This window comes from Paraburkholderia sp. SIMBA_027 (assembly GCF_046535315.1).
In the GTDB taxonomy this organism is placed as follows: Bacteria; Pseudomonadota; Gammaproteobacteria; order Burkholderiales; family Burkholderiaceae; genus Paraburkholderia; species Paraburkholderia tropica.
Genome location: NZ_JAWRWY010000002.1, coordinates 167,640 through 282,982, shown reverse-complemented (window position 1 = coordinate 282,982; position 115,343 = coordinate 167,640). Strand labels below are relative to the sequence as shown.

General features: G+C 64.6%; 97 protein-coding genes and 1 pseudogene (1 of these 98 only partly in view). 44 read left to right on the top strand and 54 right to left on the bottom strand.

Going from position 1 to position 115,343, the window contains the following annotated elements; translation table 11 throughout:
- The 5 genes from SB764_RS04255 to SB764_RS04235 form a co-directional block, all read left to right on the top strand.
- A protein-coding gene (locus tag SB764_RS04255) for a PHA/PHB synthase family protein (RefSeq protein ID WP_410862741.1) crosses the window boundary here: on the top strand, nt 1-426 show its 3' portion. The gene continues 1,446 nt to the left of window position 1, outside the view; 426 of the gene's 1,872 nt are visible here — the last part of the coding sequence; its start codon lies off the left edge, out of view; it ends in the stop codon at nt 424-426.
- A gap of 148 nt (nt 427-574) precedes the next feature.
- On the top strand, nt 575-1,006 hold the full coding sequence (locus tag SB764_RS04250) for an Hsp20/alpha crystallin family protein (protein WP_065057540.1): 432 nt from the start codon (nt 575-577) through the stop codon (nt 1,004-1,006).
- Between the two features lie 199 nt (nt 1,007-1,205).
- On the top strand, nt 1,206-1,454 hold the full coding sequence (locus SB764_RS04245; RefSeq protein ID WP_321870003.1) for a hypothetical protein: 249 nt from the start codon (nt 1,206-1,208) through the stop codon (nt 1,452-1,454).
- A 134-nt stretch (nt 1,455-1,588) separates the two neighbouring features.
- The gene (locus SB764_RS04240; RefSeq protein WP_167371420.1) at nt 1,589-1,750 is read left to right on the top strand and encodes a hypothetical protein; all 162 of its coding nucleotides are present in this window, start codon (nt 1,589-1,591) and stop codon (nt 1,748-1,750) included.
- A gap of 250 nt (nt 1,751-2,000) precedes the next feature.
- Nucleotides 2,001-2,981, top strand: a complete 981-nt coding sequence (locus SB764_RS04235) for a hypothetical protein (RefSeq protein WP_110328209.1) — start codon at nt 2,001-2,003, stop codon at nt 2,979-2,981.
- Between the two features lie 59 nt (nt 2,982-3,040).
- On the opposite strand, the gene SB764_RS04230 is transcribed toward SB764_RS04235, so the two are convergent.
- The gene (locus tag SB764_RS04230) at nt 3,041-3,796 is read right to left on the bottom strand and encodes an SH3 domain-containing protein (protein WP_065057543.1); all 756 of its coding nucleotides are present in this window, start codon (nt 3,794-3,796) and stop codon (nt 3,041-3,043) included.
- A gap of 281 nt (nt 3,797-4,077) precedes the next feature.
- Between SB764_RS04230 and SB764_RS04225 the strand changes: the two genes are divergently transcribed.
- Nucleotides 4,078-5,400, top strand: coding sequence for a TIGR00366 family protein (locus tag SB764_RS04225; RefSeq protein ID WP_074985636.1), 1,323 nt, complete (start codon nt 4,078-4,080; stop codon nt 5,398-5,400).
- A gap of 107 nt (nt 5,401-5,507) precedes the next feature.
- Here the strand turns inward: SB764_RS04225 and SB764_RS04220 are convergent, their stop codons facing one another.
- On the bottom strand, nt 5,508-5,885 hold the full coding sequence (locus SB764_RS04220; RefSeq protein ID WP_410862885.1) for a DUF488 domain-containing protein: 378 nt from the start codon (nt 5,883-5,885) through the stop codon (nt 5,508-5,510).
- Nucleotides 5,886-5,987: 102 nt separating this feature from the next.
- Nucleotides 5,988-6,554: pseudogene (locus tag SB764_RS04215) on the bottom strand (uracil-DNA glycosylase family protein); the annotation flags it as partial.
- Between SB764_RS04215 and SB764_RS04210 the strand changes: the two are divergent.
- The 6 genes from SB764_RS04210 (at nt 6,466) to dld (ending at nt 13,969) form a co-directional block, all read left to right on the top strand.
- Nucleotides 6,466-6,810 (top strand): hypothetical protein, encoded by a 345-nt coding sequence (locus SB764_RS04210; RefSeq protein ID WP_176080527.1) that lies wholly within the window; start codon nt 6,466-6,468, stop codon nt 6,808-6,810. The pseudogene SB764_RS04215 and the gene SB764_RS04210 sit on opposite strands and share 89 nt — an antisense overlap.
- Nucleotides 6,811-6,842: 32 nt before the next feature.
- Complete coding sequence (locus tag SB764_RS04205; RefSeq protein WP_410862739.1) at nt 6,843-7,892, top strand: patatin-like phospholipase family protein; 1,050 nt, start codon at nt 6,843-6,845, stop codon at nt 7,890-7,892.
- Nucleotides 7,889-9,379, top strand: a complete 1,491-nt coding sequence (locus tag SB764_RS04200) for a GntP family permease (protein ID WP_410862738.1) — start codon at nt 7,889-7,891, stop codon at nt 9,377-9,379. The genes SB764_RS04205 and SB764_RS04200 overlap by 4 nt, the downstream gene beginning before the upstream one ends.
- A 175-nt stretch (nt 9,380-9,554) precedes the next feature.
- Complete coding sequence (hpnR, locus tag SB764_RS04195) at nt 9,555-11,099, top strand: hopanoid C-3 methylase HpnR (protein WP_065057557.1); 1,545 nt, start codon at nt 9,555-9,557, stop codon at nt 11,097-11,099.
- Nucleotides 11,100-11,183: 84 nt separating this feature from the next.
- Complete coding sequence (locus SB764_RS04190) at nt 11,184-12,074, top strand: LysR family transcriptional regulator (RefSeq protein WP_065057548.1); 891 nt, start codon at nt 11,184-11,186, stop codon at nt 12,072-12,074.
- A gap of 146 nt (nt 12,075-12,220) precedes the next feature.
- Nucleotides 12,221-13,969 carry a D-lactate dehydrogenase gene (gene dld, locus SB764_RS04185; protein WP_410862737.1) on the top strand — a complete coding sequence of 583 codons (1,749 nt, stop codon included), beginning with the start codon at nt 12,221-12,223 and terminating at the stop codon, nt 13,967-13,969.
- Nucleotides 13,970-14,020: 51 nt separating this feature from the next.
- Here the strand turns inward: dld and SB764_RS04180 are convergent, their stop codons facing one another.
- From SB764_RS04180 to SB764_RS04160, 5 genes are all read right to left on the bottom strand, one after another.
- Nucleotides 14,021-14,782 carry a DUF4410 domain-containing protein gene (locus tag SB764_RS04180; RefSeq protein ID WP_065057549.1) on the bottom strand — a complete coding sequence of 254 codons (762 nt, stop codon included), beginning with the start codon at nt 14,780-14,782 and terminating at the stop codon, nt 14,021-14,023.
- A gap of 252 nt (nt 14,783-15,034) precedes the next feature.
- Nucleotides 15,035-16,402 (bottom strand): ATP-binding protein, encoded by a 1,368-nt coding sequence (locus SB764_RS04175; protein WP_410862736.1) that lies wholly within the window; start codon nt 16,400-16,402, stop codon nt 15,035-15,037.
- A 10-nt stretch (nt 16,403-16,412) separates the two neighbouring features.
- Entirely contained in the window at nt 16,413-17,126 is a 714-nt protein-coding gene (locus SB764_RS04170; protein WP_110328203.1) for a response regulator, read from the bottom strand.
- A 34-nt stretch (nt 17,127-17,160) separates the two neighbouring features.
- The gene (locus SB764_RS04165; protein WP_065057552.1) at nt 17,161-17,481 is read right to left on the bottom strand and encodes an EF-hand domain-containing protein; all 321 of its coding nucleotides are present in this window, start codon (nt 17,479-17,481) and stop codon (nt 17,161-17,163) included.
- A gap of 110 nt (nt 17,482-17,591) precedes the next feature.
- Nucleotides 17,592-18,599: a hypothetical protein gene (locus SB764_RS04160; RefSeq protein WP_321869997.1), complete on the bottom strand. Its 1,008-nt coding sequence runs from the start codon at nt 18,597-18,599 to the stop codon at nt 17,592-17,594.
- Nucleotides 18,600-19,001: 402 nt separating this feature from the next.
- Between SB764_RS04160 and SB764_RS04155 the strand changes: the two genes are divergently transcribed.
- Together SB764_RS04155 and SB764_RS04150 are read left to right on the top strand one after the other, a co-directional pair.
- Nucleotides 19,002-19,910 carry a sterol desaturase family protein gene (locus SB764_RS04155; RefSeq protein WP_110328200.1) on the top strand — a complete coding sequence of 303 codons (909 nt, stop codon included), beginning with the start codon at nt 19,002-19,004 and terminating at the stop codon, nt 19,908-19,910.
- 162 nt (nt 19,911-20,072) lie between these two features.
- Nucleotides 20,073-20,783 (top strand): SDR family NAD(P)-dependent oxidoreductase, encoded by a 711-nt coding sequence (locus tag SB764_RS04150; protein ID WP_410862735.1) that lies wholly within the window; start codon nt 20,073-20,075, stop codon nt 20,781-20,783.
- Nucleotides 20,784-20,846: 63 nt separating this feature from the next.
- On the opposite strand, the gene SB764_RS04145 is transcribed toward SB764_RS04150, so the two are convergent.
- The 4 genes from SB764_RS04145 to SB764_RS04130 all read right to left on the bottom strand — a co-directional run bounded on the left by SB764_RS04145 (nt 20,847) and on the right by SB764_RS04130 (nt 25,887).
- Complete coding sequence (locus SB764_RS04145) at nt 20,847-21,200, bottom strand: hypothetical protein (protein WP_065065705.1); 354 nt, start codon at nt 21,198-21,200, stop codon at nt 20,847-20,849.
- Between the two features lie 108 nt (nt 21,201-21,308).
- Nucleotides 21,309-22,841: a PepSY-associated TM helix domain-containing protein gene (locus SB764_RS04140; protein ID WP_410862734.1), complete on the bottom strand. Its 1,533-nt coding sequence runs from the start codon at nt 22,839-22,841 to the stop codon at nt 21,309-21,311.
- A 35-nt stretch (nt 22,842-22,876) separates the two neighbouring features.
- Nucleotides 22,877-25,285, bottom strand: a complete 2,409-nt coding sequence (locus tag SB764_RS04135) for a TonB-dependent receptor (RefSeq protein WP_410862733.1) — start codon at nt 25,283-25,285, stop codon at nt 22,877-22,879.
- A 236-nt stretch (nt 25,286-25,521) separates the two neighbouring features.
- Nucleotides 25,522-25,887, bottom strand: coding sequence for a DUF2946 domain-containing protein (locus SB764_RS04130; RefSeq protein ID WP_065065708.1), 366 nt, complete (start codon nt 25,885-25,887; stop codon nt 25,522-25,524).
- Between the two features lie 250 nt (nt 25,888-26,137).
- On the opposite strand from SB764_RS04130, the gene SB764_RS04125 reads away from it, so the two are divergent.
- Complete coding sequence (locus SB764_RS04125; RefSeq protein ID WP_410862732.1) at nt 26,138-26,506, top strand: hypothetical protein; 369 nt, start codon at nt 26,138-26,140, stop codon at nt 26,504-26,506.
- On the opposite strand, the gene SB764_RS04120 is transcribed toward SB764_RS04125, so the two are convergent.
- The 3 genes from SB764_RS04120 to SB764_RS04110 form a co-directional block, all read right to left on the bottom strand.
- The gene (locus tag SB764_RS04120; RefSeq protein WP_410862731.1) at nt 26,451-29,810 is read right to left on the bottom strand and encodes an ATP-binding protein; all 3,360 of its coding nucleotides are present in this window, start codon (nt 29,808-29,810) and stop codon (nt 26,451-26,453) included. The two genes, SB764_RS04125 and SB764_RS04120, sit on opposite strands and share 56 nt — an antisense overlap.
- A complete protein-coding gene (locus SB764_RS04115; RefSeq protein ID WP_065065711.1) occupies nt 29,810-30,472 on the bottom strand; it encodes a response regulator transcription factor in 663 nt (220 codons plus the stop codon). Before SB764_RS04115 ends, SB764_RS04120 begins: the two co-directional genes overlap by 1 nt.
- Nucleotides 30,473-30,706: 234 nt before the next feature.
- Entirely contained in the window at nt 30,707-31,195 is a 489-nt protein-coding gene (locus SB764_RS04110) for a hypothetical protein (RefSeq protein WP_410862730.1), read from the bottom strand.
- 461 nt (nt 31,196-31,656) lie between these two features.
- Here SB764_RS04110 and SB764_RS04105 point away from each other — a divergent pair, with 461 nt between their 5' ends.
- The 4 genes from SB764_RS04105 to SB764_RS04090 all read left to right on the top strand — a co-directional run bounded on the left by SB764_RS04105 (nt 31,657) and on the right by SB764_RS04090 (nt 36,837).
- Complete coding sequence (locus tag SB764_RS04105) at nt 31,657-32,247, top strand: YSC84-related protein (RefSeq protein WP_065065713.1); 591 nt, start codon at nt 31,657-31,659, stop codon at nt 32,245-32,247.
- Nucleotides 32,248-32,642: 395 nt separating this feature from the next.
- Nucleotides 32,643-34,820, top strand: coding sequence for an indolepyruvate ferredoxin oxidoreductase subunit alpha (locus tag SB764_RS04100; protein ID WP_321905023.1), 2,178 nt, complete (start codon nt 32,643-32,645; stop codon nt 34,818-34,820).
- Between the two features lie 28 nt (nt 34,821-34,848).
- Entirely contained in the window at nt 34,849-36,360 is a 1,512-nt protein-coding gene (locus SB764_RS04095) for an indolepyruvate oxidoreductase subunit beta family protein (RefSeq protein WP_183716195.1), read from the top strand.
- A 42-nt stretch (nt 36,361-36,402) separates the two neighbouring features.
- A complete protein-coding gene (locus tag SB764_RS04090; RefSeq protein WP_065065716.1) occupies nt 36,403-36,837 on the top strand; it encodes an acyl-CoA thioesterase in 435 nt (144 codons plus the stop codon).
- Nucleotides 36,838-36,855: 18 nt separating this feature from the next.
- Here SB764_RS04090 and SB764_RS04085 read toward each other — a convergent pair whose 3' ends face one another.
- Nucleotides 36,856-37,305, bottom strand: a complete 450-nt coding sequence (locus SB764_RS04085; protein ID WP_074985661.1) for a MarR family winged helix-turn-helix transcriptional regulator — start codon at nt 37,303-37,305, stop codon at nt 36,856-36,858.
- 265 nt (nt 37,306-37,570) lie between these two features.
- Between SB764_RS04085 and SB764_RS04080 the strand changes: the two genes are divergently transcribed.
- Together SB764_RS04080 and SB764_RS04075 are read left to right on the top strand one after the other, a co-directional pair.
- Nucleotides 37,571-38,350, top strand: coding sequence for a cyclase family protein (locus tag SB764_RS04080; RefSeq protein WP_065065718.1), 780 nt, complete (start codon nt 37,571-37,573; stop codon nt 38,348-38,350).
- Between the two features lie 151 nt (nt 38,351-38,501).
- Nucleotides 38,502-39,188 carry a CBS domain-containing protein gene (locus SB764_RS04075; protein ID WP_065065719.1) on the top strand — a complete coding sequence of 229 codons (687 nt, stop codon included), beginning with the start codon at nt 38,502-38,504 and terminating at the stop codon, nt 39,186-39,188.
- A gap of 105 nt (nt 39,189-39,293) precedes the next feature.
- Here SB764_RS04075 and surE read toward each other — a convergent pair whose 3' ends face one another.
- A complete protein-coding gene (surE, locus tag SB764_RS04070; RefSeq protein ID WP_410862728.1) occupies nt 39,294-40,082 on the bottom strand; it encodes a 5'/3'-nucleotidase SurE in 789 nt (262 codons plus the stop codon).
- A gap of 174 nt (nt 40,083-40,256) precedes the next feature.
- Between surE and ydiK the strand changes: the two genes are divergently transcribed.
- From ydiK to SB764_RS04055, 3 genes are all read left to right on the top strand, one after another.
- The gene (gene ydiK, locus SB764_RS04065) at nt 40,257-41,318 is read left to right on the top strand and encodes an AI-2E family transporter YdiK (RefSeq protein WP_124261961.1); all 1,062 of its coding nucleotides are present in this window, start codon (nt 40,257-40,259) and stop codon (nt 41,316-41,318) included.
- A 292-nt stretch (nt 41,319-41,610) separates the two neighbouring features.
- On the top strand, nt 41,611-44,274 hold the full coding sequence (locus tag SB764_RS04060; RefSeq protein ID WP_065065722.1) for an ATP-dependent Clp protease ATP-binding subunit: 2,664 nt from the start codon (nt 41,611-41,613) through the stop codon (nt 44,272-44,274).
- 335 nt (nt 44,275-44,609) lie between these two features.
- Complete coding sequence (locus tag SB764_RS04055) at nt 44,610-45,653, top strand: alpha/beta fold hydrolase (RefSeq protein ID WP_065065723.1); 1,044 nt, start codon at nt 44,610-44,612, stop codon at nt 45,651-45,653.
- A gap of 151 nt (nt 45,654-45,804) precedes the next feature.
- On the opposite strand, the gene SB764_RS04050 is transcribed toward SB764_RS04055, so the two are convergent.
- Complete coding sequence (locus SB764_RS04050; RefSeq protein ID WP_065065724.1) at nt 45,805-46,368, bottom strand: thioredoxin family protein; 564 nt, start codon at nt 46,366-46,368, stop codon at nt 45,805-45,807.
- A 366-nt stretch (nt 46,369-46,734) separates the two neighbouring features.
- Between SB764_RS04050 and SB764_RS04045 the strand changes: the two genes are divergently transcribed.
- Complete coding sequence (locus SB764_RS04045; RefSeq protein WP_082992309.1) at nt 46,735-47,541, top strand: cytochrome c biogenesis CcdA family protein; 807 nt, start codon at nt 46,735-46,737, stop codon at nt 47,539-47,541.
- Between the two features lie 63 nt (nt 47,542-47,604).
- Nucleotides 47,605-47,892 (top strand): hypothetical protein, encoded by a 288-nt coding sequence (locus tag SB764_RS04040; protein WP_065065725.1) that lies wholly within the window; start codon nt 47,605-47,607, stop codon nt 47,890-47,892.
- A 31-nt stretch (nt 47,893-47,923) separates the two neighbouring features.
- Here SB764_RS04040 and SB764_RS04035 read toward each other — a convergent pair whose 3' ends face one another.
- A complete protein-coding gene (locus SB764_RS04035) occupies nt 47,924-48,379 on the bottom strand; it encodes a DUF1269 domain-containing protein (protein WP_065065726.1) in 456 nt (151 codons plus the stop codon).
- Nucleotides 48,380-48,570: 191 nt separating this feature from the next.
- Here SB764_RS04035 and SB764_RS04030 point away from each other — a divergent pair, with 191 nt between their 5' ends.
- Complete coding sequence (locus tag SB764_RS04030; RefSeq protein WP_065065727.1) at nt 48,571-48,969, top strand: FKBP-type peptidyl-prolyl cis-trans isomerase; 399 nt, start codon at nt 48,571-48,573, stop codon at nt 48,967-48,969.
- 600 nt (nt 48,970-49,569) lie between these two features.
- Here SB764_RS04030 and SB764_RS04025 read toward each other — a convergent pair.
- The 7 genes from SB764_RS04025 to SB764_RS03995 all read right to left on the bottom strand — a co-directional run bounded on the left by SB764_RS04025 (nt 49,570) and on the right by SB764_RS03995 (nt 57,547).
- Nucleotides 49,570-51,207 (bottom strand): AMP-binding protein, encoded by a 1,638-nt coding sequence (locus SB764_RS04025; RefSeq protein WP_065065728.1) that lies wholly within the window; start codon nt 51,205-51,207, stop codon nt 49,570-49,572.
- A 90-nt stretch (nt 51,208-51,297) separates the two neighbouring features.
- Nucleotides 51,298-51,714, bottom strand: a complete 417-nt coding sequence (locus SB764_RS04020) for a RidA family protein (RefSeq protein ID WP_074985670.1) — start codon at nt 51,712-51,714, stop codon at nt 51,298-51,300.
- A 35-nt stretch (nt 51,715-51,749) separates the two neighbouring features.
- Nucleotides 51,750-52,949: an acyl-CoA dehydrogenase family protein gene (locus SB764_RS04015; RefSeq protein WP_321866703.1), complete on the bottom strand. Its 1,200-nt coding sequence runs from the start codon at nt 52,947-52,949 to the stop codon at nt 51,750-51,752.
- Between the two features lie 3 nt (nt 52,950-52,952).
- Nucleotides 52,953-53,810: an enoyl-CoA hydratase family protein gene (locus tag SB764_RS04010; RefSeq protein ID WP_183039189.1), complete on the bottom strand. Its 858-nt coding sequence runs from the start codon at nt 53,808-53,810 to the stop codon at nt 52,953-52,955.
- 43 nt (nt 53,811-53,853) lie between these two features.
- A complete protein-coding gene (locus tag SB764_RS04005; RefSeq protein ID WP_074985674.1) occupies nt 53,854-54,399 on the bottom strand; it encodes a MarR family winged helix-turn-helix transcriptional regulator in 546 nt (181 codons plus the stop codon).
- Complete coding sequence (locus SB764_RS04000) at nt 54,396-55,178, bottom strand: SDR family NAD(P)-dependent oxidoreductase (RefSeq protein WP_065065733.1); 783 nt, start codon at nt 55,176-55,178, stop codon at nt 54,396-54,398. The genes SB764_RS04005 and SB764_RS04000 overlap by 4 nt, the downstream gene beginning before the upstream one ends.
- Nucleotides 55,175-57,547, bottom strand: a complete 2,373-nt coding sequence (locus SB764_RS03995) for a bifunctional salicylyl-CoA 5-hydroxylase/oxidoreductase (RefSeq protein ID WP_065065734.1) — start codon at nt 57,545-57,547, stop codon at nt 55,175-55,177. The genes SB764_RS04000 and SB764_RS03995 overlap by 4 nt, the downstream gene beginning before the upstream one ends.
- 550 nt (nt 57,548-58,097) lie before the next feature.
- Between SB764_RS03995 and opgC the strand changes: the two genes are divergently transcribed.
- Entirely contained in the window at nt 58,098-59,189 is a 1,092-nt protein-coding gene (gene opgC, locus SB764_RS03990; RefSeq protein ID WP_065065735.1) for an OpgC domain-containing protein, read from the top strand.
- Nucleotides 59,190-59,387: 198 nt separating this feature from the next.
- Here opgC and SB764_RS03985 read toward each other — a convergent pair whose 3' ends face one another.
- Nucleotides 59,388-60,179: an SDR family oxidoreductase gene (locus tag SB764_RS03985; protein ID WP_065065736.1), complete on the bottom strand. Its 792-nt coding sequence runs from the start codon at nt 60,177-60,179 to the stop codon at nt 59,388-59,390.
- A gap of 269 nt (nt 60,180-60,448) precedes the next feature.
- Here SB764_RS03985 and SB764_RS03980 point away from each other — a divergent pair, with 269 nt between their 5' ends.
- From SB764_RS03980 to SB764_RS03960, 5 genes are all read left to right on the top strand, one after another.
- Entirely contained in the window at nt 60,449-61,438 is a 990-nt protein-coding gene (locus tag SB764_RS03980) for a ProQ/FINO family protein (RefSeq protein WP_065065737.1), read from the top strand.
- A 171-nt stretch (nt 61,439-61,609) separates the two neighbouring features.
- On the top strand, nt 61,610-62,515 hold the full coding sequence (locus SB764_RS03975) for a LysR family transcriptional regulator (RefSeq protein WP_065065738.1): 906 nt from the start codon (nt 61,610-61,612) through the stop codon (nt 62,513-62,515).
- A 185-nt stretch (nt 62,516-62,700) separates the two neighbouring features.
- Nucleotides 62,701-64,047 (top strand): MFS transporter, encoded by a 1,347-nt coding sequence (locus SB764_RS03970; RefSeq protein WP_110328182.1) that lies wholly within the window; start codon nt 62,701-62,703, stop codon nt 64,045-64,047.
- A gap of 101 nt (nt 64,048-64,148) precedes the next feature.
- Nucleotides 64,149-65,462: a DUF1254 domain-containing protein gene (locus tag SB764_RS03965; protein ID WP_410862724.1), complete on the top strand. Its 1,314-nt coding sequence runs from the start codon at nt 64,149-64,151 to the stop codon at nt 65,460-65,462.
- Nucleotides 65,463-65,494: 32 nt separating this feature from the next.
- Nucleotides 65,495-66,835 carry a DUF1254 domain-containing protein gene (locus SB764_RS03960; RefSeq protein WP_410862722.1) on the top strand — a complete coding sequence of 447 codons (1,341 nt, stop codon included), beginning with the start codon at nt 65,495-65,497 and terminating at the stop codon, nt 66,833-66,835.
- 5 nt (nt 66,836-66,840) lie between these two features.
- Here the strand turns inward: SB764_RS03960 and SB764_RS03955 are convergent, their stop codons facing one another.
- The gene (locus tag SB764_RS03955; RefSeq protein WP_176080583.1) at nt 66,841-67,575 is read right to left on the bottom strand and encodes a transglycosylase SLT domain-containing protein; all 735 of its coding nucleotides are present in this window, start codon (nt 67,573-67,575) and stop codon (nt 66,841-66,843) included.
- Nucleotides 67,576-67,720: 145 nt separating this feature from the next.
- Nucleotides 67,721-68,617, bottom strand: coding sequence for a fructose bisphosphate aldolase (locus SB764_RS03950; RefSeq protein WP_065065762.1), 897 nt, complete (start codon nt 68,615-68,617; stop codon nt 67,721-67,723).
- A 774-nt stretch (nt 68,618-69,391) separates the two neighbouring features.
- Here SB764_RS03950 and SB764_RS03945 point away from each other — a divergent pair.
- Both SB764_RS03945 and SB764_RS03940 read left to right on the top strand, forming a co-directional pair.
- Entirely contained in the window at nt 69,392-70,894 is a 1,503-nt protein-coding gene (locus tag SB764_RS03945) for a DUF1254 domain-containing protein (RefSeq protein ID WP_110328179.1), read from the top strand.
- Between the two features lie 20 nt (nt 70,895-70,914).
- A complete protein-coding gene (locus tag SB764_RS03940) occupies nt 70,915-72,456 on the top strand; it encodes a DUF1254 domain-containing protein (protein ID WP_110328178.1) in 1,542 nt (513 codons plus the stop codon).
- Between the two features lie 68 nt (nt 72,457-72,524).
- Here SB764_RS03940 and SB764_RS03935 read toward each other — a convergent pair whose 3' ends face one another.
- Both SB764_RS03935 and SB764_RS03930 read right to left on the bottom strand, forming a co-directional pair.
- Nucleotides 72,525-73,646, bottom strand: coding sequence for a porin (locus SB764_RS03935; protein ID WP_410862720.1), 1,122 nt, complete (start codon nt 73,644-73,646; stop codon nt 72,525-72,527).
- Between the two features lie 281 nt (nt 73,647-73,927).
- Nucleotides 73,928-75,340, bottom strand: a complete 1,413-nt coding sequence (locus SB764_RS03930; RefSeq protein ID WP_080180442.1) for a PLP-dependent aminotransferase family protein — start codon at nt 75,338-75,340, stop codon at nt 73,928-73,930.
- Between the two features lie 191 nt (nt 75,341-75,531).
- On the opposite strand from SB764_RS03930, the gene cyoA reads away from it, so the two are divergent.
- From cyoA to cyoD, 4 genes are read left to right on the top strand one after another with little or no spacing between them, the layout of a single operon-like run.
- Nucleotides 75,532-76,560, top strand: coding sequence for a ubiquinol oxidase subunit II (cyoA, locus tag SB764_RS03925; RefSeq protein ID WP_080180443.1), 1,029 nt, complete (start codon nt 75,532-75,534; stop codon nt 76,558-76,560).
- A gap of 6 nt (nt 76,561-76,566) precedes the next feature.
- The gene (gene cyoB / locus SB764_RS03920; protein ID WP_065065745.1) at nt 76,567-78,558 is read left to right on the top strand and encodes a cytochrome o ubiquinol oxidase subunit I; all 1,992 of its coding nucleotides are present in this window, start codon (nt 76,567-76,569) and stop codon (nt 78,556-78,558) included.
- Between the two features lie 3 nt (nt 78,559-78,561).
- The gene (gene cyoC / locus SB764_RS03915; RefSeq protein WP_065065746.1) at nt 78,562-79,182 is read left to right on the top strand and encodes a cytochrome o ubiquinol oxidase subunit III; all 621 of its coding nucleotides are present in this window, start codon (nt 78,562-78,564) and stop codon (nt 79,180-79,182) included.
- On the top strand, nt 79,179-79,562 hold the full coding sequence (gene cyoD, locus SB764_RS03910; RefSeq protein ID WP_065065747.1) for a cytochrome o ubiquinol oxidase subunit IV: 384 nt from the start codon (nt 79,179-79,181) through the stop codon (nt 79,560-79,562). The genes cyoC and cyoD overlap by 4 nt, the downstream gene beginning before the upstream one ends.
- Nucleotides 79,563-79,668: 106 nt before the next feature.
- Here the strand turns inward: cyoD and bfr are convergent, their stop codons facing one another.
- The 4 genes from bfr to SB764_RS03890 form a co-directional block, all read right to left on the bottom strand.
- Nucleotides 79,669-80,145: a bacterioferritin gene (bfr, locus tag SB764_RS03905; RefSeq protein WP_065065748.1), complete on the bottom strand. Its 477-nt coding sequence runs from the start codon at nt 80,143-80,145 to the stop codon at nt 79,669-79,671.
- 169 nt (nt 80,146-80,314) lie between these two features.
- On the bottom strand, nt 80,315-81,541 hold the full coding sequence (locus tag SB764_RS03900) for a helix-turn-helix domain-containing protein (protein ID WP_322007672.1): 1,227 nt from the start codon (nt 81,539-81,541) through the stop codon (nt 80,315-80,317).
- Nucleotides 81,542-81,772: 231 nt separating this feature from the next.
- The gene (locus SB764_RS03895) at nt 81,773-82,909 is read right to left on the bottom strand and encodes an NAD(P)-dependent alcohol dehydrogenase (protein ID WP_110328175.1); all 1,137 of its coding nucleotides are present in this window, start codon (nt 82,907-82,909) and stop codon (nt 81,773-81,775) included.
- Between the two features lie 32 nt (nt 82,910-82,941).
- Complete coding sequence (locus tag SB764_RS03890; RefSeq protein ID WP_410862716.1) at nt 82,942-84,414, bottom strand: benzaldehyde dehydrogenase; 1,473 nt, start codon at nt 84,412-84,414, stop codon at nt 82,942-82,944.
- Nucleotides 84,415-84,667: 253 nt separating this feature from the next.
- On the opposite strand from SB764_RS03890, the gene SB764_RS03885 reads away from it, so the two are divergent.
- Entirely contained in the window at nt 84,668-84,856 is a 189-nt protein-coding gene (locus tag SB764_RS03885; RefSeq protein ID WP_065065752.1) for a CsbD family protein, read from the top strand.
- A gap of 137 nt (nt 84,857-84,993) precedes the next feature.
- On the opposite strand, the gene SB764_RS03880 is transcribed toward SB764_RS03885, so the two are convergent.
- The 6 genes from SB764_RS03880 to SB764_RS03855 form a co-directional block, all read right to left on the bottom strand.
- On the bottom strand, nt 84,994-86,325 hold the full coding sequence (locus tag SB764_RS03880) for a type II toxin-antitoxin system HipA family toxin (RefSeq protein ID WP_065065753.1): 1,332 nt from the start codon (nt 86,323-86,325) through the stop codon (nt 84,994-84,996).
- Nucleotides 86,325-86,813, bottom strand: a complete 489-nt coding sequence (locus SB764_RS03875) for a helix-turn-helix transcriptional regulator (protein ID WP_321869970.1) — start codon at nt 86,811-86,813, stop codon at nt 86,325-86,327. Before SB764_RS03875 ends, SB764_RS03880 begins: the two co-directional genes overlap by 1 nt.
- Nucleotides 86,814-86,948: 135 nt before the next feature.
- Nucleotides 86,949-87,890, bottom strand: a complete 942-nt coding sequence (locus SB764_RS03870) for a phosphatidate cytidylyltransferase (RefSeq protein WP_065065754.1) — start codon at nt 87,888-87,890, stop codon at nt 86,949-86,951.
- A 3-nt stretch (nt 87,891-87,893) separates the two neighbouring features.
- Nucleotides 87,894-88,517: a lysophospholipid acyltransferase family protein gene (locus SB764_RS03865; protein ID WP_074985787.1), complete on the bottom strand. Its 624-nt coding sequence runs from the start codon at nt 88,515-88,517 to the stop codon at nt 87,894-87,896.
- Entirely contained in the window at nt 88,504-89,148 is a 645-nt protein-coding gene (locus tag SB764_RS03860; protein ID WP_321856320.1) for a CDP-alcohol phosphatidyltransferase family protein, read from the bottom strand. The genes SB764_RS03865 and SB764_RS03860 overlap by 14 nt, the downstream gene beginning before the upstream one ends.
- Nucleotides 89,149-89,438: 290 nt before the next feature.
- Entirely contained in the window at nt 89,439-90,389 is a 951-nt protein-coding gene (locus SB764_RS03855) for a hypothetical protein (protein WP_065065756.1), read from the bottom strand.
- Nucleotides 90,390-90,525: 136 nt separating this feature from the next.
- Here SB764_RS03855 and SB764_RS03850 point away from each other — a divergent pair, with 136 nt between their 5' ends.
- The 4 genes from SB764_RS03850 (at nt 90,526) to SB764_RS03835 (ending at nt 97,523) form a co-directional block, all read left to right on the top strand.
- Nucleotides 90,526-91,383, top strand: a complete 858-nt coding sequence (locus SB764_RS03850) for a M15 family metallopeptidase (RefSeq protein WP_065065766.1) — start codon at nt 90,526-90,528, stop codon at nt 91,381-91,383.
- Between the two features lie 305 nt (nt 91,384-91,688).
- On the top strand, nt 91,689-95,576 hold the full coding sequence (gene tssM, locus SB764_RS03845) for a type VI secretion system membrane subunit TssM (RefSeq protein WP_410862713.1): 3,888 nt from the start codon (nt 91,689-91,691) through the stop codon (nt 95,574-95,576).
- Nucleotides 95,573-96,583, top strand: coding sequence for a type VI secretion system-associated protein TagF (gene tagF / locus SB764_RS03840; RefSeq protein ID WP_074985698.1), 1,011 nt, complete (start codon nt 95,573-95,575; stop codon nt 96,581-96,583). Before tssM ends, tagF begins: the two co-directional genes overlap by 4 nt.
- Nucleotides 96,567-97,523 (top strand): OmpA family protein, encoded by a 957-nt coding sequence (locus tag SB764_RS03835; protein WP_410862711.1) that lies wholly within the window; start codon nt 96,567-96,569, stop codon nt 97,521-97,523. Before tagF ends, SB764_RS03835 begins: the two co-directional genes overlap by 17 nt.
- 54 nt (nt 97,524-97,577) lie before the next feature.
- Here the strand turns inward: SB764_RS03835 and SB764_RS03830 are convergent, their stop codons facing one another.
- The 13 genes from SB764_RS03830 to tssB form a co-directional block, all read right to left on the bottom strand.
- Nucleotides 97,578-99,830: a DUF2235 domain-containing protein gene (locus tag SB764_RS03830; protein WP_321892590.1), complete on the bottom strand. Its 2,253-nt coding sequence runs from the start codon at nt 99,828-99,830 to the stop codon at nt 97,578-97,580.
- Complete coding sequence (locus SB764_RS03825) at nt 99,820-100,734, bottom strand: hypothetical protein (protein ID WP_410862709.1); 915 nt, start codon at nt 100,732-100,734, stop codon at nt 99,820-99,822. The genes SB764_RS03830 and SB764_RS03825 overlap by 11 nt, the downstream gene beginning before the upstream one ends.
- Nucleotides 100,724-101,563, bottom strand: coding sequence for a hypothetical protein (locus tag SB764_RS03820; RefSeq protein WP_321892586.1), 840 nt, complete (start codon nt 101,561-101,563; stop codon nt 100,724-100,726). Before SB764_RS03820 ends, SB764_RS03825 begins: the two co-directional genes overlap by 11 nt.
- Nucleotides 101,564-101,630: 67 nt before the next feature.
- On the bottom strand, nt 101,631-102,581 hold the full coding sequence (locus SB764_RS03815; protein ID WP_410862707.1) for a DUF4123 domain-containing protein: 951 nt from the start codon (nt 102,579-102,581) through the stop codon (nt 101,631-101,633).
- Nucleotides 102,581-105,139, bottom strand: coding sequence for a type VI secretion system Vgr family protein (locus tag SB764_RS03810; protein ID WP_410862705.1), 2,559 nt, complete (start codon nt 105,137-105,139; stop codon nt 102,581-102,583). Before SB764_RS03810 ends, SB764_RS03815 begins: the two co-directional genes overlap by 1 nt.
- 19 nt (nt 105,140-105,158) lie before the next feature.
- The gene (gene tssA / locus SB764_RS03805; RefSeq protein WP_321856309.1) at nt 105,159-106,295 is read right to left on the bottom strand and encodes a type VI secretion system protein TssA; all 1,137 of its coding nucleotides are present in this window, start codon (nt 106,293-106,295) and stop codon (nt 105,159-105,161) included.
- 1 nt (nt 106,296) lies between these two features.
- Nucleotides 106,297-108,975 (bottom strand): type VI secretion system ATPase TssH, encoded by a 2,679-nt coding sequence (gene tssH, locus SB764_RS03800; protein ID WP_410862703.1) that lies wholly within the window; start codon nt 108,973-108,975, stop codon nt 106,297-106,299.
- 37 nt (nt 108,976-109,012) lie between these two features.
- Nucleotides 109,013-110,098: a type VI secretion system baseplate subunit TssG gene (tssG, locus tag SB764_RS03795; protein ID WP_176080571.1), complete on the bottom strand. Its 1,086-nt coding sequence runs from the start codon at nt 110,096-110,098 to the stop codon at nt 109,013-109,015.
- Nucleotides 110,062-111,900, bottom strand: a complete 1,839-nt coding sequence (gene tssF, locus SB764_RS03790; RefSeq protein WP_321902208.1) for a type VI secretion system baseplate subunit TssF — start codon at nt 111,898-111,900, stop codon at nt 110,062-110,064. The genes tssG and tssF overlap by 37 nt, the downstream gene beginning before the upstream one ends.
- Nucleotides 111,901-111,970: 70 nt before the next feature.
- On the bottom strand, nt 111,971-112,450 hold the full coding sequence (gene tssE / locus SB764_RS03785) for a type VI secretion system baseplate subunit TssE (protein ID WP_065058887.1): 480 nt from the start codon (nt 112,448-112,450) through the stop codon (nt 111,971-111,973).
- 71 nt (nt 112,451-112,521) lie between these two features.
- The gene (locus tag SB764_RS03780) at nt 112,522-113,025 is read right to left on the bottom strand and encodes an Hcp family type VI secretion system effector (RefSeq protein ID WP_065058888.1); all 504 of its coding nucleotides are present in this window, start codon (nt 113,023-113,025) and stop codon (nt 112,522-112,524) included.
- A gap of 249 nt (nt 113,026-113,274) precedes the next feature.
- The gene (gene tssC / locus SB764_RS03775; protein WP_065058889.1) at nt 113,275-114,771 is read right to left on the bottom strand and encodes a type VI secretion system contractile sheath large subunit; all 1,497 of its coding nucleotides are present in this window, start codon (nt 114,769-114,771) and stop codon (nt 113,275-113,277) included.
- A gap of 13 nt (nt 114,772-114,784) precedes the next feature.
- On the bottom strand, nt 114,785-115,315 hold the full coding sequence (gene tssB, locus SB764_RS03770) for a type VI secretion system contractile sheath small subunit (RefSeq protein WP_065058890.1): 531 nt from the start codon (nt 115,313-115,315) through the stop codon (nt 114,785-114,787).
- Nucleotides 115,316-115,343 lie beyond the last annotated feature (28 nt).

Genomic DNA, 115,343 nt, shown 5'->3' with positions numbered 1-115,343 from the left:
CTGCACAACGATCTGGCGCAAGGGCGTTACCGCGTGAACGGCCATGCCGTGTCGCTCGCCGATATCGCGCAGCCGATGTTCATGGTGGGCACCGAGCGCGATCATGTTTCTCCGTGGCGGTCGGTTTATCAGTTGCTGCATATGACGCGCAATCCGGCGACGTTCGTGCTGACTTCGGGCGGGCATAACGCGGGCATCGTTTCGGAACCGGGGCATCCGCGGCGTCACTATCGCTGTGGGAATCGCGAGGCGGGCGCGCCGTGGCAGCCGCCGCAATCCTTCTTCGACGAGACGCCGCCGGTCGAGGGTTCATGGTGGCCGCGCTTCGCACAATGGCTGCACGCGCAGTCGAGCGAAAAAATTTCTGCACGCGGGCTTGAAGAGGGTCTTGTAAACGCGCCAGGCGTCTATATCTTCGAGCGGTAGGCGCGATCGCAGGGGAACAGAGGCCAAGCCGGGCTTGGTCATCCTCGCGTATTGCTAAGGAGTCCGTTCAATTGATGTGCGTGGAAAATCACGCCATGCAAGTGCGGACAGCCAAATCATTCTTCAAGTGATCTTCAAGGAGCCAGTCATGAGCCATATCTCGCGTCACGATCCGTTTTCGTTCGATGGTGTGCCCGATCTGTTCCAGGGTTTGTTCCGTCCGATGCGGAGTGCGGGTGCGTCCGAAGGTCAAGCGGCGAGTATTCGCATCGACGTGACGGAAAACGATGCGGCTTATACGGTCAAGGCGGAAATGCCGGGCGTCGCCAAGCAGGACATCGACGTGAAAATCGACGGCAATCTGGTGGCGATCGCGGCCAAGGTCGAGCGCGATGCCGAATTGAAAGAAGGCGAGCGCGTGCTACGGCGCGAGCGTTATTCGGGCAGCGTGAGCCGCTCGTTCACGCTGGCCGCCGACGTCGACGAAGCGCAGGCAAGCGCGAGCTATAACGACGGCGTGTTGACGCTGGTGTTGCCGAAGAAGGCGGCGGGCGCGAGCAGGCGTCTCGAGATCCACTAAAGCCTGGTCAACAGCCAGGGCGACTGGTGACGTAAGACAGGCGGCGCGCGGTTCGCGATTATTGCGAACCGCGCGCCGCATTTTTACGTCATTAGCAACGATCTTCGGGCCGTAATGCGACGAAACACGCTTGTAGCGAAACTGTACGTTTAGGCCGCTATGCTGGTCAGCACTGTGAGTTCTGGACAGGAGAGATTCGATGCTCAGTCACCACGAACTGGCCGCGCTGCTGCTGATCCGCGACGCGAACACGCCGCTGCACACGCTCGATTCGGATTTTCTCGCGCTGGCGCGCTACCAGCTTGTTGAAATGGACGCCGGCGAACGCGGTTACGCACCGCGTCTCACGAGTCTGGGCCAGGAAGTGCTGCGGCGGCTGACACACGACGGTCACGACGATCACGACCAACGCGACGACCGCTGGAACGAAGAGGGCGGCACGGCGTGACGGTGGACATTGGCGATGCGGCTGTTGTCAAGAGGCGGATATCGGGCGCTACGCTCGTTACAAGCGTGTAACTAAATGTGGTGCGCTTTGCGTTACAGTGCTGCCTTTTGTTGCCGTCCATCGAGAGTCCACGCATGAAAATCATCGCCAAGCCGTTCGCCCGTCTGTCCGCCCTGATGCTGTGCGCTGCCATGGCCGCGCCGCTGGCCGCCGTCGCCGCTCCGCATCATCACACCGTGTGCCACACCGAAGTTCAGCATCACCACCCGGTGCGCGTTTGCCACAACGTGCACTGATCGAGTACCGATTCCGCTTCGGCGGAGCTTGCCGCACCGAGGTGCGGCATTTTTTTCTCCGTAATAATTCGTTATCCGAAGTAATTGGCGGAAATGGCAATGCGCGGAATACGCGGCGATGTGATGTATGTCGTGTTTTGTGTGGTTGCGCACACGCAGTACGCGCCGTTCGCCGGGAAAATGATGCGATCGCATCGCAAGACGACGCGCAACCGGCGTCGTCCGGCACTCACACAGGGTCGTCTACGTAATGAAGCAAGCCTGGAGTTTCGCGGTTGGCGCCGCGGTATTGTTCCTGTCGTCCAGGTGTGCTGTCGCCCAGGAGTTCACGCTGTTCGCCGGTCCGCTCGTGAGCGGCTCCGACCATTCGTATTCGTGGGAAATGAATTACATGGAAGGCTTCGGCAAGTATTTCGCCGGCAGCGTTTCATGGCTCAACGAAGGCCATATTCCCGGGCATCATCGCGACGGGCAGAGCATTCAGGCGTGGGCGCGTCTGCCGTTCGACAACCGGCGCTTCGTGTTTTCGCTGGGCGTCGGCCCGTATCGTTATTTCGATACCGAAGCCGCGAAGCAGGGGCTCGGCTATTCGAACACGCACGGCTGGGGCGCGGTGTATAGCGCGCGTTTGACGTGGTACGCCAGCAACCGCTGGACGGCGAATCTGCAACTGAACCGCGTGGGCGTCGCGCGCGGGCCGTCCACCACGGCGCTCATGCTCGGCGTCGGCTATCAACTGGACGCGCCGGACACGCCGGGGCCGCGCGACTTCGCGCTGCCGCGCACGCACGACGTAACGAACAACGAAATCACGTTGATGGCGGGCGAGACCATCCTCAACAGCCTGGAGTCGCAAACGTCCGCAGCCGAATCGATCGAATACCGGCGCGGCATCACGCATTGGCTCGACGGTTCGATCGGGTATCTGCACGAGGGGAATGGCCTGTCGGCGCGTCGCGACGGCGCAACCGCGCAACTGTGGCTCACGCGCGCATTTCTCGACGACCATCTCACGCTGGGTTTCGGCGCGGGCCTTTACGCCGCGATTCACCACGGCGACGACAGCGATCAGCGCGATACCGGCGACGGCATTCTGTCGGGGCTCGTCTCGGTTTCGGCGTCGTATCGGTTCACCCAGCATTGGGCGGCGCGCGTGACGTGGAATCGCGTCGTCACGCGCTATAGCCGCGATACCGACGTGATCCTGGGCGGCATCGGCTATCGCTTCTGAGCAAGCTTAAAGACCGGTCGGCCGCGCCTGCCTGGCAGGTGCGGCGCGCCCGGCCGCGATCAATTGCCGGGGCGTCCACCGCCGCCGCCACCTCCGGACGGGCGATTTCCGCCACCGCCACCGCCACCACGTCCGCCGCCCCCACCGCCGGGCGGCCTTCCGCCACCACCGCCTTGTCCTTGCGGCCTGCCGCCTGCGTGGTTGCCAGGCGGGCGCGCGTTGTTGTTGCCTGGCGGCCGTGCATTGTTGTTGCCTGGCGGGCGGGCGTTGTTATGACCCGGCGGCCGCGCGCCGCTGTTATTGGGCGGACGATGTCCCTGACCCGAACCGGGCCGGTTGCCGGGACCACCCGGCGGACGTCCATGTGAGGGCGGCCGGATCGCGGGCGGCGGTCCCGGACGCGGACCCGGATGACGGCTCCAGCGTGCCCGGTTGCCGTACCACGGCCGGTCACGGTAATAGCTGCCCCAATACGCGCCGAGCGAGAACGTGATGATCGGCAGGCCGATGGTCGGGCCGTAGTTCATCACCGGCACGCGCGCACCTTGCCACGGATACGAGATATACCCGCCGTACACCCAGCCGCGCAGGCCGGGCAGGCTGACGTCGCACCAGCTGAAGCCGGAGACGCAACCCATCACCGCGATCGAAACGCCGCCGGGCACCTGCGCCACGACGGGGAAATCGCCGGCGGGACCGGCGTACAGATTGACGGTCATGCTCGTGAACGCCTGGGACTGCGCGAGCGCCGGCGCGGGCGCCGCGACGAGCGTGGCGAGTCCGGCGAGCATCGCACCGATGAGCTGTTTGCGCATCGCGGCTCCTTGGTGGTTGGAACTGCCCGGTGAAATTATTGGGACACAACCTCAACGGTAGCAGATAAGCGATTTAGGGCGCGGTTGCGCATGTTACGGGTTATTTCGACGCCATCAGGACGCATACGCCGCATTTCGGGACACGACGGCGCGCGGGCGAGCCGCACGCGCTCGCGCGGCTTGTGCAAGAATCGCGGCTCGGCACGCCGCAGGACGCAGGCGCCCCAAGTCGCAGCAGAAGCGGCAGCCGGATCAAATCAGAAAGACGAGGAGCAGACCAGGTGATTCAACGCATTGCCAATTTCTTTACCGGCGTAGTCCATCGATTCTTGCCGGACCCGCTCATTTTCGCGATCCTGCTGACGGTCGTGACCTTCGTGCTGGCGTTCTCGCTGACGCCGCAGCCGCCCGCCCAACTTGTGATGATGTGGGGCTCGGGCTTCTGGAATCTGCTCGCATTCTCGATGCAGATGGTGCTGATCCTCGTGACCGGCCACGCGCTCGCCAGCTCGGCGCCGGTCAAGCGCCTGCTGGTCGCGCTCGCCGGCTGTGCGCGCACGCCGGGCCAGGGTGTGATGCTGGTGGCCTTCGTGGGCGCGGTTGCGTGCGCGATCAACTGGGGCTTCGGCCTCGTGCTCGGCGCGATGTTCTCGCGCGAAGTGGCGCGCCGCGTGCGCGGCACCGACTACCGGCTGCTGGTCGCCGCTGCGTACATGGGTTTTCTCACGTGGCACGGCGGCCTCTCGGGCTCGGTGCCGCTGGTCGCGGCCACCAAGGGCAATCCGATGGAAAAGACCATCGGCCTGATCCCGGTTTCGCAGACCATTTTCACGGGCTACAACGCCTTCATCACGATCGCGCTGATCGTCCTGCTGCCGATTCTCGTGCGCCTGATGATGCCGAAGCCTGAAGACGTCGTCTCGGTCGATCCCGCGCTGCTCGAAGATCCGCCCTCGGTCGAGCGCAAGCTCGGGCCGGACGCGACCTTCGCCGAACGCATCGAGGAAAGCCGCGCGCTCTCGCTGCTGGTGGCGGCGCTGTGCGCGGTGTTTCTGGGCGTGCGTTTCCACGAAAAGGGTTTCGCGCTCGACATCGACACCGTGAATCTGGTGTTCCTCGCCGCGGGCCTCGTGCTGCACAAGACGCCGATGGCCTATGCGCGTGCGGTGGCCGGCGCGGCGAAGGGCGCGTCGGGCATCATGATCCAGTTCCCGTTCTACGCGGGCATTCAGGCGCTGATGGACCATTCGGGTCTCGCGGGCGTGATCACGAAATGGTTCGTCGATATCGCCAATGTGCACACGTTCCCGCTGCTCGCGTTCCTGAGCTCGGCGGTCATCAATTTCGCGGTGCCGTCGGGCGGCGGCCACTGGGTCGTGCAGGGACCGTTCGTGATGCCGGCGGCCCAGGCGCTGGGCGCGGACCTCGGCAAGTCGGCGATGGCGATCGCTTACGGCGAGGCGTGGACCAATATGGCGCAGCCGTTCTGGGCGTTGCCCGCACTGGCGATCGCGGGCCTCGGCGTGCGCGACATCATGGGTTACTGCGTGACCACGCTGCTGTTCTCGGGCGTAGTGTTCATCGCGGGGATGTATCTGTTCTGATCCGTACCGAAGTGTTTTGAGGTGTACTGAAGTGTCCGCCAGGGACAGTCTGGACACTTCACGGACACTTTGGACAGTGCAACGCCCGGCCCATGCGCCGGGCGTTGTCACTTCCGGTGGCGATGTTTCGCGAGAAAGTCGCGCAGCACGGCGGCGTGATTGTGCTCCGTATCGTGCGCGCCGTAGAGCAGCACGATGGGATGCTGCGCGCTGGCGTCGGCAAGCGGTTGCCAGCCCTCGCGGTTGGCGTCGAGTTCGGCGAGATAGCGGCGGCGGAATTCGTCCCAGTGCGCGGCGTCGGTGCCGCTCGCGTGAAACCACTGGCGCAGCGCCGTGCTCGGCGCGACATCCTTCGCCCAGGTCACGCCGGCGAGCGTCTCCTTGCGGATGCCGCGCGGCCACAGGCGGTCGACGAGAAAGCAGACGCGTCCGTCGTCGGGCAGCGGTTCGTACACCCGCTGGATCTCGATGGTCCCTTGAGTCATCGTGTGCGTCTCCTGGTGAGCCGTGGCGATACGCGCGCCTCGGTGCGCGGATGTGGGCGATGCGATTAGCGATGCAGCAGCCGAGGCCCCGTCCGCCGCATCCATCAGCGCCGCGACGCGCGCGCGCAACGCGGGCAGCACGTCGTGCCCGAACCACGGATGGTGCTTGAACCACGCCTGATTGCGCGGCGACGGATGCGGCAGCGGCACGCAATCCGGCCCGTACTCGCGCCACGCTTCGACCGTTTCGGTCAGCGACGCCTTGCGGCGCGCGCCGAGCATATAGCGCTGCGCGTACTGTCCGACCAGCAGCGTAAGCCGCACCTGCGGCAGCAGGGCGAGCAGGCGTTCGTGCCAAAGCGCGGCGCACTCGGGGCGCGGCGGGTTATCGCCGCTCGCGCCGCGGCCCGGATAGCAGAAACCCATCGGCACGATGGCGACGCGCGCGGCGTCGTAGAACACATCCTTGCCGATGCCGAGCCACGCGCGCAGACGCTCGCCGCTTGCGTCGTCCCACGGAATGCCGGAGGCGTGGACCTTCGCGCCCGGCGCTTGACCGACGATCAGCAGACGCGCGGTCGTGCTGGCCTGCAACACCGGGCGCGGGCCGAGCGGCAACGCATCGCCGCACACGCCGCAGGCGCGGATGTCGGCAAGCAGACGGGGAAGCCGGGACAGTGTGGCGGAACGGGGCACGATTGGCGAAAACGAAGGGGCGAAAAACGAAGCGGCGACCGGCGCGGCCATGCTCGACAAAGGCGAAAAAATCAGTCTACCAAAGGCATTCGGCAGTTACGTCCAGATGCGCGTCGAGCAACACCTCAAGCGTACCCAAAATCCCCGCCAATCTCCCCAAAAGCCCATCCCAAGCCAGAAATTGGCGCAGTGCGGCATCCGCGCGAAGCGCTCCGCGCTTTTCCTGTAACCTCGCCAAGGGTCGCAGATCAAGGAGCCCCCATGGCCGCCGAACGTGACACGACATCCCACGCCGAACCGCTGCTCGTCGACCTCGCCTTGCAGGGCGGCGGCTCGCACGGCGCCTACACCTGGGGCGTGCTCGACCGCCTGCTCGAAGAGCCGTGGCTGCGGATCGAAGGCATTTCCGGCACCTCGGCGGGCGCGATGAACGCCGCCGTGCTCGCGAGCGGCTTCGCGCACGACGGCGCGCCCGGCGCGCGCGAGGCGCTCGAATCCTTCTGGCGACGCGTCGCTGACGCCGCGCGTTTCAGTCCGTTCCGGCGCGGTTTCGTCGACATGCTGCTGGGTCGCTGGACGCTCGATCACTCGCCGATCTTCGTCGCGCTCGACATGATGGCGCGCGTGGCTTCGCCCTACGACCTCAATCCCGCGAGCGTCAATCCGCTGCGCACGATCCTCGCAGACACCATCGACTTCGACGCGCTGCGAACCTCGCGCATCAAGCTGTTCACGACCGCGACGCGCGTGAGCAACGGGCAGGCGCGGGTGTTCCGCAACGCCGATCTCACGCCCGACGCGCTGCTCGCCTCGGCTTGCCTGCCCACGCTGTTCCAGGCCGTCGAAATCGACGGCGAGGCGTACTGGGACGGCGGTTATGCGGGCAATCCGTCGATCACGCCGCTGATCCGCGAAACCGATTCGATCGACACGATCCTCGTGCAGGTCAATCCGGTGGAGCGCGCGGGCACGCCGCGTTCGGCGCGCGAAATCATCAACCGGCTCAACGAGATCGCATTCAACGCGCCGCTCGTCAAGGAGCTGCGCATGATGGCGCTGCTGCACAAGGTCGCCGACGCGGGCAGCGAGGAAGGGCGACGTTGGGCCAGCATGCGGCTGCATCGCGTGCACAGCGACACGCTCGTGTCGCTCGGCTCGTCGTCGAAACTCAATGCGGAATGGGCTTTCATGACGATGTTGCGCGACGAAGGGCGGCGCACCGCCGACGCGTTCCTCGCCAGCCACGGCGCGCAACTGGGCGTGGACTCGACCTTCACACTCGACGAACTCTTCCACGGAGAACTGCCATGACCGCCGGCGCGCTGGCGCTTGGCCTCGTCGGCATGCTCGCGAGTCTCGCGCTGCTGATCTGGCTCGCGTATCGCGGCTGGAGCGTGCTGCTGCTCGCGCCGCTCTGCGCGATGCTCGCGGCGCTGATCTCGGGCCAGCCCGTGCTCGCGCACTGGACGCAGACTTTCATGCTGAGCACGGGCCGTTTTCTCGCGCAGTTCTTTCCGCTGTTTCTGCTCGGCTCGCTGTTCGGCAAGCTGATGGAGGACAGCGGTTCGGTCGACGCCGTCGCGCAATTCATGATCGACAAGCTCGGCACGCGTCACGCGCTGGTGGCCGTGGTGCTCGGCGGCGCGCTCGTGACTTATGGTGGCGTGAGCCTCTTCGTGGCGTTCTTCGTGCTCGCGCCGATGGCGCAGGCGTTGTTCCGCTCCGCGAATATTCCGCGCCGTCTGATGCCCGCGACGATCATGCTCGGCACGGCCACGTTCACGATGTCCGCGCTTCCCGGCACGCCCGCGCTGCAAAATGCGATTCCGATGCCGTTCTTCGGCACGACGCCGTTCGCGGCGCCGGGGCTTGGCATCGTCGCGACCTGCGTGATGGCGGGCTTCGGGCTCTGGTGGCTCGGGCGCGCGGCCGCCGCGGCGAAGCGCAACGGCGAAGGCTTCGTCGAGCCGCACGACGGCGGCGCAGACGACGCCTCGCGCGGCAAAAGCCCGCTCGTGCGCGAACGCGCGAGCGTGGCGCAAACCTTCGATCCCGCCGAAATCGACGCGGGCGCGGAGGCGTCGCTGCACGCCGGCGCGCCGCCCGCGTGGGTCGCGCTCGCGCCGCTCGTGGTGGTGGTCGCGATGAACTTCGTGATGAACATGCTGGTGTTTCCGCGCATCGACGCGAGCTATCTCGCCGAGCCGCGTTGGGGCGCGACGTCGCTGTCCGCCGTCGCGGGCGTGTGGGGTGTGTGCGTGGCGCTCGCGCTCGGCATCCTCGTGCTGGTGGCGCTGAACCGTCAGCGGCTGGGCGCGCTGCGCGAGAGCGTCGATGCGGGCGCGAACGCGTCGGTGCTGCCGGTGCTGAGCGTCGGCAGCCTCGTCGGCTACGGCGCGGTGATCGCCGCGCTGCCCGCGTTCGAGGCCGTGCGCGACTGGGTGCTCGGCATCGGCGGCGGTCCGCTCGTTTCGCTCGCGGTCGCGACGAACCTGCTCGCCGGGCTGACCGGCTCGGCTTCGGGCGGCCTGACGATCGCGCTCGATGCGCTCGGCAGCACCTATATGCAGCTTGCCGCGCAGCATCATATCGATCCGGCGCTGATGCATCGCGTGGCCGTGATGTCATCGGGCACGCTCGACAGCCTGCCGCACAACGGCGCGGTGGTGACGCTGCTGGCCGTATGCGGTTCCACGCATCGCGACAGCTATCGCGATCTGGTGGTGGTGAGCATCGTCGGCGCACTGATCGCGCTGGCCGTGGTGATCGTGCTGGGCTCGCTGTTCGGCAGTTTTTGAATGCGCGATGCAGCGATCGCGAAGCGACGGCCAGGCGACGATAAAGAGCCAATAAGGAAGCGGCGCGCCTGAAAGCGCGCTCGCGCGAACGCGCGTAGACTCGCACGTGGCAGTGCCAGGCATCCAGCATCGAGCAACAGGCAGGCGCGTGACGCGCGTCGTGCAAGGAGGCTTCATGAGATTGCTTGCCGTCCACCCGAGTGGGTTGATGTACACGCGCGTGTTCCTGCGGCTCGAACCGCTGGGTCTCGAATCGGTCGCGGGCACGGCGCGCGATGCGGGCCACGAGGTGCAACTGCTCGACCTCCAGGTGGAAACCCATCGCGACCTCATGCGCCGCGTGCGCAACTGGCGGCCCGAAGCGCTGTGCTTTTCGGGCAACTACCTGGCGAACATTCCCGAAATCGTCGATCTCGCGAAAGCCGTGAAGGCCGTGCTGCCGTCGTGCTTCGTGTTCGTGGGCGGCCACAGCGTGTCGTTTACGGCGCACGATCTACTGCGCCACGCCGAGGGCGCGATCGACTGTATTCTGCGCGGCGAGGGCGAAGCGTCGATCAACGATCTGCTCGCCGTGGTGGCGCAGGGCGGCGACCTGCTGAGCGTGGCGGGCGTCGTCACGCGCGACGGCTCCGGGCCGCCGCCGCGCTTCGTCGAGCATCTCGATCCTGTGCGTCCCGCGCGCGATCTGTTGCGGCATCGGCGCAAATACTTCATCGGCACACTCGATCCATGCGCGTCCATCGAGTTCGCGCGTGGTTGTCCGTGGGACTGCACGTTCTGCAGCGCGTGGACCTTTTACGGGCGCAGCTATCGCACGCGCAGCCCCGAAGTGGTGGTGGAAGAACTCGCTGCGCTGCGCGAACCGGGCGTTTTCATCGTCGACGACGTGGCCTTCGTGCACGCCGAACACGGCATGGCGATCGCCGATGCAATCCGCCAACGCGGCATCAAGAAGCGTTACTACCTCGAGACGCGCGGCGACGTGCTGCTGCGCAACAAGGACGTGTTTCGCGCGTGGGAATCGCTCGGGCTCAAGTACATGTTTCTGGGCCTCGAAGCGATCGACGAAGCGGGGCTCAAGGCGTTTCGCAAACGCATCAGTCTCGACCGCAATTTCGAGGCGCTGGAATTCGCGCGCTCGCTGGGCATCACCGTGGCCATCAATCTGATCGCCGATCCCGATTGGGATCACGACCGCTTCGAAACCATTCGGCAGTGGTGCCTGGAGATTCCGGAGATCGTGAATATCAGCGTGAACACGCCGTATCCGGGCACCGAAAACTGGCAGCAGGAATCGCGGCCGCTCACGAGCCTCGACTATCGCCTCTACGACATTCAGCACGCCGTGGTGCCGACGCGCCTGCCGTTGGCCGAGTTCTACGCGGAACTCGTGCGCACGCAGCAGGTGCTCAATCGCAAACATCTGGGCTGGAGCGCATTGCGCGGCGCGGCGGGCCAGGCCGCGCATCTGCTCGTGCGCGGTCAGACCAATTTTGTGCGCATGCTATGGAAGTTCAACTCGGTGTTCGATCCGCGACTGCAACTCGCCGATCACGAACGCGAGGTGAAATACGCCATGTCGCCGCCGCCTGCCATGCACGGCGCGCCGGCCATCGATATGAAAACCGTCTATATTCACGGTCCGATCGGCCGCAAGGGCCGCAAGATCGACGACGCCACCGAGCGCTTCGTCGACGAAACGCGCATGGGCACGGGCTGACGCCACGTCATCCGCCATCCGGCGTCATGGACGCGCGCGCCGATCTGATCCACACTGCGCGGATTGGATCTAGACGAAAAAGATATGGAACTGCGTCAGCTACGCTATTTTCTCGCGGTCGCCGAGCATTTGCACTTCAGCGAAGCCGCGAACGCACTCGGCATTGCCCAGCCGCCGCTGAGCCAGCAAATCCTCAAGCTCGAAAAGGAAATCGGCACGCGGCTGTTTATCCGCCATTCGCGGCGCGTGGAACTGACCGAAGCGGGGCGGCTGTTTCGCGTGCGCGCGCAACGCATCGTCGAAGACGCCGACCTCGCGCTCGCGGAGGCGCAGAACGTCGGGCGCGGCGAAAGCGGACGGCTGATTCTGGGCTTCGCGGGCTCTACCGTGTTTCATCCGCTCGTTGCCACGGTCTTGCAGCGCTTTCGCAGCGCGTGGCCCGGCGTGACGATCGGCTGCGAGGAGAGCAACAGTTCGGTGCTGCTCGACCGCGTGAACGATGCCAAAGTGGACGCGGCTTTCGTGCGTTTGCCGCTCGATTGCCGGGGGCTTGCCACGCAGATGCTGGTGGAAGAAGACGTGCTCGCCGTGCTGCCGCCGCGCCACCGTTACGCGCGTCGCCGCAGCATCGATCTGGCTGATCTCGCGGGTGATCCGCTGATTCTGTTTCCCCGTCCTATTGGCCCGGATCTCTACGATTCCATCATCAGCGCGTGTCATGCGGCGGGCTTCAATCCGGTCATCAGCATGGAGTCGCCGCAGATTTCCTCGACCGTGAACATGGCCGCGGCAGGTTTCGGCGTGACGCTGATTCCGTCCTCTATGCGGCAGATTCAGGCGAAGGGCGTGACCTATCACGCGCTCAAGGGCGGCTCGCTGCACACGACCATCGCACTCGTCTATCGTCCGCGCGAGAAAGCCCCCACGTTGCAGAACTTCGTGCGGATCGTGCGCGAGGCGGCGCGCCACGCCTGAGGCGACCCAGGTCGATCTATATCTTTTTCGTCTTGATCGAGCGGGCTTCCGATATTGGACGGCGCCGCAGCCCGCCTTTATCCTTGTAAAAGTTGCGAAAGCCCCGTTTCGTGTGTGTTTTCGCCCTTGATCCAGGAGCTGTTCGCATGTCCACTGTTTCTCCGTCACCGGTCGCGTCGCGCGCTCAACGCGACACCGCGCGTCCGGTGCTAATCGCCTCGCTGCAAGCGCTCGTTGGCCGCGACTATGTGCTGACCGGCGACGAAGCCACGCGGCGTTATCGCACGGGATTTCGCTTCGGTCAGGGCAAGGTGGCGGCGGTGGTGCGGCCCGGCTCGCTCGTCGAGCAGTGGCAGGTGCTGCAAGCGTGCATGGCGGCGAATGCGATCGTGATTTCGCAGGCGTCGAATACCGGTTTGACAGGCGGCTCCACGCCCGACGGCGACAACTACGATCGCGATGTCGTGATCGTCAGCATGGCGCGCATGCGCAAAGTTTACGTGATCGACGGCGGCAAGCAGGTTGTCTGTCTGCCAGGCTCGACGCTCGATCAACTCGAACAGACGCTCAAACCGCTTGGCCGCGAACCGCATTCGGTGATCGGCTCGTCGTGCATCGGCGCGTCGGTGATGGGCGGCGTCTGCAACAACTCCGGCGGTTCGCTGGTGCGGCGCGGTCCGGCGTACACGGAAATGAGCGTGTACGCGCAGGTCGACGCACAAGGGCGGCTGAGTCTCGTGAATCATCTGGGCATCGCGCTGGGCGACACGCCCGAGCAGATCCTCGCGCGTCTCGATCGCGGCGAGCTGCCCGAAGACGCAATTCGCCACGATGCGGGCGCGGCGTCGGACCGGCACTATGCCGAGCACGTGCGCGACGTCAACGCCGATACGCCCGCGCGCTATAACGCCGATCCGCTGCGTCTGCATGAGGCGTCGGGATCGGCGGGCAAGGTGATGGTGTTCGCGGTGCGCCTCGATACGTTCCCCATCGAGAAGGGTGCGAAGGTGTTTTATATCGGCACCAACGCAACGTCCGAACTCACCGACGTGCGCCGTTATCTGCTCACGAAACTGTCGAATCTGCCGATTGCGGGCGAATATCTGCATCGAGACGCTTTCGATATCGCCGAGCGCTACGGCAAGGACATGTTTCTCATGATCCAGCATCTCGGCACGCAGCGTTTGCCGGGGCTGTTCGCGCTCAAGAGCCGCTTCGACGCGTTTTTCGAGCGACTCGGCTTTCTGCCCGCGCATTTCACCGACCGCGTGATGCAGGCGCTGAGCCGCCTGTTTCCGAGCCATTTGCCCGCGCGCCTCAAGGATTATCGCGAGCGCTACGAACATCATTTGATGCTCAAGGTGTCCGCCGATACCGTCGATGAAACGCGCGCGTATTTGCGGCGCTATTTCTCGGACGCGAGCGGCGACTTTTTCGAATGCACCGACGAAGAAGGCAGCAAGGCTTTTCTGCATCGCTTCGCGGCGGCGGGCGCGGCGGTGCGTTATCGCGCCGTGCACGGTCAGGAAGTCGAGGATATCGTTGCGCTCGATATCGCCTTGCGCCGTAACGATCGCGACTGGTTCGAAACTTTGCCCGCGCACGTCGAAAAGCCCATCGCGATCAAGCTGTATTACGGGCATTTTCTTTGCCACGTGTTTCATCAGGACTATATCGTTCGCAAGGGCAACGACTGCCTCGCGCTCGAACACGAGATGTGGAAACTGCTCGATGAACGCGGCGCCGAATATCCGGCGGAGCACAACGTCGGGCATCTTTATCACGCGAAGCCTGCGTTGAAAGCGTTTTACGAAGAACTCGACCCGTGCAACTGCTTCAATCCCGGGATCGGGCAGACGTCGAAGTTCGCGCATTATCGCGAGCAGGCTGAATAAATGAAAAAGGCGGCGCATGAAAGCGCCGCCGTTTTTTTATCGATGCAAGACTCAGCTTGCGTGGCTGACCGGCATCCAGCCATTTTCCTGCGCGGCTTGACCCAGTTGCTTCGCGATCGAGCGGGCGAGCTTGTCGGCGTCGGAGGTCACGGTGTCGTGCTTCGCTTCCGACGCGCCGTGCAAGCCGCCGCCTGCCGCCGCCGACACCGCCACATGACCCGCCGCCGCGCCCACGCCTGCCGTTTCGGCGACGCCCGGCATATGGCCGCTGTCCGCGTTGGCTTCGAAGGTCGCGAGCGCTTGCGGCGCGCCGTTGGCCGGCACGAACGAGAGTGCGATGGTCGCGCCCACTTCGCTCTTGCCCGCGCCCAGACCGATCAGAATGCGACGGCGACGGCTGCCTGCGTCGATGGTGTCGATGCGGCCTTCCACGACGATCGCGTTGCGTCCGGCGGGAACCGGACCATCGGCGCGCACGGCGTTCAAACCCTGCTTGCGCAATTCGGCGACGATCTCATTGGCGAGCGCTTCGCGTGCTGCGAGCGCCGTTTGTTGCTGCTGTTGCGCCGACGATTCGCCGCTCGCCATCGACTTGATCTTCTGCGCCATGCCGCCGTCGAGCTTCACGAGATCGGGCGAAATCTCGAACGCCGACACGTAGATCACGTCCGCATGCACTTGCGGCAGCGGACCGGCCGACTGCAACGCCGTCGCGGCCGAGGCGCAGCCCGAGGCGAACAGCGAGCCGGCGAGCAGCACGGCGCCCGCGAGGCGCTTGGTCTTGTTGACGAGGGAGAGAAGGAGCGAGTTCATGTCGATGTCCGTTGCCTGAGTGCTTGATTGCATGAGTGGTCCGATACTCGCGAATTGATCAGGATGGCGAACTATCGGAAATGCTTCGTTAGAGCTGGCAGGGCATCGTGTTACGCGCGCGGTGTCTGGCGTGTCTTGCGGTCCGATGCGTCGTTCAGCGCATGGGTGCAAGTATGGGCAAAGGCGCGCGCGGACGCCACGCGCAAATTATGTCGATTCATGTCACCTGCGATCACCCGCAGTGAGCCGCGCTTATCTGCGCGCGGCGGCCGGGGCATTCGTCTGAGGGTTCAGCGGCAGCCGCACGAGGGCTTCGAGTCCGCCGCCCGCGCGGTCGTGAAAAGTTAGCGAACCGCCGTGCAGACGCGCGATGCGTTCGACGATGGCGAGTCCGAGGCCGGTGCCGCCGGAATGCGTGCGCGCGTTGTCGCCACGGCTGAACGGCGATTTGAGGCGCTCGAGTTCCGCCGCGCGAATGCCGCTGCCGCGATCGCAGATGGCCACGCAGGCGTCGTCGCCGTCGCGCCAGGTGCGCACGCGCAGACCTGTGCGTCCGTACACCACCGCGTTCTGCATCAGGTTCATCAGCACGCGCATGACGGCGACGGGCCGGAACGCGAACGGCGGCAGGTCGCCTTCCTCCAGATCGAACTCGTGCCCGAGCCCCGTGAATTCGGCGACGAGCTGGCCCGCGAGCGCGTTCAGATCGCCCGTTTGCGGCGCCTCGCGCTCGCCGCTGCCCGCGTAATCCATGAACTGCTGAAGAATCGTGTCGATATGGTCGAGATAGCCTTCGGACGACGCGACGAGGCTGTCATTGGTGCCGCGCGGCAGCGCCATCGCAATCGCGAGGCGCAGCTTCGTCAGCGGCGTACGGATGTCGTGCGAGACGCCCGCGAGCATCAGCGCGCGCGTCGCTTCCGCCTGTTTGAGCGCGTCGGTCATTTGATTGAAGGCGCTGCTGACCTCGGCGATTTCGGTGGGGCCGTCGGTGGGCAGCGGTGCGGGCGCGTCGCCGGCGCTCACGCGCCGGGCCGCATCCGCGAGATCGGCCAGCGGCCGGTTCAGATGCAGCTGGATCAGCCAGCCCGTCAAGCCCGCGAGCAGCGCGAGGCCGATCGACAGAATGACCGCCGTGGTGATGCCGCTCGCCTGGGCGTCGGCGGTCATCGGCAGCGCGATCCAGACCGGCTCGCCCGCCGCGTGCACGCGGATCCAGAGGCGCTCCTCGTCGGTGGTTTCCCAGCGTATGGGCATGTCGGCGGGCAGATCGCGCGTAAGCGAGCGGATGAAGACATCGCGCTGCCACGTGCGGAAGAAGCGCAGCGGGCTGATCGCGGGCATCGCCGTGCTTGCGGCGGGCGCGCTGCGATGCGCGTTCATGCGCGCGGCGGCCACGCGGCCTTCGTCGGGCGGCATGGCGGCGAGCAGGCTGTCGAGCATGCGCACGTAGTCCGCGAAAATGATCGACGCGCGCTCGATGCGCGGGCGCTGCACGAAATGGAGCAGCGCGCTCAGCGAGCACGCCTGCGTGAGCGCGACGAGCACCACCAGCAGCACGATGTTGCGCGAGAGCAGCGAGCGCGGCAGCCAGCGGCGCGGTTGGGCGGGAGCACGCATGCGGGGCGCGTCAGGTGTCGACGCCGGCCACCAGCATGTAGCCGATGCCCCACACGGTCTTGATGAAGCGCGGCTTGGCGGGATCGTCCTCGACGATCTGGCGCAGCCGCAGGATCTGCACGTCGACGCTGCGATCGAGCGCGTTGTGATCGCGTCCGCGCGCGCGGGCGAGCAGGTTTTCCCGGCTCACGGCGCGGTTCGGCGACGAGCCGAGCGCGTGCAGCAACAGCATCTGCGCCGAGTGGACGTCGATCGGCACGCCGTCGCGCATGAGCGTCTGCTGGCCGACGTCGAAGGTGAAGTCGCCGAAACGCAGCCGCTGCGAGGTGACCGTGGGTTCGCCGGACGCCATTTTCTGGCGGCGCAGCAGCGCTTTCACGCGCGCGACGAGTTCGTCGGGCAGGAAGGGTTTGGCGAGATAGTCGTCGGCGCCGGTTTCGAGGCCGATGACCTTGTCGGCGGCGTCGCCTTTCGCGGTGAGCATCAGGATCGGCAAGGTGTGGCCTTCGGCACGCAGACGGCGGCAGACGCTCAGGCCGTCTTCCGGCTCCATCATCAGGTCGAGCACGAGCAGGTCGTAGGGCTCGCGTTGCAGCATGCGGTCGAGGCGCTTGCCGTCGGCGACGGCGCGCACCTCGAAGCCATGTCCGCTCAGGAAGCGTTGCAGCATGTTGCGCAGCTCGGCTTCGTCGTCGAGCACGATGATCCGGTTTGCCTGCTCCATCGGCCGCCTCCGGCGGGGGTAGGGTTGAAGGGCGTCAGCGCACCGCGGCGGCGCGTTCGCGCATGAAATCCTCGATCTGCGCGAGCGTGATGTAGCCGTTGTGCTGCGTGTCGATTTCGTCGAAGTGCTGCGCGACCATCGGCATGCCGCTTTGCGCCTGCGCGCGCGTGAGCTTGCCGTCGCCGCTCGTGTTCGCCTGGGCGAAGCGTGTGGGCAACTGCGCCATCGCGCGTTCGAGTCGTCCGCTGTTGATCGCGCCGGGCGGCGTGGACGTCGTTTGCGCGAGGGCCGTGGCCGGCACCGTCGCTGCTGCTGAAACGATACACAAAACAAGGGCGGCAATCATCTTCTTCATGCTGAACTCCGTGAGGCAGCCGACGCAGCGCGCCGGCGTGGTTGAAAAGCGGATCAGGGAATGCGATTAAAAACGGCGGCTAATTAAGGACTTACATCTTTCATGCCGAATCACGCCCAATGCGCGGGCACCCAGACGCCGCCGGCCCAATGCGCCGGAACCCAGATGGCGGCACGCGGCGCGGGCGCGACATAGACGGGACGCGGCGCGATATAGACCGCGCGCGGCAGGGGGCGCGCCACGTAGACGACCTTGGGCGGTGGCGGCGCGACGTACACGACCTTCGGCGCGGGCGGGGCCACGTAGACGGTTTTCGGCGGCGGCGGCGCGACATACACGGTCTTCGGCGCAGGTGCCGGAGCGGGCGCGACGTAGACGGTGGGCGCGGGCGGCGGCGTCACGACGACCGGCGCGGGCACGACGACCGGAACCGGCGCGGGCGGGGGGACCACGGCCACGGTCGCGCCGACTGCGACGGTCCCGCCATGCACGACCGTCGTGCCGCCCGTGCTCACCGTGCCGCCGTGCACGACCGTGCTGCCGCCCGACGTGGTCACGACGCCGGGCGCGACGCGCGTCGCGCTGCCCGAGTGCGCGACGCTGCCGCCGTTCGAGCCGGTCGCCGTGCCCGAGCGCGAGCAGGTGTTGCCTGCGCAGCTCGTCGAGGCGTTGTGGCTGACGCTGTTGCCGTTCGCGGCCGTGACCGTGCCCGTCGACGAATACTGGCCCGGCGCCGTGCGCGTCACGCTGCCCGAGGTCGACGCGCTGCGGCCGTCCTCGCCGGTCATGCTGCCGGTGTGCGAGCAGGTGCCGCCCGCGCAGCTCGTATCGCCCGAATGCTGGACCGAGCGGCCATTCGGGCCGACCGCCGTGCCGCTGTTAGCGAACTGGCCCGGCGCGGTGCGCGTGACCGTGCCCGTGTTGGTCGCGAGCCCGCCCCACGGACCGACCACGCCGCCCGCATGCGTGCAGCTACCGCCGCCGCACGACCCGGCGTGCGCGCCGCTGTAGGTGCCGTGCGGCGTGTAGGCGGTGCCGTGGCCGGACCAGCCGGCGAACGCGGGGGCGCTGGCGAGGCCGATCAGCGTGGCGGCGACGGCGAGTGTGAGCTTGTTCATCGTGGTTCCTTGCGGTGCGGGTGGCGCGGGTGGCGGAGGACGAATCGGCCGGGTGGTTCCGGGGGCTTCGTGGCAGCACGTTCGTGGCGTGTCAGCGGAACGAACTATAGGGCGGCGCCTCGCGCAAGTCGCGTTGAAAACCATGTCGCCGTGTTACATGACGGGGCGGCGAAACGCGTCCTCGCCAGACGCGGCGGGCGCAGGCGGGCAGGGCGCGCGGCGCTGCAAAAGGCCAAAAAAGACCCATGACATGCGGCGACATAATTCGCGCGTGGAGTTTCGCGCGACGCGTCACTACAGTGCTGTTCATCCGACGCGCCCCGCGCATTCCGTTGCGAGCGACGCGTCTTTCCTCAACTGCACTGCATCGCGCCGCATCGCGCAAAGAGGCTGTCGCCCATCATGCTTGCCACCGGAAAAATCGCGGTTTATGTCACGCTCTTCATCGTCGCCGCGTCGATGATCGAAGCCGCCGTGCTCACCTTCAAGGAGCGCCAGCCTGGCGCCGAACGCTTCGACTGGAGCGAAGTCTGGATTTCACTGGCCGATCTGGTCGGCAGAAAATTGTTCGCGTTCCTGCCGATTTCGCTGTCGGCGCCGATCTTCCATTTCGCGTGGACGCATCGCATCTTCACGCTGTCCATCGACAACGTCACGCTCGCGCTGTTCGTCTTCATCGGCCAGGAGTTCTGCTACTACTGGTATCACCGCGCGTCGCATCGCATGCGCTTCTTCTGGGCCACGCATGCCGTGCATCATTCGCCGAACCAGCTCACGCTGTCGTCCGCGTATCGGCTCGGCTGGACCGGCAAACTCACGGGGCCGGCGATGTTCTTCGCGCCGCTCGTCTGGCTCGGCGTGCGTCCGGAAATCGTTTTCGCGATTCTCTCGTTCAACCTGCTCTATCAGTTCTGGCTGCACAACACGTGGATGCCGAAGCTCGGCTGGCTCGAGTACGTGTTCAATACGCCGTCCGCGCATCGCGTGCATCATGCGTCGAACGTCGATTACCTCGATGCGAATTACGGCGGCGTGCTGGTCGTGTTCGACCGGCTGTTCGGCACCTATGTGGCGGAACGCGCCGACGAGCCGTGCCGCTACGGCCTCGTGACGCCGACGCGTTCGCGCAATCCGCTGGTCGTCGAATTCGAGCACTGGGTGAGCCTCGCACGCGACATCGCCGCCGCGCCCGATCTGTGGACCGCCGTGCGTCACGTGTTTCTGCCGCCGGGCTGGAGCGCGAACGGCAAGGGCGAGACCACGGAGGATCTGCGCAAGCGCACGCTCGCCGCGGTACGCACCGACGCCTGAGCGCGGTGGCTGTAGTTGCCGACGCCGGCGCGCTCGGTTAACGTGGCGGCACGCAGCGGCAGCGCGTTTTGCGCTGCCGCTTCAGCAATTGGCAAGCACTCGCCGCCAGGACGCAGCGCAGCGAAGCGGGCGCGTCCGGCGCATCTCTCGCAGGAAGAAAAAATGCACAACTCGATGAACGGAATGACCGTGGCGATCACGGGCGGCTTCGGCAATCTCGGCATGGCCACCGCCGCATTTTTCGCGGCGCGCGGCGCACGCGTGGCGCTGATCGGCCGGGGCGACGCGCCGCAAGGTTCGGCGTGGCCCGCCGCCCTGACGAACGCCGTGCCGGTGGGCGGCGTCGATCTCGTCGATCCCGAGGGCGCGCGCAAGGGCCTCGACGCGGCGCATCAGGCGCTCGGCGGGCTCGATGCGCTCGTCAACATCGCGGGCGCGTTTCGCTGGGAAACCGTCGCGGAGGGCGACGCGCGCACCTGGGACCTGATGTTCGATCTGAACGTGAAGACTGCGCTCAACGCGTCGAAGGCGGCGCTGCCGCATCTACTCGCGCGCGGCGCGGGGCGCATCGTCAATATCGGCGCGGGCGCGGGATTGAAGGCGGGACTGGGAATGGGCGCCTATGCGGCTTCGAAAGCGGGTGTCGCGCGCCTGACCGAAGCGCTCGCGGAGGAACTCAAGGACAAGGGCGTGACGGTGAACGCCATCCTGCCGAGCATTATCGACACGCCGCAGAATCGCGCCGATATGCCCGACGCCGATTTCACGCGCTGGGTGCAGCCCGACGAGATCGCGGCGGTGATCGCCTTTCTGCTATCCGGCGAGGCGCGCGCCGTCACGGGCGCGTCGATCCCGGTGAACGGACGCGTCTGACGAATCGCTTCCGGTCTTGCGCGGATGATTGACGCGGATGGTGGCGTGGGCGCGATGCCCGGCTCAGTGGCCGTGACCGCCGCCGCCGTGCATCCCGCCGCCGCCTTGCCACGTTCCACCGCCGCCGTGCCAGCCGCCGCCACCATGCCAGCCGCCGTGGCCGCCATGCCAGCCGCCGCGCCAGCAGCAACCGCCGCCGCCGCCCCAATACGACACGCCGAAACTCGGGCCGTAATAACCGTAGTAGCCGGGATAGCCGTAGCCGTAACCATACGGATAGCCGTATGGATAGCTATAGCCGGCGTCGTAGTAACCGCCGCCGTAGTAGCCGGGATAGGCCGGCCAGGGCGCGACGGCGCAACCGGCGAGCGCCGCCGCGAGACTCGCAATACTCAATGCAGAAATTAGGCGCAACACGGTCGTCTCCCTCGATACTGCTTGGAAAGCCATCGGCGGGGACAGGTTCAATGGCAATTGTGTCCGCAGATTACCGCAGCGCGTTTGACTCACGCACGGAAATAAATGTCAGGAAGACGAAAGAGTTTCTCGTCTGCCGAATGCGATTTTGTCGAGCAACCACACGCCCAGCATCGTTGCGCCCATCAGCGGAAAGACGATGCCGAGCACGACAAGTCCCGCTTTCCATGAACGCATCGGCGGCGCGGCGCGTTCGCGCGCGGGCGCTGCGAGCGCGCGAGCCGGACGGCGCAGCCACCACATCACGAAGCCCGTCACCGCGAGCGCCGCGAGGCCGAGCGAAATCGCCGTACAGATCAGTTGATTCGCGAGCCCGAAATAACGGCCCATATGCAGCGACGTGCCGTACGAAATCACCTGCGAGACCGCGCCGTAATCGGCATAGCGAATGTCCTTGAGCACCTTGCCGCTGTACTGGTCGATATAGACGGTGCGCTCGCGTTTCGGATCGGGCGGAAAGTACGAGACGGTGTAGACACCGCTCGCGGACGCGGGCAGCGCGACGTCGTAACCGCTTTGCACGCCGAGCGCGGCCATCTGCGCGACGACCTGATTGAGCGTCCAGCGCGTGGGTGACTGCGTCGCCGAATGATTGGCGGAATGCGCGGCCGCTTCGGGCGATTGCGGCACGGGCACCGCGCCCACGGCCCACGGCACGTTGGGCAGCGGCAGATCGTCCATCACCATGCCGGGCATCGACGCCATGTCGTGGCCGCCATGTTCGCCATGTTCGCCTTGTGCGGCGTGGCCCGCGCCCGGCAGCGTCGATTGCAGCGGCAGTCCGCCGCCCCATGCGCCGCGCGGCGCGCCCAGACTCACGCGCGTCGCGAGCGCCTTGAACTGCTTGCCCCACGAACCCGTCCACGGCAGGCCGCTGAGCACGAACGCCAGCGCGCCCGCCGCGAGCCAGAAGCCGATCGCGGCATGCAGGCTTTTCCAGAACGGCCGTCCCTTCGCGCCGAAACGCGGCAGCAGCGCGGCACGCAGCGTCGCGTTCGGCGACACGGATCGGCGCGGCCACCAGAGCGCGACGCCGGTGCCGATCATCACCAGCGTCCAGCACGCGGCGAGTTCCATCAGCATTTCGCCCGGCTTGCCGATCAGCAGTTTGCGATGCAGCATGCGATCGACCTGCATGAAGCGCCGGTCGACGTCGAGCGTGCCGAGCAGGTCGCCGTTATACGGATTCACGTAGACGCTTTCCTTCGTCGCGGGCGCGTTGCCGTGCGGCAGCGCGAACACGAACTCCGCGCTGCGCGCCGGATTCGCTTCGATATGCGCGCGGATCGCCTGCGCGCCGGGCGGCAGCGACGCCTGAGCGCGCGCGAGCAGCGCATCGGCGGGCAGACGCGGCGTCGCTTGCGGCGCGACCACGAGCCGATGCGGATACAGCAGCGGCTCGATCTGCGGCTGAAAACAGTAGATCGTGCCGGTGATGGCGAGCACGATCAGAAACGGCATCACGAACAGACCGGCGTAAAAGTGCCAGCGCCAGAGTGTGCGATAGCCGGGATACGCGGCGCCGGACGCGTGTGTGCTGCGCGCGTCGGGGCGCCCGGAAGCGGGCATTGTCGTCGACATCGAAGGCTCCTTGGGGATGGGCTGCAATATGACCTTCACAGGCCGAACTTCGCTTCGGCGTAGAACGTGCGGCCGGGATACGGGTGATAGACGTAGTAGCGGGCGTCGAACAGGTTGTCGATGCCCACGCCGATTTCGGTCTGCTTCGTCGGACGGAACGTGAACTTCACGTCGGCGACCGTGTAGCTGCTGGTGCCGCCGAACACGTTCGGATTCGTGTCGGTATTCGTGAGCGTGTTGTACTGACGCCCCGAATAACGCGCCGCGAGCGTGAGCGCGCTGCGCGCGTCGAAGCGATACGTCGCGACGACGTTCACGCGCCACAGCGGAATGCGGTAGAAGTATTTGCCGACGCTCGCCGGGTTCTGCGCGTTGGCGAGAATCTTCGACTGCGTATAGGCGACGTTCGCCGAAAAATCGAGGCCGTGCAGCAGCACGTCCTGACCTTGATAGCTCGTTTCCACGCCGCGCGAACGCACCTTGCCGATGTTCTGGAAGTTCGTCACGTTCGGAATGACGGTCGTGTCGGTCTGACTGAAGATTGTGTTCTTCACGTCGTCCTGAAAGAGCGTGAAGCGGAACAGGCCGTTCCAGTGCGCCCATTCGGCGCTCAGCTCTTTGGAGAGATCGTCTTCGGGACGCAGGTTCGGATTGTTGTTGACGATCGACGAGCCGTTAATCTGCCCCTGGAACAGTTCGCCGACGGTCGGGAAGCGATACGCGCGCGCGATCGAAGCGCGCAGCGTGAGGTCGTCGGTGACGTCGAACGACAGCGAGGCCTTCGGCGAGAAGTGGCGGTCGCTCACGCCCGCGTACGGCACGCGCACGCCGCCAAGCACCTGGTAGCCGTCATAGGCCTGCCAGTCTTCGTAACGCACGCCGTAGACCAGTTTCCAGCGCGGCAGGAAACGCCACGCATCCTGCGCGTAGAACGCCTGCGTTTCGGTCTTGCCCGCGAATGCGTTGGCGAAGCTGCCCGCGCCGCCGTCGCGCCAGGCGAGCGTGTTGTAGGTCCGGTTGTCGACGGAATAATTGTCGTAGTGATAGCCGAAGCTCAGCCAGTGCGCGGCGAGGCCCGCGTCGGGTCGCGCGGGCGTCCACGTCGCCTTGAGGTCGAGCGTTTTCCAGCCGGTGCCGTCGCCGAGCGTCATCGTGCCGGGACCGTTGCCGGAGCCGCCGCTGCTGGCCGTGCGTGCGACGCTGTTGCTGACGTCGTAGTACGAAGCGATCGCTTCCGCATTCCAGCCGGTGGCCTGATGCGTGCGCAGCGACGCGCCGTACAGCCAGTTCTCGCTCCAGCCGCGGCTGGGCGCGAGCGCGGAGGCCGGAATGGTGTATTCGTAGCCGCCGATGTTGACCTTGCCGCTGTAGACGGGATTGCCGTTGTCGTCGTAGAGGAAGGTCGAGGTCTGGCTGTCGTAGCTTTGATGCCAGTAACCGAGCGTCACGCCGCCTTGCACGGTCGGCGTGAAATCGTACTGCATGCGCAGCTTGAACTGATCCTGCACCGTATGCTCGATGCCTTCGCCGTTCACGCCGAGCACCGCCGTGCGCGTGTTGGTCTGGTTGTTGTAGAAGTACGCGCCGTGCACGGGCGTGTCGCCGGGCTGCGCCACCGTGCTCGATTGCGCGAGCGTGGCGAACTGCAGCGGCTGGCTCGTGTTTTCCAGATGATTCATGCCCAGCAGATACGAGAACTTGCCGATGCGGTCGCCAATCGACGCGCTCATTTCGCTGCCGTTGAAATTCTGGTTCACGCCATAAAGGCTGAAGTGCTGCGTGAACGCTTTGACATCGGCGGTCGCTTCGAACTTCGTCGGCATGCGCGTGGTGATCAGCACGGTCGCGCCCAGCGAATTGCCCGGATAGAGCGCCGAATACGGACCGTAGATCACATCGACCTGCTGGATCTGGTCGGGAAACACCATCGACCAGCGCGGCGGAAACGCATAGCTGTTGCCGAGCAGATTCGAGAGCAGCAGGCCGTCCGCATAGACGAGGCCGCGCGCGCTCTGCGTATTGCTCGTGCCGCGCACGGCGATGATCGAATTGAGGTCGCCGACGAAGCGTTTGCGCACGGCGAGATTCGGCAGGTACTTGAGCACGTCTTCGGTATTGACGACGTTCCAGTTGTCGAATTGTGCCGGGGTGACGGTTTCGACCGTGGCGGGCAGATTCGGATCGACGGCACGCGTGGGCGCTGCGTTCGACGTGCCGTTCGATGCGCTCACGCTGACGGTGGGCAGCGTGGTGATGTCGGTGTTCGATGCGCTATCGGCTGCGGTTTGTGTGGTGCATTGTTCGGCGTGTGCGGTCGCGACCGCGAACGGTGCGATCAGCGAAAGCGGCAGGATCGGAAAAAACGGCGGCAAATGCCGCAACAAACCGAGACGAGCACGGGCGCGCAGGCGCAAACGCGCACCGCGCGAAACGGGCGTGGACATGTAGGAGACTTCCCCGGAAACGATGGACGTGCGGCTGCCCACGCGCGCGGCGTTGCTGCTTCGTTCGGGTCGATGCAGGCGATGCACGCGACGCGTTGGCGACAGCGCGCGCCTTCGCGCCGCTCAGGGTGTCATCGCGCGATAACGGGCGAGCGAAGACACGCTAATGGACGCAAGCGCCGAAGCAGACGACAGAACATGAGTGAGCGCGGATGGGCAGCCGGTGACGGCAGCGATCAGGCGAGCGCGGGTGGGGCGCGCGGACGGCCCGAGGGGAAGGCGCCGAACGGCGTGTGACGCGTGGAGAGCGTGGCGACGACGGGAGCGGCGATCGCGAAGCCGAGCGTGAGCGCGGGCACCGCGATAGACGGCATCGCCACATGATGTTCGAGCAGGTTGCAATAGCCGCAGGCGCCGAATGCGTCGTCGTGCGAAAGATGCGGCGCCGCCGATGCGGGTTGCAGCGCCGAGCACAGCGCGGCGTCGGGCTGCTGCGCCTGATGCGCGGCAACCAGTTGGCTCACGAGCGGCGCGAGCACGATGAGCCACATGGCGACGAGGCCAAGCCATGCGGTCAGCAGTGCGTGCTTGCGTAGTTTCATGATGGAGTGAGCGATTGCGCGCGCAGTCTACCACGCGTCGGCGCGTTTGCGCACGCGATCCGGCACGCTGAATCACGGCATAAAGCACAGCGTATTCGGTGCGTTGCGACCCTTGTTGCGCGGGCGTTTCGAATGCGCGTCTCTCGAATGCGCCCGTATTTAGAATCCGTCCTATAGCGCGTACTCGTGCGCTGCGCGAAGATCGTCGATATCCACACGATTACCACGCCGCGTTTCGCGGCGATCGATCATGCCTGTCTTTTCATTGCGTCCCGCGCCGAGTCTGCGCTGGGTGGCCCGCGCGTCCGAACCGTGCGGAGTGCCGACGAATTCCCCAGCCGACGAGGGCACGACGCGCGTCGCCGCCTGCGGTCTCGCGTTGCCGTCGGCGTTTGCGTTGCGACTGGAGGCGCGCCAGCACGTCAAGCCGACTGGAACGGCGCGCTGTCCGCTCGACGCGAGCACGTTGCGTCAGTGGTGCGTGCGTCGGCAGCGCGGCAGCTGTCCCGAGGAAGCGGGCGCACAGGCGCCGGTCTTTTTGCGCAGCGGCGGCGAGACGCCGGTCACGTCGATTCACGGTTCGCCGCATGCGCGCGCAAGGCTTCCAGATCCGCGATGAGCGCGGCGGCCAGCGTCTGCACGTTCTCGTCCCACGCGCCGGATTCGTGGATGGCGGCGCGCAGTTCGCGGCAGGTATCGTGCAGCACCGAAGGACCCAGCACGGCGATACCGCCCGCGACGCGATGCACCCATTCGCGCAGACGCTGTACGTCCTGCGTGCCGGCGATCCGCGCGAAATCGGCGAGATCGTGATCGGCCTGCTCGATGAAAATCGGCGCGAGTCCGGGCGGCAGGTCAGGGAAGCGCGGCGTCTGTTCATCGACGCCGGTTGCGTTGTCGGCGTTCAGCGGCGACGTGCCCGGCGTCGCTTGCGCGGGTTGTGCCGCGGCGTGATCGGCAAGCACACGCGAGGTCACGTCGGTCAGCACGCGCGCGAGTGCCGCGAGCGGCACGGGCTTGCTCAGATAGTCGGTAAATCCCAGCGTGCGGCCTTGCGCGATCTGTTCGGGCAGCGCATTGCCGCTCACCGCGTAGACGGGCAACGACGGCTGTTTCGCACGCGCGGTTTGCAGCAGCTCGTAGCCATTCATCTTCGGCATGTTGAGATCGGTGATGACGAGATCGACGTGCGCCGTCTCGAGTTTCGCGAGCGCTTCCTCGCCGTCCTTCGCCTCGATCACGTTCGCGCCCAGCGTGCGCAACTGGTCGCGCAGCAGCGAGCGGTTGAGCAGATTGTCTTCGGCGATCAGCACGCTCAAGCGGTGGAAATCAGCCGGCGCGTGTGCTTCTGCGCCGGCAGCGCCAGTGTCGGTCTGCGTGGGCGCTGCATCCGCGGCGGGCAACTGTCCGCGCAGCATCTGCGTCGCGGTGCGGATGCCCGCGAGGCTGTACAGGCTGACTTCCACGCCGCCGCCTTCGAGCGCGAGCGGCACGAGCGGTCCGTCCTGGCGCAGCCAGACGACTTTCGCCGGATCGCGCCACACGCGCTGCACGTCGTTCACGGAGAATTCGCCAGTGACCAGCAGATAGTCGAACGCGCCGTCGGGCGGCGTCTCGGTCGCATGCAGATAGACCGGCGTGCTGAGCCGGGCGTCGAAGAGATTCGTGAGCCATTCGCGATTCTCGGGCGCGCGGCACAGAAGCGCGGGATGCGGATCGGGCAGCGTCCATTGCTCGCCCGCGGTCGCCGCACCGTCCGTGCGCAGCGGCAGGCTGACGAGCACGCGCGTGCCCACGCCCAGCGTGCTTTCCACTTCGCAGCGGCCGTGCATGAGCGCCGCGAGCCGTCCGCAGATCGTCAGGCCGAGGCCCGTGCCGCGCGATTCGGTGAGCCGGTGGTCGTCGCCTTGCGTGAACGGCTGGAACAGGCGCGCCTTGAGGTCGTCGGGCATGCCCACGCCCGAATCGGCCACGCTGATGTCGAGCGTGGCGTCGCGCCAGGCCGCGCGCAACACGATCTTTCCGGAATGCGTGAACTTGAACGCGTTGCTCAGCAGGTTGTTGACGATCTGCGCGAGCCGGATCGGATCGAAGAACAGCCGCGCGGGAATGGCGCGGTCCATCACGAGATAGAACGGCAGCTTCTGGCGCACCGCGAGCGGCGCATGCGCGAGCGCGATGCGCACCAGCAGCGCGGCGATCGACTCGGCGTCCTCGGACAGCTTCATCGCGCCGACGTCGATCTTCGAGAAGTCGAGCACGTCGCTGACGATTTGCAGCAGTTCCGCCGCCGACACCTGCATGGCATCCACGCGCGCTTCCTGTTCGGCGGCGAGCGGCCCGCGCGCCACCAGTTCGATATTGCCGACCAGCGAGGCCAGCGGCGTGCGGATTTCATGACTCATCGCCGCGAAAAAGCTCACCTTGGTGCGCGCGGCTTCGTCGCTCGTGCGCTGCGCTTCGCGCAGCAGACGTTCGGCTTCGTAATGCTTCGACATGTCGGCGAACGCGCAGAACATCACCGCGTCGCGGTTCAGCGTGGCGGCCGCGTAGGTGATGTCGAGATGCACGCTCTCGCCGTTTTCGCGCGTGAGCGAAAACGGCAGGGCGTAGATCGGCGTGCTGGCCGTGCCTTCGTTGACAGGCGCGGGCAGATGCTTTTCGAACTCGAGGCAGAGCGCGGCGGGCAGGCGCGTCGCGCGGGTGTCGAGGCCGAGCACGTTGCGCACGATCTGATTGGCGATGACGATATCGAAGTCGCGTTTGCGCACGATGCACAGGCCGATCGGCGTCGCGTGCACGAGCAGATGATTGAGCAACTCGTTTTCGAGCGCGCGCGTGGCCTCGCCATAGGTGCGCGCGAGCACGCGCCGGTTCCAGTAACGCAGCAGCGAGAGCAGCATCAGCACCAGTGCGACCGTGAGTAGCAGCACCACGGCGACGGGCGCGCGGATCTGGCGCAGATGGTCGGCCCACGACAGCGCCAGCAGGTAGTGGCCGAAATCGTGAACGAGCGGGCGCTCGCGCATCGCCCAGCCGAAACGCGGCAGCAGATGGAAGCGGCCGGTCGGCTCGCTCGCGAGGTAACGCTCGATCACTTGCGTCGCGCCGTCGGAGAGCGGTCCGGCGAGGCGCAGGCCATCCGCATCGACGAGCACGGGCGCGACGTCCGGCCCGTTGCCGTCCGGGTCGCGGCCGAGCGTCGCGATGTCGACGCTCGTCAGCACGAGCGCATAGGGCTTGCCGTCCTTGAGCACGCTGGTCGCGCCGAGCACGAGGTTCGGCGCGAAGCCCAGCGCGGCGGGCGGCCGGAACCAGATGACCGAACGCCCCCGGCCCACCGAGAGCGGGTCCGCGCCGCGCGCGCTCATGTGCAGCAGCGCGCTGTCGACCAGCACGCGCGCGCCTTCGCCGGGGCGCAGCGGGCCGTCCGGCAGGTGCGCGGCGGGCGCGAGCTGATAGCCGTAGGCGGCGCTGCCGTCGACGAGCACGAACAGCAACGGCGTGTCCGAACTCGCGTGGGACATCGCGTCGATCGCACGGTCGCAGAGCGCGCGCAGCGGCGGCGAGCCATCCACGCCTGCGAACGTCGGCGCGCAGTGCGCGTGCGCGGCGGGCGTGTCGTCGGCGACGAGCAGCGACGCCTCCTTGAGGCCGAGCAGCAGGCGCGCGCTCGTGAGCTGGTTGTACCGGAACGACAGCGCTTCGTTGCTCTGCGCGATGGTCGCGCGCAACTGGGCGCCGTCGCCTGCAAGCGAGAGGAACGCGATCGTCGTGATCGCCACGCAGGCGGCCGCGACCGCGGCGAACACCAGCAGGCCGATCAGCATCGTGAACACGCGGCGTTCGCGCCGCAGATTGTGTTCGAGCGCCTTCAGCGTGGCGAACGGCGACGCGTTGGGCGCGGAGGCGTTGGCTTCCATCAGGCGAATCCGTGCTCGCTCGCGTAGCGGATCAAATCGGCGTTCGAATCGAGATGCAGCTTGCGCATGGCCGCGCGTTTCTGCGTGGCGACCGTCGTGACCGAGCGGTTCAGGCGCTTCGAGATCTCGGTCACGTTCAGGCCGAGCGCGAAGAGGCGCACGACTTCGAGTTCGCGCGGCGAAAGCGGATTGCTGCGGCGGAATTCGTCCACGTTCGCGCCGTCCAGTGCGAGACGTTCGGCGACGCGCGCCGAGAGCGTGGTGCCCGGCTCGACGAGCGCGCGCCGGCAGACTTCGGCGAGCACGGTGATCGGCTCTTCTTTTCCGACGAGTCCGGCCACGCCCAGTGCTGTCAGTTCGTGCAGGATGCCGCCGTTCGTGAGCATCGTGAACACGACGACGGGCAGACCGGGGTAGAGGCGGCGCAGGCGGGCGATCAGGCGCAGGCCGTCTTCGTCCTCGACTTCGCCTTGCATCGAGAAGTCGGTGACGAGCAGATCGCAAGGCGTCCTGCGCAACAGGTCGAGCAGACGCGCGCCCGAGTCGGCGGTGCCGACCACCGTGCAGCCGGGCGCCTGGGTCAGATAGTCGCTGATGGCCGTGAGCACGAGCGGATGGTCGTCGGCGACCACGATCCGCAGGGTTTGCGTGGCGTTCGTCATGGGCGGGTGCGTAGCGGCTCGCGCGCGTCGGCACGGTCCCGCCTACACGCGCGGAGATCCCTGCTGACAGTGTTTGACGTCTTCAGCCGATTATATGACAGCGCGGAATGAGGATCATTGTAGGGTGGCGGTCAGCGGGAGGACGCTCGGCCTGGGATTGCGCGGCGATAACCGCTTCGTCATGCGATCTATTCCGACAGACGCGGAAGCGAAGGACTCGCGCGCGGCGTGAAATCAGGAACCGCAGGTCGAACGCCGCCGCGATTCCGCTTGATTCGCGGCCGGGCAATGCGCCTGATAGCAGTTGACCGCAATGCGGATTTCCTCGCCCGAGGCCGTCTTGCAGCTTTGCTGGCAGGTGCGGGTCGGCATGTGCGCGAAGCGGATCGGCGCGATGGTCGGCGCGTGGGCCGGTGCGGTGATCGGTGCGTGAAGACCGGCGCAACCGGCAGCCGTCGCGCGCGTGGACGGGCGCGCTTGCGGTGCGACGCTCGCCAGATAGAAGATCAGCGCGCCCGCGAGCATCGCGCCGCCGAGCGTGAGCATCGCCATCGTCAGACCGAATGGGGCGCGCGGCATCACGCCGAGCATGAAAAGCGCGGCAAAGAACGCGATATAGACGATGGGCAACAGCACGATGCCGACGCCGCTTGCCCGTTCGCACGCGCGCGCAATCCGCGCGGCGTCGGCTTGGGGCAGGCGTTGGAACGTGGCGGCGAACATGATCGGACCTTTTGCGTGAGTGGAGACAGCGTGGCGTGCGGGGCGCGGTTTCGTCGCGGAGCCCGTATGAGTTCGGTGGGGCTCGATGGGGCTCGGTGACGGAGGCGGCCACGCTCTGGCCACACCTTCACTCTAAGAGGCGCGCCGCGCAGGCAAAATCAGACGATTTCGAGAAACGCGGCGGCGCTGCTGCGGAGCAGCAAAAAGACCGCCAAAGTCCGGCGATGGCGGCGCACGAAAGCCCGCCCGACGCGGCTTCGCGCAGAATTCTTCATCCAGTTTGTGAACTCGATGCGCGGCGCATGGTCAGATACCGCCAAGGAGGGCGGACGTGACCGCCGCAGCCATCCATCGGCCCGGCTGCCACGCGCGCCATCCTGTGGCCCCTCGCGGGGCGCGCCGCTCGAACGGGGCTGCGCCCGCGAGACTCATCGAAGCATCGCTTTTACGGGAACACCTCAATGCGCCGACGTCAATTTCTTCTCAGCTCCAGCGCCGCACTCGCCGCAAGCGGCCTCGCTCTCGCGGGCTGCACGACGACCCCGCTGGGTTCAAGTAACAGCGCCGCGCAGAACGCGGCCAAACGCAATGCCATCGACGCCAGCGTGGACGCCACGCTCTCGCGTCTCTACGGCACGGTGTCCGGCTCGCAGGAACTGCTCTCGAAAGCCAGCGGCGTGCTGGTCTTTCCGAACGTGATCGCCGCGGGCTTCTGGATCGGCGGCCAGTACGGCACCGGCGCGCTGCGCGTGAACGGCCGCACGTCGGGCTACTACAGCACCGTGGCGGGCTCGTTCGGCCTGCAGATCGGCGCGCAATCGAAGGCCATCATCTTCGCGTTCATGAACGAGGGCGCGCTCGACAGCTTCGTGCGCAGCCAGGGCTGGTCGGCGGGCGCCGACGCCACGGTCGCGGTCGTAACCGTGGGCGCGAACGGCAATGTCGATACGTCGACGGCCATGAGCCCCGTCGAAGCCTTCGTGCTGACCAATGCCGGTCTCATGGCCGGCGTTTCGCTCGAAGGCGTGAAGGTCTCGCGTCTCGTCATCTGAGCGGGCGCGCCGCGCCCGTCCGGCGCGGCCCGTGCGCTTGCCTCGATCGTATCGACCGTATCGAGTGCTTCGCGCGCACGGGCCGCCAGTCGGTTTTCCGCCTTTCCCCGCGTTTTCCCTGATCTCCACGCCGACTTCTGTGCCGCTTCGAGCACATGAACGGTGCATCCGCGCGCGCCCGGTTTCCAGAATTTTTTGGCCGATGTAGCGTGCGGGGACGGCCCCCTGCAAATCCCATTTCACCCGCCCGCGCGCGTTCCGGCACGCGCCGCGCAACGCGTTTTCGCAGGGTTAACTATGATTTTGGAAATATTTAAATCTAAACTATACTGGCCCGACGCATGACGATGGCGTCGTCGTGCGCCACGGTTTCGAACATCGCGAAGAGGACGGTCATGGCAGAGCGGTCGTTTGTCGAGGAAGTGAAGAAACTGCGCCTCGGCGCAGGCGAAGTGTTCAGCGGCGAGGGCATTCTCGCGGTGACGAAGGCGCTGCTCGAATCGGGCGTGGCCTATGTGGCGGGCTATCAGGGCGCGCCCATCTCGCATCTGATGGACGTGCTGGCCGACGCCCAGGACATCCTCGCCGACCACGGCATCCGCTTCGAGAACAGCGCGAGCGAGGCCACGGCCGCCGCGTCGCTGGCCGCCTCGGTCAACTATCCGCTGCGTGGCGCCGTCACCTTCAAGGCGACCGTGGGCACGAACGTCGCGTCCGACGCGCTCGCGAATCTCGCCTCGGGCGGCGTGACGGGCGGCGCGCTCGTGATCGTCGGCGAAGACTATGGCGAAGGCTCGTCGATCATGCAGGAGCGCAGCCACGCGTTCGCGATGAAGTCGCAGATCTGGCTGCTCGATCCGCGTCCGAATCTGCCGTGTATCGTGCAGGCCGTGAAGGACGGCTTCGATCTTTCCGAGGCGAGCAGCACGCCGGTGATGCTGCAATTGCGCATTCGCGCGTGCCACGTGCATGGACAGTTCGTGGCGTCCGACAATCGACGCCCGGCGTTCACGATCAAGGATGCGCTCGAACATCCGAGCCGCGACGTCGACCGCATCGTGCTGCCGCCCGCGAGTTTCCTGCACGAGCGCGAAAAGATTCACGAACGCTGGCCCGCCGCGGTGAAGTTCATCGAGGAGCGCCGGCTCAACGAATTCTTTGCCGACGATAAAAGCGACTGGCACGATATCGGCCTCGCCGTGCAAGGCGGCAGCTACAACACGGTGCTGCGCGCGCTGGAACGGCTGGGTCTCGCCGATGTCTACGGCGACTCGGCGATTCCGCTGTACGTGATGAACGTGGCCTATCCGCTGATCGATTCGGAGTGGGAGCGTTTTTGCGCGGGCAAGCGCGCCGTGCTCGTGATCGAGGAAGGGCAGCCGAATTTCGTCGAGCAGAACGCGAGCGCGATTCTGCGTCAGCGCGGCGTGAACGCCACGCTGCACGGCAAGGACATGCTGCCGCTCGCGGGCGAGTACAACGCCGCGACGGTGGTGAAGGGCCTGCGTGCGTTCTTCGAGCGCTATGGCGTGCTGGCCGCGCAAGCCGCGCCGCGCAAGGTGATTCCGGTGCAGGCCGTGGCCACGGCGGCCGCCGAAAGTCCCGTTCAGCCCACGCTCGACGACAGCGTGCATGCGCGTCCGCCGGGCTTCTGCACGGGCTGTCCCGAACGCCCGATCTTCACGGCGATGAAGCTCGTCGAGCGCGAGCTCGGGCCGCATCACGTAAGCGCCGACATCGGCTGCCATCTGTTCTCGATCTTGCCGCCGTTCAATCTCGGCGCGACGACGATGGGCTACGGCCTCGGCAGCGCGAGCGCCGCCGCGCTCAACGCGCCCGCGAGCAAGCGCGCGATCTCGGTGATGGGCGACGGCGGCTTCTGGCACAACGGTCTGACGAGCGGCATCGCCAACGCGGTGTTCAACAAGAGCGACAACCTGACGATCGTCGTCGATAACAGCTATACGTCGGCGACGGGCGGCCAGGACATTCTGTCGTCGACGGCGCTCAATCCCACCCGCAGCACGGGCCACGAAATCGAGCAGGCGGTGCGCGGCGTGGGCGTGAAATGGGTCAGGACGGTGCGCCGCACCTACGACCTCAAGACCATGATGGCCACGCTCAGGGACGCGCTCACGACCGGCGCGAAAGGGCCGAAGGTGCTGATCGCGCAGAGCGAATGCATGCTGAACAAGCAGCGTCGCGAGAAACCGAAGCAGCGCAAGGCGATAGCGGCGGGCGAGCGCGTGGTGCGCGAGCGCTTCGGCGTCGATTCGGATACCTGTACCGGCGATCATTCGTGCATCCGGCTGTCGGGTTGCCCGTCGCTGTCGATCAAGCCCAATCCCGATCCTCTGCGCACCGATCCGGTCGCGAGCGTGCTCGATAGCTGCGTGGGTTGCGGCCTGTGCGGCGAGGTTTCGCATGCGGCGGTGCTGTGCCCGTCGTTCTATCGCGCGCAGATCATCAGCAATCCTACTAAAGTGGATCGCTTGCGGCAGCGCCTGCGCAACGCGGTGATCGGCTGGCTGCAACGCCGCGAGGCGCAGCGCCGCGCGCGCTACGCATTCTGATTCGGCATTTTGATTCCAGGGCGAAACCATGACGACAACCCAACCGATCAAGATTGCGATTCTGGCCATGGGCGGCGAGGGCGGCGGCGTGCTGGCCGACTGGATCGTCGATCTCGGCGAGCACAACGGCTACTACGCGCAGACCACCTCGGTGCCCGGCGTCGCGCAGCGCACCGGCGCGACCATTTACTACGTCGAGCTGTTCGCCCGCGAGGCGCACGAGCCGCGCACGCCGGTGCTGGCGCTCATGCCGCTGCCCGGCGACGTCGACGTGGTGCTCGCCTCCGAGCTGATGGAAGCGGGCCGCGCCGTGCAGCGCGGACTCGTGACGGCGGAGCGCACGACGCTCGTGGCGTCGACGCATCGCGTGTATTCGATAGCCGAGAAAACCGCGCTGGGCGATGGCCGCGTCGACGACAGCGCGCTCGTCGCGCACGCGCACCAGGCCGCGAAACGCTTCGTGCGCTTCGACATGGCGCAGGCCGCCGAGGCGAGCGGCAGCGTGATCAGCGCGGTATTGTTCGGCGCGCTTGCGGGCACGGGCGTGCTGCCGTTCAGCCGCGCGCAGTTCGAGGCCACCATCGAGCGCGGCGGCGTGGGCGTGAAGCCGAGCTTGCGCGCGTTTGAACTAGGCTTCTCGCGTGCCGATGTCGATACCGACACCGACGCCTCATCGCCCACGCAAACGGAACAGCCAGAGCAGGCTCAAACGCCCGCGCCGCGCGATCCCGCCGTCGCGAGACTGATCGAACGCGTACGCACGGATTTGCCCGCTGACGCGCAGCCGTTCGCGATCGAAGGCGTGCGTCGCCTGATCGACTATCAGGACCCCGATTACGCCGCGTCCTATCTCGATCGTCTGATCCAATTGCGCGCCGCGCTGCCCGACACCGACCGCGCCTTGCTGCGCGAAACGGCACGCCATCTCGCGCTCTGGATGTCGTACGAAGATACGATTCGCGTCGCCGATCTGAAGACGCGCGGCTCGCGTTTCGAGCGCGTGCGCGGCGAAGTGCGCGCGCAGGCCGATCAACTGCTCGCCATCAACGAGTTCATGCATCCGCGCATCGAGGAAATCTGCGAGACGCTGCCTGCCGGTCTCGGGCGCTGGCTCGCGAAACCGCATGGCGTGCATCGGCTCGTGAAGCGTTTCGCGGCGTCGGGGCGCGTCGTGCGCACGAGTTCGCTGCGCGGCTACCTGCTACTCTATGCGGTCGCGCGTCTGCGCGGCCTGCGCCGCCGCACGCTGCGCTACGAACTGGAGCACGCGCGCATCGACGGCTGGCTTGCGCAGATCGTCGAGTCGGCGCGCCACAATCCGGCGCTGGCGACCGAAGTCGCGCAATGCCAGCGTCTCGTGAAGGGTTACAGCGACACGCATGCGCGCGGGCTGGCGAATTTCCAGACCGTGATGGCGGCGGTCGCGCGCGCGGGGCAGCGGCTCGCGCCGGCCACGCTGCGCGAGTTGCGCGACGCCGCGCTCGCCGACGAGCACGGCCACAAGCTGCGCGCGGCGCTCGCGAGACACGCGCTCGCCTGATTCGTACGCGGCGCGCGGCAAGACATCGAGATCGAGATTGACATGAAAGCGCCCACCTTCAGCCGTCCGCACAAGATTCATTTTTCCGAATGCGATCCCGCGGGCATCGTGTTTTATCCGCAGTATTTCGTGCTGTTCAACGATCTGATCGAGGCGTGGATCGACGACCTGCTGCCCGAGGGTTATCACGGCGTGATCGGCGCGCGGCGCATCGGCATGCCGACCGTGCGGCTCGAAGTCGATTTCAAGGCGATCAGCAAGATGGGCGACCGCGTGACGCTGTCGCTCGATGTGCAGCGGCTCGGCAATGCGTCGCTGGTGCTCGCGTGGGCCTGCACGGGCGCGGACGGCGTGGTGCGCATGAGCGCGCTGCAAACCCTGGTGACGACCTCGCTCGACACGCACAAGGCCATTCCGATGCCCGACGATTTGCGCGGCGCCATCGAGCTGGCCATGGCGCGCGCGCAGACCGGCTGAGCGCTGCCGCTTCGAGGTTCAGGCCGGCGGCCGATGCAGTTCGATCAAGAGCCGCAGCGTGGCCTTCAGTTCTTCGGCCTTGTCCTTGCCGAGCGGTTCGAGCACCTGATCCTCGTGCAGTTTGGCCTGCACCATCAGTTCCGATACGAGCTTCTGCCCGCGCGGCGTGATGCGCACGTTCGTTACGCGCCGGTCGGCTTCGCTCGGAATCCGCTTGACGTAGCCCTGCGCCTCCATGCGGTCGAGCAGGCGTGTCACGGTGGGCTGCTTCGTCACCGAAATCTGCGCGAGCCGTCCGATGCTGATGGGCTTGCCGTCCGAGAGCGTGGAGAGCACGCGCCAGTCCGATACCTCGAATCCCGCCGCCTGCACGATCACGTGGAATTCGCCCGAGATCAGCTGGCTGACCTGGGCGAGCAGCGCGGGCGTGTAGCTGTCGACGAAGCTGGGGGCGATGGGCTGGCTCATACGGGTCTGGACGGGCGGGTGGCGAATCGGTGGAAACGTGGTGGAAACGGCCGGGACGGCCGGAACGCAAACATACCACGACGCTTGTGCGGCCCCTTGTCGGCGAAAGGAAAAAGGGGTTAACCATGATTTTGAATTGATTTATACCTAAAGATAATTTTGGCGTCTTAGGATGAATTCGCCGTGCGGGCGGATGACGGTCGAGGAGCGGCAAAACAGCGGTAGAACAAGCGGACAAGCAGTTCAGAACCGAAAGGAGCGCAAGATGACGAGCAGTCTGCAGCAACTGACCACCGATCTCGCGAGCGGCCGTGTGCGCATCGTGGACCTGACGCAAACGCTGTCGCCCGAGTTTCCGGCGCTGCAGTTGCCGCCGCAGTTCGGCCAGGTGTGGGCGTTCAGGATGGAGACGATCAGCCAGTACGACGAGCAGGGTCCGGGCTGGTACTGGAACAACTTTTCCTGCGGCGAGCACACCGGCACGCACTTCGACGCGCCCGTGCACTGGATCTCCGGCAAGGACCACGCGCAGAACTCCGTCGATACGATCGACGTGAAGAATTTCGTGGCGCCCGCGGTCGTCGTCGATGCGAGCGCCGAGATCGCGGCGGATCCGGACTGGCTGCTGACCGTCGAGTTTCTGGAGGCGTGGGAAGCGCGGCACGGCCGTATTCCCGCCGGCGCGTGGGTGCTGCTGCGCTCGGACTGGTCGAAGCGCACCGATCCCGCCGAATTCCTCAATCTGCGCGAGGACGGCGCGCATACGCCCGGCCCGACCCAGGCGGCCGTCGAGTGGCTGATCCACGAACGCCAGGTGCATGGCTTCGGCGTGGAAACCATCAATACCGATGCGGGCCAGGCCTATGCGTGGCCGGTGCCGTATCCGTGTCACACGCTCATGCACGGCTCGAATCGCTACGGCCTGCAATGCCTGAAAAATCTCGATCAACTGCCGCCGACGGGCGCGGTCATCGTTTCCGCGCCGCTGAAGATCCAGGCCGGTTCGGGCAGCCCGTTGCGCGTGCTGGCGATGGTGCAGGACTGAAACCGGCGCGCCTGAGACGCATTGCGGCAGGACATTTCATCGCATGAATCAGCGTCCGGTGTACGAATTGATGTAAATCAATGTCAGTGGGTCGGACGCCAGTACGCTTTGACTATCGACCACGATTTCACGAGCGAACAGGAGAAAAACCATGCGTGCAATGGACGTCATGACCCCGAACGTCGTTACCGTCAGTCCCGAAACGAGCGTGCGCGACGCAGCGAAGCTGCTGCTGGACCGGCGCATCAGCGGTGCGCCGGTGCTCGATGCGCAGGGGCAGCTCGTGGGCATCATCAGCGAGGGCGATTTGCTGCGGCGCATCGAGATCGGCACCGACAGCACGCGCCGCAAGCGCTGGCTCGACTTCTTCGCGACCAACGCCGACGCGGACGCCTACGTGAAGTCGCACGCGCGCCGCGTCGAAGACGTGATGACGACCGAGATCGTCAGCGTGAACGAGGAAGATTCGCTCACGCACATCGCGGCGCTGATGGAGCGGCGCGGCGTGAAGCGCGTGCCGGTGCTGCGCGACGGCAAGCTCGTGGGCATCGTGAGCCGTGCGAATCTGTTGCAGGCGCTGGCGAGCAGCGCCGAGGAGCCGCAGCCGGTGTCGCCGAGCGATCGCGAGATCCGCGAGCGTCTGGTGGAGGAACTCGAAGGGCGGCCGTGGGCGTTCGCGGGCCGTAACGTCGTCGTGCGCGAGGGCGTGGTGCATCTGTGGGGCACTTTCAATTCCGCCGACGCCGTGCGTGCGGTGCGCGTGGCCGCCGAAGGCATTCCCGGCGTGCGCGCCGTGGAGGATCACACCGAACCGTATCCGATCATGCCGGGCATCTGAGATCCGGAATCTGGCGCGGCCGACCGGAACCGACCGGAACCGGCGCGCATCGCACGTAAAAAGGCCGGCGCAACGCCGGCCTTTTTCATCGGATCGACGATTGCGTCATGCGCCGGCCGCAAGCGCGTTTTCCAGCGTGGCGAAGGTCCGCGCGGCGGTGCGGTCGAAATGCAGCGGCGTGACCGACACGCGTCCCGAGCCGACGACGGCCGTTTCCGTATCCGGGCCGTTTTCGCGCGGACCGCGATGAAAGCGCAGCCAGTGATAGTCGATGCCGCGCGGATCGGTCAGCGGCACCACGTCGATGCCTTGCACGAGGCCCACGCCCTGACGCGTGACGGTCAGCGGTCCCGCCGCGCTGGCGTCCACATCGGGGAAATTCACGTTCAGGCACACGGGCGCGTCGTGCGCGATCGCGGCGAGACGGCGGATCACGTCCGGCGCGAGCGCGCGTGCCGTGTCCCAGCGCACGTGCTCGCGGTCGCGGAAGGTCTGGCTGAGCGCGATCGACGGCAGGCCGAGCAACAGGCCCGTCATGGCCGCGCCGACGGTGCCCGAGAACATCGTCTCCACGCCGAGGTTGGCGCCGCGGTTGATGCCGGAGAGCACCAGCGTGGGCGTGACGTCGCCCATCAACTGGCGCACGGCCATCACCACGCAGTCGCCGGGCGTGCCGAGCACGCCGAAGCGGCGCTCGCCGCGGCGGCTCACGCGCAGCGGCGAATGCAGGCTGATCGAATGCGAGGTGCCGCTCTGGTCGTGTTCGGGCGCGACGACCCAGACTTCGTCGGCCAGTTCGTGCGCGACTTCTTCGAGCACGGCGAGGCCGGGCGCGTCGATGCCGTCGTCATTGGTCAGGAGCACGCGGGGCAGTTTCGGTGCGGATACGGACATGGTGGTTAGCGCTTCCAGTGAGGGGGCGGGGGAAGGTCATTATCGGATAAAGGGCCATTTCGCGACGGGAGCCCTCGCATCCGGGATAGACTAGCGCGTCGGCGTGCGCGCCGAATCCCGATGATCCGAAGCCCCTGACGACGCGCGCGGCGTGGCCGCAGCGAGGAGAACCCCGTGAAGCCGCAAGACCCGCCGGATATTGCTCGCGTGCTGTTTGTCGTCGCGATCCTCTGCGCGTTGACGGTCGGCAGCCTCTACGTCATGCGCCCGTTCCTGCCCGGGCTGATCTGGGCGACCACCATCGTCGTCGCCACCTGGCCCGCCATGCTCGCCGTCGAGCGGCGCTGCCGGCGGCGCTGGCTCGCCACGCTCTGCATGCTGCTGATTCTGCTGGTGGTGATCGTGCTGCCGCTCTACGAAGCGATCTCCACGCTCGCCGCGCACGGCGCCGAGATCATGGACCTGATCCGCAAGCTGCCGGATTACGCACTGCCGCCGCCGCCCGGCTGGGTGCACGACCTGCCGATGATCGGCGCGCGCGTGGCCGACAAATGGCAGTCGTTCTCCGACGCCGGTCCCGGCGGCCTGCTCGCGCAGCTCGAACCTTACGCGTCGATTGCGGCGCACTGGTTGATCGGCCATGCGGCTTCGGTGGGCGTGTTCGTGATCCACATGTTCATCACGGTGATCATCACCGGCCTGCTCTACATGCAGGGCGAGAAGGCCGCCGCCTATGTCGTGCGCTTCGCGGCGCGCGTCGCGCCCAGCCACGGCGCGCAAGCCGTCAAGCTCGCGGGCGCGTCGATTCGCGCGGTCGCGCTCGGCATCGTCGTCACGGCGGTGCTGCAATCGGCGCTCGGCGGCATTGGCCTCGCCGTGGCGGGCGTGCCGGGCGCGGGCGTGCTCACTGCCGTGCTGCTGATGCTCTGTCTCGCGCAGATCGGCCCGGCCCTGCCGCTGCTCGGCGGCGTGATCTGGCTGTTCATGCACGACGCGAATGTCGCGGCGATCCTGCTCGCGATCTGGTCGGTGATGGTGGCGATGCTCGACAACTTCGTGCGCCCCGTGCTGATCCGGCGCGGCGTGAATCTCTCGATGCTGCTGATCCTCGCCGGCGTGCTGGGCGGCCTGTTCGCGTTCGGCATCGTCGGCCTGTTTATCGGGCCGGTCATTCTTGCGGTGTCGTCCACCTTGCTGACGGCCTGGATCGACAAGACGCCGGCATCCAGCGCCTGACCCGCGTCGGCAACGGCTGCGCGCGGATCAAGACGCTATTCGTCTGAATGCCGCGCCCGGCCGCCGGTGCGACAGCCTGGCAACGCGCCGCACGATTCGACGCTAGGATGACGGCTGGACTTCGCTTTGGCTCTTGCGTTTTGCGCGTCTTCGACCGCCGGGGCGTCGCTGCCCGAGTGGCGTCATTCGCGTTCACGCGCGTTTTCTTGCGCCCGATAATCCGCACACGTCGTCCCGCCGTTCGTGGACGCGCGCGTGGCTTCGCGCGGCGCACCGCTATCGAGGAGGGGAAATGGCTCAGTTCAACTGCGACATTTGCGGCGTGCGTCCTGCGACCGTGCGGGTGGCCGTGTTGCAGGACGGCAGGCGGCGTTATCTCGACGTCTGCGATTATCACTACGCGCAGCTTACGCGCCATCAGCGCACGGTGAGTCCGCTCGAATCGCTGTTCCGCGGCGCGCAGCAGGCCGCGGGCGATCCTGCGGCTCAACCCGCGCCGCAGACCATGGAAGCCGGCGACGGCGCGATCGTCGAGCGCTATTTCAGCGACACGGCGCGCGAATTGCTGCAACGCGCGGCCGAACGCGCGGTGCAGTTCGGCCGCCGCGAAGTCGACACGGAACATTTGCTGTACGAACTTGCGGGCAACGATGCGGGCGCGGCCATGCTCAAGCGCCTCGGCATCGAGCCCGACGACGTGCGCGCCTTCATCGACGCCAACGCGCAAAAGCGCGAAGCGGGCGCAGCGCACGACGAAGCGCGCATGGCCGTGTCGCCGCGACTCAAGGGCGCGCTCGACCGCGCCTTCCTGGTCTCGCGCGAACTCGGTCACAGCTACGTCGCGCCCGAGCATTTGCTGTTCGGTCTCACGCAGGTGCCGGACAGTTTCGCGGGTCATCTGCTGGGCCGCTACGGCGTGACGCCGCAAAAGGTGCTGCAACGGCTCGTCGAGGCGCAAGGCGACAAGCGCGAGCAGCCCGCCGCGAAGGCGCCGAGCCCCACGCCGCAACTCGATCAATACAGCCGCGATCTCACCGCGCTCGCGAGCGAGGGCAAACTCGATCCCGTGATCGGCCGGTCGAGCGAAATCGAAACCGTGGTGGAAGTGCTCGCGCGCCGTCGCAAGAACAATCCGGTGCTGATCGGCGAGCCGGGCGTGGGCAAAACGGCCATCGCCGAAGGGCTCGCGCAGCGCATGCTGAGCGGCGACGTGCCCGAGTCGCTGCGCGGCAGACGGCTCGTCGAACTGAATGTGAACGGCCTGATCGCGGGCGCGAAATATCGCGGCGAATTCGAGGAGCGCGTGAAGGGCGTGATGGAGGAAATCAACGCGCAGCGCGAGACGCTCGTGCTGTTTATCGACGAAGTGCACATGATCGTGGGCGCGGGGCAAGGCGGCAACGAAGGCGGCCTCGATATCGCGAACGTCTTCAAGCCCGCGATGGCGCGCGGCGAGCTGAACCTGATCGGCGCGACCACGCTCGCGGAATACCAGAAGTACATCGAGAAAGACGCCGCGCTCGAACGGCGCTTTCAGCCGGTGTTCGTCGCCGAGCCGAGCGTCGATCAGACCATCAATATTCTGCGCGGACTGCGCGATAAACTCGAAGTCCATCATCATGTGACCATTCGCGACGACGCGCTCGTGTCCGCCGCCGAATTGTCCGACCGCTATGTCACGGGCCGTTTTCTGCCCGACAAGGCCATCGACCTGATCGACCAGGCGGCGGCGCGCGTGCATCTTTCGGCGACCTCGCGGCCCGCCGCGATTCTCGAACTCGAATCCGAACTCGCGCAGCTCAAACGCGAGCAGGACTACGCGGCCACGCGCAAGAATTTCGAGCGCGCGCATGCGCTCGACGACCCCATCGCCGAGAAGGAAAAGTCGCTCGCCGACGCCACGAGCGACTGGAAAGGCCAGCTCGGTTCGGTCACATCCGACGTGACGACGGAGCAGGTGGCCGAGATCGTGTCGAAGCTCACCGGCGTGCCCGTCACGCAGCTCACGGCGGAGGAGCGCACGCGGCTGCTCGAAATGGAGCAGCGTCTGCACGAGCGCGTGATCGGTCAGAATCAGGCGATTGTCGCGGTCAGCGATGCCGTGCGCCGCTCGCGCGCCGGCTTGCGTCGCGGCCGACGCCCGACCGCCGTGTTCCTGTTTCTCGGCCCGACCGGCGTGGGCAAGACCGAACTGGCGAAGGCGCTGGCCGAAGTGGTGTTCGGCGACGAGGACGCCATCGTGCGCATCGATATGAGCGAGTACATGGAGCGCCACGCGGTGTCGCGACTGATCGGCTCGCCGCCGGGTTACGTGGGTTACGACGAGGGCGGCCAGTTGACCGAGCGCGTGCGCCGCCGACCGTACTGCGTGATTCTGCTCGACGAGATCGAGAAGGCGCATCCGGACGTCTATAACGTGCTGCTGCAGGTATTCGACGACGGTCGCCTCACCGACGGCAAGGGCCGCGTGGTCGATTTCAGCAACACGGTGGTGATCGCGACGAGCAATCTCGGCTCCGACGTGGTCTCGGGCCAGAAGCGTTCGGGTCCGGGCTTTCTCGCGAGCGCCGATGCGTCGATGCAGAGCGCCGTGCTGGGCGAGTTGCGCCAGCATTTCCGCCCGGAGTTTCTGAACCGCATCGACGACATCATCGTTTTTCAGCCGCTCTCCGACGATGAACTGCGTTCGATCGTGCGCCTGCAACTCGAACAGGTGCAGCGTATGGCGCGCAGTCAGGATATCGATCTCAGCTTCGACGAGAGCGTGGTGGATTTCCTTGCCGCCGAGGGTTATCGGCCCGAGTACGGCGCGCGCGAGCTGAAACGCCAGATCCAGCAGGCCATCGAGAACGAGCTTGCCAAGGAAATGCTCAAGGGCGAGGTGAAGGAGGGCGCGAAGGTCGTGTGCCGTTACGATACGGCGCAACGCCGCGTCGAATTCGCGGCGCAGTCCTGAGCATCGTGTGATGGGCCGATGACGCGTCTGGCGTGGCTGGACGCGTCATCGGCCCGAAGTTTTCCCGGTTTCCGTTCGGAAACTTTTGTACGGCGGCGACCCGGCACGCGTCGTGCCCGCACCACGCTTTCGCGCCAAATTGATTTGTTTTGTGTACGTCTTCCGGACAGACACATTGGGATACAAAGCGCGCGCGCGATTCCGCTATAAATCCTCTGAAGCGTTTTTCTGCCGCCGCGCCTGCGATCGTTCGATCCGCATATGACGGCGAATTCGAGCAACCGCGCTGATTCCGGCGCGGGCCTTTTCAGAAGACAACCAGGAGAAGTGGGCTCATGTCCGATCCCGTCAATGTCCGCCGTCGCCGTATTCTCGGTACAACGCTCGCGAGCTTCAGCCTCGCGGATCTGGGGCTGAGCAGCCTCGCGCACGCGCAATCGTCGAACGAGACAGCGGGCAACTCGCGCACCGGCAGCGGCGCGTCGTTCGGGCCGATCAAGCAGATCGACGCGGGCGTGCTCAACGTCGGCTATGCGGAAGCCGGTCCGAAGAACGGCACGCCGGTGCTGTTGCTGCACGGCTGGCCCTACGACATCCACAGCTACGTGGAAGTGGCGCCGATGCTTGCCGCAGCGGGTTATCGCGTGATCGTGCCGTATTTGCGCGGTTACGGCTCGACGCGTTTTCTCTCGGCGGATACGCCGCGCAACGGGCAGCAGGCGGTGACCGCCGTGGACATCATCGCACTGATGGATGCGCTCAAGATCGATCAGGCCGTGCTCGGCGGCTACGACTGGGGCGCGCGTACGGCCGATACGATCGCCGCGCTGTGGCCCGAGCGCGTGAAGGGGCTGGTTTCCGTGAGCGGTTATCTGATCGGTAGCCAGGCGGCGAACAAGAATCCGCTGCCGCCGAAAGCGGAACTGCAATGGTGGTATCAGTTTTATTTCACGACCGAGCGCGGCGAACTGGGTTACGCGCAGAATCGCGACGCGTTCAACAAACTGATCTGGCAACTTGCCTCGCCGAAATGGAATTTCGATGACGCGACTTACGCGCGCTCGGCTGCTTCGTTCCAGAATCCCGATCACGTGGCGGTGGTGATTCATAACTATCGCTGGCGTCTCGGTCTGGTGCAGGGCGAAGCGCGTCTCGACGGCCTCGAACAGCGTCTGGCCGCCGCGCCGACCATTTCGGTGCCGACGATCACGATGGAAGGCGATGCGAATGGCGCGCCGCATCCGCCGCCCGAAGCGTATGCGAAGAAGTTCACCGGCAAGTATCTGCATCGCAATTTGACGGGCGGTATTGGGCACAATCTGCCGCAGGAAGCGCCCAAGGAATTCGCCGAAGCGATTCTGCAGGTCACGCATTTGTGATTCGGGTGATCTCGGGTTGAAGAAGCGCGCTTAACGGCGCGCTTTTTTGTGCCTTCCATAAAAAATGGCGTGCTTTTCGGCACGCCATTTTTTATTTGCCGAATCGCTTTTCGGTTCGGCAATTTCCAGTCGATTCAGACGATTCCGTCGATTAGCCGCGCTTGGCGTCAAGGCCGAGCAGCGTGCGAATCTGATGCTCGGTATCGTCGTAATTGCCTTCGCCGAAGTGGGTATACACGAGCTTGCCGTTCTGATCGATCAGGTACAGCGCGGGCCAATATTGATTGCCGTACGCATTCCATGTTGCATAGCGATTGTCCTGCGCGACAGGATATTGAATGCCGTATTGCCCGATTGCTTTCTTCAGATTTGCGGTATTGCGTTCGAACGAGTATTCAGGCGTATGCACGCCGACGACCACGAGGCCCTTGTCGTGGTATTTCGCGTACCAGTCCTTCACGTGCGGAATCGTATGCGCGCAGTTGATGCAGTCGAAAGTCCAGAATTCGACGAGCACCGGTTTGCCGCGCAATTGCTTGAGATCGAGCGGGGCGCTGTTGAGCCACGTGTCGATGCCGGTGAAATCGGGCGCGGGCGCGCCGGTCTTGATCGCGGACGGTTCGACGCCCGAATCCTGCGCGGATGCAAAAGCGGCGAACGCCGCGGTGGCGACGAGTCCGGCCGCGACGGCGGCGATCTTGAGTCGGTTGAGCATGGCGAGTTCTCCTTTTGGTGAGGGTTCGGACGTATTGAAACGCGCCGACGTATCTGGCGCGTGTCTCGCCGTGGTCTTGCGTGAATCGCTATGTATCGCCGCGAGGCGCGTACACATTGGCATACAAAAACAGGCGTTGCACCACGCGGCCTTGCTGCGTGCGATGCGTTATCTGTATCGGTCTGTATCCCCGGCTGCACGCGATACATGCCGATTCGATACAGCCTTCGTCCGACATTTGCCCGATACACGCAGGCGTTTGAATACGGGTCATGCAACTGGCGCTGCGTGCGCCGCTGAATTTTCCCGGTATGCGAGCCGGTCCGCGCATATCCGTTCAAACGTACGATATTGGGAGTCCGAATTATGTTGCTCGTCGTCGTCGCTTTCATCGGCGGGGCATTCACTGTCCTGAGCCCGTGCATTTTGCCGGTCGTGCCGTTCGTGTTCGCGCGCTCCGATCGTCCGTTCCTGACCGATCGTTTGCCGCTGCTGCTCGGTCTCGCGGGGACGTTCGCGCTGCTCACGGGACTCGGCGCGGCTGGCCTGAACGGCGCGGCGCAATTGAGCGAATATGGCCGCTGGTTCGCGCTGGCGCTGTTTGGCGTGTTCGGTGCGGCCTTGTTGCTGCCCGCGCTCGCTACGCGGTTGACGCGCCCGCTTACCACGCTCGCCGACCGCTTCATGGCGCATTCGCAGAGCGATGGCGCGCTCGGGCAGATCGGTTCGTCGCTGTTGCTGGGCGCGGCGACCGGCTTGCTCTGGGCGCCGTGCGCGGGCCCGATCCTCGGCCTGATTCTCACGGGCGCGGCGCGCCATGGCGTGACCTGGCAGACGTGGGGCGCACTCGCCGCTTATGCGATCGGCGCGGCTTGCTCGTTGGCGATCGCCGCGAGTCTCGGCCGACGGGCGATGGATGCACTCAAGCGCTCGCTCGGTCTGGGCGAATGGCTGCGCCGCGCGATGGGCGCGCTCGTGCTGGTGACCGTGGCGGCGATCGCGCTGGGCGTGGATACGCGTGTGCTTGCGTTGTTGCCCGGCGCGCCCACTACCGGCCTGGAAAGCCGCCTGACCGCATCGATTACATCGGCTTCGCGGGGAGCGCGGGCGGCGCAGCAGAATGTTCAGTCAGATGTTCAGTCGAATGCGCAGTCGAATGCGAGGCCCGGTTGAGTCGCATGCAGTTCGCACCGCGTTCTATGCTATCGAGGCAGCCACACGATCCGGAGCGCGACCATGAACGCGGACGAACGCATCGACGGCATCAATCGTGCCGGAAACTACGACGATCTGCATGACGCCATGCAGGGTTTTCTCGACGAGGCCGAAGCACGCTATCCGGCGCTGTCGCAGGCCGGGCGTCTCAAGGCATGCATCGGCGGCAGTGCATTCGCGAGCGCCGTCGACGAACTCAAGCGCTATCAGACGAGCACCGGCGAGACGTATCCGGATGCGCAACGCGTCGTCGAAGCGGCGGCGGCGAAGCATGCGGCGCTCGGCGATGCAAGCACGCCGCCGTCCTGATGACCCAGGACGACAGCGACGTCAGCCCATCTCACCACGCCAATTTCTGGCGAAAGAGGGTGCCGCCGTATCCGCGCACGACTTCGTCGACTTCGGTCGTGGATTCCTCTTTGGCTTCGAGGATGAGCGCCACGCTGCCGGTTTTCAGTTCGGCTTCGATGGTTTGCGTGAGTCGGCTGTCGAGCAGGTTTTCGACGGCGCGGCCGCCGAGCGCCGCGGCCGTGCCGATGGTCACGCCCGCGATCGCGCCCGCGGGACCGCCGAGCAGGCCGATCAATCCGCCGGTGACCGCGCCGACGACCGTGCCCCAGTAGGCGTGCGTGTACTGGTCGAGCACGGTGCAGGTGCCGTCCGCGTGTTTCTGGACCATCACGCCGCTTTCGATCTTCAACCCCACGCCATCCGTTTCGAAGTTCCTGAAGTCGCGCGCCGCGCGCTGCGCGGAGTCCAGATTGTCGAAGGTCGCGACGAGTAGTTCCTGAGCCATGATGCTGCTTCCAGGCGATGCGGCGATGCTCTAAAGATAGTCGATGCGCATCGCCGCGCCAGTGGGGAATTCGGGGCGGCAAGCGTCGGCCAGGCGAGGGGTAAGCGCGGGGCAAGCGCGTAGGCGAGCGCCGAAATGAGTGCGCAATGTCAGGTCCGTATAATCGGTGGGTCAACCAACGAGGACATCGCATGAAACTAGTCATTGCTCTGCTTGCCACCGCCGCTGTCGCCACGACCGCGTTCGCTGCCGATAACGTCCAGAAGTTGCCGTCGGGCGTGATCGTCGAACAAATCAAGCAAGGCACCGGCCCGCAGCCGACCGTCAATGACGTCGTGCGCGTGAACTATCGCGGCACGCTTGCGAACGGCACCGAGTTCGACAGTTCGGCCAAGCATGGCGGCGCAGCGACGTTCCCGCTCGGTCGCGTGATTCCGTGCTGGACGCAGGGTCTGCAGACGATGAAGGTCGGCGGCAAGGCCAAGCTGACCTGCCCGGCCGCGACGGCTTATGGCGATCGTGCTGTGGGCCCGATCCCGCCGAACAGCGATCTGACGTTCGAAGTCGAACTGCTCGGTATCCAGCAGTAAGCGGATTCGGAAAGGGCGGGGTGTTCCTCGCCCTGATTTTGTCGTTCGGGAGCGCTGCCAGAGCCTCCCGCAACGTTGCCGGTGCCTCGGGTCGGGGCATCGTCGTCGTTCCTCGGGGTCTTGGCGTAAAGGCCAAGGCTGCCGCCTGGATCCGTGTCGAACGCCACGAGATCGCCTGACTCGATCACGCGGCGGCTGCATTCCGGGTGCCCCGGATTGCAGCGTATGCCAGAAGCCAACTGGCGCGCTTCTCTACTCTGCGCTGCACTTTCTCCGCCAGCGCCTCGCCGACCCTCAAATCGACGCAGGCCGCTCCTCCGGTATCGCCACGTTCCCAATATCACCGTAATCGAGGGCAAAGACACGGGAAAATGCCGTTCCTCGATCTGATCCAAACATTATATGAATAATGTCAAATAATTTGATGTGAGTAGTTAGATTCATAACGGTTTACGTAGTAATACTCTAAAAATAATCTGATTCCGATCGGAAACCCAGAAAACTCCGCCCCCGCCCGCGTGTTTCCAAACGGAAACACGTAAAAAAGCGACACGCTCACGCGTGCCGCCTCTCGCGATCCAACCGGCCTTCCCAAACGCTTCACATCGTCCGCAACACCGCCCGCTTGAGTTTGCCCGTCTCCGTTCGCGGCAGAGCGTCGATAAACGCAATTAGCCGCGGATATTTGTAGGCCGCCACGGCCGATTTCACGAAGTTCTGCAATTCGGCGACCATCGCTTCGTTGCCGTCGAATCCGGGCTTGAGCACGACGAAGGCCTTCACCACCTGGCCGCGCACGTCGTCGGGCACGCCCGTGACGCCGCATTCCGACACGGCAGGGTGCTGCATCAGCACGGTTTCGACTTCCGGTCCGGCGATGTTGTAGCCGGAGGAAACGATCATGTCGTCGGCGCGCGCCTGGTAGAACACGTAGCCGTCGGCGTCGATGGATACCGCGTCGCCAGGCAGATTCCAGCCGTCGCGCACGAATTTCATCTGGCGTTCGTCGGCGAGATAGCGGCAGCCGGTGGGGCCGCGCACGGCGAGGTTGCCGGTCGTGCCGGGCGGCACCGGTTGCAGTGCGTCGTCGAGCGCCTGCACGACATAGCCCGGCACTGCGCGGCCGATCGAGCCGGGACGCACGTCGCTGCCGGCCGACGAAATGAAAATGTGGATCATCTCCGTGCCGCCGATGCCGTCGATCATCTCGATGCCCGTCGCCTCGCGCCATAAATCGCGCGTGGCCTGCGGTAGCGCCTCACCGGCCGAGACCGTCTGGCGCAGACTGGAAATATCCGCGTCTTTCACGAGCGGCGCCATCTGCCGATAAAACGTGGGCGCGGTGAAAACGATTGTCGCGCGGAATTTTTCGATCGTTTGCAGCAGCAGGGCGGGCGTGAGCTTTTCGATCAGCACCGTCGACGCGCCGACGCGCAACGGAAAGCACAAAATGCCGCCCAGCCCGAACGTGAATGCGAGTGGCGGCGTGCCGCAAAACACGTCGTCGGCGGTGGGCCTGAGGACGTGGCGCGGGAACAGATCGCACATCGCGAGCACGTCGCGATGGAAGTGCATGCAGCCTTTCGGCGTGCCGGTCGTGCCGCTTGTGAAGGCGATCAGGCAGACGTCGTCGCTTGCGGTATCGCACGCGCGAAATTGCGCCGGTTTGGCCGCCGCGAGGGTTTCGAGGCTGTCGGGCGCGTCGTCGTGGAAGTAGCGCACCTGTTCGAGGCCGGCGCAGAAGTATTCGTTGGCCGGATCGGTGTTGCGCGCGAGTTCGTCGGCAAGGCGCACATCGCAGAGCGCTGCGCTGATGTTCGCCTTGTCGATAATCTGCTTCAACTCTTTCGCACGCAGCAGCGGCATGGTGGGCACCACCACGAGCCCGGCCTTGAGCGCGGCGAGCATGGCCACCGCCATTTGCAGCGTATTCGGGCCGCGCAGCAGCACGCGGTTGCCGGGCTGCAGCTTCATGTCGTCGATGAGCACGTGCGCGCTGCGGTCGACCAGCTCACGCAGTTGCGAATAAGTGGTCGCGCGCGGCTGGCCATCGACTTCAGACCAGATCGCCGGGCGCGCGCCGTATCCGCACTCGATTGCGCGGTCCAGCAACTCGGCCGCGCAATTCAGGCGCGCCGGATAGGTGACGTCGGGATTGTCGAGCAGCAGCGCGGGCCATTGCGATTCGGGCGGCAGGTGATCGCGTGCGTAGGTATCGACGTGAGCGGTCGGTTGCATGGTGTCTCCGGCTTCAATCTGAACAGACTGGTGCGCGTTTTATACGGTCTTTTTCTGCGCGCACTTTGAGTGCGATCGGGTCGCTGCGCGCTATGCGTGGCTCAAACGCGCGTCGTCGGGAATCACGGCGGTGGCTTCGATTTCCACCTTCGCTTCGTCCTCGATCAGCGCGACGACCTGAATCGCGCTCATCGCAATGTCGTAATCGCCGATCAGATCGCGAAACGCCGCACCAATGTCCTTTAGCGATGACAGGTATTCCTGCTTGTCCGTCACATACCACGTCATGCGCACGAGATGCTCGGGCTTGCCGCCCGCGGCTTCGAGCACGGCCACGATATTGCGCAGCGCCTGCACGGCTTGCGCGCCGAATTCGCGGCTCGTGAACTTCGCCTGCTCGTCCCAGCCGATCTGACCGGCGATAAAAACCTGCGTGCCGCGCGCGGCGACGCCGTTCGCATAACCGCGCGGCTTGATCCAGCCTGCGGGAAGAAGGGCTTTTTTCATGGGCTTTTCGCGTTCATTGAGGGGTTCGGTTCGCATCAGGCCGCATGGTGTTCGGCGTGATACGACTTCAGCAGATCGCGGCCGACGATCAACTGCTGCACTTCGGTCGCGCCTTCGTAAATGCGCAGAGAGCGGATCTCGCGATACAGCGACTCGACCACATTGCCGCTCTGAACGCCCATGCCGCCCCACAGCTGAACGGCCGCGTCGATCACTTGCTGCGCGCCTTCGCTGGCGTGCCATTTCGCCATCGCCGCTTCGCGTGTGACGCTTTCGCCTTGATCGCGCAGCCACGCGGCGCGATAGACGAGCAGGGCGCTGCTGTCGATCGTCAGCGCCATCTGCGCAAGCTTGGCCTGCGTGAGCTGAAAATCGCCGAGCACCTGATTGAACATCGTGCGCGAGGCGGCGCGCGCGAGCCCTTCGGCCATCGCGCGGCGCGCGAAACCCAATGACGCGGCGGCCACCGAGGTGCGGAAAATATCGAGCGTGCGCATGGCGATCTTAAAGCCTTCGCCGGGCGCGCCCAGCAACTGGCTCTTGTTCACGCGCGCATTCGTGAAGCGCAGGCGCGCGAGCGGATGCGGTGCGATCACGTCGATGCGCTCGGCGATTTCCAGGCCCGGCGTATCGGCGTCGACGATCAGCGCGCTGATGCCGCGTGCGCCCGGCGCTTCGCCCGTGCGTGCGAACACTACGTAGAAGTCGGCGATGCCGCCGTTCGAGATCCACGTTTTTTCGCCGTCGAGCACGTAGTGATCGCCTTCGTCGCGCGCGGCCAGCGCCATCGCGGCAACGTCCGAGCCCGCATTGGGCTCGGAGAGCGCGAACGCGGCAATTGCTTCGCCCTTCGCCACGCGCGGCAGATAGCGCGATTTCTGCGCGTCGTTGCCGGCGAGCGAGATGGCGCCCGAGCCGAGGCCCTGCATTGCGAGCGCGAAGTCGGCGAGCCCCGAATGCTTCGCGAGCGTTTCGCGCAGCAGACAGACGGCGCGCGTGTCGATGGTGTCGCCGTGACCGCCGTAAGCGGTGCCGCCCACGCCGTAGCGCAACCAGCCTGCTTCGCCGAGCTGGCGCACGAGCTTGCGGCAGGTGTCGTCGACGTTGTCGTGCGAAACGTGAGCGAGGTGTTCGCGCGCCCACGCTTCCACGCCGGTGGCGAGTGCGCGGTGACGGTCCTCGAAAAACGGCCACGCGAGCGCGTCGTGCAGATGAGTGTCAGCCGGTGCGTTCACTGCTCAATCTCCCTTGAAAACCGGACGCGTTTTTGCCGCGAAGGCGTCGTACGCGCGGCCGAAATCGCGCGTCGCCATGCAGATCGCCTGCGCCTGTGCTTCGGATTCGATCGCTTCGTCGATGCTCATGGTCCATTCCTGATGCAGCATCGTCTTGGTGATGCCGTGCGCGAAGGTCGGGCCGGCGGCGAGATCGGCGGCGAGTTTGCGTGCATCGGCGAGCAGTTCGGCGGGATCGCACAGACGGTTGTAGAAACCCCATGCGTGACCTTCCTCGCCGCTTGCCGAGCGTCCCGTATAGAGCAGTTCGGCGGCGCGTCCCTGACCGATGATGCGCGGCAGGATCGCGCACGCGCCCATATCGCAACCGGCGAGACCGACGCGCGTGAACAGAAAGGCGAGCTTGCTGCGCGCGGTGCCGTAACGCATGTCGGAGGCCATCGCGAGAATCGCGCCCGCGCCCGCACACACGCCATCGACGGCCGCGATGATCGGTTGCGGACAGTGACGCATCGCTTTCACGAGGTCGCCGGTCATGCGCGTGAACATCAGCAATTCGGGCATCGGCAAATCGATCAGCGGCGCGATGATGTCGTGCACGTCGCCGCCCGAGCAGAAGTTCTCACCCGCGCCATGCAGGACGACGGCTTTCACATCGGTCGCGTAGGCGAGTTGGCGGAACAGGTCGCGCAGTTCCGCATACGATTCGAACGTGAGCGGATTCTTGCGCTCCGGGCGATTTAGCGTGATCGTGGCGACGCGGTCCTCGACCGACCAGCCGAAGTGCTTCGCCTCGTAGCCTGCGAGCGTGACGCGGTTGCGCGCGAAGAGCGCGTCGGCGCTCGAACGTTCTGTCGTCAAGGTGTGTCTCCTTCCTGAATCCTGTTTGATTCGCGTCGCGCGTTCAGCCCGGCAAACTGTCGCGCAGATGTTGCTTGAGCTTGCCGAGCCGGTCGTGCATCTTCGACTTTTCGTCGAGCGACAGTCCGCCCAGCATTTCCACGACCCATTGCTCGTGCGCGATTGCCATGCGATCGAACGCGGCGCGTCCTTCGGGCGTGAGACGCACGGCGATCGAGCGGCGGTCGTCCGGATCGGCGTCGCGCACGACGAGGCCTTCTTTTTCGAGCTGATCGGTAATGCCCGTCACGTTGCCGCCCGTCACCATGAGACGGCGCGACAGCTCGGTCATGCGAAGCCCTTCGGGATGACGTTCGAGCTGCGCCATCAAATCGAAACGCGGCAGCGTCGTGTCGAACTCGCTGCGCAGACGGCGGCGCAATTCGGCCTGCACGAGGTTCGTCGTCGTGAGCAGGCGCAGCCACAGGCGCAGGCCCATATGGCTGTCGGTGCCCGTGCTCATCTCCATGTCGACGACATTCTCCGCGGGCTTCGCAACGCCTTTGCGCGGCGTCTTCGCGGCTGCCGTCTTGCGGGCGGGCAGGGTCATGTGATTTCTCCACCAGAAACGGATATCGATTGCCCGGTGATCGCGGACGATCCGGGCGCGCACAGCCACAACACGGCGTTGGCGACTTCGTCCGGCGTGACGAAGCGCTGCTGCGGGTTGTGGCGCACGAGGATGCTACGCGCCTCGGCCTCGCTGCGCGAGGTCTTGCGCGTGATCTGCTCAAGGGAAGCCTGCAAAAGTTCGGTTTCCGTGTAGCCGGGACACACCGCGTTCACGGTCACGCCCTGCGTGGCGACTTCGAGCGCGAGTGCGCGCGTCATGCCGATCACGCCGTGTTTCGAGGCGCAATACGCGGCCACGTACGGATAGCCGACCTGGCCCGCCGTGCTCGCGACGTTCACGATGCGCCCGTGCTTGCGTGCGAGCATCGCGGGCAGCACGGCGCGCGTGCACAGAAACGCGCCCGTGAGATTCACGTCGAGCATGCGTTTCCAGAGCGCAAGATCGGTCTGGGCGAACGGCGCGGCAGTCGCCTGACCTGCATTGTTCACGAGGATGTCGACGTCGCCGAGCGCTTGTGTCGCGCGCGCAAAGGCGTCGTTCACGGCGGCCTCGTCGGCGACATCGACGCTCACGCATGCGATGTGTTCGCCGCCGCCGAGCTTCTCGCGCTGCGTGACGAGCTTCGCCATCTCGCGGCCCATCAGCGTGACGCGCGCGCCCGCTTTCAGCAGGGCGGCAGCGGTCGCGGCGCCGATGCCGCTGCCGCCGCCCGTCACGACCGCGTGGCGTTGATGCAATGCGTCGTGCGTGTTCATACGGTGCCTTCCGCGCGCTGCGCGCGTTCGAGCGGCGACAAACCGGCGGCTGCCGCAGCCGCAGCGCGCTCGCGTTCGATATTGCGTTCGAGCTGATTTTTCGCGGCCGTATATTGATGCGGCCACATCACATCGAAATAACCGATTTTCGCGGCTTCGTTGAGCGTCCACGACGGATTCGCCAGATGCGGGCGCGCCACCGCGCACAGATCCGCACGGCCCGCCGCGATGATGCCGTTCACGTGATCGGCCTCGGAAATCGCGCCCACGGCGATGGTGGCGATGCCCGCCTCGTTGCGCACGCGGTCCGCGAACGGCGTCTGGAACATGCGGCCGTACACGGGCTTTTCGTCCTTGCTCACCTGGCCGGAGGAGACGTCGATCATGTCGGCGCCTGCCGCCTTGAAGGCGCGTGCGATCTCGACGGCGTCGTCGGGCGTGATGCCGCCTTCGACCCAGTCGTGCGCCGAAATACGCACCGAAATCGGCTTGTCTTGCGGCCACACGGCGCGAATCGCGTTGAAGATTTGCAGCGGATAACGCAGACGGTTTTCCAGCGAACCGCCATATTCATCGTCGCGTTGATTCGTGAGCGGCGAGAGAAAACTCGAGAGCAGATAGCCGTGCGCGCAGTGCAGTTCGAGCCAGTCGAAACCGGCTTCGGCGGCCATTTGCGTCGCGCGCACGAATTGCGCTTCGATCTCGCGCAGTTCATCGGCGCTCGCGGCGTGCGACGACTGGCTCACGCCACGCAGATATTGTTGCGGCGACGCCGAAACCAGCGGCCAGTTGCCGTCGTCGAGCGGCTGATCGATGCCTTCCCACGCGACACGCGTTGAGCCTTTCGCACCCGAGTGGCCGATCTGCACGCCGATTTTTGCGTCCGACTGCGCGTGCACGAAATCGACGATGCGTTTCCATGCCGTCCGATGTTCGGGCGCGTACAACCCGGGGCACCCGGGCGTGATACGCGCTTCGGGCGACACGCAGGTCATCTCGGTCATCACGAGCCCCGCGCCGCCCATCGCACGCGCGCCCAGATGCATGAGGTGATAGTCGCCGGCCACGCCATCCTGCGCGGAATATTGCGCCATCGGCGAGACAACGACGCGATTCTTGAGCGTCACGCCGCGTACGCGATAAGGCGTGAACATCGGCGGAACAGGACGCGCGCTGGATGCCGCCTCGGGATTCGCGCGCTGTGCGAGCCACGTTTCGAAGCCACCAAGATAAGCCGCATCGCGTTCGCGCAGATTCTCGTGCGAAATGCGCTGCGAACGCGTGAGCAGCGAATAGGCGAATTGCTCGGGTTCGAATTTCGCGTAGCGATCGACGTGCTCGAACCATTCGGTGGAATTGCGCGCGGCATTCTGAATGCGCAATACGTCGACGCTTCGCACACTCGTGTAATGCGCGAGCGCGGCGCGCAGATCGTGCGGATGCGCGTCCATGCTGTTGGCGAGTTCGATCGCGTCTTCGAGCGCCAGCTTGGTGCCCGAGCCGATCGAGAAGTGCGCCGTATGCGCGGCGTCGCCCATCAACACGACCGGCGTTTGCTGGCCGTCGCTCGCGCTTTTCCAGTGCACCCATTCGCGGTTCACGACGCGCGGAAAACGAATCCATTGCGAGGAACCACGCAGATGCGATGCATTCGAGCGCAGCGCATGGCCGTCGAGATAGCGCGCGAACAGCTTTTCGCAGAACGCTATGCTGTCTTCCTTGCTCATGTCGTCGAGGCCCGCCGCGCGCCAGACATGCTCTGGCGTTTCGACGATGAACGTGGAGGTGTTGTCGTCGAAGCGATAGGCGTGCGCCTGGAACCAGCCGTGTTCGGTTTCTTCGAAGGCGAACGTGAAGGCATCGAACAGTTTCGAGGTGCCGAGCCAGACAAAACGGCAGTCGCGCAGATCGATATCGGGCTGATAGGTGGTGGCGTACTTCTGACGCGTGGCGCTGTTCAGGCCGTCGCTCGCGATGATGAGGTCGGCGTTTTGCACGTCGTCGTCGCTCATCTGGGTCTCGAACACGAGCTTCACGCCGAGCTGTTCACAGCGTGCCTGCAAAATATTCAACAGACGCTTGCGGCCGATGCCGCAAAAGCCGTGACCCGACGATCGGATCGAGCGGCCGCGAAAATGGATTTCGATGTCGTCCCAGTGATTGAAGGCGTCGAGAATTTCGGCGGCGCTTTCCGGGTCGGCTGCGCGCAGATTGCCGAGCGTCTGGTCCGAGAACACCACGCCCCAGCCGAAGGTGTCGTACGGGCGGTTGCGTTCGATCACCGTGATCTCGTACTCCGGGTGACGGCGCTTCATCAACAGGCCGAAGTACAGCCCGGCGGGCCCTCCGCCGATACAGGCAATGCGCATGCTAGCTCCCGTGGTCAGTCCTTGAAGTTAATGTAGGTCTAAATAGTTTAGATGTCAAGTAAGTTGATGCGGGCGTGTTCGCTCGCCGCTCGCCGATGCACACCGCATGTTGCGCGCATCAATGCGCATAAAACCGAATATTCGGCGGAACCTCGCGCCCCATCGCGCGTCAACCCGGTCATGAGGCGCGCGGTGCACTTCCTTACGGCGGCCTTGCCGTCGACGGGGAGAAACTGCGTGCATGACGGCAGGTGTGCCATGCTGGGTGTCGAGGAAAGATTCGACGCTCGCTGGCACCGAATTCGCATGGTGTAGCGATGAAACGAGCGAGTCTTTACGAAGCGCTTTCGGGCGCCTGGCATTTTCATACGGTTTGCACGCGCCACGTATCAACGCATAAACAATCAGTCATCCTGATGAAATGTGATGGCAAAGGAAGCGACTGAAAGCATCGGCGCGCGATCCGCATAGCAAATCGAAGAGACGCAATTTCAATCGCAACAATCGTCACAATCGCCACAACCGCCAGAGACGACGGGAGTATTCATTGATGAGCCAGACAGCGAAGCGATCGATCGAAATCGATTTTTTCAGGGGTTTCGCGCTGATTGCGATTGCACTCGATCACATTCCATCCAGCGTGTTGTCGCACGGCATGCTGCACACGTTCGCGTATTGCGATTCGGCCGAGGTGTTCGTCTTCGTGAGCGGCTACGTGGCGGCGGCGAGCTGGCTCGCGATTGCCGCGCGCAAGGGCACCGAGGCCGCCAATCGCCGCTTTTTGAGGCGCGGGCGCGAGATTTACGCCGCGTATCTGTGCGCCGCCGCGTTGATGCTGCTTTCTGGTGCGGCGGCTGTCGCGCTGCGCGTGGACTCGCCGCTGGTTGCGGAAACGGGCTTCCAGCGTTTCACCGCGCATCCGTTTGCGATGCTCGGCAATATCGCGATCTTTCGCGACCAGCCGTATCTCGCGGGCGTGTTGCCGCTCTATGTGATTCTGGTGCTGATGCTCCCGGTCGTCATGCCGCTGGCGCGCCGCCGGCCCGACCTGGTGTTGCTCGGCAGTTTCGCGACGTGGTTCGCCGGCTGCTGGCTCGTGCGCTATTTGCCGTCGGTGCCGGGTTCGATCTGGTCGTTCAATCCCTTCGCGTGGCAGGCGATGTTCCTGCTCGGACTGCTGTGCCGTCTCTATCCGGTCACTGACGCGTTCCAGATCTCGCGGCTCGGTCGCCTCCTCACCGTGCTCGCGATCACACTCGTGGTCGCATTCGCGGTCGTGCGGCTCTTTATCGAAGTGACGCCGCAGCCGGGCTACATGAAGCAGAATCTCGCGAGCCTGCGCATCGTGAGTTTTGCGGCCGTTGCGTGGCTTGCCGCGCAGGCGGTGCGGCTCGGCTGGATCGAGTGGCTCGCGCAGCGCCTGCCGGGCGTCGTGAGCGTGGGGCAGCAGGGGCTCGTGTGCTTCGTGGGCGGCGCGCTCGTGTCCAATGCGGTCGACACGGTCATTCGCGCGACGCACGTTTCGTCGATCTTGCCCGCGCGTTTCGCGGGTGACGTGGTGGCGATCGGCGCGCTGCTGATGCTTGCGGGCGGCGCGCGTCGTTTGAAGGCGGAATTGCGGCCGCGTGTGGCGCTTACCTGATGCCGGAACGCACAGGCAAAGGTGAGTGTTTGCGGGAGTGATGCTAAACGAGCCGCGCAAAGCGGCTCGTCATCTCGCTGAAACAGCGCGAAATCAACTCGTTAGCTATGGTGATCCCGCATCGCGCTCGGTTGTCGAGGTGAGCGTTTGCGGGAGCGTGCGCGCTCAGTGGCTCGATTCAATAATGTGACGATGCCGTTACACGAGTTCGCGCACGTCGGCGATCGGCGTCGAACCAAACGCGTCGCTCAGTGCGTAATCGATCAACAGACGTGCCGCGTGTTCCGGCGTCGCCAGCTGGCCGTTCTCTTTCAATTGCTCGAATCGTTCGCGTAGCGGGAAGTTGTCCGTCGACGTCGAGCGGATCGTCGCCTGCATGCCGGTATCGACCACGCCGGGCGCGACGCTGCAAATGCGCACGCCGCGCGGCGCGTCGAGCGCCACGGCACGCGCGTGGTGGTCGAGCGCGGCCTTGGTCGCGCAATACACGCTCCAGCCCGCGTAAGCGTTGCGCGCAGCGCCGCTGGAGACGTGCAGGATGCGTCGCGAGGCGGCGTTGCCTGAACTGTCGTCGCTGGCCAGTGCGTTGGCCAGCATCAGCGGCGCGGCGACGTTGAGCGTGATCGCTCGGGCGATCGCGCCCGCATCCTGCACGCCGAGCGGCGCGATCGGGTCGACTGTGCCGGCATTGTTAAACAGCAGCACGCAGTCCGCGCCTTGCGCGAACGCGCTCAGCGCGCCGCCGGCCAGCCAGCGCTCGACGCTCGCGGGATCGGCGAGATCGACGGCAGCTTCGGCGAATCGCGCGGCGGCTTGCCGGGGCGAAAGCGCGGCGGTCCGGGCCGCCAGCGTCGGATGGGCGCTGCGGCCCACACCGAGCACGTCGATCTGGCGCTCCAGCAGCAATTCGGCGAGCGCGGCGCCGAGCCCGCGCGAATGTCCGGTAACGATCGCGCGGATCGAAGAAGGCAAAGTCGAGGAAACGTTCATTTTTGTGACAAAAAAAGCGCGCGATGTGCACACAGGCGTACGCGGCATGAAAAATGGGGGCGCGGTGCGGGCGCGAGATGCGGGAAACCGCAAAAAAACCCGTAAAAACAGGGCGATTCGCGCGCACGGCACATTTTCGCGGAGGTCGTGCGAGCGCGCTGTCAAGCGTCGCGCGTGCTGCACGCGGGGCATCGGCGAGTCGCGGTGACAGAAATGCTGCGCGCGATTCTGTATCATAGCGTCCGATCCAATAAGGAAGAGAGCTGGACGTGAAAGCCGCATCGCAACAACGCCGTACCCTGAGCTTCAAGGATGGTCTTCTCGAAATCAAGAAGAGCATGGGGATGGGCACGGGACAGCCGCCCGAAGAACAGGCGCAGTCGCCGCAAGGCAAGTCCTCGCCCAAGGGCGCGCAGGGCCCGCGTCGTGGGCAGGGTGCTTCGGGCCACAAGGGTCCGAAGGGTCCGCGTCCGGCCGGCGCGGAAGACGCGCGCGCACGCGGTCCGCGTCCGGCGCACGGCAAGCCGCAAGGCAAGCGCGCCGAGGGCGGCGCGCCCGCCGGCGGCAGGCCGCAAGAGGGCAAGGGCCAGCAGGCCCGCCCGCAGCGCGGTCCGCGCGACGGCGAGCAGCGCCAGGGCGCGCGTCCGGGGCAAGGGCAAGGTGAGGGCCGTGGCCCGCATCGTCAGCGTCCGGCGCGTGCGCAACAACCGGCTGCGAATCTCAGCGAAGCCGACAAGGCGCGCATCGAGCGCAACCGCCAGCTCAACACGGTCTGGAACGTTTTTGCGAAGCTCTATCCGACCTTCCGCGAGCGTCTGCCGCTCAAGATCGGTGTCGTCGAGGATCTGGTCGCCGCGCACCCGGACTACGAGCGCACGCTGATCGTCGCCGTGCTCAAGCGCCACGTGAACCATCCGCGTTACCACGAGCGCGTGGCCGCGGGCGGTCCGCGTTACGAACTGGACGGCACGGCGTCGGAAGGCCCGGGCATCGATCCGTCGCATATCGGCCGCGCCAACGCCGCGCTCGCGCGCCAGAAGGCCAAGGCCGAGGCGCAAGCCAAGCCGCAGGACGCAGCCGCACCGGCGGCGCCTGCTGCCGGGCAGACGGGGGAAGCGGCGGAAGCCGTCGAGTCGGCTGAAGCGCAGGCTCCGGCCCCGGCAGTCGAAGCGCAAGCCGCCGAACCGGCTGCGCCCGAGTCCGCGCAAGCACCGGCCGCGCCGGCTGCAGAAGGCGACACGCCCGCCGCGAACGCCTGAGCGCGTCGGCCGCCGCCCGCGCGCGGCGGTCATCCCGTTTAGCGATCCCGAGCCGGTCCGCGCCATGCCGCGCACCGGCTCGCTTCGTTGCGACGTCGGCGCGCGGCATCCGGTCCGCCACGCGATGCGGACTTCCCGGCGCTCATACCGTCACGATTGCCGCGCCTCGCCATGAATCTACGCCAGCTCGAACACGTGATCGCCCTCGCCGAAGAGGGCAGCTTCGCGCGCGCCGCACAACGCGTCCATTTGAGCCAACCCGCGCTGAGCCGCAGTATTCAGACGCTCGAAGACGATCTCGGCATGGCGCTGTTCGACCGCACGACGCGCGAGGTGCAGATCACGCCCGCGGGCGAGCTGGTCGTGCGCCGCGCGAAGAAAGTGCTGTTCGAGGCGCGCTGCCTCGTGCGCGACGTCGATCTGCTGCGCAATCACGACATCGGTGCGGTGAGTTTCGGCGCGGGGCCGTATCCGGCGGCCATGCTGCTGCCCGCCGCGCTCGACGCGCTCGCGCATCATCATCCGCAACTGCGCATCAACGCGGTCGTCGACAACTGGAAAAACCTGCTCGACGCCCTGCACGCCGAAACGCTCGATTTCCTGATCGTCGATATTCGCGGCACCCAGCCGACCAGCGAGGTCAACGTGATGACGCTGCCGCGTCATCAGGCGGCCTGGTTCGTGCGCGAGGGGCATCCGCTCGCGGGCCGCGCGGGTCTCGACGCGCACGAGTTGCAGGCGTATCCGGTCGTCTCGGTGCCGTTGCCCGATCCGATGCACGAGGCGTTGCGCAAATGGCTGCGTTACGCGCCGAATCATGCGCTCGAATTTCATCTCGTCTGCAACGATGTGAACGTGTTGCAGGAATACGCGCGCAAGACCGACGCGCTCCTGTTGCTGACCACGCACGCCATGTGGAATCCGGCGCGCATGGCGGGCCTCGTGCCGCTCTCGTTGCCCACGCGCTCGCCGCTGTGGCTGCAATTCGGCATCGTCCATCTCGCGGGGCGCACGCTGTCTCCCGCCGCTGAACAGGCCATCCGCGCGTTTCAAAGCGTCGCCGCCACGTCTCGATAATTCCGCCGGAGCCGGCGCTGCGGAGGCTGCGTCAATGCGTCCGCATTCATGCGTTTGATCTATTGATTCGATGCAAATTATGCAGTTGTATTATTGATTGGCGCATCGTCCAATGTCCCGGATGCGGCAGACGAGGCGACCGGCGCTGGCCGGCCGTCCACAAAAAAGCCGCGAATGGAGACGCAATGACGTTCGAGACGCACGCTCGCGCCCAGCGATGGTTAATCGTCGCCGGCCTGTTTTTCTTTCTCGCCATCAATTTCGCCGACAAGGCGCTCATCGGTCTCGCCGCCGAGCCCATCATGCGCGAGCTCAATCTCACGCACGGGCAGTTCGGCCGCATCGCCGCCAGTTTCTTTACGTTGTTTTCGATCTCCGCGCTGCTGGTCGGGCTGCTGTCGAATCGCGTGAAAACGCGCTGGCTGCTGCTTGCGATGGCCGTCACGTGGTCGATTTCGCAGGTGCCGCTGCTGCTTTACGCCGCGCCCGCCACGCTCGTGCTGTCGCGCGTACTGCTCGGCGCGAGCGAGGGGCCCGCGTTTCCGGTCGCCGTGCACGCGCTCTACAAGTGGTTTCCCGATCGCGAACGCGCGGTGCCGTCGGCGCTGCTGACGATCGGCGCGTCGTTTGGCGCCGGGCTGATCGCGCCGCTCATCACGACGGTGATCGTGGCCTTCGGCTGGCGCGCGGCGTTTCAGTTGCTCGCGGTCGTGGGCCTCGTGTGGAGTGCGCTGTGGCTATGGATCGGCAAGGAAGGGCCGCTCGGCGGCCATGACGACGCACGCGCCGTCGCGACGCAGGGCGGCGCCGGCGCTATCTACCCCGAGCGGATTCCGCTGCGCGCGCTGCTGCTGTCGCGCACCTGTATTGGCAGCGATCTCGCGGGCTTCGCGGCCTACGTGATCCTGACTGTCGCGACGGTGTGGCTGCCGAGTTACCTCGTGCGCGTGGCGGGCTATTCGCTCACGCAGGTCGGCTGGATCGTGGTGCTGCCTGCGTTCGGGCAGATGGTCAGTTCGCCGCTGCTGAGCTGGTGGTCGCAGCGGCTGATGGCGCGCGGCGTGTCGAGCCGCCATGCGCGCGGCACGCTCGGGGCGGTGGCGGTCGTGGCCTCGGGCATCGCGCTGGTGCTGATGCCGCGTCTTGGCGCCGGGCCGCTGCTCATCGCGACGGTGACGGTCGGATTTTCGCTCGCGTCGTTCACGTTCGTGAGCGGCATGACGCTCGCGGGCGAGATCGTCCCCGCCGCGCAGCGCGGTGGCGTGCTAGGCATCAATATCTGTATCGCGACGCTCGGCGGTCTCGTCACGCCCGCCGTGATCGGCTATGTGATCGACCACGCCGCCAGCCAGGCCGCCGGTTTCCAGACGGGGATGCTGCTCGCGGGCGCGTTCGCCATTGCTGCGGGGCTGGTCGCCGCCGTGCTGATTCATCCGGAAGCCGACCGCGAGCGTTTCGCCGCGCGTGCTCGGCACGAACAGCGCGAACAGCAAGCGCAGATGGCGAGTCCGCTGGTGTCGGGCGAACGCTGAAAAGCTGGGGGCGATGCGGAAAGCGCGCTCGCCTTATCGTAGATACAAAGGATTCCGAAATTATTTTGGGACGCAGGAAATTCGCTATGTATACGCAGGCAATGAGTCGAATCGATCCGCGAGCGAGGTCCGATGAAGATCCCGTCGTCGCGCTGGTGAAAATGGCGGCGGGGCCGCTCGCGCTTGCACGCTATCCGGTCGTCGAAGTGATGCGCACGTGCGCGCTGCACACGCAGCCGCATTCGCGCAGTCCGCTGCGCGCGCCGTTCAACGCGCTCTATGCGAGCGACCGCCGCTGGACGCATGAGGACCGCGACATCGTCACGCCCGCCAACGACTTTCTCTATCTGAATGCGTGGATCGATCTTTCGAACGGTCCTGTCGTGCTCGACCTGCCGGCGGTGGAGAGCACGCGTTATTTCGTGATCGAATTGCTCGATGCCTTCACCAACAACTTCGCGAATCTCGGGCCGCGTAATGTGGGGACGCGCGGCGCGCGCGTCGTGCTGCATGCGCCGGGGCAACAGCCGACGGGCGACGGCACGCCGGTGGCCTGTCCCACCGCGCTGGTCTGGCTGCTCGGCCGCGTGCTGGTGCAAAGCGACGACGACCTGCCTCGCGCCCGTGACGCCGCGCGCGCGTTCCGGCTGAACGGGCCGGTCTGCGCGGGGCCGCAGTGCGTGCGCGACTGGCAGGAAAGCGGCGACGACGCGCTCGACTTCTTTCAGCACGTGTTCGATGCGTTCGCCGATTTGCCGCCACGCGCCGACGAGGCCGCCGCCTTCGGCATGCTCGTGCGCGCGGGACTGCGCGAGCACGGACGGACCGACGTGCGTGCGCTGCCCGAAGCCGTGCAGCACGGCCTGCGCCTTGCCTATGCCGACGCGCAACGTCTGCTGCTCGCGTTCACGCAAAGCCGCACGCGCCGCAACTGGGTCTATAGCCTCGAACTCGGGCGCTACGGCCATGCGCATCTGCTGCGCGCGTGCATCGCCATGAAGGGGCTGGGCGCGCTCGCCTCGGAAGAGGCCGTCTATGCGACCGCCGATTTCGACGATGCGGGCGAGCATCTGCACGGCGCGCGCCGCTATAGCCTGCATTTCGCGCCGGGCCAGTTGCCGCCCGTCGATGCCTTGTGGTCGCTGTCGCTCTATGGCGCCGACCGTTATTTCGTCGACAACCCGATCCCCCGTTACGCGATCGGCGACCGCACGCCGGGGCTTCGCTACGACGCCGATGGCGGACTGCGTATCGCCATCCAGCACGAAGCGCCTGCCGATCCGCACGCGAACTGGCTGCCGGCGCCGCCTGACGGCTTCTATCTGATCCTGCGTTTCTACCATCCGCAGGCCGCGTTTCTCGAAGGGCGCTACGCGATTCCGCCGGTGCAAAACGTGTCGCCGGTGAACGCCTGACGTCCACGCCATTCTCTTTGCTTCAATCCGCCATGAATACTCCGACTGTCTCATCCGCTTCGTTTGTGGAACCCGCCGCCGCGAGCGCTGATCTTGTCGATCTCGCCGTCGAGGCCGTGCAGTTCGCACTGCCGCTCTACGAAATGGCGCGCATGTTGTCCGCGACCTGTCCGCGCGTCGAGGGCCACGACGCCGATGCCACCGCACGCTGGGCCAACGCCTGGCTGCACACGCGTCAGTTGCTCGGGCCGCAGCATCGACGCGTCGTCACGCCGAACAACGACACGCTCTATTCGAGCGCGTGGCTCGATTTGCGCGGCGGGCCGCTCGTGATCCGCGTGCCGGCCATGCACTCGCGCTACTACGTGCTGGGCCTGCTCGACATGTACACGAATCCGTTCGGGTATATCGGCAGCCGCACGACCGGCGGCGAAGCGGGTGCGTTCTTCGTGCACGGGCCGACGTGGCGCGGCGAGGCGCCCGCGGGCATGCGCTCGCTCGCGTGTCCGACCGATACGGTCTGGGTGATCGGCCGTATTCTCGTCGATGGCGCGGACGATCTGGCGGCGGCCGTGCTGTTGCAGGATCAGTTGTCGATCGAACGGGCGCCCGGCGGCACGGCGCCGGTGCCGACGCGTATCGACGCGTGGTTGCCGCCGCAGGAACGTCCCGGCGATGCGGCGCGCTTCGCGCAGGTCGTGAACCGCGCGCTCACGGAAAACCCGCCGCCTGCCGCTGCGATGACGAGCCTCGCACGCTGGCGCGCGTGCGGTATCGGTGCGGATATTGCCACGCTCGACGCCGCGCAAACCGACGCGCTCGCCCGCGCGATTGCGCAGCTCACGCGCGAACTCGCGAGCGCGCCGCCGCTCGCGCTGGGCGGCGGCTGGGCGCTGCCGGTCGATGTGCGCGAAACTTTCGGCGACGACTATCGCGAGCGCGCGCAGGTCGCACTCAGCTACATCGGCGCGCTCGGCATCGAAGAAGCGATGTACATCACCGCCGATTGCGATGACGATGGCGCGCTGCTCGATGGCCGCGAATCGTACGTGTTGCTCTTTGCGCCCGGCCAGGCGTTGCAGGTCGAGGCGTTCTGGTCGCTGACCGCTTACGAGCGCGCGACCTGCATGCTGGCCGAGAATGCCATCGGCCGCTATTCGCTGGGCGACCGCACGCGCGGTCTGCGTCTCGACGACGACGGCGGCTTGCGGATCGCGATCTCGGCAAACGAACCCGCCGATCCGGTATTGCGCGCAAACTGGCTGCCCGCGCCGCCGGAGCGGTTCTATCTGGCGTTGCGCCTGTACGTGCCGCGCGCGGTGCATCTCGAAGGGCGTTACGCGTATCCGCCGGTGGAGCGGCAGCGCGGTTGAGCGGATCAGCGATCGCGCGAACGTGACTGGTAGCGTGCGGCGTCGCGTGCGCTTGAGGTGTCGGTGGAAGATGCGGTCTGTGCGCCCGATGCACCCGATTGCGCAGACGCTGCCTGCGTCGAGGATGCCGCGCTCGCGCTCGCCGTAGCGGTCGCACCGGCCACCGTCTTCGCCGCGAGCGTCGCCGAAAACGCACCCGTGTACGCGGCGCTTGCGCTCGCCGCGTCGGCATCGACGACATGCGGGGCGCTCGCGCTGTCGAGCACGTGACTGAACTCCATCGCGCGTGCGCGGATCTTCTGCGCGTAGGCTGTCGAACCGCCGTAGTTTTTCATCGCCGCGTCGAGATCGCCGCCGGCGTCGCGCTTGTAGCCATAGAGGATTGACGAGCCCACATCGATATTGACGTCGGGATCGGTGAGGTCCTTGTTGCGCAGCAGATTGCGGTGCGCCGAGGGCACGACCTGCATGAGTCCGGTGGCGTTGTTCGCGCCACGCGCCTTCTCGCGAAAGCGCGACTCGATCGAAATGATGGCGAGCAGCACCGCGGGCGGCAGCGAATATTTCGCGGCGGCCGTGGTCACGGCCTCAGAAATTTGCGCAGCCTTTTCCTTCGCCAGCCCGAACTTCTGGGTGAGGTAGGTGGGGAGCTTCTGTTTGTCCTCGGGGGGCTGTTGCTGCGCCGCTGCGGTTTGCACGAAGCCGGGCAGCAAGGCGAGCAGGCAGAGTAACCGCCTCATGGCCGGTCCATATCGCGAAAAAATGAGTGAACGATCGACTGGCGCACAGTATAACCGCCCAACAAAAAAAGACAGGCGGGTTGTGGCCCCGGCTGTCTTTCGGTTTTTAACGCAGCGGCATGTACCGCGCGCAGGCTCAGTCCGCTCAGTCCTTCTTGACCGATGCCTGATAGATTTCGTCGATACTCGCGGCCAGCGCGGCGTCGAACTCCGCGTCGCTCATCTGCTTCGTGAGGTCGTTGATCAGCGCGCGCGAAAAGCTCGCGATCATGCCGTGGTTGTGCGTGAGGCGCTCGCAGGCGTCGCTGCGCGAATAGCCGCCCGACAGCGCGACCACGCGCACCACGCGCGGATGGTCGATCAGCGGCTTGTAGAAGTCAGGCGTGTCGGGAATCGTCAGCTTGATCATGACGTCGCTCGATGCGGGCAGGGCGTCGAGACCCTCGAGCAGCGCGTCGCGCAGCAGCGCTTCGGCCTGCGCCTTGTCGGGCGCCTTGATCGACACTTCGGGTTCGAGGATCGGCACGAGTCCGTGTGCGCTGATCTGCGCACCCACTTCGAACTGCTGCTTCGCGATGGCCGCGATGCCCTCCGGCGAGGCGCGCTCGATCGTGGAGCGCATCTTGGTGCCGAAAATGCCGGCTTTGCGGGCACGTTCGAGCAACGCGTCGAGGCCCGGATTCGGCTTCATGAGGCGCACGCCGTTGGCTTCGGCTTCGAGGCCCTTGTCGACCTTGAGGAAAGGCACCACGCCACGGTCTTCCCAGAGGAACGCGGGCACGGGCTTGCCGTGCGCCTGGCCGTCCATGGTCTGCTCGAACAGAATCGCGCCGATCACCTTGGCGCCCGTGAACGCGGGCGCGCTGATGATGCGCACGCGCATCTCGTGCATGAGGCGGAACATGGCCTCGTCGCCCTGATAGTCGCTCTCGGGAATGCCGTATTGCCGCAGCGCGCCCGGCGTGGAGCCGCCGCTCTGATCGAGCGCGGCGATGAAGCCCGGTTTGTCGCGCATCTGCTGCAGCATCGTGTCGTTGGCCATCTTCATTTCTCCCGAAAAAAGGCGCCGGGTGCGGCGCGGTTACCTGGAGCCCGGTGGTCGGCCTTGCGGGCATCTGCGTTCCGACGAGTGTACTGGCGCTGCGTGACAGCGTCTCGCCGAACTGCGCATTGGCCGTCCGTTACCGAACCCATGAGTCGATTCCAAAGGCAGGAAGCAAGCGCGATGCCAGCCCCCGGTAAATTCTCGCCGAGCCGCTTATTACGGACACTTTTCCCGGCTCAGTACAAACGTGCATTGAAAAGACGGAATAAGACCTGGCATAAATTGCGTTGAGGTCATTATGGGGCCGATTATTTGTCGCATTCGAATGGAAGCGGACTTTCGCGGATTCGAATGCGCGCATGCGCGATGCCAGTGACTCACGTCAATAAGCCGGAAGAGTCGAATAATCATTGCGCGCGCCATGTTGTTTGCTGGTTGCTGTCGGGCTAGTATCGGCCGTGCAGGCGAAAGACCGGCTTTCGGCTTTCACGATATGATTTTTATCGGCTGGGTGTCGCGGGGTTTGTCCGTATTTTTGCCCGTATTTTTTGTCCGTATCGCCGGTTCATTTGTTCAGGTTTCAGATAACGCTGCTGCATTTTGCATAAACCGGCATGTATACCGGGTGTGTGCAAATTAGTCATCGAATGCGCGACACGAAACACTGCGCAGGCTCTTTTTTTGCAAGGCGGGTTTATTCGGCGTCTGTTTCATCACCGTCGCGCCCACCTGCGCGCCATGCGAACTTTTACGACAATCGGAAAAAGAACCATGAAAAATCGCATCCTCGTGGGCGCACTCGCCCTGGCTGTCGCGTCGGCTGTCGCGTCGTTCACGCAAGGCGCGGCAGCGGCACAAGCCCAGTCAGCCGGCGCGGCGCAACCGCACGCGGCCGCGTTGCCGCCGGGGCCGGTGGCCGGCTACGCGATGTCCGAAGCGTATGCGCGCACCCTGGCGCGCAATCTTTACGTCTGGGCCTGGCCCATGACGAATATCTACAACCGCCTGCTCGCGGCGCGTCAGGTGCCTTCGCCGGGCCTGAACGGCGGCATCGTGCCGCTCGCGCCGCCCAATCGCCTGTCGATGCTGCATGACTATATCGAGCCGGCCGAGCGCTTCGTGGCGTGTCCGAATCAGGACGTCGTGTACGGTTCGGCCGTGGTCGATCTCGACGCTTCGCCGGTGGTCGTGCAGGTGCCCGACTTCGGCGGCCGTTTCTGGGTGATCCAGGCCGTCGACACGCGCACCGACAGTTTCGCGAGCCTCGGCAAGATGTACGGCACGAAGCCCGGCTTCTATCTGCTGGCCGGTCCGAACTGGAAGGGCAAGGTGCCCGCAGGCATCCAGCACGTATTCCGCTCGCCTACCTCGGTCGGGCTTGTGATTCCGCGCGTCTTCATGGACGACACGCCCGAGGACCGCAAGGCGATCCAGTCCACGATCGCGCAGATCGGCGTGTATCCGCTCGCCGATTTCGACGGCAAGATGAAGCGCACCGACTGGTCCGCGCTGCCGCATTTCGGCAAGGATGGCGGCGGCGGCGACGCGGAAATCCGCTTTGTCGAGCCCGAGAAGTTCTGGGACGAACTCCCGCTCGTGCTCAAGGCCACGCCGCCGTTGCCGGGCGAGCAGGCGCTCTACGCGCAGGCCGAGGCGCTGCTCGCGGCCGCGCGTCAGGATCCGGCGATCAAGGCGGCGATCGTCGACGAAGCGAAAAAGGCCGACACCGAAGTCGTCGCGCCGATGTTCAACTTCAACAGCTTCGGGCACGCGCTGAACGACAACTGGCACACGATCACCAACGGCGCGGCGTTCGGTACGGACTACTACACGCGCGCGGCGGTTGCCAAGTCGAACATCCTGGTCAACAAGAGCAACGAGACCAAATACTTCTATCTGGACGCCGACGCGAGCGGCCAGCGCCTGAATGGCGCGCATGCCTACACGGTCACGTTTCCGAAGGGCAAGCTGCCGCCGGTGAAGGGATTCTGGTCGCTCACGCTGTACAACGAGCATCACTTCTTCTCGCCGAACGACATCAAGCGCTATTCGGTGGGCACGAAGAACAAGGACCTCAAGCTCAACGAAGATGGCTCGCTCACGATCTACATCCAGAGCGCGCCGCCCGAAGGCGACAAGCGCGCGAACTGGCTGCCGGCTCCCGCCGGTCAGGACTTCTCGCTGTACGTGCGTGCCTACTGGCCCGAGCCCGCGGCGCTCGACGGGTCGTGGACGCCGCCGCCGGTGCGCGCCACCAGCGCCACGAATCCGTAATCGGCGCACGGAGGAGACGGATGACGACCTTGAACACTTCCCTGCGCGGTCTCGCGCTCGCGGTTGCGCTGGCGACGCCCTGCATGACGTGGGCGCAAGCCGCGCCTGACACGGCACCGGACGCCGCACCTGTCGCCGCGCGCTATGGCGAACTCGCGAATCTGCCGTTCCCCGGCGGCTTTCCGGCGCCGCAATCGGTCCAGACGCTGCAAGACGAATGGCTGTTCCAGCGCGCGGTCCAGACGTATATCTGGGCCATTCCCGCGCTCAACGTGTACGCGATGAAGGAAGGCTCGGAACGCAAGTTCGGCGCGGGTTACAACGTGCTGCCGATCTTCAAGGAACGGCTCGACGCGCGCACGCAGATCACCACGCCGAATTCGGACGTAATCTACGCGCTCGGCTATCTCGACGTGGGCAAGGACGGCCCGATGGTGATCGAGGTGCCGCCCGGCCTGCAAGGCATTCTCGACGACTTCTTCCAGCGCCCGATCTGCGGGCCGAAGCTCGAAGGCCATGTGATGTGCGGCGACGTCGGCCTGCCCGGTCCCGACAAGGGCAAGGGCGGCAAATATCTCGTGCTGCCGCCGGGTTACGACGGCCCGGTTCCCGAGGGCTATTACGTCTATCGCTCGCGCACGAACGGCGTGTTCGTGTTCTGGCGCGGCTTCTTCAAGAATCCGAAAGCACTCGCGCAACCGGTCGGCGTGCTGGAGCAGACGAAGATCTATCCGCTCGGTCAGCAGGCGAATGCGAAACCCATGCAGTTTCCCGACGCGTCGGGCGTGCCCATCAACATGCTGTATCCGACCGATGGCAGCGCGTTCGACATGCTCTCGCGTTTCATCGACAGCGAGTATCCCGATCCCGCCGACATGGAAATGCGCGGCATGGCCGCGAGTCTCGGCATCGTCAAGGGGCAGCCGTTCAAGCCGGACCCGCGCACGCGCAAGATCCTCGACGACGCCGCGCGCACGGCCGCGAAGATGGCGCGCGTGATTGCCGTCGCGCCGCCCGCGAACACCTATGCGCAGAAGTGGTATCCGGACCGGCAGTGGCTCAACGTGTTTCCGGGCAATGCGGAATTCACGTCGCCGACCTTCAACTACATCGACATTCGCACCGGCTTCTTCACCTACGCGTACTCGGCAAGCCCGGGCATGGCCGTCAGCATGGTGAACGTGGGCGCGAAATATCCCACGGCGTTCAAGGACGCGCAGGGCCGTTTCCTGACGGGCGAGCACACCTACAAGCTGCATCTGCCCGCGGGCATTCCGGCGCATATCTTCTGGTCGGTCGCGGCCTACGACGCGTGGAGCGCGTCGGGATTGCAGAACGGCCAGGCGTTCCCGTCGATCAACACGATGGACGAGCCCGCGAAGAACGCCGATGGTTCGATCGACATCGTGTTCGGACCGAAGCAGCCCGCCGACGTCAATGTGAAGAACTACATCCGCACGCTGCCGGACAAGGGCTTTTTCGTGATCCTGCGTTTGTATGGCCCGACGCAGCCGTTCTTCGACAAGACCTGGAAGCCCGGCGACATCGAACGCATCGACTGAATCGATAAACCCAGCATAAGAAAAGCGGCCCGCAAGGGCCGCTTTTGCCTTTAACGGAGTGAAGCGGTTTAGAAGCGATGCGTCATGCCCACCGCGCCCATCGCCTGCTTGGTGCCGCCTTCGGTCACGCTCACGCCCGGCCAGCTCACGGTGGCCGTCCCGTTGTTCTTGAAATAGCCCGCGCGCGCATACAGGCTCGTGCGCTTCGAGATCCAGTGATCGATGCCGATCTGGAAACCCGGCGTGTTGTCGTGCGCGCCGCGCACGTTGCGATAGAGCGCAGCAAGCTGGATTTCGTCGATGGAGGTGGCCTGAATCGTCGCGCCCACTTCGGCGATGCTCATCGAGTGCGCGGAGCCGAGCCGCGCGGTGAACGAACCCGGCGCAGGTTCGCCCTTCGGCCGGTTATACGAGTAGTTCGCCTGCAGATTGACCGGGCCGATTCGATACGCGAGCGCGGCAACGAAGTGCTCGGTGTTCATCAGGTCGATCGAGGCGGGCAGCGATGCGTAGCGCGCCGTGCCGCTGTGCTGGTAGACGTACGCGAGCCCCGCGTAGAGCCCGCCGCCCGTGAAGTTCACGCCGAGGTTCAGCGTATTGCCGAACGTCGACGGCACCGGTTGCGTGACCGTTTCCGAAAAACCGTACACGGTGTAGAGCTGCACGCCGCCGATCCGCGGCGTCTGATAAAGCACGGAGTTGCTCAGGCGCGCCGAGTCGTACTGCGTCGACAGCGTGTTGCGATCGACGGCCAGCACGTAGGACGCGAATGGCGAGAGCCCTTCGTTGACCTTGAACGGATCGGTCGGATACACCACGCGGAAGCTCGAATCGTACTGACGGCCGAACGAGAGCGAGCCGTATTTTTCGTGCTTCAGGCCCACCCATGCCTGGCGGAAGAAGAGCTTGCTGGTGTCGGCGTAGAGTCCACCGTTGTTGAGGTTGAAGCCCGTTTCCACGTTGAACTGCGCAATCAGGCCGCCGCCCAGATCCTCGGTGCCTTTCAGGCCGAACAGCGAACTCGTCGAGCCGCCGCTTTTGAGCGCGACGGTGTTCTTGCCATCGTTGCTCAGGTACTGCATGTAGGTATCGGCGACACCGTACAGCGTCACGCCCGATTCGGCGGCCGCCGCGCCGCTTGCCGCCACTGCGAGAGCAATCCCACACCACCCATGCCTGCGCACGCGCATGTCTGTCTCCTCTTTATTTATGTAAGCATCATGAAATTAGAATGACCGTGCTAATTAAAGGGGTGTCGAAATTAGCTGTCCACTGCATTCTTTTCATGAGGAGATTGCAAAGCGTGCATGAGAAAGACGCACCGGTGCGCGTCTGCGGCCGGGAGCACATCCTGGCGTGAGGTGCAGGGCGAGGAAGACAGGCGCGGCATCCAAAGCCGGCGCATACATCGCGCGCGGGGGAGCGCTTTGCCTGTGGCGCGCTGGCCGCGACCCGCGCGCCACAGATGGCGTTAGACGATCACCTGCGATTGCGCCGAGCGGTTGCTCGCGAGCAGCGTGGAGAGACGGCGCAGCGCGGCCTGAAGCTGGCTGCGGTCGGCGGTGGCGCCCAGCGAGATGCGGATCGCGTTCGCCGTGCCGGGGCCTTGCTCGAACGCCGTGGACGGCGCGACCGCGAGGCCCTCGATGTTGGCCGCCGCCGCGAGATCGCGCGCCTGCCAGTAGCTCGGCAGCGCGTACCAGAGATGAATGCCTGCGCCCGCCGACGAGCCCAGCGTCTGCGCGGCCATGCGCTGGCGTTCGTGCGCCTCGGCGCGCACGCCGTCGAAGATGCGCGCGGCCGTGCCGTCGGCGATCCACTGCATCGCGAGCGCGTTCGTCAGCGGTGCGGCCATCAGCGAAAACGTGCGCAGCGCGGCCAGGAAGCGCGCGTGCGACGCCACGTCGGGCATCACGAGGAAGGCCGTGCGCAGACCGGGCGAGAGCGTTTTCGAGAGCGTCGAGAGATAGCAGACCTGCGACGGCGCGAGGCGCGCGAGCGGCGGCGGGGCGTCCGGGGCGAAGCGCCAGTAGGGATCGTCCTCGACGATGCGCACGTCGTAGCGCGCCGCCACGCGCAGGATCTCGCGGCGGCGCGACTCGGGCATGGTCGCGGCCGTGGGATTCTGCAAGGTCGGATTGAGATACAGCAGACGCGCGCCGTGCGAGCGGCAGGCGGCTTCGAGCGCGTCGGGGCGCATGCCGTCGGCGTCGGTGTCGATGGCTTCGAGGCGGCGCCCGAGTTGCGCGACGGCGTGCGGCAAGCCCGGATAGAGCAGCGGCTCGGCGAGGATCGTGTCGCTGGGCGAGGTGAACGCGACGAGCAGCGCCGCCAGCGCGGCCTGCGCGCCGGGGCAGACGGCCACGCGCGCGGGATCGACCGGCCCGAGCGCCGGCGCGAGCCAGTTGGCGGCCGCCGTGCAGTCGGCCGCGCCGCCGCCGCCGACGTGATAGGTCATCAGCAGGTCGGCGTCGCTGCGCAGCAGCAGGCGCGACAGTCCTTCGCGCAGCAGCGCGTTGGTGTCGATGCCCACGGGCGGCGGCGGGATGTTCATGCTCAGATCCACCCGCTGCGCAAGCTCCGCGCGCGGCGCGGACACGAAGGTGCCGAGCGGCCCGCGCGCCTCGATCAGCCCGCGCCGCCGCGCCTCGTTGAACGCGCGCGTGATCGTGGTGAGATCGACGCCGAGCAGATTCGCCAGCACGCGCTGCGCGGGCACGCGGTCGCCGGGCGCGAGCGTGCCGTCGGCCACGGCGCGCTCGATGAAGTCGACGAGCTGCACATAGCGCGGGCCGCTGCCGCGCGCGAGCGCCGACGCCCACGGCGAGGCGGCGGTATCGGTATCCGGGTTGGAATCGGCGTCGTTCCGGGTGGATTGCGTCATTGGGCCTTGCGTCATCCTGCCGCACATGTATGTGTCATGTCTTACTCTAGCATGCGGACACGAATCGCGTAAATCCATACATATGGTGCATGTATGGCCACTGCCGCGGCGGAGCCTGACCAAAGCGGCGGGGCATTCCGGGCACGCGCTGTATCGACGGGTTTGCGCGTTCGTCAACCCTGGAACCCGACATGCGCCAAACCCTTTCTCGAAGAGGACCGTCCTTTGAAGGCGGCCCGCCGCAGCCACACTCCACCCACTCATCCCGTTTTCACCCCCGCATAAGCAGGCCGTTACGCGCCGCCGCGACCTTTGCCGCGAGCGGCGCGCTGGCGCTGCTCGGCGGCTGCAGCTCCGTGCTGATGGACCCGAAAGGCGACATCGGCGTGCAGGAAAAGAACCTGATCCTGATCGCCCTCGGCTTGATGCTGCTGGTGGTGATACCCGTGATCGCGCTCACGCTGTGGTTTGCGTGGCGCTACCGCGCGTCCAACACGGGCGCGACCTACGCGCCGAAGTGGTCGCATTCGACCGCGATCGAAGTGGTCGTGTGGTCGATTCCCTGTGTGATCGTGCTCACGCTCGGCGTGCTGATCTGGCGCACGACGCACTCGCTCGATCCGTACAAGCCGATCGAATCGCAGACCAAGCCGATCCGCGTCGACGTCGTCGCGCTCAACTGGAAGTGGCTCTTCATCTATCCCGATTACGGTGTCGCGTCCGTGAACCAGCTGGCGATTCCGGTGGACACGCCCGTGTCGTTCCGTCTGACCGCCGAGTCGCTGATGAACTCGTTCTTCATTCCGCAACTGGGCAGCCAGGTCTATGCGATGTCGGGCATGGAAACGAAGCTGCATCTGATCGCGAACGAACCCGGCGTCTACGCGGGCCGTTCGGCGGCCTTCAGCGGACCGGGCTTCTCCGACATGCACTTCGACACGCTCGCCACCAGCCGCGCCGATTTCGACGCGTGGATCGCCCGCGCCCAGGCCTCGCCCGCGATGCTGAGCCGCGGCGCGTACGAGCGCCTCGCGATCCCCGGCGAAAAGACGCCCGTGACGCTCTATTCGAACGTCGCGCCGGGTCTGTTCGAAGGCGTCGTCGACAAATACATGCGCGACGTTCACGGCAACCCGATTTGCGGCACCGGCGCGAACGTGCCGGCGCTCACCCTCGAACGTAGCGGCGCGCGCGCGCCCGCCATCCTGGCAGCGGAGTAATCACACATGTTCGGAAAACTCACGCTCGATGCCGTACCCTGGCACGAGCCGATCATCATGGGCACCGGCGCCGTCGTGGCGCTCGGCGGCCTGCTCCTGCTCGCCGCGATCACGCTCGCGGGGAAGTGGGGCTATCTGTGGCGCGAGTGGATCACCTCGGTCGATCACAAGCGCATCGGCGTCATGTACATCATTCTCGCGATCGTGATGCTGCTGCGCGGTTTCGCCGACGCGATCATGATGCGCGCGCAACAGGCGCTCGCATACGGCGACGCGGCCGGCTATCTGCCGCCGCATCACTACGACCAGATCTTCACGGCGCACGGCGTCATCATGATCTTCTTCGTGGCCACGCCGCTGATTCTCGGACTGATGAACGTGGTCGTGCCGCTGCAGATCGGCGCGCGCGACGTCGCGTATCCGTTCGTGAATTCGCTGTCGTTCTGGCTCTCGGTCGTAGGCGCGATTCTCGTGATGGTCTCGATGTTCGTCGGTGACTTCGCGGCGACGGGCTGGGTGGCGTATCCGCCGCTCTCCGAGCTTGGCTACAGTCCGACGGTGGGGATGGACTACTACATCTGGTCGTTGCAGGTGTCGGGTCTGGGCACGACGCTCTCGGGCATCAACTTCATCGTGACGATCCTGCGCATGCGTGCGCCGGGCATGAAGCTCATGATGATGCCGGTGTTCGTGTGGACCGCGCTCATCACCAACATCCTGATCGTCGCGGTGTTTCCGGTGCTCACCGGCACGCTCGCGCTGCTCACGATGGACCGCTATCTCGACATGCACTTCTTCACGAACGAGCTTGGCGGCAACGCGATGATGTACATCAACCTGATCTGGGTGTGGGGCCATCCCGAGGTGTACATCCTGATCCTGCCCGCGTTCGGTGCGTATTCGGAAATCATCGCGACGTTCTCGGGCAAGCCGCTGTTCGGCTACAAGTCGATGGTGTACGCGACGTCCTCGATCGGCATTCTCTCGTTCTTCGTGTGGCTGCATCACTTCTTCACGATGGGCTCGGGCGCGAACGTCAACGCGTTCTTCGGCATCATGACCACGGTGATCTCGATCCCGACCGGCGTGAAGCTGTTCAACTGGCTGTTTACGATGTATCGCGGCCGCATCCGCTATCACAGCGCCACGCTCTGGACCATCGGCTTCATGGTGACGTTCGCCGTGGGCGGCATGACGGGCGTGCTGCTGGCCGTGCCGGGCGCGGACTTCGTGCTGCACAACTCGCTGTTCCTCGTCGCGCACTTTCATAACGTGATCATCGGCGGCGTGGTGTTCGGCTGCCTCGCGGGCATCAGCTTCTGGTTCCCGAAGGTGTTCGGCTTCACGCTCAACGAGTTCTGGGGCAAGGTCTCGTTCTGGTGCTGGCTGATCGGTTACTGGCTCGCGTTCACGCCGCTCTACATCCTCGGCTTCGAAGGCATGACGCGCCGCATGAACCACTACGAAGTGGCCTCGTGGCATCCGTGGCTCGTGGTGGCGCTGGTTGGCGCGGTGTTCGTCGGCCTCGGCATTCTCGCGCTGGTCGTGCAGATCTACGTGAGCATTCGCGACCGCGACCTGAACCGCGACGTCACCGGCGATCCGTGGGACGGCCGCAGCCTCGAATGGTCGACGTCGTCGCCCGCGCCGTTCTACAACTTCGCCGTGATGCCGAAGATCACCTCGATGGAACAGCACTGGGACAACAAGGAAGCGGGCACCGCGTACAAGCAGGCCGAGCACTACGAAGACATCCACATGCCGCGCAATACGGGCGCGGGCTTCATCATCGCCGCGTTCAGCCTGCTGTTCGGCTTCGCCGCGGTGTGGCACATGTGGCCGTTCGCGGCGGCCGGGCTGATCGGCATGATCGTGACGTTCATCGTGCGCAGCTATGACCAGGACGTCGATTACTGGGTGCCGGCGGCGGAAGTCGCGCGCATCGAAAACGCGCGCTTCGCGCAGCTCGCGGAACTGGACATCAAGGAGGCTGCGTAAGTCATGGCGCACGCTGCAACTACACCTCACGCTCAGGGACATGAGCACGGGCACGATCACGGCCACAGCGACAACACCAAGACGACGCTGGGTTTCTGGATCTACCTGATGAGCGACTGTCTCATCTTCGCGACGCTGTTCGCCACCTTCGGCGTGCTCGCGAATGCGACGGCAGGCGGACCGGGCGCGAAGGAACTGTTCGAACTGCCGTACGTGCTCGGCGAAACGCTGCTGCTGCTCGCGAGCAGCGTGACGTTCGGCATGGCGATGCTCAACCTGCACGCAGGCAAGCGCGCGCAGGTGATCGTGTGGCTCGCGATTACGTTCGCGTTCGGCGCGGGCTTCGTCGGCATGGAAGTGAACGAGTTCGCGAAGCTCGTCGCCGATGGCGCGGGTCCGCATACGAGCGCGTATCTCTCGGCGTATTTCACGCTGGTCGGCACGCACGGTCTGCACGTGACGGCGGGTCTGCTGTGGATCGCGATCATGATGCATCAGACCTTCAAGTTCGGTCTGACCGATACGATCCAGCGCCGTCTTGCATGCCTGAGCCTCTTTTGGCACTTTCTCGATCTCGTGTGGATCTGCGTGTTTACCTTTGTCTATCTGCGAGGTGTGCTGTGAGCCATTCCCATGTTAATCATGCAGTCCCGCAGAGCGGACACGGCGATGGGCATGGCAGCTTCAAGGGCTACATGATCGGCACGGTGCTGTCGCTCGTGCTCACGCTCGCTTCGTTCGGCGTGGTGATGTTTCATCTCGTGCCGCCCGCGATGGGACTCGTGGCGATCGTCGTGCTGTGCGTCGCGCAACTGGTCGTGCAGCTCGGCTACTTCCTGCATATTGGATCGTCGCGCAGCCAGCGCGCCAACACCGGCATTTTCATCTGCACGGCGTTTCTGATTGCGGTGATCGTCGGGCTGTCGCTGTGGGTCATGCACAACGCCAACGTCAACATGATGCCGACGCATATCAGCGTCGATCGGGCGATGGCGCACGACTGACGCGCTGCCGTTCGTCGAGTGTGAAAAGCCCCGCGCGGTGTTGGCCGCGCGGGGCTTTTTTGTGTTGACAGGCGTGGCGCGGTGGTACTGGCCCTTGCAGCGAGCGCTAGCTGACCGAGCCGATGCTCGACTGCTGATAATTCTCGATGCCGATCTTGTCGATCAGTCCGATCTGGGTTTCGAGCCAGTCGATATGATCTTCGGTGTCGTCGAGAATCTCGACGAAAATCTCCCTCGACACGAAGTCGCGAACAGACTCGCAATAGACGATGGCTTCCTTACATTGCGCCTGCGCGATCCGTTCGAGCTTGAGATCGCATTCGAGCGCCTCGCGCGTGCTCTCGCCAACCAGCAACTTGCCGAGATCCTGCAGATTGGGCAGACCGTCGAGCATGAAGATGCGCTCGATCAGTTTGTCCGCGTGCTTCATCTCCTCGATCGATTCGTCATACTCATGCTTGCCGAGGGCGGTGAGCCCCCAGTGTTTGTAGAGCCGTGCGTGCAGGAAATACTGATTGATGGCCGTCAGCTCGTTCTTGAGTTCGGCATTCAGATATTCGATAACCTTGGGGTCGGCTTGCATGACGCTCTCCTGACGGACCAGTGGACGCTCGTGCGCATAGGACGAGGATAGACAGTCAGCGCGACGAGTGCGCGAACGACGGCATTAACAAGACGTATTCGCAGTCATCACGGCGCGCAACCGGCGAGGGGGCGTTGCGCGGGCAACACGCGAGCCGAACTGGCCCCGATCATGCGCCGCTTGCGTGCGGGTCGTCGCTAACCATGCCGGTTTCGCGCAACTGCCGGAGGCGCGCGTAGACGGTCGTGCGCGAGATGCGCAATTGTCTTGCCACGGCGGCCACATTGCCGTTGTGATCGCGCATCGCTTGCTGTACCGCGCCGAGCGTATGTTCTTCGAGACTCGCGCCGGTTTTCGCCGCGTCCTGCGCGCCGACGGGTGGCGCGATATCCGAATGATCGCCCGTGAGTCCGGCCCCCGCACGCCGCGCCGTGCTGCGATTGAGCGGCGCGCGCGCGTACTGCATCCACACATGGCTACCGTCCGCGCGTGCAATGCGCTGCGGGCCGCGCTGGGGTTTCAGCAGACGCCCGAGCAGCGCGGGCGGCGCGTCGTCGAACAGATCCTGCAACGACCGAAGCGCCAGCGGCGCGCCATGCGGCAGGCCGAGAATACGCCGCGCCATCCGGCTCGCCGCGCGCAGATCACCGTTTTCCTCGACCGCCAGCACGCCCGCGAGCGGCGTCGCGAGCCAGCGCGGATCGTGCTGCACGCGCAGCAAGTGGCAGCCGCGCAGCGTCGCGAATAAACGCTGTTCAGCGGCGAGTGCGGCCAGCCGGAACTGCTCCTTCACCTGCGCGAGATCGCGCTGGCCGGTGCCGGTGAGATCGAGCGCGCCGATCACTTCGCCATGCAGCCCGAACAGCGGCACCGCGAGACACGACACGCGTTCGAACTGGTCGAGATAATGCTGGCCGTTTGCGACCGTCACTTCGATGCCTTCGTGCAGCACGCAGCTCGGCGCCGTCGTGCCGATATGCGATTCGAGAATGCGCCGCCCGGCGATGATCGGCAGGATCAGGTCGTCGTCGCAGGCGGGACTGCGGCGCGCGTGCACCACGGTGCCGTGTGGATTCACGCAGAAGATGGTCCAGTTGTCGCCGCCGAAAGCGTCCCAGAGCTGCTCGATTTCGTCGACGATGCAGCTGTAGAGCCGCCGGTCTTCGTGCGATTCGCGCACGCTGCGCGTGCCCTTGAGCAGCTCGTATTCGGGCGCCTGCCACGGCAGCACGCCCGCATCGCGCGAACGCGCCCAGGAGCGCGCCACCGATTCGGGCAGCAGGTTCGGCATGAGCGCGGCGGGCAGTTGCCCGCCGTCGCCGAAACGCTCGCGGGCCGAATGCAACTGCGCGAGCGCGCTGGCCTGGACGGTTTCCGTCGCGGACTTGCGATTCATGCGGGCTCCCGTCGTGGCATGGGGTCGAGCGGCAAAAGAGGGGGAAACGAAAGGACAGTCGGCGGGACAGTCGGCGCGGCACGTGAGGTGAACATTGAGGGCGCCATGCCGTCCGTCCGGGCCGTTGCCGCGCACGCGGAGCGGCAACGGCGCACTGATGCGAGGATACCGCAGCGGGCGCGGGCACGGCGCCGCGCCCGCCATCACCCGCTGCGGCAACGTATCGAAACGTCAGGCGTGCGTGAAGCGCAGGATCGGCTTGAGCGTGACGCCGCGCTTGCTGTCCTCGGCGGCTTCGTTGATCTGCTCGACCGGATAGAACTTCACGAGCTTGTCGAACGGAAAACGCCCTTGCCGATACAGCTCGACGAGTTGCGGAATGAAGCGTTGCGGCACGCTGTCGCCTTCCACGATGCCGCGAATCGTGCGGCCGTTCAGTAGCAGACTGTTGATGTCGAACTCCGCCTTGGTGCCGAGCGGCGGCGCGCCGACCACGCCGATCGCGCCCAGCGTGCCGAGCGATTCGATCGCACCCGACAGCACCTGCGCGATGCCCGTCGATTCGAGCGCGAAGTTCACGCCGCCGCCGGTGATCGCGCGGATCGTCTCGACCACGTCGCCTTCGCGGCTGTCGATCGTGTGCGTCGCGCCCAGCTCCTTCGCCAGTTCGAGCCGCGAGGGCACGATGTCGATGGCGATGATGGTGGTCGCGCCCGCCACGCGCGCGGCCATCACCGCCGAGAGGCCGACCGCGCCCGCGCCGAAACTCGCGAAACTGCTGCCCGGCGTGACCTTGAGCGAGTTGATGACGGCGCCCGCGCCGGTCTGGATACCGCAGCCGAGCGGCCCGAGCAGTTCGAGCGGCGCGTCTTTCGACACCTTGATCGCGTTGTTTTCGCGGGCCAGCGCGTGGCTCGCGAACGACGACTGCGCGAAGAAGTGATCGTGCAGCGGACGGCCTTCTTCGTCCTCGATGGCGGTGTGGCCCTCGAGATCGGCGCCGCCGAAGTTCAGGCCGAAGAACTGGCTGCAATACGCCCCGTGACCGCCCGCGCAGGGCTGGCAATGGCCGCACGCGCCATAGGTCAGCACGACGTGATCGCCGGGCTGGAGGTTCTTCACGGCGGGGCCGACCGCTTCGACCACGCCCGCGCCTTCGTGGCCGAGCACGGCGGGCAGCGGCACCGGGTAATACTGGTCGCGCACGATCAGGTCGGTGTGGCACAGGCCGGTGGCCACCACGCGCACCAGCACTTCGTCGTCTTTCGGGCCGCGCAGGCGCGCTTTCTGGATTGTGAACGGCTCGCCCTTGCCGCGCGCGACGGCGGCCGTGACGGTGCGGCCCGTGTTGGCCGATATCGTAGTCATAGCGTGTCTCCTTGTGTCGATGGTGGCGGATCTCAGATCGGGTAGAGCGGTGCTTCGCCCTTGACCGTGAGCCATTGCCACTGCGTAAATTCTTCCCAGTTCGCCGGACCGCCGATGCTCGTGCCGTTGCCCGAAGCGCCGACGCCGCCGAACGGATTGATCACCTCGTCGTTGACGGTCTGATCATTGATGTGCAGCAGGCCCGTGCGCAGCCGCTCGCCCATGCGCAGCGCGCGGCCCACGTTCGCCGTGACCACGGCCATCGACAATCCGTACTCCGTATCGTTGGCGAGCGCGATGGCTTCGTCGTCGGTGTCGAAGGGCACGACCACGGCCACCGGTCCGAAGATTTCCTCGTTGAACGCCGGGTTTTGCGCGGTTACGCCGCTCAGCACGGTCGGCTCGAAAAACAGGTCGCGGAAGCCGCCGCCCGTTTCGATGCGCGCGCCCGCGTCCTTCGCGGCCGCCAGCACGCGCGCGACGTGATCGCGCTGCGCGGCGTTGATGATCGGGCCAAGCGCGACGTTCTCGGTGGCCGGGTCGCCAACCGTGAGGCCTTTCGCCTTCGCGACCAGTTTTTCCACGAAACGATCGTAAATCTTGCACTGTACGAGCACGCGGCCCGTTGCCATGCAGATCTGTCCCTGATGCAGATACGCGCCCCAGGCCGTATTGGCGACGGCGAGATCGAGGTCGGCGTCGTCGAGCACGATCAGCGAATTCTTGCCGCCCAGTTCGAGCGAGACCTTCTTCAGATGCCGGCCGGCCGCTTCCCCGACCTTGCGGCCGGCGCCCGTCGAGCCCGTGAACTGGATCATCGCGATGTGCGGATCGCTCGTGAGCGCCGCGCCTGCCGCGCCGTCGCCGGGCAGCACGTGCAGCACGCCCGCGGGCAGGCCCGCGAGTTCGAACAGACGCGCGATCGCGAAGCCGCCGCAGACCGAAGTGCGCGGATCGGGCTTGAGCACGACGGCGTTGCCGAGCGCGAGCGCGGGCGCGACCGCGCGCATCGCCAGATAGAGCGGGAAGTTGAACGGCGAGATCACGCCCACGACGCCCAGCGGGCGGCGGCGCGCGAGCGAAAGGCGGCCGGGCACCGAGGGCAGCACCTCGCCCGCGGAACGCGAGGGCAGCGCGCTCGCCTCGTGCAGCGCTTTTACGGTCGCCTGGGTTTCGAAGCCGGCCTTGCCGCGTGTCGAGCCGCTTTCGCGCACGATCCAGCCGGCGATTTCGTCGAATGCGTCTTCGGCGAGGCGCGCGGCGCGGCGCAGGACGGCGGCGCGCTCGTCGTAGGGCAGCGCGGCCCACGCCTGCTGCGCGTCGAACGCAGCCTTCGACGACGCGGCGACGAACTCGGCGTCGGCCATGCCGATGCTCGCGAGCCGCTTGCCCGTGGCGGGTTCGAGCACATCGGCGCTCGACGTGCCGTCGCGCCAGGCGCCGGCGAAGACGCGGCCGTGCCAGACGTCGCTATCGAGAAGGCGGGAGGAAGAGGTGACGCTCATGCTGACTCCTTGGAAACGGTACGGCGATGTCGATGGCACACGCCATCGACGCAACGTTGCGAGGTTAGGGAATCGGGGTCAGCGTCACAATCGGGAATTGTTCGCGTCCTGAAAGTCCGCGTCGCAGCGGGGCTGTGCGCGGTAAAGCGTTCAGTAACTGAACAGCTCGCGGAGGGAACGGGGGGCGGCAGGCACGGCGCGTGCGATAACGAAGACGTCGCGACGCACCGTCGCTTTTACGTGGAGATGCACCATGAACAAGGACCAGGTGAAGGGCACGGCAGAAAAGCTGAAGGGCAAGGTCAACGAAGCAGTGGGCCGCGCCACCGACAACCCGCAGCGTGAATTGAAGGGCGATATGCAGCAGGCAGCAGGCCAGGCGCGCAAGAATGTGGGCGACCTGAAGGAAGCCGCGAAGGATGTGACCAAGCGTCACCACTAAACGCGGCCGCGCCACGACAACCCTCGTCGCCGCTTCGCGCGGCGGCATCTTTATCCGCGACGGCGCCGGTTTCGGCGTCGTCGCTTTGTTTTTGTTGCGGCCGCTTCACCGTGCAATTAGCGCTTTCTCGGTGCGAGTCAGCCGGTGCCCAGCACCCGGGCGAGACGGCGCATCCCTTCGAATACCGCATCGGCGACATCGACTGGAAACTCGCGCGGCAACTGCGCGCCCACTTCGTCGATGACGCGTTCCGTCTGCGCCACAACCGTCGCCATCATCTCTTCGACCTGATCGATTGTAAATCCCACACGTTGACCTTGCGCGATCCAGTGACGCGGCAAGATCTGCGCGATGCGGTAATGCGCGTTGCGTCCGCGCACGGCCATCGCCAGGCTCGCGCGCTGCGCGGCGAGCTGATTGCGTCCGCGCCCGATGATCGGATGCGCCGAGAGCACGTCGTACAGCGGCGTGGCCGCGTAACGGCTGCCAGGCAGATGCGCGATGCTGAAATTCTTGGCGTGGCCGTCGGTGGCGGCGAGCAGCCAGAAGATCATCTGCGCGAGAAAGAAGTGGCGCCGATCGTCCGCCGCACGCACCGAACCGCCCAGCACCGCCATCACGGCGTCGATGCCTGGGCCGCCGTCGGCTTCGTATTTGAGCAGGCCTGGCGTGCCGGTGGCCTGGCAGAGGTCCTCTTGCGGCAGACGGACGATCCAGCGGCCGTCGCGTGACAGGCGGCGGTCGAAACGCTCGACCACGAGCGCCTTCACGTCTTCGAATTCGGCGATCTCGCACGGCGCGATCGGCAGGCCGAACGCGGCGACGATGCGCGCGCAGAGCCATTCGTTCTCGACCGAGGTGCGCATATCGGCGCGCATGTTGCCGACGAGGCCGAGCGGCAGTTTGAGGATGTGCGTGGTTGGCGTGCTGCCCGTGGGCAACAGCCACTCGCCGCCATGCCACAGCAGCGCGGTTTTCTCCTGCGCACCGGCGATCGACAGACGCAGGTCGTCGACGGCGTCGTGCTCGGCGGCGCGCGGCGTGGCCGTGGTGTCGCGCAGCAGTTGCGCGATGGCGTGTTCGTCGAGCGGGCGTCCTTCGATGTGCTCCAGATCGACCGGCGCTTCGCCGGCGGGCAGCAGTTGCAATGCGCCCACGCAATCGCGTCCGAGTACGGCCAGCAGTTCGAACGGCGTGGTGCCGCCCGTGCGGTAACGTGTGGCGATGCGGCGGCGGATGCGTTCGCTGTCGGGCAGGAGATTGTCGAAGTAATCGGTGACGATTTCGCCGCGCAAGGGCTGGTTGCCCGGCGTAAACGGCAGCGAAAGCGACAGCGGACGGCCTTGCTCGTCCTCGAGCCAGCTTTCGGCGTAAGCAAGACGCTCGACGCCGCGCACGATTTCCCAATGACCGACGGGCAGGCCGTTCATCCAGAGATCGAGGCGGTTGGTCTGGCGTGGACGCGCCATTACCAGTCCTCCCGCTTGCGGGGCGATAGAGCGGCTTGCGTTTTACGCGGTGCGGGTTGCTTACGGGCCGTTTTCACGGCCTTTGCTGCTTGTGGCGCTTTCGTGGTTTTCGTCGCTGTTTTCGCGGCTGTGGTTTTTTTCGTGCCGCGCGTGTTCGCCGGGGCAGCAGGGCGTTGTGTCGGCGCAGCGGCTTTGGGCTTTGCCTTCGGCGTTTTAGCGGGCGTGGTGCTTTTCTTCGCGGCGGCGGCACGCGGCGCGGGCGCGAGATCGGCTTCCGTGGACAGCAGGCGCATGTCGACGCTCAGCAGCCGCAAGACGCGAAACAGCCGTTCGACGCTGGCCGCGGCGGGATTGGCTTCGAAGGCGGCATAGCTTTGCTGCGAGATGCCGAGCCGCTGCGCAAGCTTTTCCTGGGTGAGTCCGCTTTTTTTGCGGAAGCCCAGCAGCAGCGGGCGCAGCTGGCTGACAGTCTTGAGCGGATAGTCCACGCGAAGCTCCGGAAACGATGACGCGGCGGGTGACATATCCACAGTCTATAAGCTGTAAATGCAAAATACAATCTAAAGGCTGTAAATGCAAAATACAGCCTATAGACTGTAAGTCCGGACTGTACGTCCCGCGCGTCAGCAGCCGGCCGGCACGAAGAAATAGCGGGTGAGGTGGAAGAAGATCGGCGCGGCGAAGCAGATGGAATCGACGCGATCGAGCATGCCGCCGTGGCCGGCGATCATCACGCCCCAATCCTTCGCGCCCATCGAGCGCTTGACGGCGGAGAGCACGAGTCCGCCGACGAAGCCGCCAATCACCGTGACAGCCGACATCAGCGCGGCCTGCCAGAGATTGAATGGCGTGAGGCCGTGGAGCAGGGTGCCGAGCCCGATGGCGAGCGCGCCGCCGCCAATCAGGCCTTCCCACGTTTTCGACGGGCTCACGAGCGGCGAAAGCTTGTGCTTGCCCCACAGCTTGCCGCAGACGTACTGGAACACATCGCTCGACTGCACGACCAGCAGGAAGAACAGCAGCAGCGGACCGTTATTGCTGAAATAGTGCGGCAAGGGCAGCAACAGCAATGCGGGTGCATAGCTCAGCGAATACACGCAGACCATCAGCGCCCATTGGATCTTCGCGTTGCGTTCGAGAAACTCGGCCGTATCCTGCGCAAAGGCCGCCGCGGCCGCGAGCACGAAGAACATGTACACCGGCATGAAGATCGCGAACAGGCCGTACCAGTGCAACGCCACCAGCAGAAACTGAACCGGCAGCGCAACGTAGTAAGCGAGCACGAGCGACCAGTAATCGGCGGGCTTGGTCGGCGTGAGCGTGATGAATTCGCGCAGCGCGAAGAACGAACAGATGAAGAACAGAAACAGCGTGGCGTAAGGGCCGAGCCAGAGCGCGGCCGTGACCACGGCAATCATGACCCACCACGCCGAAATACGCTGGTTCATGTTGACGATGGTCGCGTTGCCCGCGCCCAGTCTGACGCGCAGCACGGCGCCCGCGACGGTGAACACGCAGAGCAGGGCGAGAACGCCGACGATCGTGATCCAGAAAACGTGCGGCATCGCTTATCCCCGTACCGATTCTTGAAGGTGGATGACGGCGTCGCGCGCCGTGGCCAGGAAGGTGTCCTTGTCGAGCGATGCCGCGCCGGGCACGGCGTCGCCGAACGAAACATGGCAGTTGATTGGCACCGGCAGCAGCTTGCCCTTGGGCATGGCGCGCACGAGATCGGACAGATGCACGGGCACGAGTTGCACGTCAGGAAAATCGCGCGACAGCCAGTAGAGGCCGCTTTTGAAGGGCCCGATTTCGCCCGTCGCGCTGCGCGTACCTTCCGGAAAGATGATGATCGACCAGCCCGCGGCCAGCGCGTCGCGCACGGCCTGCAACGGATCTTCGCCCGCCGCGCCCTGGCGCGTCACGTAAACCACGCCGAGCACGCGATTGGCGATGAAACGGCGCGTGGGCGTGGCGTCCCAGTAGTCGCGCGCGGCGGCCGGTCGCACGCTCGCACGCAGGTCCGGCGGCAGCGCGGCGAGAATCGCGAGCGTATCGACGTGGCTCGAATGATTCGCGAAATAGATGGTCTGGCGCGCGTCGGGCGGCGTGCTCGCATAGCGTCCGCGCGCGCCCACCACGAGCCGCACGACGCCGAGCAGCCAGCGCTGCATCACGTTACGCATGATGATTTTCCTCCGTGGTCTGCTGGGCATGCAGATCCTGAACGAGCGCGCGCGTGCGCGTCACGCAGGTCAGCGCGCTGCCGGCCGCGATGACGACGAGCGCGATGAACAGGCAAACGTGATGGCGATGCAGCCAGGTTTCGACGATCGTCGCGACGCAGCCGAGCGTGAGCACGGCCATGCGATGCTGCTTGGCCATCGGCCCGATGAAACGCTGCGGCACGCCCACGGAGCCGCCGAACACGCGCACATAAGCCGTGAGCGCCGCGAACAGCGCGGCCGCCCAGCCCAGCCACGGCATGCCGGCGGCCATGCCCGCGGCGACCAGCAACAGGCTGTCGGCGACGCGGTCCGGAAATTCGTTGAAGATCGGCCCGACGATCGATTTTTTACCGCCTTCGACGGCGACCAGACCATCGACGACATTGCACAGCAGCCGCAACTGGATGCAGACGATCGCCACGACCATGGCGACGATGCTCTCGGGATTGAGCAGCGCGAGCGCGCCGATGAACGCGAACACGGCGCTTGCACACGAGATCTGGTTGGGCGTCACGCGCGTGCCCGCGAGAAATGAGGAAAGCGCGACGATTGCCGCGTTGGAGCGCGATTTGATCGGGCGTCGATTGTCGTCCATGAGGCGTCGTGTTCAATGTTGGAGTGAGACCGGCGCGTTATACCGAGGCCAGTCGGATCATGGTGCGCTATTGAGCGCAAGTTTGCGCGTGGGCAGGATCGATGGCAGAAATCCCCCGCGCAGGCACATTATAAAAATGCGCTAATTTGCATTATGTTAAATATAGTCAAAACTGTGTGATGCGTCGGGTCTGTCATCGTCGTTCCGTGGGATCGCACCAGCGATGCTTCGCATGCCGAAGAATCGATCGATGCTCCGGCATGCAGATACGGCGTGCGTGAGTCGCGCCGTCAATGCTCGTTGTTCGCGCGCGCCGTCGAGGGACACGCGGGATCTTTGCCCCAATGACCGTCGCAAACGCGCCAGCGGCACAACTGATCCTCGAAGAATCCGCGTTCGCCGCATGCCTTGACCTGCTGCGCGAGCGACGCGTTGCCGGGCGTGGCCGACTTGCCGGCGCGCGCACTGGCCTCGTGCTTCGGATCGGCGGGCTTGGTGCGCGCGACGAGCACGGCGAGCAGATCGGCGTCCGAGTCGTCCTTTTTCGCCGTGTCGTGATGCGTGGACTTCTTCGATTGCGCGACGCTCGTCTTGCTTTCCTGACGATGCGTATTTGCAGTTTGATGCTTCGCGTCGGCGCTTTCGTGTTTCGATTTCGCGGCGCCCTTTTCCGGCGCGACCTTCGACGGCGCCACCGCAGCGACCGCAGGCGCGTTCGCCGGCCCGTCGTGCGCGCCATCGGACAGCGCGTGCGACAGACGGTCGGCGTCGTTCTCCGGCGCTGACGTCGCGCTGTTCGCTGCGGCCTTGGCGCTATCGTCGTCGGCGACGATCGTGGCGGCTTGCGAGGCCGAGGCCGCTTCCGGCGCGGCTTGCGTACTCGTCACGGCATGTGGCGCGCTGGCCGCCGATGCGGTCGTTGAAGCGGTCGCCGTAGCGCTCGCAGGCGTTCCAGCCGTTGTGGACGCACTCGATGCCGCAGACGGCGTACGTGTCATCAGATGCCAGGCGCCAAACGCGCCGGCGCCGACCACGAGCAGCGCGACGAGCGCGATCGCTTTGGAGGATCGCTGCGGCTTGCCCGCAGGCGAAGCAGGCGGCACGACGCGCCCTTCGAGGTTCGCAAGGATGCGCGAGCCGTTGGGCGCGCCATTGGCGGAAGGCGCGCCGGCCGGCTTGCCGGGACCGTCGGCCAGCAGGCTGGGTGGAGCTTTAGGGCGGGAGTTGTCCGGCACACTCATTAGAGTCTCATTCGAATCGTGCACATTGAATCAGGCCATTTTCGACGTAATAATACGTGTCGGCCCGACTTCGGGCAGGCCTGATTCTAAAATCAAGCATTACAAAAAACAATTGCCTCAGCTCTCGGGGTCGCTTTTGGTTGCCATTGCACTCGTCGCCTATTTCGCCATTGCCGTTTTGATCGCGGCTTTACTGCTGTTGCCAGCGGTAAGAGCCGCTGTTTTCGGTGGCGTATTCAATTTGCATAATTCGATTGCAAAGCGTGCTTCAGCACGTGCAATGCAAGCGCGAAGTCATGTCGGTAAATCGGCAAAAAATTCTATATCGGCTATTTCAAGTCTGCAAAATTTGCTGATTAAGCGGCGCTTGCTGATTTTGGCGACGACAGGTATTCTTGCGACGCCGCCGCTGATCGCAATTGCGCTTCGTGGCCACCAGTTATTCCAATACGATGACACGCTTCGGGCGCCCGATGAAAAAATCTCGGCGCTGCTCAATGGCGAGCAGCTTGTTCCGCCGCCGCCCTTGCCGCCAGAAGTGTTCGCCACACGGGAGGTCGAGCAGATTCGGCCCGCTCTGGTCGACGCGAGCCGCGACTGGAATTTGCTCGATGCGGATTTCCGTACGCGTCTTTTGCTCGTCTATAAAATCATGCACGAGCAATACGGTTACGACATGGCTTTGCTGGAAGGTTATCGGAGTCCCGATCGGCAAGACCGACTGGCGAAACTGGGTGGCAGCGTGACCAATGCTGCAGCGTTTCAAAGCTATCACCAATACGGTCTCGCAGCAGATAACGCGTTTTTGCGCGACGGCAAGCTCGTCATTTCAGAAAAAGATCCCTGGGCCATGCGCGGCTATCAGCTATATGGACAGGTTGCCGAGCAAGTCGGTCTGAGGTGGGGCGGCCGATGGAAAATGATGGACCTCGGGCACGTCGAATATCACAAGCCCGGTTTTGTGCTTGGGCGCAAGCCGCCCGGCGCGAAATGACGCAATTGTGTAACCGAATGCGGATACACATAGACGCATATATGCATATTGGGCCGATGCAGGACGCAATGCGGACAATAAAGAGGATGTTATGGGGCGTTCTTTCAATATCTTGCGCCGCGCGCCGCATGGGCCGCGCCATTTCTTTTCCCATTTTTCGCCATCCCGCTTGCCGACGCGGCGCCATGCCTGAGCGCCGCGTACGCGCGCGTGCATGCGCCCTGCCCGCGTGACGCCCGAGCGCGCGTCGCGACTCGCAACGAATCATCAGAACAGCACACAAAGCACCAGGACCTGACCGGCTTATGCAACGCATCCTCAACGTGTTGACTCACAGGCGCACGCTTTCCATCATCGGCTTCATCGCGCTCGCCGCCGTGTTGTTCATCGCAGCCGACACGCTGCAAATCGGGCTCATCTGGGTCGGCGTGGTGCTCGGCGCCCTGCTCGCGATCTGGCTGCTCGTCTGGATCGTGCGCCGCATTCGCGTGCATCGCGCGAATCGCAAGCTCGGCGACATGCTCGAACAGCAGGCTCAGGTCGAAAGCCCGGCGGCCGTCGCCGCGCGCGGCACCCAGGCCGAACTCGACGCGCTGCGCACGCGCCTCGTCGACGCGGTCAAGACCATCAAGTCCTCGAAGATCGGCCAGATGTCGGGCGGCTCCGCGCTGTACGAATTGCCGTGGTACATCGTGATCGGCAATCCGGCGGCAGGCAAAAGCAGCGCCGTGCTCAATTCCGGCCTGCAATTTCCGTTCGCCGACAAAAAGGAAGCGATCGTTCACGGTATCGGCGGCACGCGTAATTGCGACTGGTTCTTCACCAACGAAGGCATTCTGCTCGATACGGCCGGCCGCTATTCGATTCACGAAGAAGATCGCGGCGAATGGCTCGGCTTTCTGGGCCTGCTCAAGCGTTTTCGTCCGAAGGCGCCGATCAACGGCATCATCGTGACGGCCAGCATTGCGGAACTCACGGGCAGCAAGCCCGAATTCGCCATCGACCTCGCCAAGAACCTGCGCCAGCGCGTGCAGGAACTCACTGAAAAGCTCGAAGTGTTCGCGCCGGTCTACGTGATGTTCACGAAGGTCGACCTCATTACGGGTTTCACGGAATTCTTCAGCGGCAGCGAGCGCAACGAATACGACCGCGTGTGGGGCGCTACCCTGCCCTACGAACCCGACGAGAAGCGTGACGTGGTCACGCTGTTCGACGATCGCTTCGAAGAGCTTTACGACGGCCTGAAGGAAATCAGCATTGCGCAGATGTCGATGAGCCGCGGCAACGCGCTCACGCCGGGCCAATTGAGTTTTCCGCTGGAATTCTCGACCATCAAGCCCGCGCTGCGTGCGTTCCTCGCCACGCTGTTCGAAAACAATCCGTTCCAGTACAAGCCGATTTTCCGCGGCTTCTATTTCACGAGCGCACTGCAGGAAGGCGAAACCAATAGCGCCGCCGCGCAGCGCATCGCCAATCGCTTTGCCCTTTCCGCCGACGGTCTGCCCAAGCCGCAAGCCGCGTTCTCGAAGAACGGCTTCTTCCTGAAAGACCTGTTTTCCAAGGTGATTTTCGCGGATTGCCACACGGTTCGCCAGTTCGCGAGCCCTGCGAAAACGCGCCTGCGCTACGCCACGTTCTTCGGCGTGGTGGCCGCGCTCGCCCTCGCGCTCGGCGGCTGGACGTGGTCGGCGATCAACAATCAGCAACTGGTGGCGAACGTGCAGGCCGATCTCGACAACGTCGAGAAACTGCAGCAGAACCGCAACGATCTGCAATCGCGCCTGCAGGCGATGGATATTCTCGAGGACCGCATCGACCAGCTCGAACAGTTCCGTCACGACAAGCCGATCTCGGTGTCGCTCGGGCTGTATCAGGGCGATCGGCTCGAACAGCATCTGCTCGAAGAGTATTACAACGGCATTCGCCAGATCATGCTCACGCCGGTCTCGCAGAATCTCGCGTCGTTCCTCAAGGACGTGGACGCGCATCCGGACCAGCTCGCACCGATGACGCACGCGCCGGACTCGGGCGCGGTGCCGGTTTCCGCGCACGCCGCCATGGCGACCACGAGCCAGGGCGGCCTCTATAGCGACGCCTCGCCGAGCAGCGTCGAGGACGCGTACAACGCGCTCAAGACCTACCTGATGCTCTCCGACAAGCGCCACGTCGAGACCGCTCACCTCACCGACCAGATCGCCCGCTTCTGGCGCGGCTGGCTCGAACAGAATCGCGGCAACATGCCTCGCGACGAGATGATCAAGAGCGCCGAGCGCATGATCACTTTCTATCTCGCGCGCGTGAACGACGACGACTGGCCGATGATCGACGCGAATCTCGCGCTCGTCGACCAGACACGCGAGAACCTGCGCCACGTGGTGCGCGGCATGCCCGCACGCCAGCGCGTGTATGAAGAGATCAAGGCGCGCGCCTCGACGCGTTTCGCGCCGATGACGGTCGCGCGCATCGTCGGCGATGGCAATACGAGCCTCGTTGCCGGCAGCTACGCGATTCCGGGTACGTTCACCCGCGAAGCGTGGTTCCAGTATGTGCAGCCCGCGATCCGCGACGCCGCCACCAAGGAACTGCAGGCGAAGGACTGGGTGCTCAACACCTCGGCCGCCGACGACCTCACGCTCGAAGGCAGCCCCGAGCAGATCCAGAAAACGCTGGTGGGCATGTACAAAACGGAGTACGCGCAACACTGGCAGAAGTTCATGCAGGGCATCGCCGTGCAGGACTTCGGCACCTTCGGCCAGGCTGTCGACGCGATGAACCGTCTCGGCGACCCGCAGGATTCGCCGATCCGCAAGATTCTCGAAACCGCGTACGACCAGACTTCGTGGGACAACCCGTCGCTCGTGAACACCAGCATCAAGCGTGCGCAGAGCGGCATCACGGGCTGGTTCAAGAATCTGTTCTCGCGTGCATCGAGCGGTCCGTTGCAGGCCAACATCGACATCAACGGCAATCCGGTCGAGCTGCCGATGGGGCCGGTGGGTCAGGCGTTCGCGGGCCTCGGCCGGATCGTCGTCACGCACGACAACGGTTCGATGCTCAAGGGCTACATGGATTCGCTCTCGAAGGTGCGCACGCGCTTCAACACCATCAAGAATCAGGGCGATCCGGGACCGGGCGCGCGCCAGCTGATGCAGCAGACGCTCGACGGCAACGGTTCGGAACTGGCCGATTCGCTGAAGTTCGTCGACGAGCAGATGCTCACCGGCCTCACCGACGATCAGCGCAAGGCACTGCGTCCGCTGCTCGTGCGTCCGCTCATGCAGGCGTATGCGGTGGTGATCCAGCCGGCCAGCGTCGAAGTGAACAAGGTGTGGAATGCTCAGGTGTATCAGCCGTTCCAGGCGTCGCTCGCGAACAAGTATCCGTTTGCGGGCACGGCGAAGGTCGAGGCCGGCGCGAGCGAAATCGCGCAGATGTTCGGCCCGGACGGCGCGATCTCGAAGTTCGTGAGCACCACGCTCGGCCCGCTCGCGGTCCGTCGCGGTGACACGCTTTCGGCTCGCACGTGGGGCGATATGGGCCTCTCGCTCACGCCTGATTTCACCGGCGGCTTCGCGCGCTGGGTCGCGCCGCTCGCGGGTGGCGCGGCGGGTGCGAATGGCGGCAGCAGCGAACCGCAGACCGTGTTCCAGATCCTGCCGCAGCCGTCGAGCGGCACGACCGAGTACACGATCGCGATCGACGGCCAGCAACTGCGTTATCGCAACACGCCGCCGCAGTGGACCAACTTCGTGTGGCCGAATCCGTCGGGCTCGCCGGGCGCGACGCTCTCGGCGACGACCTTCGACGGCCGCACGATCCAACTCGTCAACGAGCCGGGCCGCTACGGTCTCGAGAAGCTGATCAACTCGGCGCAACGCAGCCGTCGTCCGGATGGCACCTTCGACCTCAACTGGACGCAAGGCAGCGTGACGGTGTCGGTGAGCATGCGCATCATCAGCACCTCGCAGCCGACCGCATCGAGCGGCGATGCACCGCAGCAGCAAGGCTTGCGCGGCGTGCAGTTGCCGTCGTCGATTGCCAGCGTGGGCGCGGCCGCGAATCCGGCTTTGACCCCGGCTGCACCGGCCAACGCGTCGAACAGCAACGCGGCGGCCGCGACGAGCGCGCCGCAAGCGGCGGTCGCGACGGCCAATGCAGTGAGCGCCAACAACAACGCGGGAGGTGCGCAATGACGCAAACCGTTCAGGCGCAAATCGCCTACTTCGGCAAGATTCCGTCGCGTGGCGACTTCGTGAAGAGCGGGCACAATCCGCAACTGCTGCAAACGCTCGATCGCTGGCTCGCGCAAGCGATGGAACTGCTCACCGACGATCCGCGCTGGAAGATCGTCTACGAAGAAGCGAAGCCGATGCACTTCGCGTTTCTCGGCTCGCACAGCAAGCTCGCGATCGCCGGCCATATGGTGGCGAGCCACGATCAGTCGTCGCGGCGCTTTCCGTTTCTCGCCGCCACCGCGCTGGAAGTCGAGCAACCGCTCGCTTTTCTCGCGCGCAGCCCGCTCGCATTCGCGCGTCTCTGGTCGCGCGTCGCTGCACAGATGCAGCCGCTGCTCGGACCGAGCGAACCCGCGGGCGCGCTGCAATCGCTCGGCGAAACGTTCGTGCCGGTCGATGTGGGCGGCACGGGCAATCCGCACGACGGCACGTTCGCCGACTTCGTCGAGCATCAGACGCTTTCGGGCCTCGAACAGATGCTGCTGGCGAGCGGCCATCCGGTGCGTTTGCGCGGCGCGATGCTCGCGCTTGGCTCGCTGCTGCGTCCCGTGATGACGAGCGGCGCAGCGCATCTCGAACGCGGCCTCACGCTGCCGCTGCCGACCGATCCGTTCTATCGCAGCCTCGTTGCCGCGTTCTGGCTCGAACTGATCGCGCCGTTCGTGTCGAAGGCCGATTTCGAACTGGCGATCTTCATCGGCACGATTGCGCAGCGCGAGCGCCTCGTCATCGGATTCAACGGCGCTTCCGCGAAGACCCTGCACAGCGTGGTCGATCCGCAAACCTACGCAGCCCACAACATCGACATCGACGATCCCGAGTGGATCGACGATCATGCACAAAGCGACCATGGCATCAGCAAACTCGTCAGCTACCTCGACCAACCGCAACTGTCGCTGCGCGTCTCGATCGACACGTTCCGCGAGGCGTTTATCGGGGAGCCGGTCAATGGCCGCCGTGCTTGATACGCGCGCGCGCTGTGCGCTGGCGGGCGCGGTCGCGCTGGTGTTCTGCGCTGCCGCGCCCGCTTTCGCCGACGACGGCAGTCCCGCACGTGTTACGCCCATCGACAACAGCGGCTCGCAGATCCGCACGACGGTCCTGCCCGGCACGGCTTCGTCGGCCGGCGTGGCGAATAGTGCGCCTGCCGCTGCCGCCGCATCGGGCACGCGCAGCGCGGTGACCTCGACGCCTGCGCCGATGGACAACGCGCCGGGCCAGGTCGTAGTGGGCGGCAAGGTGCCCGACGAAGCCACGCACGCCGCCGTGCTGCAACGTCTGCGCGATACGTATGGCGCAGGCAACGTGGTCGATCAGATCGAAGTGGGCGATGTGGCCACGCCGCCTAACTGGATCTCGAATGTGCAGAAGCTGATTGGCGCGCAGCTCAAGCAGATTCACAAGGGACAATTGAAGATCGACGGCACGCAGATCGACGTGCGCGGCGAAGTGGGCAACGAAGCGCAACGCCAGCAGATCGCGAGCGACATGGCGAATGCGCTCAATCCCACTTATACGATTCGCAATGGACTGCGTGTGAGCGCATCCGAACAGGGTCTGCTCGATCAGACGCTCGCGAACCGCACGATCGAATTCGAAACCGGCAGCGCGACGCTCGCGCCGGAAGGCCGCGCGATTCTCGATCAGATGGCCGCCGTGCTGGCGAAAATGAGTACGCGCACGGTGGAAATCATCGGTCATACCGACAATTCGGGTAATCGCGCTTCGAATATCGCATTGAGCCAGGCGCGCGCGGATGCGGTGAAAGGCTATCTCGTTGCGAAGGGAATTTCGCCGCAGCAGCTCACGACCAATGGTGTGGGCCCCGATCAGCCGGTGGCGTCGAACGACACGACCGACGGTCGTGCGCGTAATCGACGTATTGAATTCCGCGCGGGGATTTAAGTGTTGCTGGGCCGCGCGGGGCGCAATGCCCGCGCGGCTTTTTTCATATCGGCTTTACAGCGCTGAACGCGCCTTTTGCATGGCCGCCTGATCGGCCGCCATCTTGTCGATACGCGCCGCGTTGGCGTCGTCCTCTTTACGCTTCTTGTCTTCCGCGTCGTAATCGGTGGTGCCGAATACGTCTTTGTCGCGCGTGCGGAAATACAGCGAAGGCGCCAGCACGTGATCCTGCCAGCTCGTCAGCAGCGTATCGTGAACGAGCATGTCGAATAGCGCCATGACGTCGTCGGGCAACGGGTTCTTGCCGGCGAACCCTTCCTGCCAGGCTTTTACCAAGGCGATCTGATCGGCGTTGAGCGGATCTTTATTTACGAACGCGGGCGCGAGAAAGAGCGGCGTGTAGTGCATTTGCGTGTCGAACGAATGCGTGAAACGGCGCTGTTGCTCCGCTTCGTAACCCGGCCGCATCTTTTCCCACTTCGACGTCATGTCCTTCGCTTCGGCATCGAGCCGCTTCCACACGGTCGTGTAGTTGTTCGAAGGCGCATGCGCGAACAGATCGTTCCAGTGCGCGTCGGCAGCCTGCTTTTCCTGGCGCAATTGCTGGATCTTCGGCGAGTCCATCGGACCGCTGCCCTGCATTTCCCATTGCAGTTTCGCGGCCGCCGCGCGGCGGTCGTAGTCGGCCTTTTCCACTTGTTTGCGCCATTCTGCAACAGGATCGGCCACGGAGTGACGGAAGTCCGCGTCTTGATAGCGAACGGCAATCCAGCGCAGAAACGTTTCCGCATGCGGCAGGAAATTGACGCCTGCGTTGTTGCGCACAACCTTCCGGTACGCTTCCACGAGCTGCTTGATGCGGTATTGCTTGCCTTCGTAGCTGATTGGGTGGGCGATCGAAAAGTACTTGAATACCTGTGGATTCAAGTCGGCCAGCGTTTCGAAATCGTAAAGCGCAGAGCCGGCCTTCAATGCCTCGATCAGCATGTCGCGCAAAGGCATACGCATCAGTTCGGCGTTTAACCCGAGCGAGCCTTGTGGCGCGCCTCCCACCAGATCACAACTGGTGCCGGGATAAAGATACTGCTCAGCACGCGTCTTTTCGAGGCTGTCGAGCCGTTGGTAGAACCGCATCTCGTGCGCAGCGGCAAAATGGACGCAACGCTTCACGCTGGCAGGAATTGCAAGTGGCAAATCTTTGTAGCTAGGTTTGATCGTACCGAGATAAGGGATCATGCCAACAATCTCGCCCTCGTCCTCTGACATGATCGAGGACACGGCGTCGAACAGCCCCACGAATTTGAATTCCAGTGGGATACCCTCGACTTCGAGATCTTCGTCGTCGCGATGCTTGTATTTAACAGCCATCTTGTTGACGAACACGCGGGCGAGAACGCAGCCTCGATCCGCGCCAAAGACCGAGACTTCGATCTTGCGCATCTTGGCCATTTTCGACTTGCAGGCTTCGACGACTTTCTCGAACTGATCCATGGCTGCGACGACCCGCGAGTCCACGCCCGTGCCGAAATAGAAACTCATGACCTGTGAGTCACGCACGATCGGCACATTTTCGATGACGACGCTGGTAATCGCATCGCGTACGACAGCTTGGGCAACCTTGAGCGGATTGTGCAAAACGTCGCGCTTGGCGTTCTTGTAGACGCGCACCGTCCCCATCTTCGTGCGTTCCCACAAGCGCTCTGGCGAAGGATCGAGCACATTGGCGATCCGTCTTGCCGTAGCAGGGATGTTCTGAATATCTTTCTTGAAGTCGTTATACGCCTTGATGATGGGCCGGTATGAAAATTCGGTAGCCGCTTGCTTGGCTGCAGCCGTCCCACGCTTCTTGAAGTCGTACTTTTCGAGTTGATCGGTACGCGTGACGGCCTTCCCAACGTCTTCGGCGGTGGAAAGCGCTTTTTTGCCGATCGCGGTGGCCGCGGCCTTGCCCCCGTTGATCCACGCGTTGGATTCCGCGCTTTCGTTCAGAGGAGTTCCCAGTCCCGAATAGTAAAGCGCATACCAGAACTGATTGACCGGTTTGTCCGGGGAATCATTGTTGCGGTGCGCTGCCCAAAGCCGTGCGATATTGGAATAATTGGACGGATTAGGATCTTGGGCGTCGATGTCCTTATTCCGCCCGAAGCCGTCGAAAAATACACCAATCCGAATCGTGCCACCGCATGGGAGACAGTCGCCTTTCGGATAATCGTTGGCGGTCATCCGGTTGACGGCGAGCCGCACGCTTTGAGGGGTCGCGTCGTCCGGATCCAGGCCGGAAGATTTTTTTCCATGATTAGCCGGCATCGTGCGATTCCTCGATCGGTGGAGGCAGCAAACCTTCCGCAATGCGCGGGACGGGCACTGCTTCAAAATGGTTCGATTTCAATGCATTCAAAATGGCTGGCGGTAGCGTATCGAGCTTTGCAGCCAACGCGCCGGGCGTGCCCTTATTCGTCTGAATGATGCTCTGTACGAGCGGATCAGCGTCGAACGCCGGATTCACCAGTAGCGCAAAACAGGCGTACTGCTCGAGGTCGCGCTCGTCGGTCAGCCGATATTTCAACCACGCCTGTGCGACAACGCGCGCAATACGACGATCTGTTTCGCCATAAGGATTCTCGTAGCGATCAGCGAGCGCTTTGCCGTGCTCATAGAGCAGCGCCCGTATGACATCGACCATTGGCAATCGTGCGCTATCGGTAATGCCAGCGGGGAAACGCAACTCGACGTGGCGATCGGGATAAAAATGAACTTCCAGAATGCGATCGCCGATCTCGGCCGGCTCCTTCGTCGGCGCAAGCGTGGCCGTAGCTTCGGCGTCGAACTTACGCTTATCGCCCCCATGCCACTGGTCTACATCGTAGTACTGCCATTCGACTTTGAATTGCGTGCCCTTGAGCGCGTAGCAACACGACAGTTTGCCGCCGCCCGCGCCGGGTTCCAGGTCGCCACCACCGCTCGCGGAATGGCCGAACTGATCGGTGATCGTGAATCCGGCCAGGTTATACGGAAGGTAGTTGCGGCCGACGGTCGATATCGATTCGTACGAGGGTTCCGATTTACCGCAAGCACTAAGTGCGAACGGGATCATCGTGCCAATTGCCAGGCCACGAAGCGATCGATTCGACCGTCTCGTCAAATGCCAGCGCTGCTGCACGGCGAAGCGTGCCTTCGACAGGCCGGCGCGCCGGAAGCAGTCAGCCAGCATGATCGTAGGTCTCGCGCGGCGGAGGCAGCAGACCATCCGGAACAGACGGAACCGGAACCGTTGCGAAGTGGCCGCCCTTCAATTGCTTTTTCACCGAAGCAGGCAACGCGTCGAGCGCAGCGGCGAGCGCGCCCGGTTTGGTCTTGTCGTCCTGAATGAGCTTCTGCACTGCGGGATGCGCATCGAACTGCGGGTTCACGAGCAGCGCGTAGTAAGTATATTGCTCCAGATCCCGCTCGTCGCTGAGCCGGTATTTGAGCCATGCCTGAGCAACCACGCGCGAGATCCGTCGCAAGCTTTCGCCTGACGTATCGTCGTAACGCTTGTCGAGCGCGTCCTGATGTTTCATGAACATCGCACGCGCGACGTCGACCACCGGCAATTGCGATGGATCCATAATGCCGGCCGGAAATTGCAGTTCGACATGGTGATCCGGGTAAAAATGCACCTGGAGAATGCGGTCGCCAATCTTCTCGGGCTGCTGGGTCGCCGGCAGCGTTGCCTTTGCCGTGGCGTGGAACGTCTTTTCGTCACCTGCGTGCCACTGGTCTGCATCGTAGTACGACCAGGACACATCGAATTGCGTCCCCTTCAATGCATAGCAACACGAAACGGAGCCGCCGCCGCCGCCCGGTGCGAGATCACCGCCGACCGACACCTTGTTGCCGAACTGATCACTCACGGTAAAGCCGCTCAGGTTATACGGCAGATAGTTTCGTCCGATGGCCGAAATACTGGTGTAGACCGGCTCGCTCTTGCCACAGGCAGCGAGCGATACCAACATGAGGCTCACACAGGCCAGGCGGCGAAACGGCGTCATTTTATTCATCGGAACCCGGTCCTCTATTCTGGAATTGCACATATCTCTAATGTTATTCGGCGGCGCGTCCTGCGCGTTATCCCGCACGAATCTCATCCCACGTCGCATCGTCGATCGTCTCAAACGCCTGCGCCGCGTCCATTTCCTTACGCATCACCACGGCCAGTTGCGACTGCACGACCGGATGCTCGTCGAAGCGCGGGCCAATCAACAGTCCCGTCATGACATACGCCGACAACGACTCATCGCCGGTAATCCGATATCTGCCCGAGCGCTCCAGTTGTTCCAGCGTCTGCTCATAAAGCTCGATATCGCTGAGATGATCGATCGACGTGCCCATCGTTTCGCGAAACTTCAACACCAGTTTGTCGGCATAACCGAGCTGCAACAGACAGTCATGTTGCTCGGCGCTCAACGGCGACACATCGCGAGCCAGCGCAGGCCGCGACTCATTCCGCCACGTTGCCGCTTCCAGATGGCGCGTGCGATATCCAATCTCCAGACAAGGCGCGATAAATTCCTGAGCCTGCTTCTCGCTCCAAACCTGTCGCAATCTCGGCAGTACATGGTTATCGAAAAAGAACAGGTAATACGCCCGCCCGTTGGGCAATTCGTACATCACATAGCGACGCAAATGCGCGTCGATCTGTTCGAACGAAACGGGTGACCAGATCCACGTCAGCGCATAAAGATCGACGGCTTCGCACCAAAGCTGACGAAGCATACTCAGCCCGCTTTCGTCTTTACCGAACAGCACGTGCGCGTCGAACTCGATCAGATACGGCGAAATCTCCGGATACTCTTCGAGTTCAATACCCTTCCACAAGGACACATGGCGAAGCCGCGTCTCGTTCCTCAAACGTTCGTGCAGGTCCTGATAACCACGCGTATCCACGAGCAGATAAAGTCTCGCGTCGATATCCGCGTGCACATAAGCAGTGAGCTTTGCGCGCAGACCGTCAAGCCACACAGGCCACTCTTCCTGGCGCGTATCGACGACGTCGCCTTGCACATTCTGTTCGCTCATCAGCCCACCTCGAGCATCGATTCACGTCCGCTCAGCGCGTTGAGCACGCATTCCTTGCAGGTGGAATTAGGCATGGTCGGAAGCGGATAATTCGTGCTGGCCGGCCCTTCGAACGAATGCTGTGCACCCTTGATATCGATCTTGCCGGGCGCGTGAATCTCGATGTTGCCGTCTTTGATGCGGATATAAGCGCCGCCGGACGTCAGCAGCAATTCCTTCTTCGCGGCGCTTTCAACCTTGTCGGTCGCGGAAATCACCTTGAGCAACTTCTGCGCGGTGATTTCGACATTGTCCGCGTGCGACTGGATTTCCACTTTGCCCTGGCCCGCGAACAGTTTCATGCCCGCGTTCTGCGCAAACAGACTGAGTTTCTCGCGCGCGCTGGCGATCAGCGATTTGCCGGTCGCCACGTGCGTGCTCTGTCCGCTCGCGAGGCTAATCTGATGATCGGCGGCGATGTGCGTGGATTGCTGGGTCGACAACGCAATGCCCGCAGGGCTCGCCATGAGCATCACGGGCTGCGAAAACGCGTTTGCGCTGCCCGTTCCGCCGCCCGCCGTATTGCCGCCGCTTCCCGTCGCGGCTTGCACGCGTTCCTGCGTCGCGGTGGTGAACGACTTCAGCGCGTTCACGCCGTCCGCAAGACTTTCCGCCTGCTGATTCGCACTCGCTTGCGAGAGCGCGTCCATCATGTCTTGCGAGCTCGTCAGTTGCTGATGTGCTTCTGTCACGTCGAGTTGCGCGCTCGCGGCCGATCGGGCGTAAGTCGAAACGTACAGTCCCTGACCTGCCCGCACCGCGCCATAAGCATCCGATTTCAAATCGAATCCGCTACCCAGAAACGCGCCACGCGTATTCGCGTTTTGCGCGACGAGATAGCCCAGATGCAATTGCGAATTCGCACTCGTGCTATAGAGCTGCATGCGGTTCTGGCCGGTGGCGTCGTCGAGTACGAGCTGGTTATAACCGCTGCCGCCATACTCCTTCGATTTGTAACCGGAAAGCAGACCGTTCGAATGCCAGTTTGGCGCGGTCGATCCGTTATAAACGCGGCCCGTCACGATAGGCCGGTCGCAATCGCCGTCGAGCCAGTCGACGATGACTTCCTCTCCGACGCGCGGCACGTGCACGCTGCCATAACTGCTGCCGGTATCGGACATCGCCACGCGCAGCCAGCACGAAGCATTTTCGTCGCCGCTATTGAGCCGGTCCCAATGAAAATGGACTTTGATGCGATTCAGCGAGTCGGTGTACACCTCTTCGCTGGCAGGCCCCACCACGATCGCCGTTTGCATCTGCATATCGGGCTTGGGGTGATCGAATGCACTGCGATACGGCACGGTTTTGCGCTGCGCTTCGATTTGCGTATACAAAAAACCTTCGCTGCCGTCAGCGTGCGTTACCGCAGCCGATGTCGATGTGTGCGCGGCTTTGATCGCCGCGAGACGGCTTTGCAGGCTGTGCGGAAACGATTGCGCCTGCATGCTCGAAACCGGCAGATTATTCTCGACGAACCACACCGTTTCGATAATGGCGAATTCGCGATCCTGCTCGCTATCGGCGTCGTGCGCCGGATGCCCGCTCAACGTGAACCAGCGGCCCGCGTCGAGGTTACGCACCGCGCCACCACCTTCGAAGCGCTTCGTGCGAGATTCCCACTCTTCCATGCGAAACGTGGAAAGCGAGTCGCCGCGCGCCTGGTCGCCAAAACTATACGCGCCGGTGTATTCGTACACTTCGGCTTGCTGCGGAAGATTGCTCGTCGTGTCGAGCGTCGGCACCGAGGTGCCCTTCGCGTTGCTGGCCGTCGAGGGCGACTTGTAATCGAACGTACGCGTCGTGAGCGTCACGCTTTGCAACATACGCGTGGCGCTCCATTGCACCAGCGCATTCGTTTCGCTATTCGTGCCCGCGCGATAGAACTGCACCGTTTGCGGCGAGAGCGCCGGCAATGCGCTCAGATTGTCGACGACGACCAGCGTGTGCGATTTGCCGTCGCTGCCCTGTTCGAAATAACTATAGAGCCCTTCTGACTCCATGATTCGTTGGCAGAAATGCCAATCGTCTTCATATTGCACGCAGAAAGAACGCTGCGGCAACGTGCTTTGCAAGGCGAAGCGGAACGCGCCTTGTGCCTGCGGGTGCGCGTTGAATACGTCGGTGAGAATGGCGTCGGCGGTTTTATCCTGCCAGATGCGCGCGTCCTTCCTGAACTTCAGGAAATGCTGCCAGGACGCGAATTCGAGCTGATAACTTGTCAGGCCGCTATCCGAACCGAGTCGACGTGCCGTATGCACGTAGCCGTGATGCGGCAGATAAGATTTATCGGCCTGTTCGAACCAGAGCGTCACCGGTTGCGCAATCAGTTTCTTCAGTGCGATATCGCCGGTGAGCGACACAGCATCCACCGTGAAGCCATAATCGCGGCCCATACGCGTACGGCCGATCACACGTTGCGGTAGCAATGCGTTATCGCCGAGCGGCGTGTCGAGTTTCAGCAAGCGGCCGTCCTGCACGAGGCCGCCGCTGATAAGACTCATGATGTCCTGTGCGCCCATTTCGCTCACCGGGTGAATGTCATTCGTCCGATTTCACGCCAAGCATCTCGCGAATATGTGCGAGCGTGCTGTCGTCCTTGACCACTGTCGAAAGCCATTGATGCAGCGGCATGCCGGCCCACTCGGCCGCTTTATCGGCGAGATACGCGACCGGGCTATGCGGTTCGGTCTGGCGGAAGTAATCGGCCACCGCGCGCAATTGCGCAACGGCATCCGCGCGGCTTTCAATGCCGCCATGCGCGCGGGGTTGAACGCGAGTCGGGGTCAGCACGTGATCCTCATTGGACAAAGGCGTCTTGAAGCTCGGTTCCGAGCGCTCCTGTGCGCCGCGCGCCGCACCGTGTGCGTCGCCTTGCGCCGATTGATCCGCCACGGGCGGCTTCTGCGCAGCGTTCGGATCCACGCCCACATCGCGCGCAAAACGCTCGAGCAACCGATACACATCGTCATAGGCATCGCGCGTTTGACGAAAGCTCGGCGCAGCGTCGCCGGCGCGGCGTTCGAGTTCCGCATCGAGTGCGCCGAGTGCGGCTTCGAATGTTTTAAATTGCGCGAGCAGCGCTTCATAAAATGCCGGCGCCGTGGCGCGCCGCGAAGCGTCGATCTGTTCCACCGACGGCTTGCCGCGCGCAATATCGGCCGCGTTGTCGGGATCGCGTTTGACGGCCTGCGCGACGTGTTGCGCAACTTCCCAATCGAGCGTGCTAAACGCCGTGCCCGATTGGGTGAGCGGCACCGCACGCAGCAATTCCGCCGAGCGTCCCGCGAGCCAGGCCACATTGCCCAGGCGCGACTCCACGTCATCGCCCTCGGGCAGCGGATGCGCGCCGTCCCAGAAGCGATCCACGATCCCCGTGAGCACCGAAAAACCTTGCGTCAGACCCGGCACGCCTTCCTGGATCGCGAGCGCTTCGGTCAGCCACACCGCGAGGCGCAGATCCTTCGTTTGCGTGGCGAGCAGCGCCGTGCAACGCTCGATCACGAGCGGCCAGTCGGCTTCCTTGATTTCCGTGACCCATTCGCCTTGGTCGAGCGACGGGTCGTCGAAGCGACGCGCGTAAGCAATCGTGTCGAAATCCGCGGAGAACAGCAGATCTTCGCCACACGGCGAGGTTTCGTTGATGGGCGCGAGCAGCGCGGTGTAATCGTTCGACATATCAATTCACGGTGTATTCGAACTCGCCAGCCTCGTTGGCGCGCACTGTCACGCGCGCGAGCGCGGTGCCTTCTGCGATGCGTTCGAGCACGTATTGCGCAAGCTCGGGCAGCAACGTGCCATTGAGGATGTGATCGACATTGCGCGCACCCGAATCGACTTCGGTGCAGCGCGCGAGCACGGCGTCGACAAGCGTATCGTCCCACTCGAACGTGGCACCATGATTCGCTTCGATCCGCCGGCGAATGCGTTCGAGTTTGAGTTCGATGATCTCGGCGAGCACGTCGTCGGAGATCGGGTAATACGGTACGACTTTCATGCGCCCGAGAAACGCGGGCTTGAATGTCTTGTAGAGTTGCGGACGCAGCAATTCGGCCAGCGCGTCGGCGTCGGGCAATTCCTCGGCGGATTTATTCAGGCACGCCTGCATGACCGCCGACGAACCCACATTCGAAGTCAGAATAATGAGCGTATTGCGGAAGTCGATTGCGCGCCCTTCCGCATCATCCATCGTGCCCTTGTCGAAGATCTGGAAAAACATTTCCAGCACATCGGGATGGGCCTTTTCCACTTCGTCGAGCAGCACGACCGAATACGGATTGCGACGCACGGCTTCGGTCAGCACACCGCCTTCGCCATAACCGACATAACCCGGCGGCGAGCCTTTGAGGCCCGACACGCTATGCGCTTCCTGATATTCGCTCATATTGATGGTGACGAGTTTGCGCTCGCCGCCATAAAGAATATCGGCGAGCGCAAGCGCCGTTTCCGTTTTACCGACACCCGACGGGCCGACGAACATGAATACGCCACGCGGCTTATCCGGATCTTCGAGGTTCGCGCCTGCCGTGCGAACGCGTTGCGCAATCGCTTCGAGCGCGTGGTCCTGACCGATCACGCGCTCGCCGAGCAGCGGACTCAGGTTCAGCACCGTTTTAATTTCGTCCTTCACCATCCGGCCGAGCGGAATGCCTGTCCACGACGACACGACTTCGGCCACGACATGCGCGTCCACTTGCAGCGGCACCATCGGGCCGTCGCCCTGCAAGGCATGCAATTGCTCGACGAGCGCGGGCAGCGCGGCGCGCGCTTCGTCGGCGTCGCGTGCCAGCGCAGCGTCGGCGCCGGCTTCGCGCGAAGCATCGATACGCGCACGCAATGCAGCGATCTGCGTGACGAGTTCGCGCTCCTGCGCGTAACGCGCTTCGTCTTCGGCCACTTCCGTGGCGCTGGCTTCGCGTTCCACCCTGAGTGCGGCGAGCCGTTCTTCATGCGGCGCGCCATTAGCCGCTTCGCGTTCGAGCGCGGAGATTTCAGCGTCGACACGTTCGATATGGCGCTTGCCGTCGTCGATTGCGCCAGGCGTTGCGCTATGCGCGAGTGCGACTTTTGCGCAAGCGGTATCGAGCACGCTCACGGCCTTATCAGGCAATTGACGCGCGCTGATATAGCGATGCGAAAGACGCACGGCCTCGGTAATCGCTTCGTCGAGAATGCGCACGTTGAAATGCTTTTCCATCAACGCGGTCATACCGCGCAGCATCGAGGCCGCGAGCGTTTCGCTCGGCTCTTCGATCTTCACAACCTGAAAACGCCTCGCAAGCGCCGCGTCTTTCTCGAAGTACTTTTTGTATTCGCTCCACGTGGTCGCGGCGATCGTGCGCAATTCGCCGCGCGCGAGTGCGGGCTTGAGCAGATTGGCGGCATCGTTCTGTCCCGCCTGACCACCCGCGCCAATGATGGTGTGCGCTTCGTCGATGAACAGCACGATCGGCTGCGGGCTTTTCTTTACTTCGTCGATCACGCTTTTCAGGCGATTTTCGAATTCGCCCTTCACGCTCGCGCCCGCTTGCAGCAAGCCCATATCGAGCACACGCAAGGCGACGTTGCGCAGCGCCTCCGGCACGTCGCCTTCGGCAATGCGCAGCGCCAGCCCTTCGACCACCGCCGTTTTACCGACGCCCGGTTCGCCCGTGAGAATCGGGTTGTTCTGGCGGCGGCGCATGAGAATGTCGATGGTCTGGCGAATCTCGCCTTCGCGGCCGATTACGGGATCGACGCGGCCTTCGCGCGCACGCTGCGTGAGGTCGGTCGTATACGTGTCGAGCGCAGGCGTTTTCGACGGGCCGCCGTTCGATTGCACTTCACCGTCCGTGTCCGATGCCGAGGGTTGCGCCGCTGCACGCTCGGCGTCGCGCGGCGCAGCTTCGGCCGACCCTTGCGTCAACTCGTCGAAACTGTGTTTGAGTTCGGCAACCGGCACCTCGCCCAAACGCGAAGACATGCGATGCGCGAATTGCGCGAGATCGGGCGCACTCAGTAGCGCGAGCAGCAAATGTCCCGAGCGGATACGCCCGATCTGCGTGTCGAGCGAGGCAATCAACCAGGCCTGTTCAAACAGCGCGATCAAATGCGGCGAGAACACCGGCGTACGCGTATTGCCGGTTTTCAGTTGCTGCAATTCGCGTTCGAGATCGGCGCGCACGGCATGCGGATCGATACGCGACGCGCGCAGCGCGCACACCAGATCGCTCGCGGGCTCTTCGAGCAAGGCGAGAAACAGGTGCTCCAGATCGACTTCGTAATGCCCCCGCGAAAGGCACGCGCTGGCCGCGCGTTCGGCCGCGAGACGGCAGGTGGAGTTGAGCTTGGTGATGAGGGTCTTGAGAGGCGTGCTCATGTCGTGAAGTCGGTCCGGGCGGAGTTCCAGTCAGTCGTCAGTGGGTGACATGCAATTCGTAATGCGCGTCGGCGCGATCGCGATCGGCTTCGTGGGTGCAAAGGAACGCATCCCAGCCCAGGCGCGAGCCGCCGCCGAGTCGACTCGGCCCGACGTCGTCGCGCCGCAGCACGAGCCGCACTTCGTATTCGAGCGTCACGCGTCCCAGCAGCGTGAGCATGTGCTCCAGCGCGATCGCGCGTTCGCCGCCGGGCAAAAAGGCTTCATAATCGGTTTTCGAAAGCGGACCGACGACGAGACGCGCGCGCATGTCGCGTTGCCAGACGCGCTGACCGGCGAGCGCCGTTGCGCCCAGCGCCACGTTACGCATACCGAGCATCGAGAGTTGATCGGGCGGAACGTCGTACCATTTGCCGACGAACTGCTCGATGCGCACTGGCACATTGAAATATTCGGAGAGCGTGTTCTGCAAATACGCAGCGGAAACCGGCCGATGACGCGCAGCCGGCGCATAACCGGCAATCGCTTCATCGAGCAATGCGCCGCGTCCGCCATGCAAACTCTCGCGCGAATCGTGGTCTGCCACGCCAGCGAGCGCGAGCAGCAAGGGCATATAGCGCTCGTCGCGATCGAGTTCGTAATGGAACGGCAGACGGTATTTTTTCCACGCGGAGTAAAACAACGCAGTCGCGCGATTCGAAAATACATCGAAGAATTCACGCGCGGCGCGGTCGCGCTTGAGCTGCTCGCGCGCGATCAACTGCTCCGTATAGTGCAGCGGCAATGCGCCCTGCCCACCGAGCAAGCCAAAGAACGCAGGTGTGATTTCCACCTGGTCGAGACGTTCCTCATCGAGTGCGGCAGCGCGTTGCTCGGGTTCGGCGAGTCGCGTCCCGGCTTCGTCGTATGACGCGGCCTGTTCGATTTCGCTGGGCGGAAAACCGAGCGAGAGCGTGTTGCGGAACGCCACGCGATGCGTGAGCACGTCGCGCTGGCGATCCTGCTTCTTGTCGACGAACCAGCGTTCGAGCAGACGCACCGCCTGAAAAAATTCAAAGCGGTGCGGCTCGTCGAGCAGACGCTCGATTACACGAGGATCGAATCGCCGCTGCGGGGCTTGCATCGCAGGATCTCCTCGCCAGTAAATTTCGAAATCACGACCAGTTGCACGAAACTGTTGATATGCACATACAGGCCGAAGAACACGTCGAGCACCCGCGCGAACGTGCCGAGACTCGTGCCGACAAAATGGTCCTCGTCCACGGTCACGCGAATTTCCACGCCGCGCACGAAGGTGGCGAACGGTTTGCCGGGCAACCATTGCACGGCGGCGCGCTGCTCCACGTCGACGATGCCGTCGATATGGCGCGACGACACGGCGCTGCGCCGCAAATCGTAGAGCGCGAGCATTTCCTTGAGCGTGGTCGCACCGCCGCTCGCCAGCGAAACGTGACTGAGCGCGAGATGCGAAATCAGACGCCAATGCGCGGCCTGGCGTCGCTCGAAACGCGCGCACGACGTGGGCCGCGCGAGCAGCGCAATCTGATTCACGAGCGAGCCGCCTTCGAGAAACAGGTCGCCGCCTTCCAGGCCCACGGCGAGACCGGCGGGCAAATCGCGGTTCGTGCAGGTCAGTTCGAGGCTCAGCGTATCGGTTTGTTCGACCGCGGGGTCGAAGTCAATATCGACAATCGAAATTTCAGTTTCGTAACCCGGGCTTTTCTGCGCGACGGCTTCATCGCGCCGTGCAAACCAGTAATGACCGGCGCGCGACGCTTCGCCATGACGCAGCGAATAAAACGGCCGGAATTCCACCACTGATTCCGCATCGGCGCGCTGTTGCACGAGTTTGACCGAGTCGATCGAATAGACTTCGTACGCGAACGCGCGGCGTGCCTCGGCCACCACTGGATATGCGATGCTTTGGTGATTAAGGCGAATAGGCTCGCCGTGCTGCTTGAAGAGATTGACGACCGGCGTGCAGAAGAGCCGCAGATGATGTGCCGCGAGCGTGTCGAGCAGCCGCGCCTCATGCGAATCGCCACGCACTTCCTTGAGCACGACATGCAGCGTGAGCCGCTGGCAGCGGCCCGCGGCGGACGCCATCGCGCCCAGATCGAAATCGACGAAATCGAATTTCGCGGGAAACGCAAAATACTCCGTGAGCAGCCGATAGGCGGGGTGCGAGCGCGAAGGAAAATCGATCAGCGCTTCGTCGTCGCTAAATCCGGCCTGACGATACGGCAGTTCCGGTAACGCGCGCCAGCGACCGCTACGATCGGATTCGACCCATGCACCCAGCGCGTTCACGAACAGGCAGTCGCCGAGCGCGGCAATGAACGATTGCTCGCCGTGCAAATACGCGCGTAATTGCGGCAGTTTCAACGCCGCAAGATCGAGTTGCGGCGAAGTCGATTCAATCGTGATTGAAATAACGCCCGTGGCGTCGCCGGGCAGCATGATCGAACTCGGCGCCATCGCCACCGGCATATAGCGCGCTTCGCTGATGCGCACCGGCGCAAGCGTCACGTCATAAGCGGTGCGAAAACGGCATTGCACGCCGCGCAGCGGGCGCGACTTGAGTTCGGTGCCGCGCTCGATCGTGGCCGGCGCGGTGAGCTGCGCGAACGACGCCGTCGAGCCGATCTGCGCGATCGAACACGCCGGAAAAGGCCGCAGATAATGCGGATAGAGGACTTCGAGCAGCGCCTCGGTGAATTCCGGGTAATCGTCGTCGAGACGCTTGTTGATACGCGCGCCCAGCAACGCGAACGACTCGATCATGCGCTCGACGTGCGGGTCCTCGCAGTGCTCGCCGCTCATCGCGAGACGGGCCGCGATCTTCGGGTAGCGCTCGGCGAATTCGCGCGAATAGCGTCGCAAGAACGACAATTCGCGCTCGTAATACGGCAACAACTCTTCCATCGCGACTCCCCGCCCCCCAAAACTACCTGTGCAGCCGCGGCGCGTGACAGTCCGCGGCCGTTGCCGTGCTTCAGGTCTTCGCGCGTGCGCGCGAGACCGAATACTGCAGCGTCGAAGGCTGCAGCAATGCATCGAAGTTTACCGGCTCTTCGGCCGGATGCACGACCAGTAATGCCTGAATAGCGAAATTCAGCACGCTGGTCGAGCGCGAATTCAATTCGAGCGACACCGTCACACGTTGCAGGCGTGGTTCGTGCCGCTCGATTGCCTGCTGGATCGACTTGCAGATAAAGGCGCGATCGTAATGGCTCGCGAGACTCAAACCCGCGAAATCGTTCAGGCCGTAAGTCAGCAGGGATTTACGGCATTCAGGCAATTGCGCAAGCATGTGCTCGGTGAAGGCGATTCGCGTATTCAGAATCGACTCCAGATCGCGCGCCACCGTCGCTTTCAGTTCGTCCAGCGACAATTGCCGCATCGCGGCAGGTGCCGGCGAATGCGGTTCGTCGTCGAACAGCTTGTCGAAGAAACTGGGCTCGAAACGTTTCATCAAACCATCCGGCGTCGCATGCAATGAAAACCGGGCGGCGCGCCCTGCGCCCCACCCGGTTCAACGACACCTTAGACCGCGTAGGTCTTGTCGTTCTTCGTCAGGCTCCATGCGCCCTGCGCGTTACCGCCCTGGTTGCCGCCGATCTTCTGCTGCGTGTACTTCCACTGCACGGCCGCGTACTTGAGCGAAAACTCTTCGGTCGGCAGGCCTTCGCCAACGACCGTCGGCGTGATGCTCGAAATGATCACGTACTTGAGCTTCACTTCGAGGTACTTGATGCGGTTGCCTTCGCCGTCCGAACGCATGAAGTCGATGGTGACTTCGTCGAACGTCGTGCCGCCCGAAGCGTGCTGATACAGCAGCGGGCTGACCACGTCGATGTCCTTCGTGAAGCGCATATCGGCGTGTTCGCAGCGTTCCGACGTGTGGCCGCCGGCCGTCGATGCCGTTGCCGAACGCGGTTGCAGGATCGAGTGACTCCACGAGTCGATTTCGATCCAGTTAGCGTGGTCCTTATCCTGCGATTCGCCCTTGATCGCGGGATTGCCGAATTTTAGATAGATGTCCTTCATAACGTATCGCTCCCCATAGAGGTGGTTTATACGGCGGCGCGAGGCTCGAAGCCGGGCCGCCCGATGGACCGCTCACACTTGGCGCGGGCCCCATTTACACGAGGCCTCTACACCGGATGCACCGCATTGCCTGCACCGTTCTGGCGGTGCAGGCAATCGCGTTCGGCGCGCTCTCAATTCCCGTTGTGCGGCTTTCTTTCCGTCGTCTTGATTGCCGCTTTCGATGACGCGCCCGTTACGACGCTTGCATTACGAATTAGCCGGCTTCGGCAGATCCGCCACGAGACGCAGCGAGATCGACAGTTCGTCGAGCTGGAAGTGCGGACGCAGGAACGCGACCGAACGATACGCACCCGGACGCCCCGGAATTTCCGCGACCTGAATCGACGCTTCGCGCAGCGGGAACTGTGCCTTCTGTTCCTGCGTGGCGTTGTCGTCGAGCAGCACGTATTGCGAAATCCAGCGATTCAGGAACACTTCGACGTTTTGCGCCGAAGCGAAGCTGCCGATCTTGTCGCGCATCATCGCCTTCAGGTAGTGCGCCACGCGCGATACCGAGAAGATGTATTGAAGCTGTGCGGAAAGCACGGCATTCGCATTGGCGCTATCGGTGCTGTACTTCTTCGCTTTCTGCACCGATTGCGCGGCGAAAAACGCGGCATAATCGGAATTCTTGCAGTGGACGAGCGGAATGAAACCGAGGTCGCTCAGCTCCTTTTCGCGGCGGTCCGTGATGGCGATTTCGGTCGGGCACTTGAGCGCGATTTCGCCGTCGTCGGTCTTGAACGTGTGCGTCGGCAGATCTTCCACGAGACCGCCGCCTTCCACGCCGCGAATCGCCGCGCACCAGCCGAAGTCGTCGAACGCTGCCGTCAGGCGCGCGCCGAAGGCCCACGCCGCGTTGCACCAGAGGTATTTGCTGTGATCGGTGCCGTCCACGTCTTCAACGAAGTTGAAGCCTTCCGCCGTCGCACCGTCTTTCGGATTGAACGGCAGGCGGCCCAGGAAGCGCGGCAGCGTCAGACCCACGTAGCGCGAATCCTCGGCGTCGCGGAACGACTTCCACTTCGCGTATTCGACGGTGTCGAACACCTTGCCCAGATCGCGCGGCTTGCCGAGATCGGCAAACGATTCGAGGCCCATCAATTCCGGCGAAGCCGAAGCGATGAACGGCGCGTGCGCGGCCGCGGCGACATGCGACATCTGTTCGATGAAGTACATGTCTTCGGGCTGGCGCGTGATTTCGTAATCGCCGATCAGCGTGCCGAAAGGCGCGCCGCCGAACGTGCCGAATTCTTCTTCATAGACCTTCTTGAAGAGCGCGCTCTGGTCGAATTCGACCGCGGCCTTGAAGTCGCGCACGACGTCGCGCTTCGGTGCGTGCAGCGCCTTGATCTTGATGGTCTGGCCGGTATTGCTTTCCTTGCACAGATAATCGAGGCCGCGCCACGTGCTTTCGAGGCGCTGAAATTCCGGCGCATGCATCACCGCGCTCAATTGCTCGGAAATCAGGCGGTCGAGTTCGGCCACGCGCGCGTCGATGGTCGCGGACAGATTGTTCGACACGACCACGGTGCCGTCGAGCACCTGATGCACGAGTTCGCCGATCAGGTCCTTCGCACGCGCGTGCTCCGAATCCGATTTCGCGACCTTGCTCTTTTCGACAATGCTGTCGAGCAGCGAAGACGTGCTGCCGTCTTCGGCTTCGATGGCCGCGCTTTGCGCGGCTGCGGTTTGCTGATTCATTGCGTCCCCCGCCTCATTCGCCCTTGGGTTCGTCTTCCGACGGGTCCTTGCGCGTGTTCTCCGCGAGCGCCTGCAACTGCTGCGTATTGGAGAGCACTTCGCTCAGCAGGTCTTCGAGCTTGTCGTTGCCCGCGAGCTTGTTGCGCAGATCCGCGAGCTTCGAACGCGCGTCGAGCAGGCGGCGCAGCGGCTCGACCTGAGCCACGACCTCGTCCGGATTGAAATCGGCCATCGACTTGAAGCGCAGATCGACGGCGAATTTGCCGCCCGCTTCGCTCAGGCGGTTTTCCACCTGAAACGCGGCGCGCGGCTCGATGCCTTTCATCACGTCGTCGAAATTGTCGCGATCGATATTGATGAACTTGCGGTCGCGCAGCTTGGGCTGCTCGATTTCCGACTGACCGGCCAGATCGCCCATGACGCCGACGACGAACGGCAGTTCCTTCACTTCGATCGCATCGCCACGCTCGACCTCGTAGGTCAGCTGGACGCGCGGCGGCCGCACTTTCTGCAAGCGCTTCTGGATGCTTTCTTTCTTTGCCATCGACGGCTCCCTGCTCCCGTTTTGACCT

Bases quoted from the DNA above. Each gene is read 5' to 3' on its own strand.
- SB764_RS03870 (WP_065065754.1), bottom strand. From the start codon at position 87,890: ATGCCGCACGTTTTCTGGATCACGATCGTCGGCGTTCTCGCCCTGCTC.
- SB764_RS03950 (WP_065065762.1), bottom strand. From the start codon at position 68,617: ATGGCCAACGACACGATGCTGCAGCAGATGCGCGACAAACCGGGCTTC.
- SB764_RS04105 (WP_065065713.1), top strand. From the start codon at position 31,657: ATGCGCCGACGTCAATTTCTTCTCAGCTCCAGCGCCGCACTCGCCGCA.
- SB764_RS04240 (WP_167371420.1), top strand. From the start codon at position 1,589: ATGAAAATCATCGCCAAGCCGTTCGCCCGTCTGTCCGCCCTGATGCTG.
- SB764_RS04060 (WP_065065722.1), top strand. From the start codon at position 41,611: ATGGCTCAGTTCAACTGCGACATTTGCGGCGTGCGTCCTGCGACCGTG.
- SB764_RS04075 (WP_065065719.1), top strand. From the start codon at position 38,502: ATGCGTGCAATGGACGTCATGACCCCGAACGTCGTTACCGTCAGTCCC.
- SB764_RS03940 (WP_110328178.1), top strand. From the start codon at position 70,915: ATGACGACCTTGAACACTTCCCTGCGCGGTCTCGCGCTCGCGGTTGCG.
- SB764_RS03815 (WP_410862707.1), bottom strand. From the start codon at position 102,581: ATGAGCGAACAGAATGTGCAAGGCGACGTCGTCGATACGCGCCAGGAA.
- SB764_RS03930 (WP_080180442.1), bottom strand. From the start codon at position 75,340: ATGACGCAATCCACCCGGAACGACGCCGATTCCAACCCGGATACCGAT.
- SB764_RS03955 (WP_176080583.1), bottom strand. From the start codon at position 67,575: ATGAGGCGGTTACTCTGCCTGCTCGCCTTGCTGCCCGGCTTCGTGCAA.
- SB764_RS04035 (WP_065065726.1), bottom strand. From the start codon at position 48,379: ATGGCTCAGGAACTACTCGTCGCGACCTTCGACAATCTGGACTCCGCG.
- SB764_RS03860 (WP_321856320.1), bottom strand. From the start codon at position 89,148: ATGGACGACAATCGACGCCCGATCAAATCGCGCTCCAACGCGGCAATC.
- SB764_RS04180 (WP_065057549.1), bottom strand. From the start codon at position 14,782: ATGAACTCGCTCCTTCTCTCCCTCGTCAACAAGACCAAGCGCCTCGCG.
- surE (WP_410862728.1), bottom strand. From the start codon at position 40,082: ATGTCCGTATCCGCACCGAAACTGCCCCGCGTGCTCCTGACCAATGAC.
- SB764_RS03995 (WP_065065734.1), bottom strand. From the start codon at position 57,547: ATGCGCATTGCCTGTATCGGCGGAGGGCCCGCCGGGCTGTACTTCGGC.
- SB764_RS04130 (WP_065065708.1), bottom strand. From the start codon at position 25,887: ATGAAACTACGCAAGCACGCACTGCTGACCGCATGGCTTGGCCTCGTC.
- SB764_RS03880 (WP_065065753.1), bottom strand. From the start codon at position 86,325: ATGGCGCGTCCACGCCAGACCAACCGCCTCGATCTCTGGATGAACGGC.
- tssG (WP_176080571.1), bottom strand. From the start codon at position 110,098: ATGCAAGCCCCGCAGCGGCGATTCGATCCTCGTGTAATCGAGCGTCTG.
- SB764_RS04030 (WP_065065727.1), top strand. From the start codon at position 48,571: ATGAAACTAGTCATTGCTCTGCTTGCCACCGCCGCTGTCGCCACGACC.
- SB764_RS04100 (WP_321905023.1), top strand. From the start codon at position 32,643: ATGGCAGAGCGGTCGTTTGTCGAGGAAGTGAAGAAACTGCGCCTCGGC.
- SB764_RS03970 (WP_110328182.1), top strand. From the start codon at position 62,701: ATGACGTTCGAGACGCACGCTCGCGCCCAGCGATGGTTAATCGTCGCC.
- SB764_RS04155 (WP_110328200.1), top strand. From the start codon at position 19,002: ATGCTTGCCACCGGAAAAATCGCGGTTTATGTCACGCTCTTCATCGTC.
- SB764_RS04235 (WP_110328209.1), top strand. From the start codon at position 2,001: ATGAAGCAAGCCTGGAGTTTCGCGGTTGGCGCCGCGGTATTGTTCCTG.
- SB764_RS04220 (WP_410862885.1), bottom strand. From the start codon at position 5,885: ATGACTCAAGGGACCATCGAGATCCAGCGGGTGTACGAACCGCTGCCC.
- SB764_RS04025 (WP_065065728.1), bottom strand. From the start codon at position 51,207: ATGCAACCGACCGCTCACGTCGATACCTACGCACGCGATCACCTGCCG.
- SB764_RS04205 (WP_410862739.1), top strand. From the start codon at position 6,843: ATGGCCGCCGAACGTGACACGACATCCCACGCCGAACCGCTGCTCGTC.
- hpnR (WP_065057557.1), top strand. From the start codon at position 9,555: ATGAGATTGCTTGCCGTCCACCCGAGTGGGTTGATGTACACGCGCGTG.
- SB764_RS03855 (WP_065065756.1), bottom strand. From the start codon at position 90,389: ATGAGTGTGCCGGACAACTCCCGCCCTAAAGCTCCACCCAGCCTGCTG.
- cyoC (WP_065065746.1), top strand. From the start codon at position 78,562: ATGGCGCACGCTGCAACTACACCTCACGCTCAGGGACATGAGCACGGG.
- SB764_RS04115 (WP_065065711.1), bottom strand. From the start codon at position 30,472: ATGACGAACGCCACGCAAACCCTGCGGATCGTGGTCGCCGACGACCAT.
- SB764_RS03965 (WP_410862724.1), top strand. From the start codon at position 64,149: ATGAGTCGAATCGATCCGCGAGCGAGGTCCGATGAAGATCCCGTCGTC.
- SB764_RS04120 (WP_410862731.1), bottom strand. From the start codon at position 29,810: ATGGAAGCCAACGCCTCCGCGCCCAACGCGTCGCCGTTCGCCACGCTG.
- SB764_RS04230 (WP_065057543.1), bottom strand. From the start codon at position 3,796: ATGCGCAAACAGCTCATCGGTGCGATGCTCGCCGGACTCGCCACGCTC.
- bfr (WP_065065748.1), bottom strand. From the start codon at position 80,145: ATGCAAGCCGACCCCAAGGTTATCGAATATCTGAATGCCGAACTCAAG.
- cyoB (WP_065065745.1), top strand. From the start codon at position 76,567: ATGTTCGGAAAACTCACGCTCGATGCCGTACCCTGGCACGAGCCGATC.
- SB764_RS03885 (WP_065065752.1), top strand. From the start codon at position 84,668: ATGAACAAGGACCAGGTGAAGGGCACGGCAGAAAAGCTGAAGGGCAAG.
- SB764_RS04165 (WP_065057552.1), bottom strand. From the start codon at position 17,481: ATGAAGAAGATGATTGCCGCCCTTGTTTTGTGTATCGTTTCAGCAGCA.
- tssC (WP_065058889.1), bottom strand. From the start codon at position 114,771: ATGAATCAGCAAACCGCAGCCGCGCAAAGCGCGGCCATCGAAGCCGAA.
- SB764_RS04080 (WP_065065718.1), top strand. From the start codon at position 37,571: ATGACGAGCAGTCTGCAGCAACTGACCACCGATCTCGCGAGCGGCCGT.
- SB764_RS03935 (WP_410862720.1), bottom strand. From the start codon at position 73,646: ATGCGCGTGCGCAGGCATGGGTGGTGTGGGATTGCTCTCGCAGTGGCG.
- tssH (WP_410862703.1), bottom strand. From the start codon at position 108,975: ATGAGCACGCCTCTCAAGACCCTCATCACCAAGCTCAACTCCACCTGC.
- SB764_RS03895 (WP_110328175.1), bottom strand. From the start codon at position 82,909: ATGACTACGATATCGGCCAACACGGGCCGCACCGTCACGGCCGCCGTC.
- SB764_RS04085 (WP_074985661.1), bottom strand. From the start codon at position 37,305: ATGAGCCAGCCCATCGCCCCCAGCTTCGTCGACAGCTACACGCCCGCG.
- SB764_RS03820 (WP_321892586.1), bottom strand. From the start codon at position 101,563: ATGAATAAAATGACGCCGTTTCGCCGCCTGGCCTGTGTGAGCCTCATG.
- SB764_RS04050 (WP_065065724.1), bottom strand. From the start codon at position 46,368: ATGCTCAACCGACTCAAGATCGCCGCCGTCGCGGCCGGACTCGTCGCC.
- tssB (WP_065058890.1), bottom strand. From the start codon at position 115,315: ATGGCAAAGAAAGAAAGCATCCAGAAGCGCTTGCAGAAAGTGCGGCCG.
- tssF (WP_321902208.1), bottom strand. From the start codon at position 111,900: ATGGAAGAGTTGTTGCCGTATTACGAGCGCGAATTGTCGTTCTTGCGA.
- SB764_RS04190 (WP_065057548.1), top strand. From the start codon at position 11,184: ATGGAACTGCGTCAGCTACGCTATTTTCTCGCGGTCGCCGAGCATTTG.
- tssM (WP_410862713.1), top strand. From the start codon at position 91,689: ATGCAACGCATCCTCAACGTGTTGACTCACAGGCGCACGCTTTCCATC.
- SB764_RS04135 (WP_410862733.1), bottom strand. From the start codon at position 25,285: ATGTCCACGCCCGTTTCGCGCGGTGCGCGTTTGCGCCTGCGCGCCCGT.
- SB764_RS03985 (WP_065065736.1), bottom strand. From the start codon at position 60,179: ATGAACGTTTCCTCGACTTTGCCTTCTTCGATCCGCGCGATCGTTACC.
- SB764_RS04150 (WP_410862735.1), top strand. From the start codon at position 20,073: ATGCACAACTCGATGAACGGAATGACCGTGGCGATCACGGGCGGCTTC.
- SB764_RS04110 (WP_410862730.1), bottom strand. From the start codon at position 31,195: ATGTTCGCCGCCACGTTCCAACGCCTGCCCCAAGCCGACGCCGCGCGG.
- tssA (WP_321856309.1), bottom strand. From the start codon at position 106,295: ATGTCGAACGATTACACCGCGCTGCTCGCGCCCATCAACGAAACCTCG.
- SB764_RS04045 (WP_082992309.1), top strand. From the start codon at position 46,735: ATGTTGCTCGTCGTCGTCGCTTTCATCGGCGGGGCATTCACTGTCCTG.
- SB764_RS03960 (WP_410862722.1), top strand. From the start codon at position 65,495: ATGAATACTCCGACTGTCTCATCCGCTTCGTTTGTGGAACCCGCCGCC.
- SB764_RS04020 (WP_074985670.1), bottom strand. From the start codon at position 51,714: ATGAAAAAAGCCCTTCTTCCCGCAGGCTGGATCAAGCCGCGCGGTTAT.
- SB764_RS04005 (WP_074985674.1), bottom strand. From the start codon at position 54,399: ATGACCCTGCCCGCCCGCAAGACGGCAGCCGCGAAGACGCCGCGCAAA.
- SB764_RS04160 (WP_321869997.1), bottom strand. From the start codon at position 18,599: ATGAACAAGCTCACACTCGCCGTCGCCGCCACGCTGATCGGCCTCGCC.
- dld (WP_410862737.1), top strand. From the start codon at position 12,221: ATGTCCACTGTTTCTCCGTCACCGGTCGCGTCGCGCGCTCAACGCGAC.
- SB764_RS03835 (WP_410862711.1), top strand. From the start codon at position 96,567: ATGGCCGCCGTGCTTGATACGCGCGCGCGCTGTGCGCTGGCGGGCGCG.
- SB764_RS04175 (WP_410862736.1), bottom strand. From the start codon at position 16,402: ATGCGTGCTCCCGCCCAACCGCGCCGCTGGCTGCCGCGCTCGCTGCTC.
- tagF (WP_074985698.1), top strand. From the start codon at position 95,573: ATGACGCAAACCGTTCAGGCGCAAATCGCCTACTTCGGCAAGATTCCG.
- SB764_RS03825 (WP_410862709.1), bottom strand. From the start codon at position 100,734: ATGCTGGCTGACTGCTTCCGGCGCGCCGGCCTGTCGAAGGCACGCTTC.
- SB764_RS03780 (WP_065058888.1), bottom strand. From the start codon at position 113,025: ATGAAGGACATCTATCTAAAATTCGGCAATCCCGCGATCAAGGGCGAA.
- SB764_RS03810 (WP_410862705.1), bottom strand. From the start codon at position 105,139: ATGGGCGCACAGGACATCATGAGTCTTATCAGCGGCGGCCTCGTGCAG.
- SB764_RS03975 (WP_065065738.1), top strand. From the start codon at position 61,610: ATGAATCTACGCCAGCTCGAACACGTGATCGCCCTCGCCGAAGAGGGC.
- SB764_RS04245 (WP_321870003.1), top strand. From the start codon at position 1,206: ATGCTCAGTCACCACGAACTGGCCGCGCTGCTGCTGATCCGCGACGCG.
- SB764_RS03900 (WP_322007672.1), bottom strand. From the start codon at position 81,541: ATGAATCGCAAGTCCGCGACGGAAACCGTCCAGGCCAGCGCGCTCGCG.
- SB764_RS04200 (WP_410862738.1), top strand. From the start codon at position 7,889: ATGACCGCCGGCGCGCTGGCGCTTGGCCTCGTCGGCATGCTCGCGAGT.
- SB764_RS04095 (WP_183716195.1), top strand. From the start codon at position 34,849: ATGACGACAACCCAACCGATCAAGATTGCGATTCTGGCCATGGGCGGC.
- SB764_RS04000 (WP_065065733.1), bottom strand. From the start codon at position 55,178: ATGAACACGCACGACGCATTGCATCAACGCCACGCGGTCGTGACGGGC.
- tssE (WP_065058887.1), bottom strand. From the start codon at position 112,450: ATGAAACGTTTCGAGCCCAGTTTCTTCGACAAGCTGTTCGACGACGAA.
- opgC (WP_065065735.1), top strand. From the start codon at position 58,098: ATGAGCCAGACAGCGAAGCGATCGATCGAAATCGATTTTTTCAGGGGT.
- SB764_RS04040 (WP_065065725.1), top strand. From the start codon at position 47,605: ATGAACGCGGACGAACGCATCGACGGCATCAATCGTGCCGGAAACTAC.
- cyoA (WP_080180443.1), top strand. From the start codon at position 75,532: ATGCGCCAAACCCTTTCTCGAAGAGGACCGTCCTTTGAAGGCGGCCCG.
- SB764_RS04125 (WP_410862732.1), top strand. From the start codon at position 26,138: ATGCCTGTCTTTTCATTGCGTCCCGCGCCGAGTCTGCGCTGGGTGGCC.
- SB764_RS03830 (WP_321892590.1), bottom strand. From the start codon at position 99,830: ATGCCGGCTAATCATGGAAAAAAATCTTCCGGCCTGGATCCGGACGAC.
- SB764_RS03890 (WP_410862716.1), bottom strand. From the start codon at position 84,414: ATGAGCGTCACCTCTTCCTCCCGCCTTCTCGATAGCGACGTCTGGCAC.
- SB764_RS04055 (WP_065065723.1), top strand. From the start codon at position 44,610: ATGTCCGATCCCGTCAATGTCCGCCGTCGCCGTATTCTCGGTACAACG.
- SB764_RS04140 (WP_410862734.1), bottom strand. From the start codon at position 22,841: ATGTCGACGACAATGCCCGCTTCCGGGCGCCCCGACGCGCGCAGCACA.
- SB764_RS03945 (WP_110328179.1), top strand. From the start codon at position 69,392: ATGAAAAATCGCATCCTCGTGGGCGCACTCGCCCTGGCTGTCGCGTCG.
- SB764_RS04170 (WP_110328203.1), bottom strand. From the start codon at position 17,126: ATGGAGCAGGCAAACCGGATCATCGTGCTCGACGACGAAGCCGAGCTG.
- SB764_RS04250 (WP_065057540.1), top strand. From the start codon at position 575: ATGAGCCATATCTCGCGTCACGATCCGTTTTCGTTCGATGGTGTGCCC.
- SB764_RS04090 (WP_065065716.1), top strand. From the start codon at position 36,403: ATGAAAGCGCCCACCTTCAGCCGTCCGCACAAGATTCATTTTTCCGAA.